We start from the raw sequence: 107,164 nt of genomic DNA, 5'->3' as shown, positions 1-107,164 counted from the left end.
CCCGCCCCCCCCCCCCCCGGCGGGGGGGGGGGGGGGGGGGGGGGGGGCGCGGCCGCCCCCCCCCCCCCCCCCCCCCCCCCCCCCGGGTCGGCTTGCGCAAGCAAGCCGAAACCGGAACGCCTCAGCCCAGCCGGTAGCCCGGCGTCGAGGCGGAAATCGCGCGTTCCTCCTCGTCCATGTCCTCGGGGATGGTCTCGAACAGCGGCGTCGACAGGTAACGCTCGCCGGTATCGGGCAGCATCGCCAGGATCACCGAGCCCGGCTCCGCACGCTCGGCCACCTGCAGGGCGACCGCGAAGCTCGCCCCGCCCGAGATGCCGGTCAGGATGCCCTCCTTGCGCGCCAGATCCTGCGCCCGGCGGATGGCGTCCGGCCCGGTCACCGGCACCAGCTCGTCGTAGAACCCCTTGTCGATCGCCTCCTGCAGCACCAGCGGGATGAAATCGGGCGTCCAGCCCTGGATCGGATGCGGCTCGAAGGCGGGGTGGCTGGCCTCGGGCTCGCCTTCCGCGTTGCGCGCCTGCCCCTGCCCCGAGCCGATCAGCCCGGCATTGGCGGGCTCGCTCAGGATGATCCGGGTCTCGGGCCGTTCGCGGCGCAGCACCCGGCCCAGCCCCGTCACCGTGCCGCCCGTGCCATAGCCCGTGACGACGTAATCCAGCCGCTGCCCGGCGAAATCGGCCAGGATCTCGCGCGCGGTCGTCGCCTCGTGGATATCGGCATTGGCCCCGGTCTCGAACTGGTGGGCCAGGAACCAGCCATTCGCCGCGGCCAGTTCCTGCGCCTTGCGGACCATGCCCATCGCCTTGTCGGCCCGGGGCGTCAGCACCACCTTGGCGCCCAGCATCCGCATCAGCCGGCGGCGTTCGACCGAAAAGCTTTCGGCCATGGTGATGACCAGCGGATAGCCCTTGGCCGCGCAGACCATGGCCAGCCCGATGCCGGTATTTCCGCTGGTCGCCTCGACCACGGTCTGGCCGGGTTTCAGCGCGCCCGAGCGTTCCGCCGCCTCGATGATGTTCACCGCCAGCCGGTCCTTGACCGAGGCGCCGGGGTTGAACGCCTCGGCCTTGACGTAGATCGTCACGTCCTTCGGACCCAGATTGTTGATGCGGATCGCGGGCGTGTCCCCGATCGTGTCGAGCACGCTGTCGAACAGCCGCCCGCGCCCTGCGGTGGTCCGGATGTCGGCATGATCGGCCATTGGTCTCTCCCTGTCTGGTGTCGCGGATCGGCGCGACCATAGCAGAACGGGCGGCGGGCGCACGGGGGGCGGGCCATGCGGGCGGCAAAAGGGAGGCTGTCGGCCCCTGCCCCGCGCGGGCCGGACGGCGTTCCGCCGGGGCCGGGCGGACAGGAAAACGGGGCCTTGCGGCCCCGTCTCGTGGTCCCGGCGTTCGCGCGGCGTTACGTTCCGGCGATCATCTCGGCCTGCTTGACGATCACCTCGGCCTGCTTGATCGAGGCGATATCGACCAGGCGGCCCTTGTAGACGGTCGCGCCCGCGCCTTCGGCCTTGGCCTTTTCCATCGCGGCCAGGATCTCGCGCGCCTCGGTCACGGCCGCCTCGGACGGCGTGAACACCTCGTTGGCCAGCGCCACCTGCTTGGGATGGATCGCCCATTTGCCGACCATGCCCAGCGTGGCCGAGCGCCGCGCCTGGGCATAGAACCCCTCGTCATCCGAGAAATCGCCGAACGGCCCGTCGACCGGCAGCACGCCATGGGTGCGGCAGGCGGCGACGATGCTGGCCTGCGCCCAGTGCCAGGGATCGGACCAGTATTTCGCCCCCGCATGGTGCATGTAGTAGTTTTCCTGCGTGCCGCCGATGCCGGTGGTCTGCATCCCCATCGAGGCGGCGAAATCGGCGGCGCCCAGCGACATCGCCTGAAGCCGGGGGCTGGCGGCGGCGATTTCCTCGACATGGGAAATCCCGGCGGCCGATTCGATGATGACCTCGAAGCCCAGCGGCTTGGTGCGGCCCATCGCCCGCTCGACCGAGGTGACCAGCGCATCGACGGCATAGATATCGGCCGCGCAGCCCGCCTTGGGGATCATGATGAGATCCAGCCGGTCGGAGGCCTGTTCCAGCAGGTCGACCACATCGCGATACCAGTAGCCCGAATCGAGCCCGTTGATCCGCACGCTCAGCGTCTTGTTGCCCCAGTCGATATCGCCGATGGCCTGGATCACGTTCTTGCGGGCCTGCGCCTTGTCGTCGGGGGCGACCGAATCCTCCAGATCGAGGTTGATCACATCCGCGGCGCTGGCCGCCATCTTCTCGAACAGCTGGGGCCGCGAGCCGGGGCCGAAAAGCTGGCAGCGGTTCGGGCGCGCGACGGGGGTGGGCTGGATGCGGAAGCTCATGGTCGGGTCTCCTTGAAAGGATCTGTCCGGTCGTTCGGGTTCGGGGATAGAAAATTGCGCCCGGCTGGGCAAGCGGTTTCGCCGCGCCGCAGCGTCGGCACCCGCGATTCTGCGGATGGGACCACCGGAACGGGGGAAGGTTCGCGTATTTCTGCGATTGCACGACGTTTCTTGCGTAATCTGGTCGTTTTGAACACGATCCTTCATGCCGCGGGCGCATTCCCGGCACAGATCGGCAGGACATCCCTGCGCGCCTTGCTAGGCTCTGGCCGACAAACGCAAGGGAGCCCCGCGATGATCCAGACCCCCTATCTGCTGTTCCTGGGCGATGCGCCCGATCCGCTGGCCGCCAAGGTCGCGCAGGGCATCCGCGACTGGCGGCCCGGCAACGCCGTCGCGCAATTCCGGATGGAGGGCTGCAAGGCCGACCTGCGCCTGCCCGACATGACGCTGACCGAGGCGCGCGCGGCGGGCGCGAAGACGCTGGTGGTGGGCGTCGCGAACCGCGGCGGGGTCATCAGCCCGGCCTGGAAAAAGGTACTGGTGGCCGCGCTGGAAGAAGGCTTCGATCTGGCCAGCGGCCTGCACAACCTGCTGCGCGACGAACCCGATCTGGCCGCGGTCGCCGCCGCCTGCGGGCGGCACTTGCATGACGTGCGGGTGCCCCCGGTCGCCTATCCCATCGCCAACGGGCTGCGCCGGTCGGGTCGGCGCTGTCTGGCGGTCGGCACCGATTGTTCGGTCGGCAAGATGTATACCGCGCTTGCCATGGATCGCGAGATGCAGGCGCGCGGGATGAAGGCCACGTTCCGCCCGACCGGGCAGACCGGCATCCTGATTACCGGGGACGGCGTGCCGCTGGATGCGGTGGTGGCCGATTTCATGGCGGGTGCCGTGGAATGGCTGACCCCCGACAACGACCCCGACCATTGGGATCTGATCGAGGGTCAGGGCAGCCTGTTCCACCCCTCCTATTCCGGGGTCACGCTGGCGCTGATCCATGGCGGGCAACCCGATGCGCTGATCCTGAGCCATGAGCCCACGCGCGCCCATATGCGCGGGCTGCCGCACTTTGCCCTGCCCAAGCTGGAGGCGCTGCGCGACCTGTCGCTGGCCATGGCCCGGATGGTCAACCCCGCGGCCCAGGTCGTCGGCATCTCGATCAACACCGCCGCCATGGGCGAGGACGAGGCGCTGGCGCATCTGGAAAGTGTCGAGCGGCGGATGGGGCTGCCCACGGTCGATCCGTTCCGGCAGGGCGCGGGGCGTCTGGTGGACGCGCTGGCGGCGCTGTAGGCTGCGGCCATGCAGATCGTCGTCACACCCGAAAGCTTCGCCCTGAAAGAACCCTTCGCCATCTCGCGCGGCAGCCGGACCGCGGCCGAGGTGCTGACCGTGCGGATCGCCGCCAATGGCGCGATGGTCTGGGGCGAATGCGTGCCCTATGCCCGCTATGGCGAATCGCCCGACAGCGTCGCCGCCCAGATCGCCGGATTACCAGAACGGTTCGACCGCGCGGCCTTGCAGGACCTGTTGCCGCCGGGGGCTGCCCGCAATGCCGTCGATTGCGCGCTGTGGGATCTGGCGGCCAAGCGGGCCGACCGGCGGGTGTGGCAACTGGCGGGCCTGCCCGCGCCCAAGCCCGTCATCACGGCCTACACCCTGTCGCTGGGCACGTCCGAGACCATGCGCGCGGCGGCCGAGCAGAACGCCCATCGCCCGCTTCTGAAGGTCAAGCTGGGCACCGAGGACGACATGGCCCGGATCGAGGCAGTGCGCGCCGGTGCGCCCAGATCGCGGATCATCGTCGATGCGAACGAGGGCTGGACGCCCGAGATCTATGCCGAGCTTGCGCCGCATCTGGTGCGGCTGGGGGTCGAGATGGTGGAACAGCCCCTGCCCGCGGGGGCCGACGACATGCTGGCCGAGATCGCCCGCCCGCTGCCCGTCTGCGCCGATGAAAGCTGCCATGACCGCGCCTCGCTGCCGGGGCTCAAGGGCAAGTACGACATGGTCAATATCAAGCTCGACAAGACCGGCGGGCTGACCGAGGCGCTGGCCCTGAAAAAGGCCGCCCGCGCCGAGGGATTCGGGATCATGGTGGGCTGCATGGTCGGCACCAGCCTTGCCATGGCGCCCGCCGTGGTGCTGGCCCAGGGCGCGGCGGTGACGGATCTTGACGGCCCGCTGCTTCTGGCCGAAGACCGCCCCAATGCGCTGCGCTACGACGCGAAGGGCGTGCATCCGCCCGATGCGTTCCTGTGGGGCTGACGCCGGGCCGCAAGAGCGAAAGGACCAGAGCGATGAGCCGGATCGTCTATGTCAATGGCGAGTATCTGCCCGAGGATCAGGCCAGGGTCTCGGTCTTCGACCGCGGCTTCCTGTTCGCCGACGGGGTCTACGAGGTGACCAGCGTCATCGACGGCAAGCTGGTCGATTTCCCCGGCCATGCCGCGCGGCTGGACCGCTCGCTGGCCGAGTTGGACATGCCCTCGCCGCTGACATCGGGCGAGTTGCTGGCGATCCATCGCGAACTGGTGGCGCGCAACAACGTGACCGAAGGCATGGTCTATCTTCAGATCACCCGTGGCGCACCCGAAGACCGCGATTTCGTCTTTCCCGATCCGGCCGAGACGCCGCAGACCGTGGTGCTGTTCACCCAGTCCAAGGGGCTGGTCGACAGCCCCGCGGCGCAGACCGGGCTCAAGGTGATCTCGATCCCCGATATCCGCTGGGGCCGGCGCGACATCAAGACCGTGCAACTGCTCTATCCCTCGATGGGCAAGATGATGGCCAGGCGCGCGGGCGCGGACGATGCCTGGATGGTCGAGGACGGTTTCGTGACCGAAGGGACCAGCAACAACGCCTATATCGTCAAGGATGGCCGGATCGTCACCCGCCAGCTGGGCAACGAGATCCTGCACGGGATCACCCGCGCCGCCGTTCTGGCCTTTGCCCGCGAGGCGCAGATGCAGGTCGAGGAACGCCCCTTTACCATCGACGAGGCACAGGCCGCGGACGAGGCGTTCATCACCTCTGCCTCGACCTTCGTGATGCCGGTGGTGTCGGTCGACGGCGTGGCGCTGGGGGACGGCAAGCCGGGCCCGGTGGCGCGGCGGCTGCGCGAGATCTATATCGAGCAAAGCCGCAAGGCCGCGGTCTGAAGCGGCACCGGCGCAGGGGGGCGCTGCCCCCCGTCCTTGCGGACTCCCCCCGGGGTATTTGGGCCAAGAAGAAGCAGGGGACAGCCCCGGATCAGTCGGGGATCCGGGCACGCGCGGACCTTGTGTCGGGGGCGGTGGCGGCGTCCCGGGGCAGGCCCGCGGCGCGCAGCAGGTCCATATGCTGGGGATGCGGCCCGGCGAGCGTCACCGCCATCCCCTGATCGAGCGCCTTCCGGATGAAGCCCGACAGCGAATGCGCGCCGGTCATGTCGAGCACCGGCACATCGGCAAGGTCGAGGATCAGGTGGCGGGGCCGCGCCACGATCCGGTCCAGCACGCTTTCGATCACCGGGGCCGAGCCGAAGAAATAGGCCCCCGTAAGGCGCAGCACGACCGTCTGGCGGGTTTCGCCGCGATCCTCGGGGCGGGATTCGGTGTCGGTCTCGTCCATGGTGGCGTCGACCCCGCTCATCTGCGCCATGCGGTGCAGGAAGACCAGCGCACCCAGCGCAAGGCCAAGGATGATCGCCTCGGTCAGGTCGCGCAGCACGGTGGTCACCAGGGTTGCCAGCAGCACCACCGCCTCGGCGCGCGAGGTGCGGGCCAGCGTCACGATGGCCTTGACGTCGACCATGTGCAGCGAGACCGAGATCAGCACGCCCGCAAGCGCCGCGATGGGGATGGCACTGGCCAGCGGGGCCAGCAGCAGCACCACGGCCAGCAGCGCAAGCGCGTGGATCATGCCCGCGACGGGGCCATGCGCCCCCGCGCGCACATTGGTCGCGGTGCGCGCGATGGTGCCGGTGACGCAGAACCCGCCGAAACAGGCCGCGCCCATGTTGGCGATGCCCTGCCCGATCAGTTCCACGTTCGAGCGATGCCGTCGCCCGGTCATCGAATCCGCCACCACCGCGGACAGCAGCGACTCGATCGCGCCCAGCAGCGTGAAGGCCAGCGCGTCGGGCAGAACGGCCAGCACCTTGTCCCATGTGAACGCGGGCAGCGCGGGGGCGGGCAGGCTTTGCGCGATGCCGCCGAAGGCCGAGCCGATGGTCGGCACGTCGAGTTTCAGCAGCCAGACCGTCAGCCCCGCCAGCGCGATCGCCGCCAGCATGCCCGGAAAGCGCGGCGCATGGCGGCGCTGCACCAGGATGAAGGCGAAGGTGCCGATGCCCAGCAGCAGGTTCAGGGGACTCAGCGTCGGCATCGCCGCCCACAGGACGGGCAGCTTTTCGAGGAAGGGGCCGGGTTCCGGGCCGTCGAGCGTGAGCCCCAGAAAGGGGCGCATCTGGCTGGCCAGGATGATCAGGCCGATGCCGGCGGTGAATCCCACCGTCACCGGATAGGGGATGAACTTGACGAAGCCGCCCAGCCGGAACGCGCCCAGCGCGGTCAGCATCAGCCCCGACAGGAAGGTGGCCAGCATCAGCCCGTCCAGCCCGTGGCGCTGCACGGTCGCCAGCACCAGCACGATGAAGGCGCCCGCCGGGCCGCCGATCTGGTAGCGGCTGCCGCCGAGGAAGGAGACGAGGAAGCCGCCCACGATGGCCGTGACCAGCCCGCGATCGGGCGGCACACCAGAGGCGATCGCGATGGCCAGCGACAGCGGCAGCGCCACCACCGCCACGGTCAGCCCCGCGACCAGGTCGGCGCGGAACTGGCGCAGCCCGTAGCCCTCGGCCAGGACCGAGACGAGTTTCGGCGTGAACTGGAGCAGGGGCGAGCTGTGCGGGGTCATGGCGCTCCTCGGCATCGGGATGTCCCGGATCCGGAAACGCCGCCCCCTGCCTTGCGGTCGGGGCGGCGCGTTCGGGCCGAGTCGGGGTCAGTCTATCGCGAAATCCGCATTGCGGAAGGGGGCGGCCCGGGGCCGTTTTCAGGGCCGCGGAGGAAAGACCAGACAGCCCGTTGCAGGATCGAGATCGCTGCGGCGGGTGCTGCGCAGCCACTCGGCATCCTCGAAATCCGCGCACAGCCGGAACGCGCCCCCGGCAAGCCTTTCGTAGCGATAGGGCGCGCCGGTAAAGGGATCGGCCGGGCGGATCTCGCGCGGGCAGGCATCGCTTGGCGCGAGGGTTTCGGGCAGGTCCCCGGTCCCGGCCAGACAATAGGCGAGATCGGCCAGCGCCTGCAGATCGGTCAGCCGGGTGACGTCACGCTTTTCCATCCGCCCCTTGCCCGGCCCGCCCGTGGCCAGCAGGCCAAGCCCCACCAGCCCCACGACAAGGATGGCCAGCAGCGTGCGGGCAAGCGTCTCAGGCCGCATCGTCGGGCTCCGCCATCTCGCCGCGGAAATAGGCCAGCACGATGCCCGCCGTCACCGCGACCAGCCCCGCCTTGGCAAGGAAGCGCAGCGTCAGGTCGCCGCCCAGCGCCGCGTAGATGACCGCGATCAGGTCGCCCAGCAGCGCCAGCGTGGCCAGGAACAGCGTCAGATGCCCGAACCAGCGCCGCGCCGCCGAGCGCCGCAGCCCCTGGTTCCGCCGCGCTGCCCGGGCGGTGCGTTCGTTGAGGATGAGAAAGAGCGGGAAGAACACCACGAGCGAGGCGATCGACCAGCGGATCGCATCGGCCGAAGAATAGGTCGCAGGATCGGTCAGCGACGGAATCCAGCGGTCGATCAGCCGGAAACCCAGCGCGGTGACATGCCAGGTGGTCATGGCAAGCGCGAGGAACATCAACCCGTAGACGAAGGCCTCGCGCGCCGAAAGATAGGGGCGCGGGCGCGGCACCGGGGGCAGGAAATCGCCCTCTGCCCAGGCGCCCAGCGCCTCGGCGGTCTCGGTCTCGGTCCAGCCGGCCGCACGCAGGGCCGCGGCAATCTCGGCGCGGCTGCGCCCGGCGGCCAGCGCCTCGGCCACGAATTGCGACAATTGCTCGGCGGGACGCATGGGCAGGCTCCGGGTCAGGCGCGGCCAGTCTGGCAGAACCGGGATGGCATGCCTTGATGCAGGTCAGCCCGGATCAGTCGCGCGGGCCGACATTCTGGGCAAAGGCCCTGTCGAAGGCGTCCTGTTTCTCGGGGCTTGCCTCGGTCCGGTGCGCGGCCTTCCAGTCGTCATAGGGCATGCCGTAGAAATCGGCGCGCGCCTCGGCCTGGGACATCGCGATGCCACGCTCGGCGGCGGCCTCCTGCACCCAGCGCGACAGGCAGTTGCGGCAGAAGCCCGCAAGATTCATCAGGTCGATATTCTGCACATCGGGCCGATCCTCCATCAGGTGCCGGCGCAGCCTGCGGAAAGCGGCGGCCTCGATCTCGGTGCGGGTGGCGTCGTCCATGGTTGGTCCTCCTCCTGTCAAAGCCCGGTTTCGGCCAGCACCCCGGTCAGGATCGGCGCCAGCCGCTCGGCCCAGCCGATCTGGTCGGCCTCGGTCGCGATCACGTCGTTGCGCAGTTCGATCAGCACATTGGGCAACCCGTTGGCGATGGCGTGCCGGTCGATCGCATCGCCCGGCAGATGGCCGCCATAGGGCTCGTTCTCGCCCACGCACAGATCGGGCTCGCGCCGCAGCCGGTCGATCAGGGGCCGCGCCAGCCGGTCGTCGGCGGCATGCAGGATGCCGATCTGCCAGGGCCGCGGATCGCGCCCGGCAAGGCGCGGCGTGAAGCTGTGGATCGAAACGAAGACCGTGCCCGGACGCCGCGCCAGACGCGCCAGTTCCGCATCATAGGGCCGCCAGAACGCCGCCAGGCGCCGCTGGGTCTCGGCCTCGTCCACGGCGCGGTTCGCCGGGATCACGGTGCCGTCGTAAAGCCGCATCACCAGCGTCGGATCGTCCTCGCCCCGGTTCGGGTCGATCACCAGCCGCGAGAAGCGGCTTGCGACGTAAGGTGCCCCCAGCATTTCGGCCAGATGCCGCGCCACGCCCGCCGCGCCCGGATCCCAGGCGATGTGCCGGGCCATGTCCGCCGCCGCGATCCCCAGATCGCCCCCGTTCACCGAGGGCGGCACGATATTGGTGGCATGGTCGCAGGTCACCAGCCAGCGGGACATGCGCCCCGCCTCGATCGTCTCGAACGGCCGAAAGGTCATGTGCGTGTCATCTTTCACGGTGACAAACCTATAGGACAGCCGCGGCAGAAGCACCAGTTGTCACCGGGCCGGGTTTTGCCCTAGAGAGTGTGTGTACCGGGGCATACACCCGCGCCGGGCTTCAGCCAAACGATGGGGCAGGATGAGACGTCTACGCAACCTCAAGGTCGTGGCCACGCTGGGTCCGGCCTCCGACGATTACGACATGATCCGCAACCTGTTCGAGGCGGGCGCCGATGTGTTCCGCCTGAACATGAGCCATGGCGCGCATGAGGAAATCGCGCGCCGCCACGCGATCATCCGCCAGATCGAACAGGATACCGGACGGCCCATCGCGATCCTGGCCGATCTTCAGGGACCGAAACTGCGCTGCGGGGTCTTTGCCAATGGCGCGGCGGAACTGGAGGACGGACAGGATTTCCGGCTCGATCTCGACCCCACCCCGGGCGAGGCGCATCGGGTGCAACTGCCCCATCCCGAGATCTTCGCCGCGCTGGAACCGGGCGCGACGCTGCTGGTCAATGACGGCAAGATCCGGCTGCGGGTCAGGGCATGCGGTCCCGATTTCGCGGATTGCGAGGTGATCGTGGGCGGCACGATCTCGAACCGCAAGGGCGTGAACGTGCCCGATGTGGTGCTGCCGCTGGCCGCCCTGTCCGACAAGGACCGGCGCGACCTGGCCTTCGTGCTGGAACTCGGTGTCGACTGGATCGCGCTGAGTTTCGTGCAGCGCCCCGAGGACGTGACCGAGGCGCGTGCCATCATCGGCGAGCGCGCCGCGATCCTGTCCAAGATCGAGAAGCCCGCCGCGGTGAAATGCTTCGACGAGATCCTGGCCGTGTCGGACGGGATCATGGTGGCGCGCGGCGATCTGGGGGTGGAGATCCCCGTCCAGAACGTCCCCCCGATCCAGAAGCGGCTGGTGCGCGCCTGTCGCACGGCGGCCAAGCCCGTGATCGTCGCCACCCAGATGCTGGAAAGCATGATCGAAAGCCCGATGCCCACCCGGGCCGAGGTCTCGGACGTCGCCACCGCGATCTATGAAGGCGCGGATGCGGTGATGCTGTCGGCGGAATCCGCGGCGGGCCAGTACCCGATCGAGGCGGTGACCACGATGAACAACGTGGCGGTCGAGGTCGAAAGCGACCCGACCTATCGCACCATCATCGAATCGAGCCGCCAGGCCAGCCGGACGACCGTGGCCGACGGGATCGTGGCCGCCGCGCGCGAGATCGCCGAGACCACCGACATCAAGGCGATCTGCTGCTTCACCGAAAGCGGCACCACCGCGCTCAAGACCGCGCGCGAACGCCCGCGCGTGCCGATCCTGGCGCTGACACCCTATGCCGCCACGGCGCGCAGGCTCTGCCTGTCCTGGGGCATCAACTGCTTCTTCAACGACAAGGTCGAACGCTTCAAGATGGCGGTGGTCAGCGCCGCGCGCGCAGCCCGCGCGGGCGGCTATGGCGATGGCGAGGACCGGATCATCGTGATCGCGGGCCTGCCCTTCAACATCCCCGGCTCGACCAACATCCTGCGCGTCGCCCCCTGCGAGGAACGGTTGATCTTCAACGTCGAACCGGAATAATCGGCGCAGCGCAATCAGACCGGAGCAGCGCCATGCAGGCGGATCTCTATCTGGTGATCGGCAGCATCGTCGGCCTGCTGGCGGTGCCCGCATTGCTGTCGGCCTTCGCCCATGGCCACGCGCCCCGGGCGGGGGCGATCATGGTGCTGATCTCGGGCGGGCTGATCGCGCTGGCGGTGATGCAGAACCCCAGGGGCTATACGGTCGAGCAATTGCCCGCTGTCTTCGCCCGGGTGATCGACCACTACATCAAGTGATCCCCTGTCCCTGCGCGGGCCGTCGGCGGCGGGATGCCACCCGCCCGGCTCCTTGGCCCCGCGCTTCTTCCTGGTGTTTCTTCTTGGCCGAAATACCCCGGGGGTCCGGGGGCAGCGCCCCCGGCGGGTCGGCCTGTGTGTCGTTACGGGTGGTTCTGACAGGGGGTTACAAGGGGTTTGATACCGGAAGAGGGTCGAGGTCCGGGGGCTATCCCGGATGGCCTGGCACCGCCCGGCATTGTCCGGCATTGTCGGCCGGGCCGAGGCTTCTGCCACCAGGCGGGAAGGGCGCTCTTGCCGGCGCGGCGCTCGGGTGCCCGGTATCGACCAGAGCACGATATCGTCGTGGCGCTCGCGTGGGCGGGTGCCGCAGCGCTTCGTCAAGATGCTTGAGGCGGGCGATAAGGGGCCGGGATCGGCAACGCCTCAAGTCTGGGGGGAGTTGCAGGACAGGGCCGCATCGGTCGCGCTCGTGCGCTTCACCCTTCTTCGGCAGGAGCCGGCCCGCAGCCAGGAGGTGGACCGCGCGCTCGCGGTGTTCCTCGATATGCGGCCGTTCCGGCCGGTCCTTCATCGAGCCGTCCACGAGCTTCGCTTGAAGATGGAGGCACTTCCTGTGGACCTGGCCGCCGCCCAGGCGCTGATCATGCAGGAGGACCTGCGCGCCCCCGACGCCACGGCGCGTTGAGGATCGGCTGGCCCAGGACTTCGCTGACAACCCGTGGCTTGGTGACTGGCAATAGATCGTGCGTCATGCGCGTTTTTGCGCATGATCCCTGCAAGACCCCATTGCTTTCATTGGCTTTTTCTACTGCAAGATTGCGCGTTCGCCCCGTCCCCGGCCCCGATCCCGCCCAGCGGCATCAAACCTTGCGACCCAGCCCCATCACAACCCACTGAAAAGGCGTGCCATCCTTTCGCCCCGGCATCAAACCACCTGAACCGCGTCACGGGGGGCGGCACCCCCCTGCACCGGGTCGGGCGCGGGCCGGTTCAGCCCATCGTCACCACGACCTTGCCCGTCGCCTTGCGTTCACGCAACAATGCCAGCGCCTCGTCCGCGCGGTCGAGCGGCAGGACATGGCTGACATGCGGGCTCAGCCCGCCCTCGGAATGCCAGCGGAACAGCGTCGTCAGGCTGTCGGTCAGCACCTCGGGACGGAAGGCCAGGTAACCGCCCCAGTAAAGGCCGATCACCGTCAGGTTCTTGACCATCAGGTGATTGGCCTTGATCTGCGGCACGTCGCCCGAGGCAAAGCCGATCACCAGGATCCGCGCCTCGGGCTTGCAGGCCCGCATCGCCTCGGTGAACAGGTCGCCGCCAACCGGGTCATAGACCACATCGGCACCGCCCAGCGCCTTGACCGCCTCGCGCAGACCGCCCGCATCGCTGTCGATCAGGTGATCGGCGCCCGCCGCGCGGGCCACCTCCAGCCGCTCGGACCCGCGGGCGCAGGCGATCACGCGGGCGCCCATCCGCTTGCCGATCTCGACCGCGGTCAGCCCCACGCCGCCCGCCGCGCCCAGCACCAGAAGCGTTTCGCCCGGGGCCAGCCGCGCCTTGTGGTCCAGCGCGACATGGCTGGTGCCATAGGCGACCTGGAACGCCGCCGCCGCCTCGAAGGTCATGCCCTCGGGCAGCGGGACGCAGCGCGCGGCCGGGAAGCAGCCCGCCTCGGCCAGCCCGCCCGATCCGGCGAAGACCGCGACGCGACGGCCCAGAAGCCCCGGATCGACGCCCGCGCCCAGCGCCTCGACGGTGCCTGCAAGCTCCATGCCCAGCGTCACGGGCAGGGGCGGGCGTTCCTGATAGCGCCCCTCGATCATCAGCAGATCGGCGAAGTTCAGGCCGCAGGCCGCGATCCGCACACGGACCGCGCCCGGCCCGGGGTCGGGCATCGCGATGCTGTCGAACTGCGGGGGGGCGCCGAACTCGGCGATCCGGAAGGCGCGCATGATGTCTGTCTCCTCTCGCGGCTGATTCCCGACGGACGGTAACGGCGGCGACGAGCGGGTGCCAGCGGCCGATCCTTCGCAGTTTGCAAACCGCGTGCGGCCAATACGCATTGCAAAACGCAAAGCAATCGGCGGATTCTCGCGGCCCGCAACCCTTGCGCGAGCATGACTTAGCCTACTTAACCAGAAATAGGCCCCTCCCGGCACCCTTCGCGAAAATAAATTTCTTTCTTCGACAGCATCTTGATGCAAAACTACACGCATTGGTTGCTTTATTGGTCAGTTTGGCACGCAACTTGCTTTATATTCGGGTGTTAGAGGAGTTCGCTTATGAAACACCCCGTAGACGTACATGTTGGCAAACGCATACGACATCGGCGCTGGATGGTCGGCATGACCCAGCAGCAGCTGGCGGAAAAGGTCGGCATCAAGTTCCAGCAGATCCAGAAATACGAGACCGGCATGAACCGCGTCAGCGCGTCCCGGCTGTGGGACATCGCCGATGCGCTCGACGTGGCGGTCAGTTTCTTCTTCGAAGGGCTGGATGGCAGGATGGCAGAGGCCGACGGGCAAGGCATGCCCGACGACATCCTGTCAGACAAGGAGGCGCTGGAACTGGTGCGCTCCTACTATGCGATCCCGGAAAACCAGCGGCGCCGGTTGTTCGAACTGGCGCGGGTGCTGAGCGACGTCGCCTGACGCGCGCGCTTGACGGAACCCGGCCGGGCGGATACCGCCCGGGCCAGGGGCGAGGTGCGCCCCGCATTCCGCAGGCCAGCCAGGAGGCAGAATGCCCCGTTTCGACTCCGACGAGCTGATCGCCACCGCGCATGCGCTGGCGGATGCTGCGCGTGCGGCGACGCTTGCCCGTTTCCGCGCTGCGGCGCTGGGGGTCGAGAACAAGGCCGGTGCCGGGTTCGACCCGGTCACGCTGGCCGACCGCGAGGCCGAGGCGGCGATGCGCGCGGTTCTGGCCGAACGGCGGCCGGATGACGCGATCCTGGGCGAGGAACTTGCCGGGGTCGCGGGCAGCAGCGGGCTGACCTGGGTGCTGGACCCGGTGGACGGCACGCGCAGCTTCATGTGCGGCACGCCCACCTGGGGGGTTCTGATCGCGGTGGCGGACGAGAGCGGGCCGTTCTTCGGCCTGATCGACCAGCCCTATATCGGCGAGCGTTTCCTCGGCGGGCTGGGCCTGGCCGAATTGCAGGCGCGCACGGGGCGTCACCCGCTGCAAACGCGCGCGCCGCGCCCGCTGGCCGAGGCGTCGCTGTTCACCACCTTCCCCGAGATCGGCAGCCCCGAAGAGGCCCGCGCCTTTGCCGCGCTTGCCGGGCAGGTGCGGCTGACGCGCTACGGGCTGGATTGCTATGCCTATGCGCTGGTCGCGCTGGGCCAGATCGACCTTGTGGTGGAGGCGGGCTTGCAGGCCTATGACGTCCAGGCCCCCATCGCGGTGATCGAGGCGGCGGGCGGCATCGTGACCGACTGGCGCGGCGGGTCGGCGCATCAGGGTGGGCGTGTGCTGGCGGCGGCCAACCGTGCGGTCCATGCCGAGGCGCTGGCGATCCTGTCGCGCGCCCCGGACTAGCCGCGCGGCGCTTCGGCGGGGCGCTGGCGCTGCCCGTTCACCCAGACCCCGGCGATGGCGCGGTCGTCGCCCATCATTATGGTCGGAAAGACCGCCTCCCAGAACGTCCCTGCCCGGGCGCTGCGCTGGGCGATTGCCGGGGTCGAGGCCAGGTCGAGCGCGATCAGGTCGGCCTCCATCCCCGGCGCCAGGTTTCCGATCCGCTCGGCCATTCCCATCGCCCGCGCCCCCCCGGCGGTGGCCAGCCACCACAGTTCCGCCGGATGCAGCGCGCGGCCGCGCAACTGGCCGATCTCGTAGGCCGCGGCCATGGTGCGCAGCATCGAGAAGGACGAGCCCCCGCCGGTATCGGTGGCCAGCCCCACGCGCTGGCCCTCGGCGATCAGCCCGGCCATGTCGAACAGCCCCGAGCCGATGAAGGCATTCGAGGTCGGGCAATGGATCAGCGCCGCGCCCGCCTCGCGCAGGCGCATCCGCTCGCGCCCGGTCAGGTGGATGCAATGGCCGAACAGCGCGCCCGGCCCCAGCAGCCCCGCGCGTTCGTAGACATCCAGATAATCCCGCGCCTCGGGGTAGAGCGCGCGCACCCAGTCCAGTTCCTCGGTCTGTTCGCTCAGATGGGTCTGCATCAGGCAGGTCGGATGGTCGGCCCAGAGCGTGCCCAGCGCGTCCAGTTGCTCGGGCGTCGAGGTCGGCGCGAAGCGCGGCGTGATCGCATAGACCAGTCGCCCCCGCCCATGCCAGCGCGCGATCAGCGCCGCGCTTTCGTCATGCGCGCGTTCGGCGGTGTCGCACAGGCCGGGCGGCGCGTTGCGGTCCATGCAGGTCTTGCCCGCCGCGATCCGCATCCCCCGCGCCTCGGCCGCCGCGAACAGGGCATCGACGCTTTCGGGATGGCTGGTGCAGAAGCTGGCGACCGTCGTGGTGCCATGGGCCAGCACAAGGTCCAGATAGCGCGCCGCGACCGCGGCGGCATGGGCGGGATCGCCAAAACGCATTTCCTCGGGGAAGGTGTAGCTGTTCAGCCAGTCGATCAGCCGCTTGCCCCAGCTCGCGATGATGCCGGTCTGGGGATAATGGGCATGGGCATCGACGAACCCGGCCGACAGCAGCGCCGATCCCATGTCGGTGACCCGCGCAGCGGGATGGGCCGCGCGCAGCGCCGCGGCCGGGCCGATCGCCGCGATCCGGGTGCCGTCGACCAGCACGCCCCCGCGCGTTTCGACAAGCGCGGCCGCCGGCCCTTCGGCGAAGGGGTCGGCCGCGAAATGCAGCACCTGTCCAAGGATCAGTTCCACCCGAAGCCCCCCCGCACCCTGCGCCTGCGCAAACCCTATGGGTGTGCGGGGATGGCGTAAATCCCGCATCGCACCCTGTTGCAGGGCGACCGGTTTGGCTATGGTGCGGGCAACGGATCGGGCAGGGCAAGGCATGGACGACGACATCATCGACAAGACCGTTCCGGAGGAAGAGGGCTACGCGCTCGACAGCCGCACCGTGTCGGCGATCATGCTGGCGGTGGCGGCGGGCGATTCCGCGCGGCTGGCCGCGTTGCTGGAGCAGTTGCACCCGGCCGACATCGCCGACCTTCTGGAACAGGTGGACAGCGGAAGGCGGCGCGAGATCCTGTTGATGGGCGGGCGTCAGTTCGATGGCGAGGTGCTGTCCGAACTGGCCGAGGGCCTGCGCGAGGAGGTGATCGCCTTCCTGCCGCCCGATGTCCTAGCCGAAGCGGTGCGCGACCTTGAATCGGACGATGTTGTCGATCTGATCGAGGATCTGGAGCAGCCCCAGCAGGAGGCGATCCTCGACGCGCTGGAGGTGGCCGACCGGGTCGCGGTCGAGCAGGCGCTGGGCTATCCGGACTATTCCGCGGGCCGGTTGATGCAGCGCGAGGTGGTGCGCGCCCCCGAACACTGGACCGTGGGCGAGACCATCGACCATCTGCGCGCCCACAAGAAGTCGCTGCCAGACCAGTTCTACCATGTGATCGTGGTCGATCCGGGCATCCGGCCGGTGGGCTATGTGACGCTGGGCAAGCTGTTGGCCTCCAAGCGGTCGGTCAGGCTGACCGCGCTGCTGGAGGACAGTTTCCGCACCATCCCCGTCACCCAGCCCGAATCCGAGGTGGCCTATGCCTTCAACCAGTATCACCTGATCTCGGCCCCGGTGGTGGACGAGGGCGGGCGGCTGGTGGGTGTCATCACCATCGACGACGCGATGAACGTGCTCGACGAAGAGCACGAGGAAGACATCCTGCGTTTGGCCGGTGTCGGCGAGGAAAGCCTGACCGACAACGTGCTCGACATCGCCCGGGGTCGGTTCCCGTGGCTGGTGGTCAATGTGGTGACGGCGATCCTCGCCTCGGTCGTGATCGCACAGTTCGAGGAGGTGATCGCGCAGATCGTGGCGCTGGCGGTGCTGATGCCCATCGTGGCCTCGATGGGCGGCAACGCGGGCACCCAGTCGCTGACCGTGGCGGTGCGGGCATTGGCCACCAAGAACCTGACGGCCTCGAACATGTGGCGCGTGATCCGGCGCGAGGCGCTGGCGGGCCTGCTCAACGGCTTTGCCTTCGCGGTGATCATGGGGGTGGTGGCGGTGATCTGGTTCGGCAAGCCGATGATCGGCGTGGTCATTGCGCTTGCAATGGTGGTGACATTGATGGCCGCGGCGGTCGGCGGCATCGTGATCCCGATCCTGCTGGAGCGGCTGAAGGTCGACCCGGCACTGGCATCGGGCCCCTTCGTCACCACCGTGACCGATATCGTGGGCTTCTTCGTGTTCCTCGGCATCGCGACGATGGTGCTCTTGTGAAGGACCGGAAGGCGGCGCTGCGGGCCGAGGCGCTGGCGCGGCGGGCGGCGGCGCATGACGCGGCGCGCGGCGCGATGGCGGTGGCGCGCCTGCTGAACGTGCTGGCCCCGGAACTGGGCCGCCCCGCCTCCGGCTACATGCCGATGCGCGACGAGATCGACCCGCTGCCCGCGATGGCGGCGCTGGCCGCGCTTGGGCCGGTGGGCGTGCCGGTGATCGTGGCCAGGGGCGCGGCGCTGGTCTTTCACCGCTGGACGCCGGGCTGCGCGATGCGGCCCGGTCCCTTCGGCGCGGCGGTGCCGGTCGAGGGGCAGGAGATGCGCCCCGAACTGCTGATCGTGCCGCTGCTGGCCTTCGACCGGAGCGGCGCGCGGCTGGGCTATGGCGGGGGCTTCTATGACCGCACGCTGGCGCGGCTGCGCGCGGACGGGCCGGTCCTGGCGGTGGGCTTTGCCTATGCCGCGCAGGAGGTGGCGCATGTCCCGGTCGAGCCGACCGACCAGAATCTGGATGTGATCGTCACCGAGGCCGAGACGATCCGGATCGGGGCCTGAGAACCCCACCGGCGCAGGGGGGCGCTGCCCCCCGTCCTTGCGGACTCCCCCCGGGGTATTTGGGCCAAGAAGAAACACGGGGCGCGGGGTCAGGGGCTGGCGCGTTGCAGCTTGACCGGTTCGCTGCGGGCGAGCCGGATGAAATGGGCGATATAGGGCCGCGCCGCGTCCTCGGTCCGGGTGGCGGCATGGATGCGTTTGGTCAGGCCCGGTTCGGTCACCCGGCGGATCGCCAGATCGGCCAGGCCGCGCGCATCGCGCATCACCCAGTCGGGCAGCACCGTCACCCCGCGCCCCGAGGCCACCAGCATCAGGATGACGGCCGTCAGTTCCACCGGCCGTACTGCCAGCGGTTCCACCCGGGCGGGTCCCAGCAACCCGGTGAAGATGTCGAGCCGGGCGCGGTCCACCGGATAGGTGATGAGCGTCTGGTCGCGGAAATCCTCGGCCTCGACACAGGGTTTCGCGGCCAGCGGATGGGTGGCGGCACAGACGAAGACGGGTTCGTAATCGAAGAGCGGCGCGAAGGTCAGGCTGGCGTGATCCTCGGGATCGGAGGAGATCACCAGATCGACCTCTTCGCGGGCCAGCGCGGGCAGCGCGTCGAAGGACAGGCCGGGGCGGATATCGACATCGACCTCGGGCCAGGCCTTGCGGAAGGATTCGAGCACCGGCAACAGCCAGTCATAGCAGGCATGGCATTCCAGCGTGATATGCAGCCGCCCCGACCGGCCCGACCGCAGCCCCTGGAACTCGGCCTGGAGCGCGGCAATCTCGGGCAGCACCCTTTCGGCCACGCGCAACAGCCGGATCCCCGCCGAGGACAGCCGCAGCGGTTTCGTGCGGCGCACGAAAAGCTCCATCCCGACCTGGTCTTCCAGCCCCTTGACCTGATGCGACAGCGCCGACTGGGTGATGTTCAGCCGCTCGGCCGCGCGCGCCAGCCCGCCCGCATCATGGATGGCCTTGATCGTGCGCAGGTGGCGAAGTTCGAGGTGCATATTGTCGCGACACTCATATTGATCTTGAGAACTATGAGTTTGTTTCACAACCTGCCGCGTGCGACAAGCGTGCGAAGCCGAATCCAGCCGGAGCAAGTGCCATGTCCGCCCCCCGTGTGTCCTTCGAGTTCTTTCCGCCGAAATCGCTGGAGGCGAGTTTCCAGCTCTGGGAGACGGTGCAGGCGCTGGCGCCCCTGAAGCCGCAATTCGTGTCGGTGACCTATGGCGCGGGCGGAACCACGCGCAAGCTGACCCATGAGGCGGTCGAGACGATCCACAACCGCTATGGCGTGAACGTCGCCGCGCATCTGACCTGTGTGGATGCCACCCGGGCCGAGACGCTGGAGATTGCCGACGCCTATGCCAGGGCCGGGGTGACCGAGATCGTGGCGCTGCGGGGCGACCCGCCGCAGGGACAGGGGGTCTTCGCGCCGCATCCCGAGGGCTTTGCCAATTCCTGCGACCTGATCGAGGCGCTGGCGGCGCGCGCGGCCTTTACCATCCGCGTCGGCGCCTATCCCGAGCCGCATCCCGAATCGCGCGGTGCCGGGCATGACGTGCAATGGCTCAAGCGCAAGTTCGAGGCGGGGGCGGATTCGGCGATCACCCAGTTCTTCTTCGAGGCCGAAACCTTCTTCCGCTTCCGCGAGGAATGCGACGCGGCGGGCATCGACGGCACGAAGATCATTCCCGGCATCCTGCCGATCGAGAAATGGGCCGGCGTGCGCCGCTTTGCCGAACGCTGCGGCACCAAGATCCCCGCCTGGGTGGACGAGGCGTTCGACAAGGCGATCCGCGACGGGCGCGAGGATCTGCTGGGCAAGGCGCTGGCGACCGAGCTGTGCACCGAACTGATGGAGGGGGGCGTGCAGGATTTCCACTTCTACACGCTCAACAAGCCGCATCTGACGCGCGACATCTGCCACGCGCTGGGCGTGCTGCCCGCGGGGCATCTGGAAAAGGTCGCCTGAGCACGGGGCCAGACCGGGGCCGGACCGGGGCCAGACCGCGGCGCGGCGATCAGTGGGCTGCCGGAACGGTCCTTCGTCGAGAGCCTTCCTGCACCGGGTGGCTGAACCGTTCCCCACCGCGCCGGAAACAGGTCTGGCCCGGGCTGACACCCGGGCCGCGCCCGACCCTCCCCCCGGGAGGGCGCATCGGCGATGTCGTGGATCGCACGGGCGACAGTGGTGCTTTCAAGCGTGGCGCGCTGAACCGGCGTCTTGAGGCGCCCTCCCAGGCTCGGGCGCGGCCCTCAGCACCCGTGAACAGTTCCCCCCGGCAATGCCGGATTGCCCGTTTCGGCAGCCTTTCAGTGCGAGTGGCCCTTGGGCGGGGCTGCGGGACTGCCGCGGGTCATATCGACCGGGATCTCGACCACCATCTCGCCCGCCTTCTCGAAGGTCAGGGTCACGGTGACACTGTCGCCCTGCGCCAGCGGCCGGGTGAGGCCCAGGAACATCACATGGTCGGCACCGCGTTTCAACGCATGGCTGCCGCCCGCGGGGATCGCAAACCCCTCCTCGACCTCGACCATGCGCATCACGCCATTGGCGTCGGCCTCGTGGGTGTGCAATTCGACCCGCTCGGCCACGTCCGAGGTGGCGGAGACCAGCCGGTCCTCCTCGGCGCCGGTATTGACCAGCACCATGAAGGCCGCGCCCGATTGCGACATCATCGTGGACGCGCGGGCATAGGGATCGTGTATCTCGATATTGTCTGCCAGTGCGGGCAGGACAGGCGCAAGCACCAGGGCGCCTGCAAGCAGGAAGGTTTTCGGGGACATCTGTCCCTCCGTTCTTTCGGTTGCATTTCTCGGCGCGTTCGGGTCAGGCCACAGCAGCGGGCGGACCACGCGATCGCGGTTGCGGGCTGTCGCGCCCCTCCGCCATGGCAGCGACCAGAGGCAGACGCGTCGCGCCGGGTTGCAGGGGTCGCGCAGGCGGCGCCAGGGCGGGCAGCATCAGGGCCGCCAGCGCGGCCAGCCCGTCGGGACAGATATGCGGCGGCCCGACCGGGTTGCCCTGGGCATCCACGGCAATCGCCTGCAATCCCATGCCGGTGCAGATCACAAGCGTTCCGACAGGCCCGGGCTGGCCGCGCGCGGACGCAAGGCCCAGCGAGGCAAGCACAAGACCGAGCGCAAGGCCAAGGGCCAGAAGCGGGCGGATCTGTCGCATGGATGGCAGCCTAACCCCGGCCCGTCCGCCGGGCAAACGGAAAGCGCCCCGCCTCAGCCCCGGCCGATGAAGGGCATGGCGGTGGCCATCACCGTCATGAACTGGACATTCGCCGACAGCGGCAGTTCGGCCATGTGCAGCACCGAGGCCGCGACATGGGCCACATCCATCACCGGCTCGACCGCGATCTCGCCATTGGCCTGCGGCACGCCCCGGGTCATCTGCTGCACCATCTCGGTCAGCGCATTGCCGATGTCGATCTGCCCGCAGGCGATGTTGAACCGCCGCCCGTCCAGGCTGAGCGCGCGGGTCAGCCCGGTGACGGCATGTTTCGACACCGTATAGGGCGCCGAGCCCCAGCGCGGCACATGCGCCGAGATCGAGCCGTTGTTGATGATCCGCCCGCCCTGCGGATCCTGCCGCCGCATCAGGCCGAAGGCCGCGCGGGCGCACAGGAACATCCCGTCGATATTGATCGCCGACAGACGCCGCCAGTCGTCGATCGCGATCTCGTCGATGGGCGCCGAGGGCAGGCCGATGCCCGCATTGTTGAACAGCACGTCCAGCCGCCCCCACTCGGACGCGATCCGGGCAAAGCCCGCCTCGACCGCCGCGGCATCGGTCACGTCCATCGGCAGGACCAGCGCCTGCGCATTGCCCTGCGCGGTCTCGACCAGCGGCGCCTCGCGGCGGCCCGCCAGCGCGACGCGCCAGCCCGCATCCAGAAAGGCCCGGGCGGTGGCGCGGCCGATGCCGCTGCCCGCGCCGGTGACGAGAATGGTCTGCATGGCGGTCCCCCTGTCCTGTCCCTTTGGCAGATTCCCAGCCAAACCGACCGGATGCAAGGCCGATCCGCCCTGCCCGCGCTTGATACCCCCCGCCCCCGCGCCCTATGTCTGGGGTCAACGCGACATGAAAGAGGTTCCCAGATGCGCATGATCCCGCCCGCCCCCGTCTTCGACGCCAATGCCACGGGTCCGGGGGGGCTTGGCGCGCTGCCCGAATGGGATCTGGCCGATCTTTACGCCGCCCCCGACGCGCCCGAGATCGCCCGCGACATGGACTGGCTGGAAGGCGAATGCGCCCGCTTCGCCGCCGATTACGAGGGCAGGCTGGCGGGGCTGGATGCGGGCGGCTGGCTGGACTGCATCGCGCGCTACGAGGCGATCAACCGCGTCTCGGGGCGGATCATGTCCTATGCGGGGCTGCGCTATTACCAGAACACGGTGGATGCGGCGCGCGCCAAGTTCCTGTCGGATTGCCAGGACAGGATCACCGGCTACACCACGCCGCTGGTGTTCTTCTCGCTGGAGATCAACCGCATCGAGGACGGCGTGCTGGAGGCGCTGTTCGCGGCGGATGCCGGGTTCGCCCGCTACAAGGCCGTCTTCGACCGGCTGCGGGCGATGCGGCCCCATCAATTGTCCGACGAGCTGGAGCGGTTCCTGCATGACCAGTCGGTGGTCGGCGCCTCGGCCTGGAACAAGCTGTTCGACGAGACCATCGCCGCCCTGGAATTCGAGGTGGACGGCGAGACCTTCGGGATCGAGGGCACGCTGAACTTCATGACCGATCCCGACCGCGCGAAACGCGAGGCGGCGGCGCATGCGCTGGCCGAGGTGTTCGAGCAGAACGTCAAGCTCTTTGCCCGCGTCCACAACACGCTGGCCAAGGAAAAGGAGGTCGAGGATCGCTGGCGCAAGATGCCGACCCCGCAGACCGGGCGGCATCTGTCGAACGACGTGGAACCCGAAGTGGTCGAGGCGCTCAGGAATGCCGTGGTCGCGGCCTATCCGCGGCTGTCGCATCGCTATTACGCGCTGAAGGCGAAATGGCTGGGGCTGGACAAGCTGCAAGTCTGGGACCGCAACGCGCCCCTGCCGATCGAGGAGCCGAAAACGGTGGATTGGGAAACCGCGAAGGCAACCGTGATGGGCGCCTATGCCGATTTCTCGCCGAAGATGGCCGAGCTTGCCGCGCCGTTCTTCGACAGGGGCTGGATCGACGCGGGCGTGAAGCCGGGCAAGGCGCCGGGGGCCTTCGCGCATCCGACGGTGACGGATGTCCACCCCTATGTGATGCTGAACTATCTGGGCAAGCCGCGGGACGTGATGACGCTGGCCCACGAGTTGGGCCATGGCGTGCATCAGGTGCTGGCCGCGGAGCAGGGGGAATTGCTGTCCTCGACGCCGCTGACCCTGGCCGAGACGGCCAGCGTGTTCGGCGAGATGCTGACCTTCCGCAAGCTGCTGGCGGCGGCCGAGACCCCGGCGCAGCGCAAGACGCTGCTGGCGGGCAAGGTCGAGGACATGATCAACACGGTCGTCCGCCAGATCGCGTTCTACGATTTCGAGTGCAAGCTGCATGACGCCCGCCGCCAGGGCGAGTTGACGCCCGAGGACATCAACGAAATCTGGATGAGCGTGCAGGGCGAGAGCCTGGGCCCGGTGTTCGAGTTCATGCCGGGCTACGAGACCTTCTGGGCCTATATCCCGCATTTCGTCCACTCGCCCTTCTATGTCTATGCCTATGCCTTTGGCGACGGGTTGGTGAACGCGCTTTACGCGGTCTACGAGGAAAGCGGCGCGGGTTTCCAGGACAGGTATTTCGACATGCTGAAGGCGGGCGGGTCGAAGCACCACAAGGCGCTGCTGGCGCCCTTCGGGCTGGATGCGGCGGACCCGGCCTTCTGGGACAAGGGGCTGTCGATGATCGAGGGGATGATCGACGAACTGGAAGCGATGGAAGCCTGAAGGGGGGGGCCGGGCGCCCGCCCATCGAGGGCGGGCGCCCGGTGGGTCTTTGGCGGAGATGTCGGCCGCCGAAACCAGCCGGGGCGTTACTTCCAGGCCGTCCAGGGGAAGGGTTTCTCCTCGCTCGCCACGGCGAGATAGCGCGCGGTGATCGCCATCCAGTTGCCGAGCCGCGAGCCGAATTCGGTGATGTGGGGATTCTTCTGCCTGGTGAAGAGCATCCAGCCGAATTGCAGAAGCGCGGTCGCCACCAGCAGGGTCTGGGCGACCGAGAACAGGATCAGCAGCACCAGCATCCAGGCACCGCGGATCCAGACCGCGCGGCTGTCGCGCGGGCCGGCGTCGGCCGAGCCGCGGGAGGAGGGGCCGGGCCGCGGGCCGGGTTCGGGCGCGGGTTTCCAGTTCGGGTTGGGATCGGGCGTGTCGGACATCGGGGCCTCCGGGCGTTGCGCCGGGGCGCCGATGCCCCGGCTCAGAACAGGATCACGTCCCCGAAATGGCGCGGCAGGTCGGCCGCCGCAACCCCCACCAGGTCCTTGTTGAGGTCCACAACAAGGGCTTGCGCCAGCGCCGCGGCGATATGTCCGCGCAGCGCGCCCAGCATTGCGGGCGGCGCGCTCATCGCGAAGCGGTCATAGCCGCCCTTCGCCCATTCCGCCGCCGCAATTTCCAGCACGTCGCGGGCAAAGGACTCGCGATTCTGTTCCCGCTCCGGCGTCGAGGGCTCGAATCCGTGGCGCGCCGCCCCCGGCGCAGCCTGACTGCGGCCGGGCCGTTCGGAATAGCGGATCTCGGTCGCCTTGTCGAAGGCGGAGAGTTCCTTGAGCCCCTTGCCCGGTCCCTCATTGACCAGAAGCCGCGCCTCCTTCTCGTTGGCGATCAGCACCAGCGTGCGAACGGGTTTCATGGCATCCTCCGCTTTGACCACGTCCCAAGTCTGGCCAGCCCGGGCGCGGGCCGCATTGATGTGGCGCAAGGCGGTGCTCAGCCCGGCGAAAGCCCCCGCAACCGCTCCGACCGGCGGCGCAGCAATTCCACCGCGGTCAGCAGCAGGATCGAGACCGCCACCAGCACGGTCGCCACCGCCAGGATCGTCGGGCTGATCTGTTCGCGCAGCCCGATGAACATCTGCCAGGGCAGCGTCTTCTGGTTGGCCGAGCCCACGAACAGCACCACCACCACCTCGTCGAAGGAGGTGATGAAGGCGAACAGCCCGCCCGAGATCACGCCCGGCAGGATCAGCGGCATCTGCACCTTGAAGAAGGTGCGCAAGGGCCCCGCGCCAAGGCTGGCCGAAGCCCGCGTCAGCGAGCGGTCAAAGCCAACCAGCGTCGCCGTCACGGTGATGATGACGAAGGGGATGCCCAGCGCGGCATGGGCCAGCACCACGCCCAGATAGGTGCCCTGAAGCCCGATCCTTGCATAGAAGAAATACATCCCCGCCGCCGAGATGATCAGCGGCACGATCATAGGCGAAATCAGGATTGCCATGATGGTGCGCCGGAACGGGACATGGTCCTGGCTGAGACCCACCGCCGCCAGCGTGCCCAGCACCACCGACAGGATCGTGGCCGAGGGCGCGATGCGGATCGAGTTCGCCAGCGCCTGCTGCCAGTCGGGGCTGTTGAAGAAGTCGCGGTAATGCTTGAGCGAATAGGCCTCGGGGTCGAAGGCCAGCATGCCGGGCGTGAAGGTGAAGAAATCCAGCGCGTTGAAGCTGAGCGGGATGATCACCAGGATCGGCGCGATCAGGAAGAAGAAGATCAGCCCGCAGATCAGCTTGAACGTATAGTGCCAGAGCCGTTGCCCGGGCGTGGCATAGGGGGGAAGATCCATCTGTGACATGCGCTTACCCCAGGTTCACCTTGTCGATGCCGACAAGCCGGTCATAGGTCCAGTAAAGCGCCAGCACGACGCCCAGAAGGATCGTGCCCAGCGCCGCCGCCAGCCCCCAGTTCAGCGAGCTGGAGATGTGATAGGCGATCCGGTTCGAGATGAAGGTGCCCGAGGTGCCGCCCACCAGTTCCGGCGTGATGTAGTAGCCGATGGCCAGGATGAAGACGAGGATGCAGCCCGCCCCGATGCCGGGCACCGATTGCGGGAAATAGACCCGCCAGAAGGCCGTCCAATTGGTCGCGCCCAGCGATTTCGCCGCGCGGACGTAAGAGGGCGGGATCGTCTTCATCACCGAATAGAGCGGCAGGATCATGAAGGGCAGCAGGATATGCGTCATCGCGATGATGGTGCCGGTCTGGTTGTTGATGAGGATCAGCCGCCCCGCATTGTCCACGATCCCGATCCACACCAGGATGTCGTTGATGACGCCCTGCTGCTGCAACAGCACCTTCCAGGCCGAGGTCCGCACCAGCAGCGAGGTCCAGAACGGCAACAGCACCAGGATCAGCAGCAGGTTCGAGGTGCGCATCGGCAGGTTCGCCAGCAGGAAGGCGATCGGATAGCCCAGCAGCACGCAGGCGCCCATGATGGTAAGGCTCATCACCAGCGTGCGCTCGAACAGCATGATATAGATCTTCTGGTCGGCGGGCTGGCTGGTGATGCCGTCGGGCGTCTGTTTCAGATCCACCGCGGTCAGGAAATAACCCGGCGTGTAGCGCGCCGAAAAGGTCTGGATCGTCGCCCAGACCGTGGTCTGCGACCAGGCACGGTCGATCCCGGCATAGAGCGCGGCCAGATCGGCGCGCTCGAACCCGCGCACGGCGTAATGGGCCGGGTCCAGCAGCGCCTGCGCCGCCTCGTCCAGCGTGGCGATGCGCCCCACGCCCACGGCGGTCAGGTCGCGATACAGCGCCAGATAGACCGGCGGCCAGGGCGCGCGGGCGGCCGGATCGCCGTTGCGGTTGCCCTGCACGGCCCGGGCGAAATCGAGATAGGCGTCCGCCGTTTCGGGCAGCACCCCGGCCATGCCGTCCTTCAGGCGAAAGGGCGGAACCGGCTCGGCAAAGGGACGCCCGGCGCTGCGCGCCGCCGTCCGGGCGGCCTCCCAGGCATCGTGATCGGCCTGCCAGGACGGATCGGCGAACAGGGCGATCCAGGTCCCCGGATCGGTCCAGGCCGGATCGAGCGCGGCGAACTGGTCGCGATAGGTCTCGCCGATATCGCCCACGCCCCGGCCGGTCTTGCGGAACAGCGAGGACAGCCCGTTCTGTTCATAGTTCAGCCGCGTGCCGAGGCGGGTATGCTGCTTGCGCTCGACCGCGGCGATCATGTCGATGGTGAAGGCGGCCAGCACATCGTCCGAGGGCGGCTCGCCGGAATTGTGATCCCAGTCGCGGATCGCCTGCGCGGTGCGCGGCAGGGTATCGGACACGATCTGGTTCTCGACCGAACGGAACAGCATGTCCGCGATCGGCGCGACGAAGGTGACCATTATGAACAGCAGAAGCGGCGCGATCAGCATCAGCGCCCGCAATTTCTGCGCCCTCAGCGCGCGTTGCAGGCTGCGCTTGAGCGGCGTTCCGTCGGCGGCCAGCATCTGGCCGGTCCGGGTGGCCTCGGTCATCCCCATTCCCCTTGTCAGATGGCAGGGGGCCGGTTGGCGGCCCCCTGCCCGGTCATGCGGTCGAACCGGCCCTTACTGGGCCAGCCACGCCTGGAAGCGGGCCTCGACATCGTCCTGGTTGTCGGCCCACCATTCGATGTTGTTCACCAGGTAGTTCTTCTGGTTCTCGGGATTGGTGGGCATGTGCGGCGCCATCTCGACGCCCAGATCGGCATGGGTCGAGACCAGCGGCTGCGACGAGGCGCGCGCCGGGCCGTAGCTGATGAACTTGGCCTGATCGGCCAGCCGCTGGGTGTCGGTCGCGAAATGCAGGAAATGCAGCACCCGGTTCAGCCGGTCTTCGGGCAGCCCCTCGGGGATGATCCAGCCGTCGAAATCGAACACCTGCCAGTCCCACAGCATCTCGACCGGCTGGCTCTGTTCCACGATCACGCTGAACAGCCGCCCGTTATAGGTCGAGCCCATGACCACCTCGCCATCGGCAAGGCGCTGCGGCGTCTCGGCACCGGCCGACCACCAGATCACCTCCGACTTGATGGTGTCGAGCTTGGCCAGCGCCTGTTCGACGCCTTCCGGCGTGCTGAGAACGTCGTAAAGGTCGTCCTTCTCGACACCGTCGCACAGCAGCGCCCATTCGATGTTCTTCTTCGGCCGCCGTTCCAGGCTGCGCTTGCCGGGGAAGTTCTCCAGGTCGAACAGCGCGCACAGGTTGTCGGGCGTGCGACCGCCCCATTCGGCGACATTGGTGCGGTAGCCGAAGGTGGTCGAGAACACGATCTGCGGGATGTAGCAGTCGTTGAATGCCGAATCGCCGAAATCCTCGCGCGGGGTCGAGCCGTCGTCGCCCGCGGCGAGGATCTCGTCGATATCGACCTCCATCGCCAGACCCTCGTCGCACAGCCGCTGGCTGTCGGGGCCTTCGACATCGACCAGATCCCAGGTGATGTTGCCCGCCTCGTTCATGGCGCGCAGCTTGGCCACCGCCTCGTTCGAGCTTTCGTCCCAGGTGAAGGTGGTGCCGGTCATCGCCGCATAGGGCTCGGCATAGGCCTTGATCTGGCTGGTCTGATAGGCCCCGCCCCAGGACACAACGGTCATGCTGTCGGCGCAGTTCTCGCAGGGCGGCAGATCCTGCGCCATCGCCGCGACGGGCAGCGCCACCAGCGCGGTTGCGGAAAGAAGTCCTCTGATCGTCATGGTCGTCTCCCAGTTGTGTTTCCCGGGTTCTGGTCGAGGGATCCGCTGCCCCGGGCGCGGCGGACCCGAAGCGGTCACGCGGGCGCGTCCAGCGCGCGGCAATCCTCGGGCAGCCAGCCGATCTCGATATGCTCGCCCGGCTTCATGCGGCGCTGATCGGGGGCGTTGCGGGTCTTGATGACGAAATCCTCGTTGCCCGCCACCCGCAGCCGGGTGCGGTAGATGTCGCCCATATAGATGAATTCCAGCACCTCGGCATGGATCAGATGGGCATTGGGCGACAGCCGGTCCTTGTTGATCTCGACCCGTTCGGGCCGGATCGAGACCAGCGTGCGGTCGCCCGGCTTCTTGACGTTCACGGGCTTGGCGTCGATCACCTCGCCATCGTCCAGTTCGACCAGCGCGACGCCGTTCTCGATCTCCTTGACGGTGCCCATCAGCGTGTTGTTCTCGCCGATGAACTGCGCGACAAAGCTGTTGACGGGCTGTTCATACAGCACGTCCGGGGCATCCAGTTGCTGGATGCGGCCATCGTTGAACACCGCCACCCGGTCGGACATGGTCAGCGCCTCGGTCTGGTCATGGGTGACATAGACCGTGGTGATCCCCAGATTATGCGCCAGCCGCGTGATCTCGAACTGCATGTGCTCGCGCAACTGCTTGTCCAGCGCGCCCAGCGGTTCGTCCATCAGCACCAGATCCGGCTCGAAGACCAGCGCGCGGGCCAGCGCGATGCGCTGCTGCTGGCCGCCCGAAAGCTGCGCGGGGCGGCGCCCGCCGAACGCGCCCATCTGCACCATTTCAAGGGCGCGCTGGACCTTCTCCTCGCGCTCGGACTTGCCGAACTTGCGCACCTCCAGCGGGAAGGCCAGGTTCTCGGCCACCGTCATGTGCGGGAACAGCGCGTAGTTCTGGAACACCATGCCGATCCCGCGCTTGTGCGGCGGGATGTTGTTGATCGGCTTGCCGTCGAGCAGGATCTCGCCATGCGTGGCCGTCTCGAAGCCCGCCAGCATCATCAGGCAGGTGGTCTTGCCCGAACCCGACGGCCCAAGCATCGTCAGGAACTCGCCCTTCCCGATCGACAGGTTGAGATCTTTGACGACGAGCGTCTCGCCGTCATAGCTTTTCTGGACGCGGTCAAAGACCACGAACCCGTTGTCCGTTGCAGCGGTCAACCGTAACCCCCTGTTGTGCCGCGCGCCCTTGGTGGGCGCGTTCTGCCGGATCGTCCGTCCGATTGGCGAAACGGTATCATGTGCCCGCCCAAGTGCAACGCCGAACTTGGAAACAGACGAAAGACCCGGTTTTCCCCTTCTTTTCAACATTCAATCCGCGCAAGCCCCGCCGGATGCGCGCGGGAACGCGACATTTCCGGCGGCGGTTGCGACCGATTTCCGGTCGGCCCCGACCCGCCGGACCGTCGGGCCAAGACCTGAATGAGGGCGACGGCACTTGCCAGCGGAACCGCAAGGCAAGCCCGGCCCCGGCCCGCCCGATGCCCGGACTTTCGGCAGCCGCGCGGCCGGTTGCACAGGGCGCAGGCAGGCCGGGCGCGCGGGCGCGCCAAGGGCCGCGATCAAGCCGCCCCGATGCGGGGAGGCGGGCGGCGTCCGTCCTGAGAGGGAGAGTGATTGGTGCGGTCGAGAAGAGACGGCCGCAGCCAACCCATCACCTTGAAAAATAACGACTTATTTCCGCCCGGTTCGTGCGCTTTGTAGCGCCGTTTTGTAGCGACGGTCAATGGCCAAGACGCTGACTAAGCCGTGCTTCTCAACTTCGAATCCAGCGTCGAGAAGTCACCCGCCGTGGGCATGTCGAAGATGCAGTGCCCCCCGCTCGCCTCGGCCCATAGCTCGCCGATCATGTGCTTTTCTCTCGCCTCCTCGGCAAGGTGCGCGCCCTTGTATTCCACGGCGGCGACACGCCCATCTGTCAGCAGCACCATGAAGTCGGGGTAGAAACGACCGCCCGGCAGTTGCAACCAGAAGGCGTTCGGCTTGCGGTCCACGTTGCGCAACCAGAAGCGCACCTTCGGGTGCTCGTCGAGGAACACCGCGCAGCGGAACTCTTCGCCGTCTGGCTTCAGGTCGCCGATGATGGGGATGTAGTGCTTGTTGAACTTCCGCGCGCCCCGGTAGGGCTGGTTGTAGGCGTAGCTCTGCTCGTCGAAGACAAGGGCAAGGTCGGCGCTGGTCTCGAAGGCTTGGGCGTCGGCAGCGAAGAGCGCCTGATACTTCCCCTTCTCGCGGGTCTCGCGCAGGGTCTTGATCTCCTCGGTCAGCTCGCGGCGCAGCTCATATTTGTAACGTGCCAGCTGGTCGAGCGTGTAGCCCTTCGCCCCCATGCCCCCTTCAAGCGCCCGCTGGATGAAAACCCGTGCGGCGGGCTTGGTCACATCGGGGTGCGGGATGCCCCGGTCGATCCAGTTGACCAATCGGGGCAGGCTCCAGGCCGGTTCCTGTATCGCCATGGCCAGCTGGTCGTGCAGGTGGCCGACGAACTTGATCTTCATCTTGCCCAGCTCGCTGACGTCGATCTCGCCCGCCTTGCTGTCCTCGTGGATGGTGAAGCGCTGCACGAAGCCCGCGACGTCGCACTCGGCAAGGTTCCATGGCAGGTCGAGGAAATGGTCGGGGCCGAACAGCTCCAGCGCCCCCTGACGGCGGATGCCGAGGCGGGGAACGATGAAGGGCGGCTTCTCGCCCTCAGGCATCTCGGTCGCCTGTATGCGGTTCGACCGGATGAACAGGCGTTCGATCACCTGCTCTGCCCCCGGCACCTTGGCAAAGGCCAGATGCATCAGGTTGCGTTCGTCGCGTGACAGGGCGCGGGTGACGGCGATCTCGCGCGTCGTGGCGTCGAACTTCACCCGCAGTTTCAGTGACGGGGGCAGCTTGGCGATTGCCGCCGTGACCTCCTCGTCGGACCCTCCGGGGGCCACCGGCAGGGCGTCCGAACGGTGCTCGTAATCGGCCCGCTCCTCCTCGAAGCCAAGACCCTGATGCGCCTTGACCAGCTGGGCCGCCTCCAGCCGGTCGAAGCCCGCCCCATCGACAAGCCCGTCCCGCAGCATGTTCGCGGTCTCGCCGAAGTCGCGCGAGGTGACGAAGGCATAGGCGCGGTTCAGCACGTCGCGGGTCTTGCGCCGGGCCTTGGGCATGCGCAGCACCCGGCCCAGGATTTGCTCGACGGCCACCTTGGAACTCAGTTCGGCCACCGAACAGAGGACATAGGCGAACGGACAGTCCCAGCCCTCGCGCAGCTTCTGCACGGTGATGACGTAGCGCACCGGGCAGGCAGGGTCGGCGATATCTTCGATCTGGTCCAGCTCGGCAAAGCCGGTCGCATGCAGGGCAATCTGCTCGCGCGGGATGCGCTTGTCGTCGGTCAGGAACTGCGCCACCCGCTCGGGCGTCAGACGGTGGGGGTCTGTCTTCGACTTCGACTGCGCCTGAAACAGGATGATCGGGCGGATATACTCTCCCGTGTCGGCCTGCTCTGCCCGCGCCGCATCCTCCAGCGCCGCCTGACAGTCCAGCGCCTGCCCCACAACCTTGCGCCAGTCGGTATCGGTCTGCAGGCGGATGGGCAGCTTGATCATCTCCTCGGCCTTCAGCTCCGCCGCCGAGACGTGGAAGAGGATGTTGGACGCGGGGTTCTCGCCTGTCGGGTCGGGGTCAGTCCGGGGCGTGGCCGTCAGCTCCAGAATCATCGACGGGTCGAACCGGCGCAGCGTCTCGAAGGACAGCGCCGTGCGGGCGTTGTGGGCCTCGTCCACGATCACCATGGGCCGGTGCAGCCGCAACAGGTTCGCCAGCGAGGCGACGGGCCGCTCTGCCCCCTCGACCTTTTCCAGCCGCTCCAGCTGCGCCGCCGTCAGCCCGCTGAAATGGTCCATCAAGGCCCCGGCATCGGCATAGACCTTGCGGCCCGTCATGTCGTCCACGCGGAACGCCTGCAGCGTGGCCACGATGATGCAGGCCCCGCCCGTGGCATCGGGGCGCGACAGGGCCAGCGCCTCGGCCACCGACATGACCGCCACGTTGCGCCCGAAATCCCTTGCCAGCGCGGCCCGGTAGGGGTGGTTCAGGTCGCGCAGGGCGTCAAGCGTCTGGTCCAGAATGGCGGTCGAGGGGACCAGCCAGAGCACCATGGGGTTGTCGGCCTGCAGATACTCCCTTGCGGCCACCCCCACGGCATGCGCCGCAACGATGGTCTTGCCGCCCCCGGTGGGGATACGGATGCAGACATAGGGCGTCGCCGGGTCCACGAAGGGCGCGGTGGAATAGCTGCCCTCGGCCACATCGGTAAAGGCAGCCTTGGCCGGGTTGTCGGCGACGGCGTCCATCAACACCACCTTGCGCAGATACTCCCGCAGGGCGCGCAGGGCCTCACGCTGATAGCTGCGCAGCTCGAAGTTCACCGCCGCCATGGTCAGACCCCCTCGACCTGATAGGGGATTTGCTTGAACACCACGCCCGACGCCTTCAGCCGGTCGGCCGAGACGGTGCAGCCCTCGGCATAGACCACGCGCAGCCCCTCGAAACCCTCGGGCGGGTCGGGCAGGCGGGCCAGCCGGTCGGGCGTCAGCACGTTGTCGGTTTCCTCTGGTTGCTCCGGGGGTGTGTCCTTGGCGTCCCGCCACCATTCCCCGGTCGGTTGCTTCCCGGCGGCGATCATTGCCCTGCGGCGCTGCCGCATGTTGTGAACGGTGGTGCGGCTCGCGCCGGTATCGCCCACGATGTCCGCCTTCGAAAGAACGGCATCCGCCAGCCACACCAGACGCCATGCGAGGTTCATCTTCTCGGCAAACGTCAGGGGCAGCTTGTCGCGGCTGTTGCGCTGGGCGGCAAGGCGATGGGCTGTGATCTCGTCGCAGGTGACGATGCGGACGGGGATGCCCTTGGCGACCTTCGTTTTGCGACGCTGGTTCTCGTAGGCGGCGAGGATGTGCTGGCCGTCCAGAAGCACCAGACGGGGCCTGTCGGGGTCCCTGAGGTCTTCCCAGACAAGGACCGGGTCAAGGCGTCCGCTGTTGCGAAGGGCGACATAAAGCGTCCTGACGTGATCTTCGCGGATGCCGCGGACCGTGAAGGCCGGGTCGCGGGTGATCTCGCGGGGCTGGACATAGGCGCGGCGGTAGCTGGGCGTGGCGGTGGCTTTTGCGGTGATGGTCATGGGTGGTTCCTTGGTGATCGCGCGGCCCCACGATGGGCCGGAATGAAGAAGGCCCCCGCCGATGTGGCAGGGGCCGTGGTGGTTGGCGTTTCGGGTGGCCGAATGGGTATTGGGGGATGATGCCACGTTGTCGGTGGTCCATCCCGTCGGTGCGCCCGAAGGTTTCGTTGGTGGTGGTGATCAGTCGTCCGCGCGGGGAAACATCCGGCTGGCCAGCACGGGCAGCGAGAGTTTCAGCGCCGCGGCGATGATCTCGGAGTTCGTGATCTTCTGGCCGGTGGCCTGCTCGTGCCGTTCGGCCAGCGCATCGAGCACCTGGATGATCTCCGGGCGGGCCTTGATGGTGCGCCAGAGGTTTTCCCTCGGGGTGCGCCTGCTGGGGTGCCCCGGCGGGTGCGCGGCTATCTCGGGCAGGTGTCGGCGGGCGAGGGCTTCAAGATCGCTGACATGCAGCGCCTTGCCGCCACCGTTGCGGTGGTTGCGTCTGGTCATGGTGATCTTCCTTTGGAGGTGATGGCGGATGCGACCCCCGCGGCCCCTGTCAGGGAAGCCGCGAAGGTGGTGCGAGCGGGGTCAGGTTGCTAAATCCATGGACCGCCCCGTCACTGGTGAGGACGTGCTCATCTTTCCACGGCCCCGATGGGTTGCCCCGGAAGGTGCCGCCCGTCGGCCGGAAGGATGTGATCAAGGTCGGCCGCACAAAGCGCGCCATCACCCCAGCGCGTCGTGATCTGCTTCGTGCGGCAGGGGCGATCTGCAGCACGTCGAGTGCCGCGGTCGCGGGCGTTTGGAGAGATGGTGCACAACATGTGGTAGCACGGCTGCCGTTGGGTGACAGGATTTGCGCGATGAGAGTTTGCGATGGAATTTATGGGGAGTAGTGGGGGAAAATGACCCGCCCGCGCAGCGCCCCTGAGACGCCGCCTGCGGCCCGCATTGAGGAGAGGTGGGCGACCATGGCCAAAACGCACATGCCGCCTCAGGCGACTCCTGCGGCGCTCCACGGGCCTGGGCCGTTTTGAGCCTGCGCCTCTGCGGGGCACAACATCTGGATTGGGTGCGGCCCAGCGCCGATGTGGCGTTGGACGATAGCAGGTCCTCCGGGGGTGTTACGCCGCCCCGTCCAGCCGCTCCAAGACCCGCATGACCTGCGATGCCTGCCAGCGGCCACCGCGCGCCGTGGGCACGCCCGAGGTGTTCAGGGCGTCCGCGATCTCGCGCAGCGTCTTGCCCTGCGCGCGCAGCGGCTGCACCGTCGCCGCCACCCGTTGGGCCTGCCTTGCGGCCATCGCCTTCACGGCCTCATTCCGCTTGCCGGTGGCATCGCGCAGGCCCCCCAGCTTTCGGCCCTTCGCCTTCGCCTCGGCCAAGGCAGCCTTGGTGCGCAGCGAGATGAAGTCCCGCTCCTGCTCGGCCAAGGCGGCGTAGATGTGCAGCTGGAACTTGTCGGCATAGGGCATCGAGGCCACCCGCAGCTTCACCTTGGGGTCATCGAGCAGGGACGCAATGAAGGACACCTTGCGGGACAGCCGGTCCAGCTTGGCCACCAAGAGCGTCGCCCCGGTCTTGCGGCACAGGTCCAGCGCCTCGGCCAGCATCGGCCTGCCGTTGTCGGTGCCTGATCGCACCTCCTCGAAATCGGCCAGCACCTCGAAGGGCTGCTCGGCATAGGTGGCGAGGTAGAGGTCGATGTCGCGGCGCTGGGCGTCCTGACCCAGCTTGCTCTTGCCCTGCTCCTCGGTGCTGACGCGGCGGTAGATCACGAACTGCAACATGGCTGCCTCACTCGTCCTTGGGTTCTTCTTCGCCTTGGTGAGTCGGCTTGTTGCAAATGTCAACGGACGTTGAAGGTGTTATACGCTAGGCGAGTGAGCATGTGAATCGAAAAAGGAGCGCGGATTTGATGAAGACAAAAAAGAGTTTGGCCCCCATACGGTGGGGGCACCCTGGGGGGCTGGGGGTCCCTCCTTCAGTATTGAAAGGCAACCCGAAAATTTCTGGACAAAATTCTGAAGTATGCACAATATAACGCGTAAAGATTGAAATGGGGGAAACATGGTCAAGGACGAAGTTAGAGCTGCATGTGCAGTATTCGTTTATGTGGGCTTAATGATTGGCGGAGGGGTGGTATATCTATTCTTCACATTAGAATGGGAGGCGCTGCTAGTGACAGTTATCGGTGGCGGCCTTGGGCTTATGTACGGATTTGGAGCAATCTCAGGGGTTGGTGAAAAGATGGATATGGAGCAAAGGAGGTTAGGATTGCTTCGAGAAGAAGTTGACAAGATCATTCTGAAGAACAGTTCTGACAACGCTTTGGTTTCTGACCTGAAGAGACTTAGGCTCATCATCTAAACCAAAGGTCCAGGCGGAACTTAGGGGCTGGCTTCCTGAGCTGAAAAGACAAAAAATAAAATATCTACAAGTGCGGGCCTCAAGTCTAGGTACAGGGACCAAGCCCCCAGCGGGCACCAAGGGCGCACACCTTTACAGCTTCGCTGTCTTCATTGTCTTGGCTGGGGTACAGGGGGCGCAGCGCCCCTGTCTCTCTTCCTCAAGCTCAATCTTCCCAAGTAATTATTATTATTTATAAATTCTAAAGGTCACTACTCTTGGTAGATTGTCTTCTAAGACTAATGACCTTTAAACCTGAAGCCCCGCCCTGACCTTTAATTCAGCCGTCTGAAGCCTGCTGGATTTCCGTACCTTCCGGGTTCTCCTTTCTCGAAAATCCAACCCAGTGAAGTCCAGTGTTGTTGCTGCTGTTCAATCTGCACCTTCTTAGGCTTGCCCCTGATAATGATACCATAAGCCAACAGATCACCTGCTGAAACAAAATCACTATCAGTCCTGCACAGATATTCGGATATTCTTGCAATCAGACTTCTATTATTTCTGGCATTTGGCTCTGATCCTGCCTCATAACTAAGTTTCACACCGCTGAACAACTCAGGAAGAAGAGTCGTGAAATCGTCTCGATCAGGGAAGATGCAGTTAAGCTCCATATAGGCTGCTTTACCTTGACCATCTACAGAACGGCAAGTGCCTCTCGCTGCCATCTGCTTGATGTGCGTGGCATAGTGCAGCCGCTTTAGTTCACGGATCAAGTTGCCTTGTGTGTTCTTCCCTGCTTCAAGATTCTCTTCCGTAGCATTCTGCTTCGCATGTCCGAGATACTTAGAGAACAGAACATCATTTGGTTGATGGAACATGGATACCAGCCAGACGGTATCGCAGTCTCGATACTCATTACTACCCACATCACAACCCCAATGCGTGACACAGGCTGAAGACAACTTACGCGCTATATCTTTCTCAAAGTCTTTAGGGCAAACCACAAGTGTACGATTATCCCAAAAGCCCACTTTTCCTGCTACATAGGAAACAAAAGCATCCCGTTGATCCGGGTCGCGTAGAACATCGTGATGATACCAAGATACACCTTCCGGCCATGGGACATACTTCGCCACCATGTTGCTGTAATCAACCTTTATTCCTTCACGGGGGATACTGCCCCCTTGTGCGGGATCGAAGTGCCAGCCTTCAGTATGCGCCGTGGCAGAGAAGATGATAGCCCGCTCTTCAAACGGTAGGTTGTAGTTGTACCAGTGCCAGACAGAGCTATTAATTCTTCGCTGGAATGCCGTGCCTGCCAACATATGCTCTGCCAGCGTCTTGATATCCCTGGCAGCGTCAGACCTGGGGTTACTGTTCACAACATCGTACACCCAGGACGGCACACCTACTGGCGTCAAGCCTCGCGTGTTCTGCTCTTCAGCCCACCTAGCAGCCGCAGCATAGGGGGAAGACTGCTCTTCGTCTCTGGCTTTGATGAACTGATACGGGTGCACAGTGCCGTTGAACACGGGCTGGGGGTACTCGTCGATGATGACTACATCACGCCTGCCTACCCATTCTTCAGCCGCCTTGCCTGCATTATGGGTCAGGATAAGGCACTTCTTCTTGATGGCTTGAGACTTTGTAAACTGAGCAGATATAGGAAAATCCACCGGAACGGATTCCGTCGGGTCATGGCTTTGCGTCCATACAGCGGCACAGCCAGCTTCTATTTTTTCCATTTCCTGAAAAAAGATGTCTGCATCCTTCTTTGTCGGAACAAGGACAAGAAACCGAATATCGGAACTTACCTCACTCCAAACTCTTTTCATTGCCAGCCTTGCGCCCGTTGTCTTTCCAAGTCCGGTTTCAGCCGTAAAGAATCTCAGCGCACCTTTCACCGCAAGGCGGCTTAGTACAGTCTGGTAGACTTGCTCTTGGGTTGATTTGACAGCATCAGATGCAGCAATTGAAATATCTTTTTCATAAAATTCTGGACTGAATACTTTCACCACGCTTTGTAATCCTCCCCAACCTGAGGAAGCCTTACCTTATACGGACCTAACTCAGTTTCTTTCAGGCATTGCTCACAGAGAGAATACCAAGTACCTTTATTGAGCAGCACCGGCCTTGAGTTGCAGCGGATGCACTGTCGATTGTCTTTTCTGTCATGTCTGATTGGTGTAAATTTGGACATGCCTTGAATATCCTTACTTAAAAATATTTAACTGAAGTCTTTTTCGAGCTGCCTTGCTCAATGTTATAGACCACCCTTACAAAATCACTTAGCCGTCGATACCGCTCATCTGAAGACTTAGAGGAGTCATAAATGTACTTGCCTGCTTCAATTTCCTTATCATCCAAAAATGCTGCGCAAGAGGCTTCGAATTGCTCTTCGGGTGGGTGTGTACCAGAAATCTCCTCTCGGCGCTCCTGCGCACCTCCCAGCGCCTCTGCGATGGGTTTAAAGTGTAGAGGTAGTGTCTGCATTTGCTGCCAAGCTTCAGGATTGATCGTTCCAGCTATTTGTTGGGTGACACGCAAGAGCGCCTCACGAGTTCGGAAGAAGCTTCTGGGGTGCCAACGCTTGCCCCTCCTTGCCTCCAGAACCCATTGATGATTGGCAGGACAAATGGTGATACGCCAAGTGTCGTTAACTTGAATCTTCATATCTGTAATCTCTTGATTTGAAATGAAAGAATGGCTTCTGCCACCAAAAGACAGAAACCGGAAAATGTGAAAATAGTCAGCTTAGGCTAAGTCTTGTTTTCTGGAATCGACAAGGAACCTGAGAAGAGCCAAGGCAGAAGTCCATGTATCGGGAATCTTGACCTCTTTGGGTAGTTCTGTGACCTTCAGAAGCAGTTCCCGCTCTGGGCCTTGGAAAAGGATAATTTTTCCATCCCATTTCACAGGACACTCATACTCGTAAACAGTGCTGCGATCAGAAAGAACCAATCGCGTTACTTCAACACCACCTTTTCTTGCGAATACAGCCTCCTGAAGCACCTTCGGCTTCTCGATCTTGGCAGGCTTGGTCTTTGGCTTCATCTTGCACACAAGGGTTTCTGAGTTCAGATTCTTGGCCGCCGCCTCAAGAGCCTTCTTCAGACTGGTGAAACGATTAGGGGATTCAATGGCAGAAGGGAGAAACCAGCTAGAAGAGAAGTGATAGTAGGCAAGCTGTGGATCACGGATTACAGAGACAGGAGAAGGGAACTTATCACAATGAATCTTGCCCACATCTTCTGTTTCCGGCCTTTTCCACTGTTCGAAAGTGATGCCAGGAGCAAGGGTTATCGTATGCGTAGGAGGTTCTTCAACAGCGAAGCCATGGATATTATCTGTCCAACTCATGCGGAGATCACCTCAGCGTCGGTCGGCTCAGTCCGCTGAATCAGATCTTTCAACTTCTTGGAAGGAGCGACAAGAATCTTTCCGGTCTCTTGGTCTTTGGAAGTGGTCAGGTAGCCTTGTTTGATAGCCTTGTTGATGTAGAGGTACGCAGGCCCCAACAGATCAAGTCTGCGGGTGAACCTTACAGATTCTTCGGGAAGGGAAATGAGGAACCGAACAAACCGAAGGTGAAGGCCGTAGAAGGTCTCTCTCGGTGCTGGCAGTACTCCATCAGCATGAAGTGCTAACGCCACCTTCTCAGAGTGAACTGTAGAGAAAAGGTCTTCAGGCAGTCTTTCCGAATCTATCCAGAAATCATGTGTATCCTTCATCACAGATCACCTTCCTCTCGCTCACGCTTGAAGAACTTTTCTTGACCAAGGGCCTTCAGGTCTTCCAGCATCACGTTCTGAGCTTCGGCGGAATAGAAGCGTCTTGGATTTTCACGCCTCACCCTGCTCCACTGTTGTTGCGTCTTGGGCTTCCGTTTCGTGTTGGTATCTTCAGTCATTCAAAATTCTCTTTTCTAAAATTGGGAGTCATGTTTACTCAGAATAGGCCAGAGCCTCATTCTGCGGGTCTGAAAGTTTGGGGAAGTGCTCACTGAGCGGGGGAGTTCGTAAGGGTCTATGTTTCCAAACCCTACAGTAACATTATAACATCTTTCGCCGGGAAAGTCAACGGCTATTTTTAGGGTATCCGGCTAAGTATATGTTATAATTAGAAAGAATTATTCTGTTGGCGGTTGACTTCTTGGCTAGAATATTGCAGCGACCTTCTCCATCCATGTGCGCATGTGCGCCACCGAGTAACCACGCCCATAGGTTGCCCCGGTGCCTAGTCTCGTGGTCCAGCCGCCTACTTGGTCGATCAGGTCAAGGGGAGCTTCCACGGAGCGAAGACGATCCCTCATCGTGTGCCGGAAGCAGTGGCAGGTTTGACCGGGGGCGAGTTGCTTGATCGCCTTGTTCAAGGTGTTGCTCGCATGGGTGGCTGCGAAGTGGTCATCACGCTTCCAGCGGGGGAAGACGTAGGGCGAGCCGTCAGACCTTGCCTTGAGGATGGACAGAGCTTCAGCGCCAGCACCGACCAAGGGCACCACACGGGCAGAGGAATGGGTCTTGAGGCGTCTCAGCGGGTGTGGGGCAATGGTTAGTGTCGCTGAATGCAGACACACGTCATACCAACGCAGGCCAACCACCTCGGCCAGCCTGGCACCAGTCTCGCCCAGTACCGGCAGGATTAGGGATGTGTCCTTGTTCCTCTGGATCGCCCAAGCGTAAATCTCGGAGATTTGCTCCGTCGAGAATGGCAGCCTCTGGTGTCGATCCTGCCCCTCCTGAGGTATCTTAAGACGGGAGAACGGATTACGCTTGTCTACCTCTAGCTCAACCATCCCGAACTCGATGATTGCATGGAGGGACTGGATACGTCTGCGGACGGTTGCTGTCTTGTTGCCGTGCTTGCGTAGCTCCGAGACAAGATCACGGGCATCTCTACGGGTGTAGGTGTCAATCGCCTTGTTGCCTGCCACTCGGATCAGAGCATCAACGGCAAGGCGACTTGGCTTCTCATTGATGGAATGGAGGCGGAGATACTCGTCTAGGCAAGATGCAAGGTCCCAAGTGTGGGGCTTCACGCGCTCTAGGAGCTTGTTCACATCGACAGGCCGCACAGAGGGTGAGGACCATATGCCGTCAAGGGCGGATGAAAGACCCTCAGCGAGCATCGCTGCCTGCTCTGTGTCTCGACTCAACGGAAGGCGGACGTAACGGCTACCGAAGCCTTCAACCGCATGGTCTGGCACTCTCCTGTTGTAGTGATAGGTGCCGCGCACAAGGGTCGTGTGGCGTATTTTGTGGATCATTTTGCATGTCTCCGAGCATTAACTCATTGACTGAAAATGTCTTTTTTAGATGAGATGGTGCGGTCGAGAAGACTCGAACTTCCACGGGAGTTACCCCACAGCGACCTCAACGCTGCGCGTCTACCAATTCCGCCACGACCGCACGTGATCAGGTAGTGCGGCGCTTCTTAGCGGCTTGGCCAGCCGATGTGAAGGGGGATTTTGCACCCGTTTTCCGGGGCGCGGCCAAGGCGGGGGCGGCAATCGCCGCCGCCCCCGCACGGGCTGTCAGTTGTCGATCGCAAAGGTCGGCAGCGCCGCGGGCTGCGGCCGCGATTCCCCCGTGGACAGGGACGCGCCGTCGTCCCGCCCGCCCAGCCGGTAGGCGGCCTTGCGGATCAGGTCGGCGCGTTCGGGCTGGGCCGGGGCAAAGACCGGAACCACGCCGCGATCCGCCGCGCCCAGCGCGGTGTCGTACCAGTCCAGCGCCAGATCGACCCGCCGTGCGGCACCGAATCCCTGCGCAAGGTGATGGCCCATCAGTTCGGCATAGACATCCTCGCCCAGCGCGGCCAGCAGCAGGCCCGAACCGATCGCCACATCCATGTTGTCGGTCCGGTAGCCGACCGACAGGCAGACCCGCGCGGTGCCCGCAAGCTGGGCGGGCGGCATGCCCGAGCCCATCACGAAGCCGCGCACGTCCTCGAGCACCTGATCCCTGGGCTTGAACGACAGCGCCGCGACCTGATCCTTGAGCGCCGGGCCGAACCCCGCGCATTGCTCGGCGATCTGGTCGGGCGTGACCCCGGGGATGCGGGCCGCCAGTTCCTCGCCCTCGGCGATGGCATAGGTCCGCGCAAGGCAGAACTGTTCCTCCAGCACGAAACCCGCATCAGTCATGCTGGCCGCCGTGGTGAAGCCGCCATTGCTGTTGGTCACAAGGCTGACCTTGTTGCACTGCGACGCCAGCGACTGGCCGCTGCCCTGGCTCAGGAAATTGGGCAGCGCAGGAGTCGCGGCAACAGCGCCTGCCGCAGCCGTGGCGGCAACCGCCGCCGCAGGCGCAGGCGGCGCGGCGGGCACGACGACCGTGGTGGTCACGGGCGGTTGCGGCACCGGCTGTTGCGGGTTGATGACGACGGTGGTGCCCGGCTGCACCGGGGCGGCGGGCATCATCGGCGCGGCCATGCCGCCGCCCACAAGCTGCTGCTGGTAGGTCTGCAACAGCCCGCGCGTGCCCAGCGGATTGGCCGCCACCATCTGCGTCGTGGCAGGCCCGCCCGCAATCGCGCGGTGATAGGAGGTCACGAGGAAATCGCGCTCATAGAGGTTGAGGGTGCCGGTGGGCGCGTAGCCCATGAACGCCTGGTATTGCGAGATCGCGTTGCGCGAATTGCGCCCCAGCACGCCGTCCGGTGTGCCCGCGGGAAAGCCGAAATAGTTCAGCGAGGTCTGCACCTCGCGGTTCTGCGCGCGCGTTGCCGCCGAGACGCCCGGATTGGGCGCGGTCCGGCGCACCTGCTGTTGCGGGCGCTGGCGGTTCTTGTTCGCCTCGTTGACGATCACGCCACCGATGATCCCGCCGATGATTCCGCCCGCGATATCGCTTCCGCCGGCCGCGACCTGGGTGGCCGGTGTGGCTGCGACGCTGGCCGCAAGGCAGGCCATTGCAAATTTCTTCTTCATCATGCCATCTCTCCCGAAAAGCACTTTCGGCGCTGTCACACACGCGCGCCCGGCTACACCCGGATTTGCAAAGTGTCGCGGCGACCGGTGAAAGCTGTCAAGGAAGGAATTGACGACCATGCGGCCGGAATGGACCGTTTTCGAGGGATTTTCGACCTATCCCGAGATCTGCGCCGCTATGGAGAAACGCGCCGAGGCGATCGCGGCGGGCCGGGCGGGCGAGGCGATCTGGCTGGTCGAGCATCCCCCGCTTTACACCGCAGGCACCTCGGCCAACCCGTCCGACCTGACCGATCCGGGCCGGTTTCCGGTGTTTCCCACGCCGCGCGGCGGGCAATACACCTATCACGGGCCGGGCCAGCGGGTGGTCTATGCGATGCTGGATGTGGGCGCGCGCGGGCGCGACGTGCGCCGATTCGTCTGGCAACTGGAGGAATGGGTGATCGCCACGCTGGCCGAGTTCAACGTCGCGGGCGAGCGCCGCGCGGGCCGCGTCGGCGTCTGGGTCGTCCGCCCCGACCTGCCCCCCGGCCCCACCGGTGCCCCGCGCGAGGACAAGATCGCCGCGATCGGGGTGCGCCTGCGCCGCTGGATCAGCTTTCACGGGCTCTCGATCAATGTCGAACCCGACCTCACGCATTATGACGGCATCGTGCCCTGCGGCATCCGCGAACATGGCGTCACCAGCCTTGTCGATCTGGGCCTGCCGGTGACGATGGCCGATCTGGACGTGGCGCTGGCGCGGAATTTCGACCGGGCGTTCGGCCCGGCAGCGCCGCCCGCGCGGGTCAGTTGCGCGTGACCCGGTCGGTGATGTCCTTCATCGAGGGCCGCCCCTCGATCAGCAGCGAGTCGCGCCCGGGCGGCTGGGTCTGGTCCTGCCGCTCCATCAGGTCCTTCTCATAGGCCTGGGCCTTGAGCCGGAAGAACCGCTGGGCAAGATCCTCATACATCTCGCGCGCAAGCAGCAGGCCCATCACCAATGCGGTCAGGATGAAGATGAAATGCGAGTAGATGAAGAAGAACGCGATCAGGTGGCTCACGATCAGCACCAGCGCCGCGCCGCGCAGGATGACCGCCGGCCAGTCCTCGGGTCGCACGCTCTTGAGGAATTTCATAAGCATCGTCTTGATCCTGTCTCGGTTCCGGCCTTCAGCATAGCGCCGCGCGCGCATGGGCGAAACCCGCCCCCGACCTTCTGGCCCGTCTTTCCCAACAATCTCCTGCGAGGACATGGCGCCGCGCCGCGCGGATGCAAGCCCGTCCCCCTGCCCCGCCGTCAGGCAAGGCGCTCGCGCACCGCGGGGCCGACCGCGCCGAAATCCATCCGCCCCGCATATTCGGCCTTGAGCACGCCCATCACCCGGCCCATGTCGCGGATCGAGGCGGCGCCGGTCCGGGCAATCGCGTCATCGACCGCCTGCGCCACCTCGGCCTCGCTCAGCTGGCGCGGCAGGAATTCCTCGACCACGGCGATCTCGGCACGCTCGGCCTCGGCCAGATCGAGCCGCCCGCCCTCTTCATAGGCGCGCGCGCTTTCCTGGCGCTGCTTGATCATGCGGCCGAGGATCGCCAGAACCTCGGCCTCGCCAATGCCCTCTTCGATGCCCTCGCCGCGCAGCGCGATGTCCTTGTCCTTGATCGCGGCATTGATCAGCCGCAGCGTGCCCAGCCGCTCCGCTTCGCGGGACTTCATCGCGGCCGTCAGCGCGGTCGAGATGCGGGTTCTCAGGTCCATCGGGGATCCCCTGGCTCGGTTGCGCGTCAGGGGCGACAACATAGTGTCCCCCTCCGGGCGAGGCAAGCCCGGCCAAAAGGCTCAACCCATTGAAATCACGAAACTTCACATTTTGCCGCAACCCTTGATTCTTTGCCCCCCGGGGCCTAGTGTCCGCCGGATTCTGCCCAAGGAGAGCCCGATGTCCGCCGCCCCCCAAACCCGCCCGACCGCCTGCCTGACGCTCGCCGACGGCACCGTGTTCTACGGGCAAGGCTTCGGCGCGACCGGCGAGACGGTGGCGGAGCTGTGCTTCAACACCGCCATGACCGGCTACCAGGAGATCATGACCGACCCCTCCTATGCCGGGCAGGTGGTGACCTTCACCTTCCCCCATGTCGGCAATGTCGGCGTCAATCCCGAGGATGACGAGACCGCCGAACCGGTCGCCGCGGGCATGGTGGTCAAATGGGATCCGACCGAGCCCTCGAACTGGCGCGCGGCGGGCGCGTTGAAGGACTGGCTGGCCCGGCGCGGCCGGATCGGGATCGGCGGCATCGACACGCGGCGGCTGACCCGCGCGATCCGCCAGCAGGGCGCGCCGCATGTGGCGCTGGCCCATGACCCCGAAGGCCGCTTCGACATCGAGAAGATGGTGGCAAGGGCGCGCGGCTGGTCGGGGCTGGTGGGCCTCGACCTCGCGAAGGACGTGACCTGCGCGCAAAGCTATCGCTGGGACGAGATGCGCTGGGCCTGGCCCGAAGGCTATGCAGGGCGCGAAGGGCCGGGGCATCGCGTGGTCGCGATCGACTATGGCGCGAAACGCAACATCCTGCGCTGCCTCGCCTCGGCGGGCTGCGAGGTCACCGTGCTGCCCGCCACCGCCACCGCCGAGGACGTGCTGGCGCTGAACCCCGATGGCGTGTTCCTGTCGAACGGGCCGGGCGATCCGGCGGCGACCGGCGACTATGCCGTGCCGATGATCCGCAAGGTGCTGGAACGGGACGTGCCGCTCTTCGGCATCTGCCTCGGCCACCAGATGCTGGCGCTGGCGCTGGGCGCGAAGACGATCAAGATGAACCACGGCCATCACGGCGCGAACCATCCGGTGAAGGATCTGGAAACCGGCAAGGTCGAGATCACCTCGATGAACCATGGCTTCACCGTGGACAGCCAGACCCTGCCCCAAGGCGTGGTCGAGACCCATGTCTCGCTGTTCGACGGCTCGAATTGCGGCATCCGCATGGCCGACCGGCCGGTGTTCAGCGTGCAATATCACCCCGAGGCCAGCCCCGGCCCGCAGGACAGCTATTACCTGTTCGAACGCTTCGCCGCGGCGATGGCGGCGCGGGCCTGACCCCTTTGGGGGGTGGTGCGGACGACGGGACTCGAACCCGTACTCTCGTGCGAGAAGCAGATTTTCGTACCACTTCGGCTTTCGCCGCCGCCATCTGGCGTTCGTGGTCTGGACTGTCCCTTCGCCATGGCCAGCAAGGGCTTTAGGCGCCGCCCGTCCAGTCTCTACACCTTCCCCTTGCGGGGCTTGGCTCGGGATTGGCATGGGGCCTTGGCCCGTTAGCGTTCCCCGAATTTGAGCGGTTCTGCACCGCGGGTTTCCCCGCGGGCACTCCAATCAAAGTCTGCTGCGTCTACCGATTTCGCCACGTCCGCACATCATTGGCGCGGACCATAGCCGCCCGCCGCGCCCGGGGAAAGCCTTGGTGGGGGGAAAAGCCTCAGCGCCGCGCGGTCGCCAGCACCGTGTCGCCCCCGATCAGCAGCAGCGCGCCATCCTCGGCGAAATCGAACCGGTCCACCTGATCCAGCAGCCTGAAAAAGCGCTGTTCCTGCTCCATCAGCGCCTCGGGACAGGCCATCATCGTCGCCGCGACCGGGCCGATGCGCAGCCCCTCGCCGGACAATTCGGCCCCGCCCATGAACCGGTTGCAACTGCCGCTGCCCGAAACGCGCCCGTCGCGGCCAAAGGCAATGCCGACATTCGAGGAATCGACGATGCCGCCGCCCCCGATATCCTCGACCCGCCAGGGATGCGCGGCCAACAGGTCCATCGGATCGCCGCCGCAGCCCGACAGGCTTTGCCCGCCGGTTTCAACCAAGGCCGTCGCGGGATAGGGCATGCCGGTCATCGTGTCGCGGCACAGCGCCTGTGTGAGGGTCAGCACCAGATCCGCCCCTTCGGCGGCATAGCGGCGCGCGCCGTCCACGATTTCGGGCTCGGGCAGCGGCGCCGCGATCTCGGTCGCGCCGTAATCGCCCGCATAGCGCATCTGCCCGCCCGCGATTTCCAGCGTCCAGCCCGGTTCGTTGCCCCGCGCCCGATAGCTGGCCCCCGGCAGCGCCGCGTGACATTCGGGAAATTCGGAACCATGCAGGCTCAGCGTCGCAGCATCGCCCTTGGTCCAGATCCAGGTGTCGGGATCGCCCTCGGCCACGAATTTCGCGCCAGAGGCGGTGACTTCCTGCACCAGATCGACATATTGCCCGCCGATCCGCAGCCGCGCGCCCTCGCCGACAAAGCCCAGTTCCACCACCAGTTCGCCGCAGTTCATCGTGCTGGCAAAGCCCATCGGGCGAAAACCCGTCAGCATCAGCGCGCCCGCCTCTACAGCGTCCTCGCCCGCCTCGATCTCCACCGCATCGCTGAGCCAGCGAATCTCGCCGCCAAGCCGCAGCGCCGCGCGCAGGGTCAGGTCCGTGCCCGCGGGACCGTCCAGCGCAAAGGGCAGCGGCACCTGCGCCCCGTCAGTCGGATGCTGCGCGGTCTCGACCAGCGCCCCGGCCCCGTCGCGCAGTTCCAGCAGAATCTCGGCATCGGGCGGCAGCGCGATCCGCTCGCGATAGATCAGGCTGCCGGTGATCGCGCGCATCTCCTCGGCCAGCGCCGCCACGGGCAGCGCGACGCAGGTCAGCAGGCTCAGGACGAATCGCATGGCTCTCTCCCCGGTGGTTGTCCTGTGCCGAACTCTAGCACGCGCAGGGCGCCCCCGCGCAAACCCTCACCCCGGCCGGGCAAGCCCCGCATCCTTCACCGCCTCCATCGCCACATAGGTCGAGGTATTGGCGACATGCGGCAGGCCCGACAGCCGCACGGCCATCACCTCGCGATAGCGCGCCATGTCGGCGGTGCGCACCTTCAGCAGATAGTCGAACCCGCCCGCGATCATGTGACATTCCTCGATTTCCGGGATCGCCCGCACCGCCGCGTTGAAGGCCCGCAGCGCCGCCTCGCGCGTGTCCGACAACCGCACCTCGACAAAGGCGACATGCGCAAGCCCCAGCCGGATCGGGTTCAGCATGGCCCGGTAACCGGTAATCACGCCGGCCTCCTCCAGCCGCTTCAGCCGCGCCAGCGTTGGCGTCTTGGACAGCCCGATCCGGCGGGCCAGCTCGGCCACGGCGATCCGCCCCTCCCCGGCCAGAATGTCCAGAATCGTGCGATCATGGCGGTCCAGCGGCACAGGATCGTTCGGCATGAAATACCCCCCGATTTTGGACGGATCGTCCATCATATTCCGAAAACCCGGACGAACAGGCCATCCCGACGGCGCTATACTGCCCCATTCCCAGGGGAAACGCCATGACAGACCAGTTCGCCGCCCTGCGCACCCGGATCGAGGCCGCCACCTATGCGCCCGAGGCCGACATCCTGCCCCGCCTGCTGGCCGAAACCGGGCTGGATGCCGCCGGCCGCGCGCGCATCTGCGCCGCCGCCGCCGATCTGGTCCGCGGCATCCGCGCCCAGGACCGCCCCGGGTTGATGGAGGTCTTCCTGGCCGAATACGGCCTTTCCACCGACGAGGGCGTGGCGCTGATGTGTCTGGCCGAGGCGCTGCTGCGCGTGCCCGACACCGACACCATGGATGCGCTGATCGAGGACAAGATCGCCCCGTCGGACTGGGGCCGCCATCTTGGCAAATCCGCCTCGCCGTTGGTCAATGCCTCGACCTGGGCGCTGATGCTGACCGGCCGGGTGCTGGACGAACCGGGGCCGGGGCTTGCCGCCACGCTGAAAGGCGCGCTCAAGCGGCTGGGCGAGCCGGTGATCCGCGCCGCCGTCGCGCGCGCCATGCGCGAGATGGGCCGCCAGTTCGTCCTTGGCGAAACCATCGCTTCCGCCATGGACCGCGCCGCCGGGATGGAGGCGCGGGGCTACACCTATTCCTACGACATGCTGGGCGAGGCCGCCCGCACCGAGGCCGACGCCACGCGCTATCTGGACGCCTATGCGCAGGCCATCGCCCGGATCGCCACGGCCGCCACATCCGCCGATATCCGCGCCAATCCCGGCATCTCGATCAAGCTCTCGGCGTTGCACCCCCGCTACGAGGTGGCCCAGCGCGACCGGGTCATGGCCGAGCTTGCCCCGCGCCTGCTGCATCTGGCGCTGATGGCGCGCGAGGCCGGGATCGGCCTGAATGTCGATGCCGAGGAGGCCGACCGGCTGGCCCTCTCGCTTGACGTGATCGCCGCCGTTCTGGCCGATCCGCGCCTTGCCGGATGGGACGGGTTCGGCGTGGTGGTGCAGGCCTATGGCCCGCGCGCGGGGCTGGTGATCGACTGGCTGCATGCGCTGGCCTGTCGCCATGACCGCCGCCTGATGGTGCGGCTGGTCAAGGGCGCCTATTGGGATACAGAGATCAAGCGCGCACAGGTGATGGGCGTGGACGGCTTCCCGGTCTTCACCCGCAAGGCCGCGACCGATGTGAGCTACCTCGCCAATGCGCGCAGGTTGCTGGGCATGACCGACCGGATCTATCCGCAATTCGCCACGCATAACGCCCACACCGTCGCCGCGATCCTCGACATGGGCGCGGACCGGTCCGCCTATGAGTTCCAGCGCCTGCATGGCATGGGCGAGACGCTGCACGATCTGGTGATGGCCCGGCAGGACGGCGCGCGCTGCCGCATCTATGCCCCCGTCGGCGCGCATCGCGACCTGCTGGCCTATCTGGTGCGCCGCCTGCTTGAGAACGGCGCGAACAGTTCCTTCGTCAACCGGATCGTGGACGAAAGCGTGCCGCCCGAGGCCGTCGCCGCCGACCCGCTGGCCGAAATCGAGGCGTATCTGGACGCCCCCGAACACCCCGCGATTGCCCGCGCGCCTGCGCTGTTCGGCCCCGAACGCCGCAACTCCCGCGGCTGGGATCTGGCCCATGCCCCCGATCTGGCGATGATCGAGGCCGCGCGCGCGCCCCACCGCGCCACCCGGTTCGAGGCCGCCCCCCTGATCGCCGGGTCAACCGCGCCCGACGCGGCCGCGCCTGTCCTGAACCCGGCCGATCCGGCCGATATCGTGGGCCATGTCCGCCCGGCCTCGGCGGCGGATGTGGAAACCGCGCTGGCCACGGCCCGGCCGTGGACCGCGCCGCCCGCCGAACGCGCCGCGATCCTGCGCCGCGCCGCCGATCTCTACGAGGACCATTTCGGCGCGATCTTCGCCCTGCTCGCGCGCGAGGCGGGCAAATGTCTGCCCGACGCGGTCGGGGAACTGCGCGAGGCGGTGGATTTCCTGCGCTACTACGCCGCCCAGGCCGAAACGCTGGACGCGCCGCCCCGCGGGCTTTTCGCCTGCATCTCGCCCTGGAACTTCCCGCTCGCGATCTTCACCGGCCAGATTTCAGCGGCGCTCGCCACGGGCAATGCGGTGCTGGCCAAACCCGCCGAACAGACCCCGCTGATCGCCCATTACGCGGTCCGCCTGCTGCACGCGGCGGGCGTGCCGCGCGACGCCCTGCAACTCCTGCCCGGCGATGGCGAAACCGTGGGCGCGCGGCTCACCTCCGATGCGCGGGTCAATGGCGTGGCCTTTACCGGCGCGACCGAAACCGCCCGGATCATCGCCCGCGCCATGGCCGACCACATGGCCCCCGGTACGCCGCTGATCGCGGAAACCGGCGGGCTGAACGCGATGGTGGTGGATTCCACCGCGCTGCCGGAACAGGCGGTGCGCGACGTGATCGCCTCGGCCTTCCAGTCGGCGGGCCAGCGCTGTTCGGCGCTGCGCTGCCTTTATGTGCAACAGGACATCGCGGACGCTTTCCTGACCATGCTGACCGGCGCCATGGCCGAGCTGCGCCTTGGCGATCCCTGGGATCTGTCAACCGATATCGGCCCGCTGATCGAGGCCGCCGCCCTTCGCGACTTCTCCGCCCATATCGCCCGGGCCCGGGCCGAAACCCGCGTGCTGTGGCAGGCCCCGGCGCCCGGAACCGGCCATTTCCTGTCGCCCACGCTGATCCGCGTGCCCGGCATCGCCGCCCTCGACCGCGAGATCTTCGGCCCCGTCCTGCATGTCGCGACCTTCCGCGCCGAGGATCTGGACGCGGTGATCGACGCGATCAACGCCACCGGCTACGGCCTGACCTTCGGGCTGCATTCGCGCATCGACGACCGCGTGCAGCACGCAGCCGAGCGGCTGGCGGTCGGCAACCTCTATGTCAACCGCAACCAGATCGGCGCCGTGGTGGGCAGCCAGCCCTTCGGCGGCGAGGGGCTGTCGGGCACCGGCCCCAAGGCGGGCGGGCCGTCCTACCTGCCCCGCTTCACTGCCCGCCCCGCGCCCAAGATCGCCGGTGTGCCAGAGGGCACGGTCACCGCCGACACCCTGTCCCGCGCCCTGGCCGAAGCACCCCCCGCACAGGGCAGCGAGACCTCCGCCCTGCCCGGCCCCACCGGCGAATCGAACCGGCTGTCCACCCATCCCCGACCGCCCCTGCTCTGCCTCGGCCCCGGCCGGGCGGCGGCCGAGGCGCAGGTGGACGCGGTGCATGCGCTGGGCGGTGCGGCAATCGCGGTCCCGGGCGCGGTGCCCGCCGATCTGCTGGAGCATCTCACCGGGTTCTCGGCCGTGCTCTGGTGGGGCGACACCGCCACCGGCCGGGCCTATGCGCAGGCGCTGGCGCGGCGGGGCGGCCCGCTGATCCCGTTCATCACCGGCCTGCCCGATACCGCCCATGCCCGCCATGAACGGCATCTGTGCATCGACACCACCGCCTCGGGCGGGAATGCGGCGCTGCTGGCCCAGGCGGGTTCCGCTTGACCGGCGGCCGCCAGCGGCTAGCCTCCATGCGATGTTCCCGCTGCGCGATCACAACCCGTCGACCAGGACGCCCTATGTCGTCTATGCCCTGATCGCGGCCAATGTGATCGTGTTCCTGTCCTACTGGGGCCTCTTCGCCAACCCCGTGGCGCTGGACCGGTTCTTCATGGACTGGGCGCTGATCCCCGCCGCGATCAGCGAAGGGATGCACCTGCACGGGCTGTTCACCTCGATGTTCCTGCATGGCGGGCTGCTGCATCTGGGCGGGAACATGCTGTTTCTGTGGATCTTTGGCGACAACCTGGAAGAGGAGTTCGGCCATCTGGGCTTTCTGGCCTTCTACCTTGCCGGGGGGCTGGCCGCGGGGCTGGCGCAATATGTGGCGGCGCCCTATTCGATGGTGCCGATGGTCGGCGCCTCGGGGGCGATCGCGGCGGTGATGGGGGGCTATCTGCTGCTGTTTCCCAGGGCGCGGGTCGATATCCTGATCTTCCTGATCGTCATCATCCGCATCCTGCCGGTGCCCGCCTGGCTGATGCTGGGGCTGTGGTTCGGCCTCCAGCTTTTCGCGGGATTCTCGACGCCCAGCGACGGGGGCGGGGTGGCCTATTGGGCCCATGCCGGGGGCTTTGCCGCGGGGCTGATGCTGACCCTGCCGCTCTGGCTGCGGCGCGGCGGGCCGGGCTTCTGGGCGCGCACCCATGGCCACCCGCCGCATCCCGAGGCGCGCTATCGCCCGACCACGATCCCGCCAGTCAGGCGGCGCTAGGCGTCATTTCAGGACAGTATCCAGCCGGGTCACCTGCGCCTCGCTCAGGCCCTCGCCGACGGTTTCGCCCATCTTGTAGAGACCGGCATTGACCGAGGTGAACATGCCGATGCAGACCCCGACGATGGCCGCGGTCAGCACGACCCAATCCACCGTCACGGCACCATCCTCGCGCGCCAGAAAGGCTGCGATCCGAGCCCCGGGGCCGGTCCCGGCGGTCGAACTCGTTACCATGCTCATCTTGCGCTCCCTCGTCCTTGACCTTTCCGCGGGTTTCGCCGGGGAAAGGGGCAGAACGATGGCGGGCCGCGGGCCGTTAAGTGTTTCTTATCAGTTTCGCGAAGGGCTCGTAGAGCGCGGTATTGGCGACCATCACATCGCCATGCACCAGCGGGTCATGGCCTTCGCGCACCGGGCCGACCATGCCGCCCGCCTCGCGCACCAGGATCAGCCCCGCGGCCAGGTCCCAGGCGTTCAGCTCGCGTTCCCAATAGCCGTCATAGCGCCCCGCCGCGACATAGGCGAGGTCCAGCGCCGCCGAGCCCCAGCGCCGCACGCCCGCGCAATGCGGCATCAGCCGGGCCAGGTCCTGCAAGGTGGCGGGCAGGGTCTTCTTGGCGGCAAAGGGAACGCCCGTGGCAAAGATCGCCTCGATCATGCGCGCGCGTCCCGACACGCGCAGGCGGCGCTCGTTCATCCAGGCACCCGCGCCCTTTTCGGCAACGAACATCTCGTCCTTGGCCGCGTCAAAGATCACGCCCGCGACGACCTCGCCCTTGTGTTCCAGCGCGATGGAAATCGCCCAATGCGGCAGCCCGTGCAGGAAATTCGTGGTCCCGTCCAGCGGATCGACGATCCAGCGCCGCGTCGGATCCTCGCCCGCTTCCTCGCCGGTCTCCTCGCCCAGCCAGCCGTAATTGGGCCGCGCGCCGCGCAATTCCTCCTTGAGGATCTTCTCGGCCGCCATGTCGGCGCGGCTGACGAAATCCCCCGCCCCCTTCATCGAGACCTGAAGGTTCTCGACCTCGCGGAAATCCTTGACGAGGCTGCGCCCCGCCTTGCGCGCGGCCTTGATCATGATGTTGAGATTGGCGCTGCCTTGCATCGGTCTCTCCTTGGGCTTGCGCCGCCATACACGCGGGGGCAGGCGGTGCCAAGGGGCAGGGGCCGGGTTCAGCCCGCCGCGCGCAGCATCTGCCAGACCCGGTGCGGCGTGAACGGCATGTCGGCCTGCCGCACGCCGCGCTCCCACAGTGCATCCGCGACCGCGTTCGCGATGGCCGCCAGCGCCCCCACCGTGCCCGCCTCGCCGCAGCCCTTCATGCCCAGCGGGTTCGCGGTCGAGGGCACGGGCGCGGTGGTAAAGGTGACAAAGGGCAGATCGTCGGCACGCGGCATGGCGTAATCCATGAAGCTCGCGCTCAGCAACTGGCCGGTCTCGTCATGCACCGCGCGTTCGCACAGCACCTGCCCCAGCCCCTGCGCGATGCCGCCATGAACCTGCCCCTCGACCAGTTGCGGGGCGATCAGCGTGCCGAAATCGTCGGTGACGGTGTATTTCACCAGTTCGGTCCTGCCGGTCTCGGGGTCGATCTCGACCTCGGCGACATGCGCGCCATTGGGATAGGACCGCCCCGGCAGCCGGTATTCGGCGCGGTGACGCAATAGGTCCGCCCGCCCCGCGGCACGCGCCATCTGTGCGGCCTCGGCCAGCGTCGGCGTCAGGTTCGAGCCCGGCGCGCGGAATGTCTCGCCGTCAAAGGCCAGATCGGCCGGATCGACCCCCATCCGCTCGGCCAGAAACGGGGTGAACGCGGCCAGCATCGCCTGAACCGTCGCCAGCGTCGCGCTGCCCTGCGTCGTCACCGACCGCGACCCGCCCGTGCCGCCCCCCGTCGCGATCAGGTCGCTGTCGCCCTGGATCACGCGGATGTCCTCGACCGGGATGCCGCTGCGTTCGGACAGGAAGCGGGCATAGACCGTCTCGTGCCCCTGCCCGTTCGACTGCGTGCCGACATAAAGGTTCACGCCGCCATCCTCGCGGAACTCGACCTCGGCCGCCTCGGACGGATCGCCCAGGATCGATTCGATGTAATAGCACAGCCCCAGCCCGCGCAGCCGCCCCCGCGCCGCACTCTCGGCCTTGCGCGCCGCGAACCCCGCCACATCGGCAACGCCATGCACCCGGTCCAGAACCCGGCCGAAATCGCCCACGTCATAGGTCTCGCCCGTCGGCGTGCGATAGGGAAAGGCATCCCGCCCGATGAAGTTCCGCCGCCGCAACTCCCACGGGTCCACGCCCAGCACGCGGGCGGCATGGTCCATCGCACGCTCCAGCGCATAGATCGCCTCGGGCCGGCCCGCACCGCGATAGGCGTCAACCGGCGTGGTGTTGGTAAAGACGCCCTGCACCTGCAACAGCGCGGCGGGAATGTCATAGGCCCCGGTCAGCACCTTGGCGAACAGCCTGGACTGTATCGGCTGGGCGTTCTCGGAATTGTAGGCCCCCAGATTCGAGACATTGCCGACCCGGTAGCCGATGATCCGGTGCCCCGCATCAAAGGCCAGTTCCACCCTCGAGACCAGATCGCGCCCGGCATTGTCGCTCAGCATCGCCTCGGTCCGCTCCGACATCCAGCGCACCGGGCGCCCCAGCATCCGCGCGGCCTGGGCGATGACGTAATATTCGGGATAGCTCATCGCCTTCATCCCGAAACCGCCGCCCACATCGGGGTTGGTCACCCGCACCGCGTCCTCGGGCAGGTGCAGCATCCGCGCCAGCCCCGCCTTCTGGTCCCACACGCCCTGCCCGTTCACGCACAGATGCAGCCGCCCGCCCTGCCATTCGGCCCAGCAGCCGCGCGGCTCCATCGCGTTCACGATCACCCGATGATCCGCCACCTCCAGCTTGACCACATGCGCCGCCGCCGCGAATGCCGCCTCGACCGCCGCCGCATCGCCCATTGCCCAGTCATAGGCCAGGTTGCCCGGCGCGGACGGATGGATCGCGTCCCCGCCCGGGGCCAGCGCCAGATGCGGGGGCAATTCCTCGATCTCCAGCCCGATCGCCTCAAGCGCATCGCGCGCCTGATCCGGCCTGTCGGCCACCACCACCGCCACCGCCTCGCCCACGAACCGCACCCGGTCCTCCGCCAGCAGCGGCCGCGCCGTCGCCGCCCCCGAACTGCCATCGCGGTTGCGCACAAGGGCTGCGTCCATCTCCAGCGTCACGCCCGCCGCCCGCAGGTCCCCGGCCGTCAGCACCAGATGCACCCCCTCCGCCGCCCGCGCCGCCGCCACGTCCAGCGCCGCGATCCGGCCATGCGCGACGGGGCTGCGCAGGAACAGCGCATGCAGCGCATCGGCAGGCGCGATATCGTCCACATAGCGCCCCTGCCCGGTCAGGAAGCGGCGATCCTCGATCCGCCCGCCCGGCTGGCTCTGGCCGAATTTGCTGTCCATCCCGCGTCCCCCTGCTGTCGGGGCGGACGATAGCGGCCATGCCGCCCCTGTCCAGCCCCGCCGGGGCTTGGCCTTGGCCCGGGCATTCGCTAAGTCACGCGCCAATGCCCATCCGATGCCGAGGACCGCGCCCCATGCCGATGGAAAAGACCTTCAACGCCGCCGAGGCCGAGGCCCGCCTGTATGACGCCTGGGAAAAGGCCGGGTGCTTCACGGCCGGGGCGAACGCGTCCCGCCCCGAAACCTTCTGCATCATGATCCCGCCGCCCAACGTCACCGGCAGCCTGCATATGGGGCATGCCTTCAACAACACGTTGCAGGACATCCTTGTGCGCTGGCACCGGATGCGCGGCTTCGACACGCTCTGGCAGCCGGGGCAGGACCATGCGGGCATCGCGACCCAGATGGTCGTGGAACGCGAACTGGCCAAGGCGGGCAAGCCCGGCCGCCGCGAAATGGGGCGCGAGGACTTCCTGAAAACCGTCTGGGAATGGAAGCAGCAATCCGGCGGCACCATCATCAACCAGCTCAAGCGGCTGGGGGCCTCCTGCGACTGGTCGCGCAACGCCTTCACCATGTCGGGTGCACCCGGGGCACCGGCGGGCGAAGATGGCAATTTCCACGATGCCGTCATCAAGGTCTTCGTCGATCTCTACAACAAGGGCTTCATCTATCGCGGCAAGCGGCTGGTGAACTGGGATCCGCATTTCGAAACCGCCATTTCCGATCTCGAGGTCGAACAGGTCGAGGTCGACGGCGCCATGTGGCGCCTGCGCTACAAGCTGGAGGATGGCGCGACCTGGGACCGCCCCACCGAATGGGATGAGGATGGCAACGTCACCGCGACCGAACCCTGCCCCTATCTGGTCGTCGCCACCACACGGCCCGAAACCATGCTGGGCGATACCGGCGTCGCCGTCCACCCCGAGGATCCGCGGTACAAGCACCTGATCGGCAAGACCGTCCGCCTGCCGTTGTGCGGCCGGTCGATCCCCATCGTGGCCGACGACTACGCCGATCCGGCCAAGGGCACCGGCGCGGTCAAGATCACCCCCGCCCATGATTTCAACGACTGGGAGGTCGGCCAGCGTGCCGGCCTGCGCGCCATCAACGTGATGACCACGCGGGCCGCGATGTGGCTGAAGGACAACCCCGATTTCGCCGCGGGCTGCGACCCCGATCTGGTCGCCAAGGCCATCGAACGTCTGGACGGCGCCGACCGCTACGCCGCGCGTGAGGCGATCATCAACGAGGCCAGTGACGATGGCTGGCTCGACGGCATCGACCCCGACCGCCACATGGTTCCCCATGGCGACCGCTCCAAGACCGCCATCGAGCCCTACCTGACCGACCAGTGGTTCGTGGCGACGGACAAGATCGTGGAACCCGCGCTGGCCGCCGTCCGCGACGGACGGACGAAGATCCTGCCCGAGCAGCACGAAAAGGTCTATTTCCACTGGCTGGAAAACATCGAGCCCTGGTGCATCAGCCGCCAGCTTTGGTGGGGACATCAGATCCCGGTTTGGTATGGGCCGGAACTCTTGGGAAAGCCCGGAGAAATGGGCCCTTCAGGCCGAAATCTTCCCGCCTTCCCTGAAGATGCTTTCGATGAGCGCGGGCGGCCTTTCGACGCAGCGCGAGTCCATCCGTTTTGCGCTGTTAGCCAAGAAGAAGCCAAACAAGAGGCAGAAGCGTTCTACGCGCCTTATTCTGTGGAGCTTTTTGATAACCACGAACAGTATGTCAAAGCTTGCGACGCGTGGAGAGGATTAGAACCGGGAACGGAGAATGCCGAGAAAGTAATCCCGCTCTACCGCGACCCCGACGTCCTCGACACCTGGTTCTCCTCCGGGCTCTGGCCCATCGGAACGCTGGGCTGGCCGGAACAGACCGAGGAACTGCGCAAGTATTTCCCGACCGATGTCCTGATCACCGGCTTCGACATCATCTTCTTCTGGGTCGCGCGGATGATGATGATGCAGCTTGCCGTGGTGAACGACATCCCCTTCCACACGGTCTATGTCCACGCCCTCGTCCGCGACGAGAAGGGCAAGAAGATGTCCAAGTCTCTGGGCAACGTCCTCGACCCGCTGGAGCTGATCGACGAATTCGGCGCAGATGCGGTTCGTTTCACTCTGACGGCCATGGCCGCGATGGGCCGCGACCTGAAACTTTCCACGCAACGCATTGCCGGATATCGCAATTTCGGCACCAAGCTGTGGAATGCAGCGCGCTTTGCCGAAATGAACGGAGTGTTCGAAACTCACAAGTCCGAAACACCGCCGACCCCGGCCGAAACCGTCAACCGCTGGATCATCGGCGAGACGGCAAGGGTGCGCCAGACCGTGGACGACGCGCTTGCGAACTACCGCTTCAACGACGCCGCCAACGCGCTTTACGCCTTTGTCTGGGGCAAGGTCTGCGACTGGTATGTGGAATTCTCGAAACCGCTGCTTCTGGACGGCACGCAAGCCCAGCAGGCCGAGACGCGGGCCACCATGGCCTGGGTTCTGGACCAGTGCCTGATCCTGCTGCACCCGATCATGCCCTTCGTCACCGAAGACCTCTGGTCCACCACCGCCACCCGCAAAAAGATGCTCGTCCATGCCGACTGGCCGACCTATGGCGCCGAACTGATCGACGCGGCGGCCGACCGCGAGATGAACTGGGTCATTGATCTGATCGAGGAAATCCGCTCGGCCCGCGCCCAGATGGGCGTGCCCGCCGGCGCCCAGATCCCGATGCTCGCCACCCAGATCGACCCCGCCGCCCGCAAAGCCTGGGACCGCAACGAAGCCCTGATCCGCAAGCTCGCCCGCGTCGAAAGCCTGAGCGAGGTCAAGGACCTGCCCAAGGGCTGCGTGACCATCGCCATCGAGGGCGCAAGCCTTGCCCTGCCGCTGGCAGGCATCGTCGACGTCGCCGCCGAAAAGACCCGGCTGGAAAAAAGCCTGGCCAAGCTCGAAAAGGAACTGGCCGGGCTGATGGGGCGGCTGAACAACCCGAAATTCATCGACAGCGCCCCCGAAGACGTGGTCGAGGAAACCCGCGACCTGGCCGAGGCCAAGCAGGACGAGGCCGCCAAGCTGCGCGCGGCGCTGGGGCGGCTGGCCGAACTGGGCTGAGGGCGGCGGGGGCAGGCGGTGGGTTGACACCCACCCTACGCAGCCCCGCCGTCTTGACTTGCCCAACGCCCGGGTTCATCAGGGGCGCGACATAACCCGCAACCGGGCGTTCCGTGGGCGCCAAACCGACGAGGAGGCCGCAATGGGCCAGATCACGCTGACTTTTCCCGATGGCAATCACCGCAGCTTTCCGGCCGGCACGACCCCGGCCGAGGTGGCGGCCTCGATCTCGACCTCGCTGGCGAAAAAGGCGATCTCGGCCCAGGTGAACGGGCAGCATTTCGACCTGCAATGGCCCCTCCATGAGGATGCGGCCATCGCCATCAACACGATGCAGGACGATGCCGCCGCGCTGGAACTGATCCGCCACGACCTGGCCCATGTCATGGCCCGCGCGGTGCAGGAGCTTTGGCCCGACGTCAAGGTGACCATCGGCCCGGTGATCGAGAATGGCTGGTATTACGATTTCGACCGCCAAGACCCCTTTACGCCCGAGGATCTGGGCCAGATCGAAGCGAAGATGAAAGAGATCATCAACCGCCGCGATCCGGTGACCACGGAAATCTGGGACCGTGAGCGGGCGGTGAAGTATTACGAGGCCAATAACGAACCGTACAAGGTGGAACTGGTCGGCATGATCCCCGAGGGCCAGCCGATCCGCATGTATTGGCACGGCCATTGGCAGGATCTGTGCCGCGGCCCGCATCTGCAACACACCGGCCAATTGCCCGCCGATGCCTTCAAGCTGATGAAGGTCGCGGGCGCCTATTGGCGCGGCGACAGCAATCGCCCGATGCTGCAACGCATCTATGGCGTCGCCTTCCGCAACCGCGAGGCGTTGAAGGATTACCTGCATTTCCTCGAAGAAGCCGAGAAGCGCGACCATCGCCGGCTGGGGCGGGAAATGGACCTGTTCCACATGCAGGAAGAAGCGCCCGGCCAGGTGTTCTGGCACCCCAATGGCTGGCGCATCTACACGGTCTTGCAGGACTACATGCGGCGGCGGCAGAACGCGAATGGCTATGTCGAGGTGAACACGCCCCAGGTGGTGGACCGCCGTCTCTGGGAAGCCTCGGGCCATTGGGAAAAGTATCAGGAGCATATGTTCATCGTCGAAGTGGACGAGGAGCATGCGCGCGAGAAATCGGTCAATGCGCTCAAGCCGATGAACTGCCCCTGCCATGTGCAGATCTTCAACCAGGGGCTCAAATCCTATCGCGACCTGCCCCTGCGCATGGCCGAATTCGGCTCGTGCAACCGCTATGAACCCTCTGGCGCGCTGCACGGGATCATGCGGGTGCGCGGCTTTACCCAGGACGATGCGCATATCTTCTGCCGCGAGAGCCAGATCGAGGAGGAAACCCGCCGCTTCATCGCGATGCTGAGCGCGATCTATGCCGATCTCGGCTTCGAGAAGTTCCGGGTGAAATTCTCGGACCGCCCCGAGATGCGCGCGGGCAGCGACGAGGTCTGGGACAAGGCCGAGGCCGCGCTGAAAGCGGCGACCGAGGCGGCGGGCTATGCCTATGAGCTGAACCCGGGCGAAGGCGCCTTCTACGGGCCCAAGCTGGAATTCGTGCTGACCGACGCCATCGGGCGCGACTGGCAATGCGGCACGCTTCAGGTGGATTTCGTGCTGCCCGAACGGCTGGAGGCGACCTATATCGGCGAGGATGGCGCCAAGCACCGCCCCGTCATGCTGCACCGCGCGATCCTCGGGTCGTTCGAGCGGTTCATCGGGATTCTCATCGAGAACTTCGCCGGGAAACTGCCCTTCTGGCTGGCGCCGCGGCAGGTGGTGGTGGCCTCGATCGTGTCGGAGGCGGACGATTTCGTGCGCGAGGTGGTGGCGCGTCTGACCGCGGCGGGCGTTCGGGCAGAGGCCGATATTCGCAACGAAAAGATCAACTACAAGGTGCGCGAGCACAGCCTTGGCAAGGTGCCCGTGATCCTGGCCATCGGCGCGCGCGAGGTCGAGGACCGCAGCGTGACCCTGCGTCGGCTGGGCGAACAGGGCACGCAGACCGTGGCGCTGGACGCGGTGGTGGCAGACCTCGCCGCGGCCGCCCTGCCCCCCGATCTGGCCTGATCTCAGGCCGGGTCCGGGCGGCGGGCGGCCAGCGCCAGCACGCCGCCCAGACCGCACATCGCGATGGGGAACATGGTGAAGACGTTGAAGCCAAAGCCCCAATACATCCCCGCGCAGGACACCAGCATCATCAGCCCGCCCACGACGTTCTGGGCCCGCGCCATCGCGCCCCCCGCAATCGCAAGGATCGGCGCCAGAAGCGAGATGATGCGCGTGCGCTCGGGGTTCTCGACCTGCCGGGCCAGATCGCCGATTTCGCCGAAACTTTCGATGAAGACGGTGTAGCCATAGCCGAAAAAGCCCACGATCAGGCCCAGCAGGCCCGCGATCACCCCAAGGGTCAGGGCGGCGTTGCGCATTGATCGACTCCTTGCCTGTCTCGGCCCGATCTAGGCGCCCGGCGCGGCCTTGCCAAGCAGTTCCTCCTGCACCGCGCGGTCCCAGCCCAGATGCAGCCGCCCGTCCACCTCGATCACCGGGCGCTTCATCAGGGCGGGATGGGCGGCCAGGAGGGCGGTCGGATCTTTCGCACGCTCGGCCTCTGGCAGGGCGCGCCAGGTGGTCGAGCGATGGTTGACGAGGGTATTGCCGAAGGCGGCGAGGAAGCGGGCGATTTCGGCCGGGGAGAGCGGGGTTTCGCGCAGGTCGCGCAGCTCTGCGGGGTGGCCCGCGGCTGTCAGCGCGGCGCGGGCCTTTCGGCAGGAATCGCATGTTTTCAAGCCGTAAACGATCATTCGGGACTCCTTTTCGGTGCAGTATGGGGGGAAAAGGGGCCTTGTAAACTTCACTTGATTTTGGGTTGATTCGTCCCGCATGCTTTCGCCCCGTGACGGCAGACGACCTGGGCGACCGCTCCTCTTTCGGGGCAGCCGGAAGACTGGAAGACCTGGCTGTGACCCGCGCCCGGCAATTCCGCGGGGGCGGAAACCGAAGATGGAGAGGATGACGATGCCCACCGGCACCGTGAAATGGTTCAATACTACCAAGGGCTTCGGGTTCATTGCGCCCGATGACGGCGGCAAGGACGTGTTCGTGCATATCTCGGCGGTGGAGCGCGCCGGGCTGACCGGGCTGGCCGACAACCAGAAGGTCGCCTTCGAGATGATCGAGGGCCGCGACGGGCGGAAATCGGCGGGCGAGCTGCGGCTGCTCTGACTCCGTCAAATCGGAATTCCATATGATTTCCATATGAATTCCATCGGACCTTTTTCCGGCGGCGGCCCGGGTTAACGGGCCGCACGCTGTCGTTTTGCCCGTTTTTCAGGCAATCGCCCGCGCCACCGTCACGCCGACCCAGGCCGAGACGCCGGTCAGCACCGCGCCCCAGGTCGTGTCGACGACGACCTGCACGACCGACCAGTTCCTGAGCGTGGCCCAGTTGGTGAATTCATAGGTGCCATAGGCCATCGCGCCGAGGATGGCGCCCTGCACCAGCGCCTGCATCGGATCGCCCGCCGCCAGCGCGGGGCGCGAGACCAGATAGACCAGCCCCGCGACATAGGCGAGGTAGAACACCGCCGCCGCGCCCAGCCGCGGGCTGTCGAGCAGCCAGTCGCCGACATAACGCTCGAACAGCGGGCGCATGAATTTGGTCAGCATCACCGCATCGACGGCGAGAAAGAAGATCGCGGTGACGAGATAGAGAACGATCAGCGTGACGACCGACATGGAGCCCCCCCTTGCGCTTTCCCGGTGATCCTAGGGCGCGGGGCGGGGGTGGGCAATGCGGGAGCGTGGTGGGGTGGCCGGGGGATGGTGGGTTGGCAGCCACCCTACGGGTGCTATTCAGCGCCGAAAAGCCTGTAGAGATCCTCACGAAAATTCTGCTCACATAAACCTAAAGGATCACGAAGCATAATCATATAATCTACTTGTTGTCGCGAACGGCATGGCAGCGACAAAATTCGCTCCAACTCTTCATTACAAAATATCTTGTCTAAGTGACAGTAAGGATCAAAATCTCCCCCGCTTACGGCCGGTAATATCGCGTTAAGATAGCTGGTCATTAGCGTGTGCCGCCGCATTGCGCGTATTTTTCTCAACTCACCCAAACCAACATCGAACAGCAAGCCAATTCGGGCCAAATATGAAATAAATATTTTGCTTGCAAAGCCATGATATTCATGTATTACACTAATTATATCTATTTCATCTTGGCGCTCGATATAGGATTTTGCCTTCAAATTCCATTGTCCGCCTTCCAGCAAATCAGAAGATTTAAACAAAATACTAACGCTAGCGTTTCTTTGCCCTCCGATTTCATAGGTACCCCTCGGACTCGGGGAGTGAATTCGAACATGACCGAAATTATTCCTAAGCTCCTGAACGAAGCCAGCGAGACACTCGTCGGCAATGCTTCGATTGACAAGCTGTGTAAACTCATCTTTGCGATCCGGACACACTGAAAGGAGTCTACGATATGTCTGAATCAGTGCGGCAGCCGCAAAAGAGAACTGAAAAACTTGTGAGGTCGCGCGCTCAGCCACATCTAAATTCGAACTCAGGTCACCAAAAGCAACATTCGAATAGTATCTTCCGAATGTTTCTAGTATCTGGTTGTGCGCAGATGTCAAAATCTTGAACGCTGAACCGACCTGCTTTATCGCATCATCGATCGAATAACACGGGTGCTTAGAAAGGATATTATCAAAATCCTCCTGCGGCAGAAAAACCAAGTGTTTAAGAACACTTGGTTCAGGCGTCATCCCCTGACACCACATCGCGACACACTTAGCCTCGATCTCTTCCGCGCGCGCCTTATTTTGCGCTCGCATGATGTTGCTTATTTGTGTCAGCGTAAAAGATGAAACATTTACATTTCGTTCGTCAATCATCCTGACCCCAATACCCCCTCAAACTCCCGCCATTCCCCCGCCGACATGCCGGAATTCTCCTGCGTCACCGTCTCGCCCTTCAGCATCCGCCGGACACAGTCCATCGCGGTAGCTGACAGATTGACGCCGCCCATACGGTAATCGGCAAAGGCTTTATACGCCAGCGGCACCCAGTCGGCGACGATCTCGCACATCACTTGCGCATAGACGCGGATCTCGTATTGGGCGTGCACGTCGGCGCGCAGGCGCAGGAAGTGGAAGAGGTTGTGCAGATCCGTCTTCCAGTACCATTGGGTGTAGATATTGGCGGGCAGGTTCATGCGGGCAAGCTCGCGGGCGAGGCCCTTCTGGCCTTCGGTGGACAGCATCGCCTCGTAATTGTCATAGGCCCGGGCGGCGTCGGTTTTCAGGATGTCGAGGACGCGGGCGGCCTCCTCCCCCTCCAGCAATTCGCCGCGGCCCTGGTTGTTCACGGTGGATTGGGCGGCCAGCGCGTCGGGGGCGGGGATGTAGAATTCGCGGTCGAGGATCGAATAGCGGGCGGAGTATTCGTTGACGTTGGCGGTGCGGTGGCGGATCCATTGCCGGGCGACGAAGACCGGCAGCTTGACGTGGAACTTGACCTCGCACATCTCGAAGGGGGTCGAGTGCCAGTGGCGCATCAGGTAGCGGATCAGCCCCTCGTCATTGCTGACGGATTTGGTGCCGGTGCCATAGGAGACCCGCGCCGCCTGGCAGATCGCGGCATCGTCGCCCATGTAGTCGATCACCCGGATCAGCCCGTGGTCGAGCACCGGATGGGCGGTGTAGAGGCGGTTTTCCATGCCCGGCGCGGTGGCGCGCAGCGTGGGCGTGGTCTGGCCGCGCTGGGCCTCGATCTCGGCAAGCTGATCCTGGGTGAGCGGCATGGCGCGGTCCTTTCGCGGAAGACGAGTCGGGTAACACTATATCTATGCGGGATGGATCGTGAAACACCCAGATGCGGGGGGTGTGGCGCGGCGGCCGGGGCGTGCTAGGGTTCGGGCGGGAAAAGGAGGCTGCGCATGCAAATCCGCTATCTGCACACGATGGTCCGGGTGAAGGACCTGGAGGCGTCGATTGCGTTCTACGAATTGCTGGGGCTGAAGGAGGTCCGGCGGGTCGAGAGCGAACAGGGCCGGTTCACGCTGGTCTTCATGGCGCCGCCGGGACAGGAGGAGTGCCCGGTGGAGCTGACATGGAACTGGGACGGGGATGAGGGGCTGCCGTCGGACAGCCGCCATTTCGGCCATCTGGCCTATGCGGTCGAGGATATCCATGCGATCTGCGCGCATCTGCAGGCGAATGGCGTGACGATCAACCGCCCGCCGCGGGACGGGCGGATGGCCTTCGTGCGCAGCCCCGACAACGTGTCGGTGGAGCTGTTGCAGATGGGCGGGGCGCTGGAGCCGCAGGAGCCCTGGGCGAGCATGCCCAATACCGGGCACTGGTAGGCGGACGGCCCCGCGCGGGGGGCCGGGCCGTCAGTAGATATAGCGGATCTGGTCGGTCCAGTAGCGTTCCATCCGCTTGAGCGCGTCGGCGATCTCGGCCAGCCCGTCGGCGGTGACCACGCCGCGCACCACCAGCCCCTCGGCATGGCGGGCGAAGAGACCGGCGACGATGTCGCGGATCTCGCGCCCCCTTGGGGTCAGGCGGACGCGGACCGCGCGGCGGTCGATCTCGCAGCGCTGGTGGTGCATGAAGCCCTTTTCCACCAGTTTCTTGAGATTGTAGGACACGTTCGAGCCCTGGTAATAGCCGCGCGTCTTCAACTCGCCCGCCGTCACCTCGTTCTCGCCGATATTGAACAGCAAGAGCGCCTGGACCGCGTTCAGATCCAGCACGCCCAGCCGCTCGAACTCGTCCTTGATGACGTCCAGAAGCAGCCGGTGCAGCCGCTCGACCAGCGACAGCGCGTCGAGATAATCGCTCATCACGCCGGTCCTGCCGCCTGTCTCGATGGGGGAATGGATACTCATGTCTTGCTCCGCCGTTCACTGTGACCCGGCAGGAATACGGAATCAGTGACGAATATTCCGTTAAAGCATGAAAAAAGCGATCTAACCGGCGGTGCGCAGGGCCAATTCCCCGATCAGCGGGGCAATGTGGGCGGGCGGCACGGCCTGGCCCGTCACCCATTGGTAGAGGTCGTGATCGTCCTCGGCCAGCAGCGCCTCGAAGGCGTCCAGCGCGGCGGCATCCATGCCCGCCAGATGCGCATCGGCATAGCCCCCCAGGATCAGGTCCATCTCCTTGGTGCCGCGCCGCCAGGCACGGATATGCATGCGCTTGCGCCTTGCCTCGGGGGATTCGGTCAGGCTCATGCGGTCTCCTTCAGGGCGTTGCGCAGCCTCTTTTCCAGCACCGCCAGCCGATCCGCAAGGCGCCCCATCTCGGAGCGGACCTGACGGATGTCGGACAGGATCGCGCGCACATCGCCCGGAATCGCCCCCTCCTCGGGCGGGCCGTCCAGACCGTCGCCCTGCCCGTTCAGCAGCCACATCATCGAGACGTTCAGCACGCCTGCCAGCATCTGGAGCCGGTTGGCGCGCGGCTCGGCGCGGTCCTCTTCCCAGGCCTTGAGGGTGGCAAGCCGCACCCCCAGCCGCTTGGCCAGTTCGGTCTGGGTCATCCCCAGCGCCTCGCGCGCGCCGGAAAGGCGGTCGCCGAAGGTCGCGGTCTCTTCGGAATACCAGTCGGTGCGGCTGTCGGTCATCGCGGAACCCCCTTGCGGCAAAGGCGCTTGAACGGCCTTGGGGGGCACCCTATGAGAAAGGGGAAATCTTTTCAAACCGGAGGCGACCATGTCCTTTCTGTCTGCGACACTCTCGCGGGTCAAACCCTCGCCGACCATCGCGGTGACGACCAAGGCGCGCGAGTTGAAGGCGGCGGGCAAGGACGTGATCGGGCTGGGCGCGGGCGAGCCCGATTTCGACACGCCCGACAACATCAAGGCCGCCGCCAAGGCCGCCATCGACCGGGGCGAGACGAAATATACCGCCGTGGACGGGCTTCCCGAACTCAAGGCCGCGATCTGCGCCAAGTTCAAGGCCGATAACGGGCTGGACTACACGCCCGCACAGGTCACGGTGGGCACCGGCGGCAAGCAGGTGCTGTACAATGCGCTGATGGCCACCCTGAACCCCGGCGACGAGGTCATCATCCCCGCGCCCTACTGGGTCAGCTATCCCGACATGGTGCTGCTGGCGGGCGGGACGCCGGTGATCGTCGAAGGCGGCCCCGAGACCGGCTATCGCATCACCCCCGAGGCGCTGGAGGCCGCGATCACGCCGAAGACCAAGTGGTTCATTTTCAACTCGCCCTCGAACCCGACGGGTGCGGCCTATACGCGCGACCAGCTCAAGGCGCTGACCGATGTGCTGATGCGCCATCCGCATGTCTGGGTGATGTCGGACGACATGTATGAAAAGCTGGTCTATGGCGATTACGTCTTCTGCACGCCCGCCGAGGTGGAACCGGGGCTGTACGACCGCACGCTGACCTGCAACGGCGTGTCCAAGGCCTATTGCATGACCGGCTGGCGGATCGGCTATGCGGCGGGGCCTGCAAGCCTGATCAAGGCGATCGGCACCTTGCAGTCGCAATCGACCTCGAACCCCTGTTCCATCGCGCAATGGGCGGCGGTCGAGGCGCTGACCGGCCCGCAGGATTTCATCGCGTCGAACAACGCGGTGTTCCAGCGCCGCCGCGACATGGTGGTGGAGATGCTGAACGCCGCCGAAGGCGTGGACTGCCCGGTGCCCGAGGGGGCGTTCTATGTCTATCCCTCGATCGCGGGCTGCATCGGCAAGACCTCGGCGGGGGGCACGAAGATCGCCGACGACGAGGCCTTTGCCACCGCGCTGCTGGAGGAAAAGGGCGTGGCGGTGGTGTTCGGCGCGGCCTTCGGCCTCTCGCCCGCCTTCCGCGTCAGCTATGCCACCTCGGACGCGGCACTCAAGGAAGCCTGCACGCGGATCCAGGACTTCTGCGCGGGGCTGCGCTGACGCTGGGCCGCCGACCCCGGGCGACGGGGCTGGCATCGGCCTCGTGCCGGGTCCGGGCGCGCGCGCCTCTGGGCCGCGGCCGCGTCCTCAGTGAACCGTGAGGAGCGCGACCGCCCCGACCACAACAAGGCTCGTGGCCCAGACCAGGTCGAGGTTGAACCAGCTTTTCGACAGGAATTTCAGGCCCAGCCAGCGATGGACGCCAATCGCGAGCGCCCCGCCCGAAAGCGTCATGGCCAGCGTGTGGACAATGGCGACCAGGGCCGCGATCCCGGCATTGCCTGCCATCAGATCCGCCGCCGCCGCATGGCCGGTATCGGTCTCGACCGTGGCGCAGATGCCCAGATAGATCGGCACCAGCATCAGGCCCGCGCCATGGGCCATGGCCGCGAGGAACGACCACAGCGCCAGGCGCGAGGGCGGCACGCGGGCGAGAAAGCGCGGATGGCGGCGATTGACCAGAAGGTAGAGGCCCAGCCCGATCACCAGGCAGGCCGCCCCCACCTGTATCTCGCGCTGCCATTCGGCGAGGACCAGCAGCGCGGTGAAGGGGAACAGGATCGCGGCCATGGCCAGCAGATGCCCCGCCGCCAGCGCCGCGATGGCCCTGTGGAGACTGCCCGGCCTGCGCTCCATCAGCGCGGCGGAAACCGCCAGCGGCCAGCCCATGCCGGGATTGACGCCGTGATAGATGCCCGAGGCGACGACGCCCCCCCACAGGGCCGTCGTCGTATCGAAGCCGTCCACGCCTCAGACCGAGGGGTAGCAGAAGCTGTCGGTCGAGCAATCGCCGCCTTCGAGGCGGATCTGGTGGCTGCGATAGCCTTCGGGGAACGCGACGAAGAACTGCTCGTCCAGGGTCAGCCCGCCGTTCGGGCCCACATGGGCCATGACCATCGCGCCGCCCCCCTCGCCCGGGTAGAACTGGTCGTCCCAGGTGGAATAGAGCGAGTTGGTCCAGTAGACGCGCTTGCCGTCGCGGCTGATCTCGACCATCTGCGGGCCGTAGCCGAAGGCCTTGCCGCTGGGGTGCGGGGTCTTCTGGACGATGCCGCCGATCTGGACCTTGCCCGCCAGTTTCGGGGCCATCGGGTCGGACACGTCGTATTGCAGCATCTCGCCCGTGCCCCAGCACGAGACATAGAGGAATCGGTCATCGAGGCTGAGGTCGATATCGGTCACCAGCGGCGGGACCGCGCCGAAGCCCTTGAGCAGGTCGGGCAGATCGGCCGGATCGGCGGGTTGCGGGTCGATGGTGATGGTCTTCTTCGCCGCGAAGGTGCCGTCATCCCTGCGCCACCAGGTGAAGATCGCGCCTTGCAGGTTGGTGGTGTCCACGACCACGCCGACGAAGCCGTAATCCCTGGCCGGGTCATGGGCGGGCCGGACCTCCAGCGCCATCTGGTGGTTCTCGCCCAGGTCGATGGTCTGGACGTTGCGCCGCTCGCGCAGCTTCCAGAAATGGATGGCATGGCCGTAGCGGTTGGACAGCAGATCCTCGGGCACGAGGCCGTTCTCGAATTGCGGCGGCAGGCCCCATTCGCTGCTCACCATGTAGTCGCGCGGCAGGTTCCACCAGAAATCGTAATGCTTGTCCTGCCTGCCGCGGTCCATCTCGTAGCGGCCGCGGATCTCGAAGGTCTCGCAATCCATGATGAAGATGCCGGGCGGGCCGTCGGTGCCGTCCGGCCCGCCGCCGCCCAGCGTGCTGACATAGATGCCCTCGGGGCCGCAATGGATGGTGTGCGGACGGGAATAGCCGGTCCTGGCGAAGACCTCCTCGGGTTCGATGATCTTGTGGATCTTCGGCGCGCGCGGCTCCTTGACGTCCACGACATAGATCCGCGAGGACCGGATGCCGGGGATGATGAGGTAGCGGCGTTCCAGAAAGGCGTGGCCGGTCAGCGGCGACAGCGCCGAGGAACAGGCGTTCCAGCCGAAATGGTGAAACTCGTCGCCCCTGTTGGGCATGATGAGCTGGTGCACGATCCGGCCATAGCTGCCGGAGGACGGGTCCACGTCGATGACGGCCAGGCCGTCGGGCTGCGTCCCGTCGGGGCTGAGCATCAGCGTGAAGGCCAGAGTTTCGACCGGGGCCTGCATGGCAAGCCTCGGGGTCGCGTGGAATGTCGGATCGGGTCTCAGGTTCATTTTCGGCTCCTCCCTTGTGTCGCGCGCGCTGTTGGCTGTTGGTCTTGACGCGCCCGGGCACAAGCGTGCCACGGAAGCACGAGTCGGGCAAATCGTCGCCCTGGCGACAGGTCGCAGGGGCGGCAGCCCGGGTCCGGGCAGGCCTCGTGGCGGACTGCACCGTGGAGAACGGAGGCCTTGGCGGGTCCGATAGAAATCTCATCGGACTGTTGCTGAACAATCGCTGTTGGGAGTTGGTACGGCTGTCCTCGCCCACGCAGAGCGTCATGGACGTGCTGACAGGGGAAAGGGCTGGCGACCTTGACCTTGACGCCGTGGCCTGCCTCTGCGTGCCCCTGTGGGCAATCCCCGCCAACCAACGGGCGACCGTCACGGCCCTGTGCGAACACCCCTGACACTGCTAGCGAAGTGTGCCAACTAGCCCCGGTTTGCGTTCACCGTCGCAGCCGGGGCTTCTTTTTATTGGCGAACGTATAGACCGTGGTTTACGCCACCTTCGGCGTCGAAACAGTCCTTGATTACATCAAAGAATGAACCGTCCCCGTGTTCGTAGTGTCGGAATAAGGCATAGGCAACCAAATCGGCAAGTTGAATAAGTCGCGATGCCCGCGAATCAAGGAACAATGGAACTTCGGCGTAGTTCTGTGTCGTGCCCCAAGTGTGGCCCGTATACTTGAAGTCCCGTGCCAGCGTTTGAATGCGTTGTTCGGTCGAAGACTTGTCGAAGACCATGATGCCGCGTTGGGGGTCGTTGTGCTTGGCGTAGAGCCTTCGCAAATACATGTCAAAGCGGCTTGTGATCTGTTCGAAAGCATGAACAACCGGGTCCGCACCGGGCAACGCGGATTTCTTCACAACCGCCCCAAACAGTCTCACACCTTTCGGATGATGGCTTGCTACACCGCTTTGCAGCGCATCTTTGATTGCGGCGAGCCGGTCAGGCAACGGGTGCGCCTTCCAGCCTTCGCGCCCAGATCGCATCGGGGAACCATGAAGTTCAATATCGTGGGGCGTCGTAGGGTTGAAGCGTTTGGCTATCGCGTTCAAGTCCTGTTCAACCCAATGCGTCTTGCGTTCGAAGACCGCGACGCCAGCCAAAACGAAGTATTGTTGCGAGGGGTCTGCAACTGACCCTGATTCATCGACGTAGAATAGATGCACGATCATCCCCCACAAAAACAAAAGGCTGCCCGAGGGCAGCCCTAGATAGTTCTGGTAAGCCGGGCAAGGTATTCCTCGAAGCACCGCAAATAGGTCAGCGCACCCGACTTAGCGGCAATGTAGGCTAAGACGCACGAAAGTTCAAGTGTCTTGTCATAGTAGCGTTCGCCGTGCGCGGCCTGCGCAACGCGCCGGGTGCGACATGCGGTCATGTCTTCGTGATCGTTCGCCGGGGGTTTCGGGGGCGTTCGGTGCCTGTCGCTTCGCTAGGCAATGCTTAGGCAGAGAAACCGGCGCTGAATTTTTATCAGAAAAAACAGTCACTTACAGGGATAAGTGGCAGCCCGTAGGGGAATCGAACCCCTCTTTCCAGGTTGAAAACCTGGCGTCCTAACCGATAGACGAACGGGCCGTGTCGGCTTGTGGGGCGTTTCCTAGATAAATTGGCGGGGCTGCGCAAGGGGGTATTTCGCGGTTTTTTCGTCACCTGTCAGTCGGCCCGCGCCGCGTCCTCGAGGCGAAGCTGGACCTGGCGGCGGCCGCCCCAGTCGTTGATCTCGAGTCGCCCGGCAAGGTGGATGCGCGCGCCGCCATGGGCTTCGAGCAGCGGGCCGAGGGGGGTGTCGAAGGCGCCGAAGGCGATCGCGTCGAGGCGCGGGCCGGTGCCGTCGCCGAATCCGATCCTGAGATGGCTGTCGCCGACGCGGCGGGCGAAGCTCACGGCCATCCCCGGAAAGGCGAAGCGGGGCGCGGGGGCGCCTGCGCCGAAGGGGCCTGCGGCCTCGATCCGCTCGACCAGATCGGCGCTGGCGGCCCCGGGCATCAGCAGCGCGTCGAGCCGCAGCTCGCGCGGGCCGGACGCCCCTGCCCCCTGTTTCGCGAGCAGCGCGCCGAGACGCTCCATCGCCTCGTCCAGCCGGTCGCGGGCGACCGTCAGCCCGGCGGCCATCCGGTGCCCGCCGCCCTTGACCAGCAGCCCCTCGGTGGCCAGCCGGTGGATCGCCGCGCCCAGATCGACGCCCGAGACCGACCGGCCCGAGCCCTTGCCCTGGTCGCCCTCAAGGCCGATCACCACGGCGGGACGGTTGGTGGCCTCCTTCAGGCGGCTGGCGACGATGCCGACGACGCCGGGGTGCCAGCCTTCGCCCGCCGCCCAGACCAGCGGGCCATCGAGCCCGCGCGCCTCGGCCTGGGCCAGCGCGGCGTCGCGCACCGCGGCCTCGATCTCGCGCCGTTCGGTGTTCAACTGGTCGAGTCGTTCGGCCAGCGCCGCGGCCTCGTGCGGATCGGACGTGGCCAGCAGGCGCGCGCCCAGATCGGCCTGGCCGATCCGCCCGCCCGCATTCACCCTTGGGCCCAGCAGGAAGCCCAGGTGATAGGGCGTGGGCGCGCTGGTCATGCGCGCGATGTCGGACAGCGCCACAAGGCCGGGGCGGCCGCGCCGCGCCATCACCTTGAGCCCCTGGCGCACCAGCGCGCGGTTGACGCCCGTCAGCGGCGCCACATCGGCCACGGTCGCCAGCGCCACGAGGTCGAGGAAGTCGATCAGGTTCGGCCCCGCCATCCCGGCGGCGCGCATCTGGCGGTTGACCTCGACCAGCATCAGGAACACGACGCCCGCCGCGCAGAGATGGCCCAGATCGCCGGTCTCGTCCTGGCGGTTGGGGTTCACCACGGCCAGCGCGGGGGGCAGCGTCTCGGCGCCGAGGTGATGGTCGAGCACGATCACGTCCGCGCCTTGGGCGGCGGCGATGGGGCCATGGCTCAGCGTGCCGCAATCGACGCAGACGATCAGGTCGTGGTCGCGGGCAAGCCGTTCCATCGCGGGTTCGTTCGGGCCATAGCCCTCGTCGATCCGGTCGGGGATGTAGAGCGTGGCCCTGTGGCCCTGCGCGGCCAGCCAGGTCAGGATCAGCGCGGCCGAGGCGCCGCCATCCACGTCGTAATCGGCGAAGACCGCGATCCGCTGGCGGGTGCGCAGCGCGGCAAGGAACCGTTCGGCCGCCGCCGTCATGTCGCGCAGCGACAAGGGGTCGGGCAGCAGGTCCTTGAGCGTGGGATCGAGAAAACCCTCGGCCGCCTCGGGGGCCACGCCGCGCCGGGCCAGCACGGCGGCCACGGCGGGGGGCAGGCGCGCGGCCTGTTCCAGCGCCTCGGCCTGGCGGGCCTGTTCGGGCGTGGGGCCGGTCCAGCGTCGGCCCGTCGCGGAGCAGTCGACGTCGAGAAACGCCCGGGCCATCGCCTATTTCACGGGGGTCCGGTAGGTCATGCGCCGGACCGAGCCGGTCTTGGAGCGCATCAGCAGCGTCTCGGCGGTCAGCCAGCCGACCTCGCGCCGGATGCCGGGCAGGAGCGAGCCATCGGTCACCCCGGTCGCGGCAAAGATCACGTCGCCGCGCACCATGTCGTCGCGGGCATAGACCCGGTTCAGGTCGGCGATTCCGGCGCGGTCGGCGCGGGCGCGTTCGTCGTCGTTGCGAAACAGCAGCTGGCCGAAGATCTGCCCGCCCATGCATTTCAGCGCCGCGGCCGCCAGAACGCCCTCGGGCGCGCCGCCCGACCCCATATACATGTCGATGCCGGTGCGCTGCGCCTCGGCGCAATGCATGACGCCGGCCACATCGCCATCGGTGATCAGCCGGATCGCCGCGCCGGTCGCGCGGACCTCGGCGATCAGCGCCTCGTGCCGGGGGCGTTCGAGGATGCAGACGGTGATGTCGGCGGGCGTGCCGCCCTTGGCCGCGGCCAGCTTGCGCACCCGCTCGGCGGGGGGCATGTCGAGCGTGACCAGCCCCTCGGGATAGCCGGGCCCGATGGCGAGCTTTTCCATGTAGACATCGGGGGCGTGCAGCATCGAGCCGCGCGCGCCCATCGCGATCACCGCCAGCGCGTTCGGCATGTCCTTGGCGGTCAGCGTCGTGCCTTCGAGCGGGTCGAGCGCGATATCGACCGCGGGGCCGGAGCCTGCGCCCACCTCCTCGCCGATATAGAGCATCGGCGCCTCGTCGCGCTCGCCCTCGCCGATGACCACGACGCCCGCGATCTCGAGCTGGTTGAGCTGGACGCGCATGGCATCGACCGCGGCCTGGTCGGCGGCCTTTTCGTCGCCATGGCCGATCAGCTTTGCCGAGGCGAGCGCGGCGGCCTCGGAGACGCGGGCGAGGCCCAGCGAGAGCATGCGGTCGTTGAAATCGTAGAGCGGCCTGTCGGTCATGGGAAATCCTGCGGGGCAAATCCGGTTGCGCGCTTCTAGCCCTTCGGGGACGGGCGAGACAAGGGGGCGCGGGGACGCGGCCAGGTTTCGCCCGGGCTGACGCCCGGGCGACCCGCCGGGGGCGCTGCCCCCGGACCCCCGGGGTATTTCCGCCAAGAAGAAGGGGCGGGGCGCGGGGGCGGGCTCAGACCGCGTTCGGCAGGGGCTGGCCTGCCAGGAAGGCGCGGATGTTCTCGACCGCCATCATGCCCATCGATTCGCGCACCTCGAGCGTCGCGGTGCCCAGATGCGGCAGCAGCGCCACATTCTCCATCGCCAGCAGCGCGGGCGGCACCTGGGGTTCGAATTCGTAGACATCGAGCCCCGCGCCCGCGATCCGGCCCTCGGACAGCGCCGCGATCAGCGCCGCCTCGTCGACCACGTCGCCGCGCGAGATGTTGACGAAATGCGCCGTTGGCCTCATCGCGGCGAACAGCTCGGCCCCCATCATGTGCCGCGTCTCGGCGCCGCCGGGCACGCAGGAGACGACGATATCGCAGGCCGCCCCAAGCGCGGTCAGGCTGTCCACCGGCGTTGCGGGGAAATCGAGCGTCCTGGGCGTGCGGGTGTAATAGACCACGTCCATGCCGAAGCCGTGATGGCAGCGCCGCGCCAGCGCCTGGCCGATATTGCCCATCCCCACGATGCCCAGCGTCTTGCCGGTGACATGCAGGCCCAGCATCTGGGTCGGGTGCCAGCCCTCCCAGCGGCCGGCGCGGACCATGCGCTCGCCCTCGCCGCCGCGGCGGCAGGTCATCAGGATCAGCAGCATCCCGATATCGGCCGTCGCGTCCGTCACGGCGCCGGGCGTGTTGGTCACGGCGATGCCCAGCGCGCGGGCGGCTTCCACGTCGATATGGTTGTAGCCCATGCCGAAATTGGCCAGCAGCCTGGCGCGGGGCTGGCCTGCGGCGGCGAAGATCGCGGCGGAGAACCGGTCGCCCAGCGTGGGCAGCACGATGTCGAACTCGGCCAGCGCGCGGCGCATCTCGTCCTCGGACAGCGGCAGGTTGCTGTCGCGCATCTCGACCTCGCCCAGTTCGCGCACGGCCGGTCCCACGCGGCCCGGCATCGGCCGCGTCACCAGTATCTTCGTCATCAGAACATCCTCCCCCCGATCGGTACTTGCCTGTCCGGCCCGATCAGAACTACCTCGCCATCCGCGTCGGGCAAGCCCAGAACCAGCACTTCGGACATGAACCGGCCGATCTGCCGGGGCGGGAAGTTGACCACCGCCAGCACATGTTTTCCCGGCAGGTCGTCGGGGCTGTAATGCGTGGCGATCTGGGCCGAGCTTTTCTTCTCGCCGATATCGGGGCCGAAATCCACCCAGAGCTTGATCGAGGGTTTGCGCGCCTCCGGATAGGGTTCGGCGCGGGTGATCCGGCCGACGCGGATATCGACCTTCAGGAAGTCGTCATAGGTGATTTCGCTCACGATCCCAGTTCCTTGCTGCGGGCGGTGGCGGCGGCGACGGCGCGGTGCAGAAGCGGCGGGAAACCCGTTTCCGGGTCCATCAGCACCGAAAGCGCGGCCGCCGTGGTGCCCCCCGGCGAGGTGACGTTGACGCGCAACTCGGCCGGGCTTTCGGCTGCCTGTTCGGCAAGCTGGCCCGCGCCTGCGACGGTGGCGCGCGCAAGGTGCAGCGCCATGGCGGGCGGCAGGCCCTGCGCCTCTCCGGCGGCGGCCAAGGTCTCGATCAGGTGAAAGACATAGGCCGGACCCGAGCCGGAAACGGCGGTCACGGCGTCCATCTGGTCCTCGGATTGCAGCCGGACGGTCTGGCCCACCGCCGAGAGCAACGTTTCGGCCAGCGCGAGGCCCGCCTCATCGACCTGCGCATTGCCGATCAGCGCGGTGATGCCCCGGCCCACGGCGGAGGGCGTGTTGGGCATGGCGCGGATCACCGGGGCCGATGCGCCCAGACGTTCGGCAAACCAGCCCAGCGTCCTGCCCGCCGCGACCGACAGGAACAGCGTGCGCCCGTCGGCCAGCCCCGCGACCTGGGGCAGCGCGGCCTCCATCGCCTGCGGCTTGACCGCAAGCAGCACGATGGCGGGATTGCCGGGCAGCGGCGCGTTCAGGTTCAGCCCCTCGGCCGCGCGGGCGCGCAGCCAGTCGGACGGGCCGGGATCGACCGCCCAGACCGAACCGGCGGGCAGACCGCCCTTCAGCCAGCCCGCCAGAAGCGCTGAGCCCATCTTGCCGCAGCCCAGAAGCACCAGCCCCCGGGCGGCGAGGTCGTCCATCTGCATTCCCGTGATCCCCTGTTATCCTCGGGGGGCGAGGTTAGGCGCGGCCGTAAGCCTCTGCAATGGCGACTTGCAGCGCATCCGCGGGGCTGCGGTCGCCCCAGGCGACAAGCTGGAACGCGGGATAGAAGCGTTCCGAGGCCGAGACCGCGGTGCGGATCAGCCGGTCGACCTGTTCGGCGGCGACGGGCTGGCCGCCGGCCAGCATCAGCCCGTGGCGCCAGACCATCAGCCGCTGGTCATGCCAATAGGTGAAGGCCCCGGCCCAGCACATGTCGTTGGTCGCGTTCAGCGTCTCGTAGAGCGCGGGCAGCCTGTCCTCGGGGGGTTCCATCTCGAAGGTGCAGATCAGGCGCAGCATCTCGTCATGGCCCGACCAGGCCAGCGTGATCGCGTAGGTCCGCCACTGCCCGACAACCGCCATCGCGATCTGGTCGTCGGTCACGCGGTCGAATTCCCAGTCACGGTGTTCGGCCAGGGTCTCGACGATGTCGATGGGGTGGAGGTCTTCGCTGTGCGGGAAATCTTCGGAAAGCGACATGCCCGGCCTCTTCGGTTGTAGCCCTGTCTGGGTGGCAGCCCACAAGGCTTAGGTGCCTGCTGCAGGGTCTGCGGGAACTCCCGAAGGCCCTTACAAGATATGGTGGTGGCAAAGCCCGAGTCTGTAAAGGAGAATTTGGTTAACCTGCCGCGATCTACCTCAATATCTTGTGGACATTTCGTGCGACAGTGGGTTTTGCAACGCGAAGCACCAGAAGATGAAGCGAGGCGATTCCAGTCGGTGCGGCTCCTGGCTGCCACCGCGCGCGATCTGCGCGCCGACGCGGCTGCCGGTCGTGCCCGGTTCCGCGGCCGAGTTGCCGCCAGAGGTCCGCCCGGGCGGCGGGGCGGCTGAAAACGGGCTTACGCCGTCCCCCACATGACAGGATCTGTCGGGGAGCGATGCGCAGACTTCCGGGACGGCGGCGAAGACGCCGGACAGAGCGCATCCCGGCGCAATGGTGCAGTCACGAGCGCCCGGGTCGGGCGGTGCGCAGTCACCCGATCCAGGCCGCAGGAGGACCCGGACGCATGAAGATCCTCGGAACGATTCTGGCTTGGCTGAAAGGCCGTGCCCGGTGCAGCCGCTGCGGCGAGGCCCTGCATGACGGCCTTTGCCCGCGTTGCCATTTCAGCGCCTTTGACGAGTGACGCCGCGTCTGTCATGTCGCCTGTTCCGCGGCGCCCGGGCCGGAACGACGCCGACGAGACGTGAGGCCGGGCTCAGGGCGCGGTCCGGTCGAAGACGCGGGCCGAGACCCGTTGCAACCCGCGCACCAGCAGCACGCCCATCGCGCCGTGATAGACAATGGTTCCGCCCAGCAGGTGGAGCGTGCGCAGCAGGCCCCCCGTGACCGCCCCGGCGACCACGACCCCCAGCGAGGCCACCACCGAGACGACCAGCGCGATCAGGATGGCGCGGCCGTTCGGGCCCAGGCGGCGGGCGACGATGGCGCGGCGTTCGACCTCGGCCGCGCCCAGCAAAAGGACCAGCGAGAAACCCAGATAGAGACCGAGGATCAACAGCACCGTCTTTCTTCCCCTCTGTTGCGGCCGACGCATGCGCCGGTGCCCGGGTCCAGCGATACCCAAGGCAAGGGGGATCCGCAACTCCCGGGGCGGCCAAGGGGAAGGCCGCGGCGCCCGGCGGGACGCCGCGGCCCGGTCTTCGTCCCCTCAGAGGGTCTGTGCCGCCATTTCGCGCGCGATGTGGTCGGCCTGCCGGATCGCCAGCGCGACGATGGTCAGCGTCGGGTTCTCGGCCGCGCCGGTGGTGAATTGCGAGCCGTCCGAGACGAACAGGTTCGCGATGTCATGGCTTTGCCCCCAGCGGTTCACCACGCCATCCCCGGGCCGTTCGCTCATCCGGTTGGTGCCCAGGTTATGCGTGCTGGGATAGGGCGGCGTCGGGAAGGTGCGGGTGGCCCCCACCGCCTCGTAGACCGCCCTGCCCTGCCGGTAGGCGTGGTTTCGCATCGCGATGTCGTTGGGATGGTCGTCGAAATGGACATTCGCGACCGGCAGGCCCCACTGGTCCTTGACCTCGGCGTTCAGCGTCACGCGGTTGGTTTCCTGCGGCATGTCCTCGCCCACCAGCCACATGCCCGCCATGTATTCATAGGCATCCAGCGCCGTTGTGAATTCGCGCCCCCAGGCGCCCGGGTCGAGGAAGGCCGCCATGAACGGGATGCCCAGCGCCAGCGTCTCCATCTCGTAGCCGCCGACGAAACCGCGGCCGGGATCGTGGCGGGCCTCGTCCGAAATGATCCCCGCCATGGTGGTGCCGCGCCACATGCGCACGGGCTTGTCGAAGGTGGCATAGACCGAGCCGGTCATGTGCCGCATGTAGTTGCGCCCGACCTGGCCCGAACTGTTGGCCAGCCCGTCAGGGAACATGCTGGATGCCGAGTTCAGCAGCAGCCGCGGGCTTTCGAAGCTGTTGCCCGCCACGCAGACGATCCGCGCGCGCTGGAAGTGCAGGTTGCCGTCCCGGTCGAAATACTCGACCCCCGTCACGCGGCCCGCATCGTCATGCAGGATGCGCGCGGCATGGGCGCGCTCGCGGACCTCCAGATTGCCGGTCGCCTCGCCGCGGGGGATGTCGGTATAGGCCGCCGACCATTTCGCGCCCCATTTGCAGCCCTGAAAGCAGAAGCCCGTCTGGTGGCAGAAGCTGCGCCCGTCATATTCGGCCGAATTGATCGCCATGCGGCCGGTATGGACCTCAGTATAGCCCAGCGCCTTGGCGCCCTTTTCGAAGAGCAGGTAGTTGTTGTTGCCGGGCAGCCCCGCGATGCCATTGGTGCGCGTCACCCCCAGCTTCTTTTCCGCGAGGTCATACCACGGCTCCATCTCGGCGGCGTCGATCGGCCAGTCGAGCAGGTTCGCGCCCTCGACCGCGCCATAGGTCGTCGCGGCCTTCCATTCATGCGCCTGAAACCGCAGCGAGGCGCCCGCCCAATGCGTCGTGGTGCCGCCCACCGCCTTGACGATCCAGGCGGGCAGGCCGGAAAAGTCCCTGGCCACGCGCCAGTCGCCGCTGGTCGTGCGCGGGTCCAGCCAGGCCAGTTGGCCGAAGCTTTCCCATTCGTCATTGACGTAATCCTCGGGCAGGTAGCGCCCGCCGGCCTCCAGCGCGACGACGCGCACGCCCTTCTGCGCCAGTTCGTTGGCCAGAACGCCCCCGCCCGCGCCGGTGCCGATGATGACCACCACGCTGTCGTCGGTCAGTTCGAAAGATGCAGCCATTGCCAGTCCTCCCCCAGACCTCAAAGCCAGTCGATGTCGTTGAAGCCGCGTTCGATATAGCCGCCCTGGCTATAGCTCTCGCCCTCGTAGCCGAAGATCGGCCAGACCGCTTTCTGGTTGTAAAGCCCCGTCACCAGCCCGCCGCGGATCGTCTGGAAGAAGGCGCTGTCCTCGATCGAGCGCAGGATATCCACGCGGTCGCGTTCCCAGCCGGTGTCCAGATAGCTGGGGAACCCCCCGGCCTGCGCCGCGGCATCCAGCGCGGCGATCCCCTCGGCGATGCCCGGGGCGGCCTCGGCGCTGTCATAGCCCTTGACCGCGATGACGTAATGGGCGTCGGGGATCCGGTCATGGGGATAGATGTCGCGCGCCATCCGGACCAGCGTCGCGAAGGTTTCGGGCCTGAGATGCGCCGTCTCGTAGGCCCAGGCCGCATCGGGCGCGGCGACGAAGCCCGCCCCGATGACAAGGGATGCCCCCGCCGCACTGGCGCGCGACAGAAGCTGGCGCCGGGTCAGACCCCGGATTGCTGGCTGAAGTGTCATTCTGTCTCCTCCCTGAATGACGTCCCTGATGTCCCGGGGCGGCCTCCCAACCGCCCGGAAATCCCCTATTTGAAACGCCCCCCGCGTTCGAGAACCTCGATCTGGTAGCCATCGGGATCGGCGACGAAGAAGAACCGCGCGATCACCTCGCCCGCGGGGGCAAAGGCGACCAGCTTGCGCGGGGCAAGCCCCTCGGCCTCGAAGCGGGCATGTTCGGCGTCCAGATCCGCGACCGACACGGCCAGATGGCCATAGCCGTCGCCCAGCGCATAAGGCTCGGTCCGGCCCTTGTTCACGGTCAGTTCGACCTCGAACCCGGTTTCGGAATTGCTCATGTAGATCAGCGTGAACTCGGGAAAGTCGAGCCGGTCGGCCACCGTCAGCCCGAACGCCTTTTCGTAGAACGCCACCGAGCGCGCCTCGTCGAGCACGCGGATCATGCTGTGGATTGCCTTGGCCACCAATGCCTCCCGCCGGTTGTTGCTGGTTTCGGGGCCAGCATAGACCGCGCGGGGCGCCCTGCGGGTAGTAGCGCCTTACTACCCCGCGCCGAAAGCCGTCATTCGGCGGCCATCGCGACCCCGCCGCGGCGCCCGGTCTCGATGAAGACCAGACAGGCGCAGCGCAGCAGCGAGGTGAAATTCACCGGCTCGCCATGCAGTTCCAGCACCTCGGCATGCAGCCGCGACAGGAAGGCGGGCGTGGTGACGCCCTCGGTCGCGGCAATCTCGTCAAGGATTGCCCAGAAGCTGTTTTCCAGCCGGATGCTGGTCGAATGACCGTTCAGCCGCAACCGGCGCGTGGTCGAGCGGTAGCGCTGCGGATCCTGCCCCGCGAAAATCTGGCACATGGGCCGTTCCCCTCCCTGACAGGCGGTTCCGTTCCCGCGGACGCCGCCCGGTTCCTCTCCCGATCCGGCAGCTTAACCCGGATCGCGCGCGCACACCAAGCGCGATGCGAGGGGCGGGGCCGGGCTCAGGCGGTGGCCGACCCGTCGGGCATCAGCGTCTCGGGAGCGATGCCGCGCCTGCGCGCGCTTTCCCGAACCGCCGCCTGCACCGCCGGGCTGCGCCGCAGCAGGCGCCGGAACCGCGCCTCGTCCAGCACCAGAAGCGTCGAGGGGGCGATCGCGCGCACCTCGGCGCGGCGCGGTTTCTGCATCAACACGGCCATCTGGCCGAACATCTCGCCCCGGCCCAGCCGCAAGACCTGGCCCGCGCTTTCCGCCTCGACCGCGCCCGAGGCGATGAAGAACACGCTGCGCGGCTGGGTGTCCTTGCGGATCAGAACATCGCCCGCATTGACATAGCGCGTCACCAGCGCCTGGGTCAGCCGCTTGCGCGCCTTGCCGTCGAGATCGTCGAACAGCGGGAAGCAGCGCACCAGTTCCGCCTTCTCGACCGCCAGATCGAGGCGCGGGCGCGCGTCCAGCCCGGCGCGACGGCGGGCGATGTCCTGCATCAGCGCGTTGTGCAGTTCCGCCCCGATCAGCCCGTCCTCGCGCATCGCGTCATATTCGCGTTCCTCCAGCCGCAGCGCGGTGCGACGGATGAAGCGGCGTTCCAGTTCCTCGGCATAGCCGGGATATTGCAGCCGCAGCCCTTCCAGCGCGGTATCGACCGCCTCGGCGCGGCGGGAAAGCATCTCGTGCAGCAGATCGGCCACCCGGCGGCCATGAATACGCCGGATCCGTCCGTCGATGAAGCCGCCCAGATCGCGCAGGATCAGCCGCTGCGACAGCAGGATCTCGAACCGCTCCGCCGCCATCAGCGCCAGCGGTCGCGACAGGCGCAGCCGGTTGTGCAGCGTCACCGCCACCCGGAAGCTGCGCCCGTAGCCGACGCTTGTCCGCGCCGCGCGCTGGTAGCCCGTCCGCCCGCCGCTGCGCGCGCCCTCGATCAGCCGGTCGGCATCGGAGAGGATCCGTTCCGCCAGCCCCGAGGACATCGTGCGGTCCCTGATGCGGGCAAGGATCGCGTCGCGCTCGGCCCCGGCCAGCGCGATCAGCCCCAGCGTGATCCGGTCGCGGTCGAGGATCTCGGTATTCTCCTCGGCGGTCTTGACCGCGCCGTCCAGCCGTTCGCCGAAACGCTTGGCCTCGGAGCGGACGATGTCATGGGTAAGTTCGTAATTCTCGGTGCTGCGGGCCACGTCCTCGCGCACGGTCTGAAGCGCAACCGCGACCACCTGGTTGGACAGCGCCTGGTCGATCGGCGACAGCCGGTCGAGCCCGAGTTGCCGGATGATCCAGCGCAGCGTCGTGCCCTGCACGATCAGCGTGAACAGCGTGAAGCCGGTGGCCAGGATCGCGACGAGGCGCTTGACCTCGACCGGCACGCGGACGCTTTCGGTCACGGCCAGCGCCAGCGCCAGCGTGACCGCGCCGCGCAGACCGCCCCACAGGATCGCGACGCGATAGGGCCGCTCGACCACCGGCGACAGCCGGACCGCCGACAGCAGCGGCAACAGGCCGAACAGGATCACCACCCGCGCCGCCAGGGCGGCCAGGATCACGACGCCGATCAGGGCGAAATCGCCGATCCGCACCTCTTCCAGAAGCCGCGGGATCAACAACGCGGCGAGGATGAAGATGAACGCCCCCGCCCAATGCGCCAGCAGATCCCAGACCTCGCGCAGGTTCGACCAGGACGCGGGCGGCAGCCGCCCCGGCCCCATCAGGTTCAGCGTCATCCCCGCCGTCACCACCGCGATCACGCCCGAGGCGCCCACGCTCTGTTCGGCGATGATGAAGGCCAGGTAGGGCAGCGCCACCGAGACCGAGATCTGCGCCAGTTCGTAGCGCGCGAACATCGCCATCAACCGGACCGCGATCCGCGCCGCCAGCCAGCCGGTCAGCACGCCCCCCGCGATCAGCAGCGGAAAGCGCGCCAGCGCGTCGCCGAGACTGGGATCGGGCATGCCCAGCATCACGAATCCCATGAACAGGCCGAACAGCGCGATGGCGGCGGCATCGTTCAGCAGGCTTTCGCCCTCGATGATCCGCGCCAGGCGGCGCGGCGCCGAGATCGAGCGGAAGATGCCCACCACCGCCGAGGGATCGGTGGTCGAGACGATCGCGCCCACCAGCAGGCAGACCGCAAGCGGCAGCGCGCTGGCCCAGGCCAGCGCATAGCCCACCGACAGCGTCGCCACCACCACCGCGACCACCGCCAGCATCAGGATCGGCACCCAGTCGTCCAGCATCCGGCGCAGGTTCATCCCCAGCGTGACCTGGAACAGCAGGGTCGGCAGGAAGACGTAAAGGAACACGTTCGAGCGGATCGGCACCGCGAGGATCGCCTCGGCCACCGGGTTCAGCGCATCGGTCAGGTCCGTGCGCAGGAAGAACAGCGCGCCCGCCCCGATCAGGATGCCCAGCGCGGCGAGGATCACGCTGAAGGGCAGGCGCAGGCGCGCGGCCAGCGGCTCGGCCGCGCCGATCAGCAGGAACAGGGAGGCGATGACCGTGGTCAGCAGAACGATGTCCATGCCCCTTCATACCGCAGGCCGCGGGCCGGGCACCACGGGGCGCAGACGATAAAATGGCGGGAAAACGCGCAGCGCCGGGGATTTGGCCGGATCGGCGGCGCGGCGCGGGTTTTGCGGGCGGGGACGATGCCGGGCGGGCAAGGCTGCACTTGCATTGCGGGCGTGGAATTGCTCTGAGCTATGCGGGACAAGGACAGCATGGAGGCGAAGATGGGCGGCGAGACATATCAGGACCGGGCCGGGCTGAAGGTCGCGGCCGTGCTGGCCGATTTCGTCGAGGCCCGCGCGCTGCCCGGCACCGGGATCGAGGCGGGCGCCTTCTGGGAGGGCCTTGCCGGGCTGGTGCGCGACCTGAGCCCGCGCAACCGCGAATTGCTGGCGATCCGCGAGACGATGCAGCAGCAGATCGACGCCTGGCATCTGGCGCGGCGCAACCAGCCCCATGACCACGAGGCCTACAAGGCGTTCCTGACCGAGATCGGCTATCTGCGCCCCGAAGGCGCGCCGTTCGAGATCGAGACCGCCAATGTGGATCCCGAGATCGCGACCGTGCCGGGGCCGCAACTGGTGGTGCCGATCACCAATGCCCGCTACGCGCTGAACGCCGCGAATGCGCGCTGGGGCAACCTGTACGACGCGCTTTACGGCACCGACGCGATGGGCAGCCCGCCGCCCGGGGGGCGCTATGATCGCGGTCGCGGCGCCCGTGTCGTGGCGCGCGCGCGGGTCTTTCTGGACGAGGCGTTTCCCATCGCGGGCACCAGCCATGCCGATGCGCGGCGCTATCACGTCAGGGGCGGCGCGCTTCTGATCGACGATCTGCCGCTGGAACAGCCCGGGAAATTCGCGGGCTATCGCGGCCACCCCCGCGCGCCCGAGGCGGTCCTGCTGCGCAATAACGGGCTGCATGTGGAACTGGTCTTCGACCGCACCCACCCGGTCGGCGCGCGCGATCAGGCCGGGCTGGCGGCGGTGCGGATGGAGGCGGCCGTCTCGGCGATCATGGATTGCGAGGATTCGGTCGCCTGTGTCGATGCCGAGGACAAGGTGGCGGCCTATGCCAACTGGCTGGGGCTGATGAAGGGCGATCTGAGCGCCGAATTCGACAAGGGCGGCGAACGGCTGACCCGCGCGCTGGAGCCCGACCGCACCTATACCGCCCCCGATGGCAGCAGCCTGACCGTCAAGGGCCGGGCGCTGATGCTGGTCAGGAATGTCGGCCACCTGATGACCAACCCGGCGATCCTGGATGGGGACGGCGCCGAGGTGTTCGAGGGGTTGATGGACGCCGCGCTCACCACGCTGATCGCGCTGCATGACCTGAAAAAGACCGACGGCCCGCGCAACTCCCCCGCCGGGTCCATCTATGTCGTCAAGCCCAAGATGCACGGTCCCGACGAGGTGGCCTTTGCCGACGACACCTTCACCCGCGTCGAGGAAATCCTTGGCCTGCCGCGCTACACCGTCAAGCTGGGCATCATGGACGAGGAGCGGCGCAGTTCGGTCAACCTCAAGGAATGTATCCGCGCGGCGAAGCACCGGGTCGCCTTCATCAATACCGGCTTCCTTGATCGCACCGGCGACGAGATCCACAGCTCGATGGAGGCGGGGCCGTTCAGCCGCAAGGATTTCATCAAGCGCAAGGGCTGGATCACGGCCTATGAGAACCTGAATGTCGATATCGGGCTGGAATGCGGGCTGTCGGGCCGCGCCCAGATCGGCAAGGGCATGTGGGCGATGCCCGACCGGATGGCGGCGATGCTGTCCACCAAGATCGAACACCCCAAGGCCGGGGCGAATTGTGCCTGGGTGCCCTCGCCCACGGCGGCCACGCTGCACGCGCTGCATTACCATCAGGTCGATGTGCTGGCGGTACAGGCGGGGCTGCGGAAGGGCGGCCGCCGGGCGCATGTGGACGGGATCCTCGAAATCCCGCTGGCCGCCTTCCGCAAATGGTCGCGCCCCCAGATCCTGCGCGAGGTCGAGAACAACGCGCAGGGCATCCTGGGCTATGTCGTGCGCTGGATCGACGCCGGAGTGGGCTGTTCCAAGGTGCCCGATATCAACGATATCGGCCTGATGGAGGATCGGGCGACCTGCCGGATCTCGGCCCAGCATATCGCCAACTGGCTGCATCACGGAATCGTCGGCGCGGATGAGGTGATGGAGGTCATGCGCCGCATGGCCGAGGTGGTGGACCGCCAGAACGCCGCCGATCCGGCCTATGTGCCGATGGCGCCGGGCTATGACGGGATCGCGTTCCAGGCCGCCTGCGACCTGGTGTTCAAGGGCCGCATCCAGCCTTCGGGCTATACCGAGCCGGTGCTGCATGCCCGCCGGATCGAACGCAAGGCGCAACTGGCGGGCGGCTGAGGCCGCGCGCGCCCCGCGCGCCGTTCAGGCCGCGGGGCGGTTGCGCAGCCGGTCGTAGACCGCGGTCTCGAAATCGAGATAGCCGCCGAAGGAGACCGGGTCGCCGAAGGGCAGGATCTGGGTGGCCCAGAACCCGCCGAAGCCGTTCTGCCGGTCGATCCAGTAGAACAGGTTGGCCAACCCCGCCCAGCCGATGGCGCCGGCGGGCCGCCCGGTGGGGGCCTCTTCCTCGTTGACCATGAAGGTCAGGGACCAGCCTTTCCTCAGCCCCGGGAAGAACTCGGCATCGTTGGAGAGCGACGGGATCACACCGGGCAGCATCACCACCTGCTGATGCGGCTGAAGCCCGTTCTGCACCGCCATCGCGACGGTTTCGGGTTTCAGCACGCGACCCTGCGGCCCCATCCCGTCATTCAGCCACATGCGAATGAATTTCATGTACTCGCCCACCGTGCCGTAAAGCCCGTGCCCGGCCATGTCGATCTCGGGATTGTCGGGCAGCGCGAAATCCAGAGGCGTCAGCGACCCGTCCGCGCCGCGGGCATGGACGGTCGCGGTGCGCGCCTTCATCTCCGCGCTGCGGGTGAAGGCCATGTCGGTGATGCCCAGCGGCGCGAAGACCCGCTCGGCCAGCACGGCGGACAGACGTTTGCCGCGGATGCCCTCGACCACCTGGCCTGCCCAGTCGATATTGCTGCCATATTCCCATTTCTCGCCGGGATCGAACAGCAGCGGCGTCATCAACGCCTCGCGGCTGGCGGTCACGACCGAGGGCTGGCCATGTTCGGCGGCCATTTTCAGGTAGTCCCGGTTGAAGAAATCATAGCCGAAGCCGGCCGTATGCAGCAGCAACTGGCGCGTGGTGATGTCGGATTTCGGCGGCCTGAACCGCGGGACGCCGCCCGGTCCGAACCCTTCGAGCACCTGCAATTCGCCCAGCCCGGGGGCATAGTCCCTGGCCGGGGCGTCGAGATCGAGCAGCCCCTCCTCGACGCATTGCAGCACCGCGGTCCCGCCGATCGCCTTGGTGGTCGAGAAGATGGCGAAGACCGTGTCGGTCGTCATCGCCGTCCCCGTCCCAAGGTCGCGCAGCCCGCGCGCGCCCTCGTAGACATTGCCCTGACGGTCGGTGAGCATCGCCACCACCCCCGGCACGCGCGCCGCCATCTCGCCTTGCGTCACGCCGCCGAGCACGGCATCGAGGGCCGGAGCCCAGCCATTGCCTGTCATCGCCTCATCCTCCCAATGCGGTCCCCTGCGCCGGAGGATAGCACGAAAACGGCCCGGCGATCAGGGTTCTGCCCGCCGGGCCGCAACGGGGCCGGATCGCCATGCCCGGACGGTGCCGGACGCGCCCCCTTCAGGATCGGCGGCGGCTTGCCTAGGATGGCGCCGACTCGCGGCCCGCGCGGCCGCCCTTTCGGCAAGGATCCATGACATGACCGACCCCGCCCCTGCTCTGCCTGCCCGTTCACCCGCGCCGCGGCGGGTCTTCGTGCTTGGTGCGACGGGCACCATCGGCCGGGCCAGCGTGGCGGCGCTGGCCGAGCGGGGGCATGAGGTGGTCTGTCTCGTCCGGCCGGGCACGGGTGCTGCGGCCGCCCGGGGCCTGCCGCCGGGCGTCGCGCTGCGCGAGGGCGAGGTGACCGATCCGGCGTCCCTGGCGCGCGACGGGTTCCGGGGCGAGCGGTTCGATGTGCTGGTCTCCTGCCTTGCCTCGCGCAGCGGCACGCCGCGGGACGCCTGGGCCATCGACCACAAGGCCCATTCCGACGCGCTGGCCGCCGCCCGCGCGGCGGGGGTCGGCCATGTGGTGCTGCTGTCGGCGATCTGCGTGCAGAAGCCGCTGCTGGAATTCCAGAAGGCGAAACTTGCCTTCGAGGCGGACCTGATCGGCTCGGGGCTGGAGTATTCCATCGTGCGGCCCACCGCCTTCTTCAAGTCGCTGTCGGGCCAGGTCGCGCGGGTGCGCCAGGGCAAGCCCTTCCTGATCTTCGGCGACGGCACCCTGACCGCCTGCACCCCGATCAGCGATGCCGATCTGGGCCGGTTCATGGCCGATTGCCTGGACGATCCGGCGTTGCGAAACCGCATCCTGCCGATCGGCGGCCCCAAACCCGCGATCACCCCGCGCGAGCAGGGCGAATACCTGTTCCGCGCCTTGGGGCGGGAGCCGAAATTCCGCTCGGTCCCGGTGGGGATGATGGATGCGATCATCGCGGTGCTGGGGCTTCTGGGCCGCGTCTCGCCGAAGATGCGCGACAAGGCCGAGTTTGCCCGGATCGGCCGCTATTACGCCACCGAGTCGATGCTGGTCCTCGACCCCGCAACCGGGCGCTACGACGCCGAGGCGACCCCCGCCTATGGCACCGAAACGCTGTTTCACTATTACGACAGGCTGCTCGCGGGCGAGGAAACGGTCGATCTGGGCGCGCATGCGATGTTCTGAGCCCGCAATGCGCGACAATCCCCGCCCCATCGGTTAGGATACCGGGACGGAGGGCGCAGCATGGCAGGCGGCTGGGCGCGGGATGGCGCCGTTCAGGATCAGATCGACGCCTCGATCGAGGACGAGCTGCGCCGGATGCAGGCCCGACCAGTGCCGCGGGGCGAAAGCCTGACCCATTGCGCCGAATGCGACGAGCCGATCCCCGAACCGCGGCGGCAGGCGATCCCGGGCGTCAAGCTGTGCATCGACTGCCAGCAGGCGCGCGATGCGCGGCCCGTGCAGCGCGGCGGCATCAACCGGCGCGGCTCCAAGGACAGCCAGTTGAAGTGACCTGCCACAGGGTGCCGCCTGAAACGACGTCTTGACCTTCCAGCTACCGGAAGCCCGATACAGGCCTCATTCGCACCCCCGGCACGAGGGCCAGACATGCAGTTTTCCGTTCCGGACATGATCTGCGGGCATTGCAGCGCGGCAATCGAGGCAGCAATCCGGCACCGCGACCCGTCGGCACGCATCACCTGCGATCTCGACGCGCATAGCGTCCGGGTCGAGACCGTCCTTGACCCCAGGGCGGTGGCCGCCGCCATCGAGGGGGCGGGATATGGCGTGAGGGCGATCTGAGCCCCGGACGGGCGCGGCACGGCACCGGCCCTAGCGTTGCCGGGTCTGCCAGTGCGGGTTGATCCAGGGCTGTGCCTCGTCACGCGGCAGGGGGGCGCGGCCGAGGATATGGTCGGCGGCCTTCTCGCCCAGCATGATCGTGGGGGCGTTCAGGTTGCCGTTGGGGATGCGCGGAAAGATCGAACTGTCGGCCACGCGCAGCCCCGCGACGCCGATCACGCGGGTTTCGGGATCGACCACCGCCAGCGGATCGCCCGCCGCGCCCATCCGGCAGGTGCCGCAGGGGTGATAGGCGCTTTCGACATGCGCGCGCACGAAATCGTCGATCTCGTCATCGCTCTGCACCTGCGGCCCCGGCTGGATCTCGTGCCGGACGAAGGGGCGGAACGCCTCCTGCGCGAAGATCTCGCGGGTCAGGCGGATGCAGGTGCGGAAATCCTGCCAGTCCTGCGGGGTCGACATGTAGTTGAAAAGGATCGCGGGCGGAGTGGCCGGATCGGCGCTGCGCAGCGTGACGGCCCCGCGCGAGGGGCTGCGCATCGGCCCGACATGGGCCTGGAAGCCATGCCCCTCGGCCGCGGCCTGCCCGTCATAGCGCACCGCAAGCGGCAGGAAGTGATACTGGATGTCGGGGTAGTCCACCCCCGGGCGCGAGCGGATGAAGCCCGCGCTTTCGAACTGGTTCGAGGCGCCGGGGCCGGTGCGGGTGAACAGCCATCGCGCGCCCACCAGCGCCTTGCCCGCCAGGTTCCAGTAGCGATAGAGCGTCACCGGCTGGCTGGCGGCCATCTGGATGTAGAGTTCCAGATGGTCCTGAAGGTTCCGACCGACGCCGGGGCGATCGGCGATGATCTCGATCCCGTGTTCGGCCAGATGGTCGGCCGGGCCGATCCCCGACAGCATCAGCAGCTTGGGCGAGTTGATGGTGGAGGCGGAAAGGATCACCTCGCGCCGGGCGCGGATCACCTCGGGGGTGCCGCCGCGCTCGATCTCGACACCCGTGGCCCGCCGGTCCTCGAACACGACGCGCCGGGCCAGCGCCCGGACCAGCCCGCACTGCGCCCGCCTGAGCGCGGGTTTCAGATAGGCATTCGCCGCCGACCAGCGCCGCCCACGCCAGACGGTCTGTTCCATCGGGCCGAACCCTTCCTGCCGGGCACCGTTGTAATCGGGCGTGACCGGATAGCCCGCCTGCCGCCCCGCCTCGACGAAGGCGTGAAAGAGCGGGTTCCGCCGCGTCCCGCGGGTGACATGCAGCGGCCCGTCGGAGCCCCGCCAGGACGGATCGCCGCCATGGCCGCCGGAATGCCAATGCTCCATCCGCTTGAAATAGGGCAGCACGTCGGCATAGGCCCAGCCCGCCGCGCCCGCCTGCGCCCAGTGGTCATAGTCGCGCGCATGGCCGCGGACATAGACCATGCCGTTGATGCTGGACGAGCCCCCGATCACCTTGCCGCGCGGGCAGGCCAGGCGGCGGCCGCCCAGATGCGGCTCGGGCTCGGTGCGAAAGCCCCAGTCGTAGCGCGCCATGTTCATCGGATAGCTCAGCGCGGCGGGCATCTGGATCAGCGGCCCGGCATCGGTGCCGCCATGCTCGATCACCAGCACGCTGGCGCCGGTTTCGGACAGTCGGCTGGCCAGCACGCAGCCCGCGGATCCCGCGCCGACGATGACGAAATCGGCCTCCATTCCCTGCCCCCCTAGAACGGCGCCGCGACCCGGCCCATGCGGACGAAGACCGACTTGAGCTGCGAGTAATGCGCGATGGCGGCGGCGGCATTCTCGCGGCCCAGGCCCGACATCTTGAAACCGCCGAAGGGCAGTTCCACCGGCGCGTCATTGTAGGAATTGACGAAGCAGGTTCCCGCCTGAAGCCGCGCGATCACCCGGTGGGCGCGGGTCAGGTCGCGGGTGAAGACGCCGGCCGACAGCCCGAAATCGGTCGCGTTGGCCCGCGCGATCGCCTCCTCCTCGTCGGTGAAGTCCAGCACGCACATGACGGGGCCGAAGATTTCCTCGCGCGCGATGGTCATGGCGTCGGTGACATCGGCAAAGACGGTGGGCTCGACCCAGAAGCCCGGCCCCTCGGGACAGCCGCCGCCCGCGACCAGCCGCGCGCCCTCGGCGATGCCCTGCGCGATATAGCCCATGACGATGTCGCGCTGGGCGGCGCTGGCCATCGGGCCGAAATTGGTGGCCTCGTCCAGCGGGTCGCCCATCCGCACGCCCGCCAGCCGCTCGGTCAGCCGGGCGAGGAAGGCATCCCGGATGCCCTTCTGCACGAAGACCCGCGTGCCGTTCGAGCAGACCTGCCCGGTCGAGTAGAAATTGCCCAGGATCGCGCCGCCCACCGCGTCGTCCAGATCGGCATCGTGGAAAACGATCAGGGGCGACTTGCCGCCCAGTTCCATGGTGACATGCTTCATGGCCTGGGCCGCGGCGGCATAGACCTTGCGCCCGGTCGGAACGGACCCCGTCAGCGAGACCTTGGCCACGCGCGGATCGGCCACCAGGGCCGCCCCGACCGCGCCCGCGCCCTGCACCACGTTGAACAGCCCCGGCGGCGCGCCCGCCTCGACCAGGATCTCCGCGATCTTCAGCGCGCAGAGCGGCGTCACCTCGGAGGGCTTGAACACCATCGCGTTGCCGCAGGCGAGTGCGGGGGCGGCCTTCCAGCAGGCGATCTGGGTGGGATAATTCCAGGCGCCTATCCCGACACACAGGCCCAGCGGCTCGCGGATCGTGTAGCCCCAGTTCGCACCCAGCGCGACATGCTGGCCGGTCAGCGTGCCCGCCATCCCGCCGAAATATTCCAGCGCATCCGCGCCGCTGCTGGCATCGGCGACCAGCGTTTCCTGGAGCGGCTTGCCGGTATCCAGCGTTTCCAGGATGCTGAGCTCGCGATTGCGCGCGCGGATGAGGTCGGCCGCCCGGCGCAGCACCCGCCCCCGCTCGGTGCCCGTGCGCGCGGCCCAGTCCGCCTGCGCCGCCACCGCGCCCGCCAGCGCCGCCTCGATCACTGCGGGCGTGGCGGCGTGGACGGTGGCAATCACCGCCCCGGTGGCGGGGTGGATCACCTCGATCGCATCGCCCGCGGCATCCTCGAGATGGGTGCCGTTGACGAAATGGCTGGCCGTGGGCTGGGCGGTGTGGGTCATCGGTCGGGATCCTTGCGTCTGCGGCGTCAGCGCGACGTGCCGCGACATTCGAGAGCGAGATAGTCGAGCACCTGCCGGGCCGCGGCGGCACCGTCGGGCAGACCGTCGCCCAGCCCCTCATGCAGGTAGACGCCGTCGATCAGGAAGGCCATGCGCTGGGCGACGGCGGGCGCGCGCGCGCCCAGAAGCGGGCGCAGCGCGTGGCGCAGGTTGGACCCCAGCCGCCGCCGGTAGATGCCCAGAAGCCGTCGCGCCGTCGGGTTGGAATGGGCCAGCGCATAGAAGTTCATCCAGGCGCTGATCGTGCCGCGCCGGAAATGCACGGGCGAAAAGCTCTGCTCGACGATGGCGCGCAGCCGCGCCTCGGGCCCGTCGACCGCGGCCAGCGCGCGGGCCACGGCGCGGCCGTATTCGGCCAGCGTGTAGCGCATCGCGGTCAGGAAGATCTGTTCCTTGCTGCCGAGATAATGATGCGCCAGCGCGCTGGACACGCCCGCGCGCCGCGCGATCCGCGCCACGGGAATGTCGAGCGACCCCGCCTCGCCGATCTCGGCGATGGTCGCCTCGATCAGCGCGGCGCGCCTTATCGGTTCCATTCCGATCCTGGGCATGACTCCGTCCGTCGGGATTGCTTTTTCCTTCTAGATTTGTTTTTGATTGATCAGTCAATCCAAAAACAGGCCCAGAACATGGGCCGGAAACAGGGAGAGTGAGATGCGCGTGAAGAAGACGCTTGCCGCGGCCTTGCTTGCGGTGGCTGCGCTGCCCGCATGGGCCGAATGCGACCGGGTCGTGTTCTCGGATGTGGGCTGGACCGACATCACCGCCACCACCGCCGCGACCACCGTGGTCCTGGATGCCCTGGGCTATCAGACCGACATCAAGATCCTGTCGGTGCCGGTGACCTATACCTCGCTTGCCAAGGGCGATGTGGACGTCTTTCTGGGCAACTGGATGCCGACGATGGAGGCCGACATCGCCCCCTATCGCGAGGCGGGCACGGTGGACACGCTGCGCGCCAATCTGACCGGCGCGAAATACACGCTGGCCGCGAACCTGGCCGCGGCCGATCTGGGCATCGCGGATTTCGCCGACATCGCCCGGTTCCGCGAGCAGCTGGGCGGCCGGATCTACGGGATCGAGCCGGGCAATGACGGCAACCGGCTGATCCTCGACATGATCGAGCAGGACGCTTTCGGGCTGGCGGGATTCAGCGTGGCGGAAAGCTCGGAACAGGGGATGCTGGCCCAGGTCGCCCGCGCCGACCGGCGCGGCGAGCCCATCGTGTTCCTGGGCTGGGAGCCGCACCCGATGAACGCGAATTTCCAGATGACCTACCTGACCGGCGGCGATGACTTCTTCGGCCCCGACCTGGGCGGCGCGACGGTGCATACCAATACCCGCGCGGGCTATGCCGAGGCCTGCCCCAATATCGGCGCCCTGCTGCGCAATCTGGAGTTCTCGCTGGCGATGGAGAACGAGATCATGGCCGCGATCCTCGACGAGGGGCAGGACCCGCCGGCCGCGGCGCGGGACTGGCTGGCGGCCAATCCCGGGGTGCTGGAGGTCTGGCTGGCGGGCGTCACCACCCGCGAGGGCGGCGACGCGATGGCGGCGATGCGCGCGGCGCTCGGTCTCTGACATCCCTTCGGGGGCATCCGCGCCGCACCCGGTCCCGGCACGGCCCGGGCGTGGCGCCTCTTTCCTCGCAATGCGCAACGACAGGGGGGCGTCTTGTCCTGGCTTACCGACAACAAGCTGCCCGTCGGCCGGACCGCGGCGAATGTGTTCGACTGGTTCCAGTCGAACGGCGCCTGGTTTTTCGACGGCCTGGCCGACGCGCTCGAGCGGCTGATAGATGCGGTGCTCTGGGCGTTGCAGGCCCCGCCGCCGCTGCTGGTGGTGGCGCTGTTCGCGGCGCTGACCTTCGCCTTGCAGCGCAGTTGGAAACCGGCGCTGATCGTGGCGCTGGGGTTTCTGTTCATCCTCAACCAGGGCTACTGGAAGGAGACGACCGAAAGCCTGACCCTGGTGCTGTCGGCCTGCGTGCTGTGCATGGCGCTGGGCGTGCCCATCGGCATCGCCGCAGCGCATCGCCCCGGATTGTATCGCGGGCTCCGGCCGGTGCTCGACCTGATGCAGACGCTGCCGACCTTCGTCTACCTGATCCCGGCCATCGTTTTCTTCGGCATCGGCATGGTGCCGGGGCTGATCGCGACCGTGATCTTCGTGCTGCCCGCGCCGATCCGGCTGACGCATCTGGGCATCTCCTCGACGCCGGTAGCCCTGCTGGAAGCCGCGCGCGCGTTCGGCGCCACGCCCTGGCAGACGCTGCGCAAGGTGGAACTGCCCGCGGCCTTTCCGCAGATCATGGCCGGGCTGAACCAGACGATCATGCTGTCGCTGTCGATGGTGGTGATTGCCGCACTGGTCGGCGCGGACGGGCTGGGCGTGCCGGTGGTGCGCGCGTTGAACCAGGTCAATACCTCGCTGGGTTTCGAGAGCGGGTTCGTGATCGTCGTCGTGGCCATCGTGCTGGACCGTATGCTGCGGGTGGAGCGGAAATGAGCGCGGTCTCGTTCCGCAACGTCTCGATCGTCTTCGGCGAGCGGCCCGAGGCGGCGCTGCCGTTGATGGACCGGGGGCTGGACCGCGCCACGATCCAGAAGGAGACAGGCCAGGTCCTGGGCGTGCATGATTGTTCGCTGGAGGTCGAATCGGGCGAGATCCTGGTTCTGATGGGGCTGTCGGGCTCGGGCAAGTCGACGCTCCTGCGCGCGGTGAACGGATTGAACCCGGTCGCGCGCGGCGAGGTGCTGATCGGGCGCGGGGACGAGATGGCCTCGGTGACGCGCGCCGACGGCCGGACGCTGCGCGACATCCGGCTGAACGACATCTCGATGGTGTTCCAGCAATTCGGGCTTCTGCCCTGGCGGACGGTCCGCGAGAATGTCGGGCTGGGGCTGGAACTGGGCGGCATCCCGGCGCGGGAACGGCAGGACCGGATCGACCGCCAGCTTGCCCTGGTCGGCCTGAGCGACTGGGCCGAGCGGCGGGTGGGCGATCTGTCGGGCGGCATGCAGCAGCGCGTGGGGCTGGCGCGCGCCTTCGTCACCGAAGCGCCGATCCTGCTGATGGACGAGCCGTTCTCGGCGCTCGATCCGCTGATCCGGTCGCATCTTCAGGACGAGTTGCTGGCGTTGCAGAAGCAGCTTGGCCGCACCATCGTCTTCGTCAGCCACGATCTGGACGAGGCGTTCAAGCTGGGCGATCACATCGCCATCATGGAGGGTGGGCGGATCGTGCAATCGGGCAGCCCGCGCGAGATCTTCACCAATCCGGTGAACGATTACGTCGCCGATTTCGTGGCGCATATGAACCCGCTCGGCGTGTTCTGCGCCTGCGACGTGATGGACCCGGCCGAAGGCACGGGGGCGGCCGCACTCGCGCCCGATGCACCGCTGGGCGCGGTGATCGACCGGCTGGCGGCGGAGGGCGAACCGCTGAGCGTGGGCGCGGATGGCCGCATCCTGGGCCGGGTCTCGCGCCAGAGCGTGCTGTCGCGTCTGCGGGGCGGACCCGCCTGAACCCGGCGCGCGGTTTGCAGCCGCCCGCCGCGCCCCTATATCCCGAAGGGAGGAGGGCGTGCCCATGCGCAGGAAGTGGAACGCCGCAGTGGCGGCCCTGCTGTGCCTTGCCCTGGGGGTGGCGCTGGCGGCAGCGCAGGATCCGGGGGCGCAGGATCCGGGGGCGCAGACGCGCGCTCCGGTGGTTCTGGTGGCCACGATCGAGGGTCCCGTCGGCCCCGCCACCGTGGCCCATGTCCACCGCGCGGTCGGGATTGCCACGGAAAGGCAGGCCGAGGCGCTGGTGCTGCGGCTGAACACGCCGGGCGGCCTGGCCGATGCGATGCGCGAGGTGATTTCAGAGATCCTCGCCTCCCCCGTGCCGGTGATCGGCCATGTCGCGCCTGCGGGCGCGCATGCGGCCAGCGCGGGCACCTTCATCCTTTATGCAACGCATCTGGCGGCGATGGCGCCCGGCACCAATATCGGCGCGGCGACCCCGGTGCAGATCGGCGGCATGCCCGAGGGCCTGCCCGGCCAGGACCGCCCGCCCGGCGAAGGCGATGCCGGAGAGGACAGCCCCCCGCCGCCGCGCAATGCGATGGCGGCCAAGGCCACGAATGACGCGGTGGCCCTGATCCGCAGCCTGGCGGAACTGCATGGCCGCAATGCCGACTGGGGCGAACGGGCCGTGCGCGAGGCCGCCAGCCTGTCGGCCGACGCGGCGCGGGACCTGGGGGTGATCGAGATCGTGGCCGCCGATCTGGACGCGCTTCTGGCGGCAGCCGATGGCCGGAGCGTGACCGTCGCGGGCAGCGCGCGGGCGCTGGCCACCGCGGGCCTGCCGGTCGAGACGATCGCGATGACGGCGATGACCCGCATCCTCAGCGTGCTGTCGAATCCCAATGTCGCGCTGGTGCTGATGATGGTCGGGGTCTACGGGCTGATCTTCGAGTTCCTCAGCCCCGGCGGCATCGGGCCGGGCGTCATCGGCGCGATCTGCCTGACGCTGGGGCTATATGCGCTGAACCAGTTGCCGCTGGATTTCGCGGGGCTCGGCCTGATCGCCCTGGGCATCGCCTTCATGGTGGCCGAGGCGGTGACGCCAACCTTCGGAATACTGGGGCTGGGCGGGCTTGTGGCCTTCGTGCTGGGGGCCTCGATGCTGATCGACACGGATGTGCCCGAATTCCAGGTCTCGTGGTGGCTGATCGGGACGGTGGCGGCGCTCAGCGGGGCGGTGCTGGTCCTGCTGATCGGGGCAGCGTTCCGATCCTATCGCACGCGCCCGGCCAGCGGGCGCGCGGCGTTCATCGGCACCGAGGCCCGGGTGCTGGACTGGTCGGGGACCGAGGGCTTCGTCTGGTTCGAGGGCGAACGCTGGCACGCCACGGGCAGCGCAGGCCTGCGCCCGGGCGACATGGCCACGGTGCGCGACATGGACGGGCTGACGCTGCGCCTGGACGCGGCGACGGACAGCAAGGGAGAGACATGATGGCATCCGCGATCTTCGATTCGGTATTCCTGGTCCTGGCGCTGGCGGCTGCGCTGGCGCTGCTGGCCTATGCGATCCACATCCTGCGCGAATACGAGCGCGGCGTGGTGTTCACGCTGGGCCGCTATACGAGGGTGGCGGGGCCGGGCCTCGTGATCCTGATCCCGTTCATCCAGCAGATCGTGCGCACCGACCTGCGCATGGTCGTCGAGGATGTGCCCAGCCAGGACGTGATCAGCCGCGACAATGTCTCGGTCAAGGTCAATGCGGTGATCTATTTCCGCATCGTCGATCCGCAGCGCGCGATCATCAACGTGGCCGATTTCGCGGATGCCGTCAGCCAGTTGGCGCAGACCACGCTGCGTTCGGTGCTGGGCAAGCACGAACTGGACGAGATGCTGGCCGAGCGCGACAAGCTGAATGCCGACATCCAGGAGATCCTCGACCGGCAGACCGACGCCTGGGGCATCAAGGTCGCCAATGTCGAGATCAAGCATGTCGATATCGACGAAAGCATGGTGCGCGCCATCGCCAAGCAGGCCGAGGCCGAGCGGCTGCGCCGCGCCCGCGTCATCAATGCCGAGGGCGAGCAGCAGGCCGCCGCCAAGCTGGTCGAGGCGGGCGCGATGCTGGCCGAGCAGCCCAACGCGATGCAGTTGCGCTATTTCATCGCGCTGGCCGATATCGCGACCGACAAGACGAATACCGTCGTCTTCCCGCTGCCGATGGATCTGTTGGCGATGGCCGCCCCGCCGAAGGGCGGCACCCGGGACGGCTGAGCGGCGCCGGGTCGTGGGCGGGGTCGTCCCGGCCGGGCGGATTCCGACCGAAACAGTCATGAACCGAAGCCCGATGAAAACCGTCAAGTATTTGTTTTTCAATGGATTTTTATTGCATGCGGCATCGGATTCGCGATACAAGTCAGCATGCGCCGCGGCTGGACGGCGCGACTGAAAAGGAGACAGTTCATGTCCACGACCATGTGCGCAAGTTGCACCTTCTTCGAAGATCATGCGGCCAACACCGCCAGCAGGCTCGACGGCGCCGGCCTGTGCCGCTTCAACCCGCCGATCTCGCAGCCCGAGGCCGATTCCCGCGGCCTGTGGCCGGTGGTCCGGTCGGACGACTGGTGCGGCCATTTCGAGGACGAAACCGAGGCCGCCTGACGCGGCCCGGATGCCAGCCAGGTCCGCTTGACGCCAGCCGCGCCCCCCGCAGGCCAGCCACGAAGCCCCCAGCCAGCTTTACCAGACCGTCACAAGGGGCAGCGCCGGGCGCTGCCCCTTTTTCCTTGGCGCGCGGACGCCGACAGGGTCCGACAATTTCAGTAAGGTATTGCGCAGGGCCGCGCGATATGTTGTGCTGTCGCCTGTTCGATCCAGCCAGACGGCGCCCCCTGACGCGCCCCGCCAGGCGAACCTGAACCAAGGTGGCAGGGGTGCGAACGTGATCCGGAGAAACCAAATCCTGCGGCTGGCCGCCCTTTCGGCCTGTCTGACTGCGCTGCCGCTGGCCGCGGGTGCGGATGACGCCTCCGCCGCGCTGTCGCTGGAACTGAATGCCGTTGCCGAGGCCGAGGGCGGCTGTCTGCTGACCTTTGTCGCCGAAAATGGCCACGCGACCGACATCGCCGCGGCGGTGTTCGAGACGGTGCTGATGGATGCGACGGGGCGGGTCGAGCGGCTGACGCTGTTCGATTTCGGCACGCTGCCCGCGGGACGGCCGCGGGTGCGCCAGTTCGTCGTGCCCGATCTGGCCTGCGCCGATCTGGGCCGCGTGCTGATCAACGGGGCACATCTCTGCGAGGCGGGCGAACCGGGGCTGGCGCCCTGCGCCGAGGGGCTGCGGCTGGGCACGCGGACGGATGTGGAGGTGATCGGATGATCGGGGCAACGATCGAGGCGATCCGGCGCGGCGCCGATCTGGGCGGGCCGGTGGTGGTGATCCTGGCCGCGCTGTCGGTGGCGGCGCTGGCGGTGGTGCTTTACAAGCTCTGGCAATTCACCGCGGCGGGCGTCGGGCGGCACCGGGCCCTGCGCGACGCCGTGGCCGCCTGGGATGCCGGGGACCGGGCGGGCGCGCGGCGCGCGCTGGCGGGCACGTCGGGCTATCTGGGCCCGGTGATCGCGATGGCGATGGCGGGCAAGGCCGATCGCGCCCGGCTCGAGGCCGAGGCCGAGGCGCGCTTTGCCCGGCTGGAACGCGGCTTTCGCTTTCTCGACACGGTGGCGCAGGTCTCGCCGCTGCTGGGGCTGTTCGGCACGGTGCTGGGCATGATCGCGGCCTTTCAGGCCCTGCAGGAGGCGGGCGCACAGGTCGATCCCTCGATTCTGGCAGGCGGCATCTGGGTCGCGCTGCTGACCACGGCGGTCGGGCTGGCGGTGGCGATGCCGACCGCGCTGATGCTCAGCTGGTTCGAGGGTCGGATCGACGCCGAACGGGTTCTCGCCGGACAGGCGATCCACACGGTCCTGGCCCCTGCCGGTCGGCGGGTGGAGACGGGCCACGCCGAAGGCGTCCCGCACGGCGCCGCATCCCATGCGTAGGGCGGCGCGGCGGCGGCGGCTGTCGCTGACGCCGCTGATCGACGTGATCTTCCTGCTGCTGCTGTTCTTCATGCTCAGTTCCACCTTCACCCGCTTTGCCGAGGTCGATCTGGCCGCCGCCGGGACCGCGCGGCCCGCGCCCCCCGAGACGCGGCCGGTCTTCCTGCAACTCGAACCCGAGGCGGTGCGGCTGAACGGCCGGGATCTGGCCCTGGAGGCGCTGCCCGGGGCGATCGAGCCGGGCAGCGCCGAGGCAGCGCAACCCGTGCTGGTCGCGCTGCGCGGCGCTGTGACGGCGCAACGACTGACCGATCTTCTGGTGGTGCTGCGCGGCGTGACGGGGATCGAGGTGACGGTTCTGGGGGCACCATGAGACGCCGGGCAAAACGGGCCGAGCGCGAACCCGCAATCGCGCTGATCAACGTGGTCTTCCTGCTTCTGGTCTTCTTCCTGGTGGCGGGCAGCCTGGCGCGGCCGCTCGACGCCGATCTGCGGCTGGTGCGCACCGCCGATCTGCAGGGCGCCGCGCCCCCCGATGCGCTGGTGCTGCATCCCGACGGGCGGGTGACGCGCGACGGGGCCGAAACCGACCCCGCCGCCCATGTCGCCACGCTGGACGAGGCCGGGCGGGCGGTGCTGCGCGTGGTGCCCGACCGCGAGGCGGCGGCGGGTGATCTGGTCGCGCTGGGCCGCGCGCTGCACGCCGCCGGGGCCGGGCGGGTGGTGATCGTGACCGAGAGGGGGTTGCCGTGATTCCGTCTTCGCAACTGGGCCGGGGCGCGGCCCTGGGATTTGCCATCGCGGCGCATGGGGCGCTGGCGCTGGTGCTGGTCCCGCAGGACGCCATCGAGATCGCCGGCAGCGCCGGGGCGACCGAGGCGCGGCTGGGGACCAGTTTCGCCGACATGGCGGCGGGCACGCTGTCGGCGATGGCGACGCATCAGGTGGTCGAGGCCGTGACACCGTCCGAGACGGTGCCGCCCGTCCCGCACAAGACGCTTGCCCCCCTGCCCGCCGAGACCGCGCCGCTTGCGGCACCGGAGCTGATGGCCGCGCTGTCCCCCGGGATCGTGTCGGCGGCAGACCACGGCGAAAGCACGCGCCCGGCCCCCCGGCCGGTTCCCGAGCGGATCGAGGCACGCGACCCGCCCAGACCCGAGACAAGGCCCGAGGACAAGCCGCGCCGCGAGGCGCGCGCAACCCCCCGTGGCAATGCCGAGCGCGATGCAAGCGCCGGGCAGGAAAGCGGTCGCCCCCAGGCACAGGCGACGACCAGCGGACAGGCCGGGCGGGCCGCCGAAGTGGGCAATGCCGCGGTCAGCAATTATCCCGGTCTTGTCATGCGCAAGCTGGCGCGCGTGCCACGGCCGCGGGTGAACAGCCATGGCGCGGCGGTCGTGGCCTTCCGCATTGCCGAGAATGGCGGGCTGGCGGGCGCATCGCTTGCGCAAAGCTCGGGCTCGGCCAGTCTGGATCAGGCCGCGCTGCGCCTTGTGCAACGCGCCGCCCCCTTCCCCGCGCCGCCAAGCGGGGCCCAGCGCAGTTTCTCGATCAGGATCGAGGGTCGCTGACGGCGCCGGGCCGGTCCTGAGCGTCGGGCAGGTCGAAGGAGCTGGCCTTGCAGCTTGCCCCGCCGCAGCCCGCGCATCCGCCACAGGCCCGTGCCGCGCCGCGGCGGCGCCGGATCAGCCCGCGGAACAGGAAGCCCAGCGCAACGGCAAGCGCCAGCGCGATCAGGGCGATCTCGTGCCCGGCAAGGGCGGTCTCGGTGGCAAGGTCGATCTGGGGGGTCATGGCATGTCCTGTGCCGGTCGGCGTGAGGGAAGGCGCAGCCAGGGCTTGGGCAGCGCCACGATCAGCAGCGCGGCGAGGCTGAGAAGGTAGACCGCGGTCATGGTCTGGAGGCCGGTCAGGTGCAGCGCGCTGCCCAGAGTGAAGACGGCGCTGGCCACCGCAAGGCCCAGAAGCGTCGGGAAGACGATGGCAAAGCCCATCCAGCGGTAGCTGTCGGTCTGGACCCGCACCATGATGACGGTCGCCAGGCAGGGCGGGTAGAGCGCGAAGAACAGCATCAGCGCGACAGCCGACAGCGCGGTGCGCCCCTCGGCGTGCTGCTCGGCGCCCATGCGTTGCTCAAGCGTCTGCGCGCCTTCGCCCTCGGGCTGGTCGAACAGCACGCCCAGCGTCGCGACCGAGCTTTCGCGCGCCGCAAAGGAGGCCAGAAGCGCGACGTTGATCTTCCAGTCGAAATCCGCGAACTGCGTCACCGGCTCCATGCTGCGGCCGATCATGCCCAGGAAACTCGACTCGATCTTGTCCTGGCGCATCTCGCGGCGCAGCGTGGTCCGCGCATTGGCCAGATCGCGCAAAGCGGCCGAGGCGGCGCGGGCCGCGTCGTCCTGCGCACGCAGCACGAAGGGCACGAAATCGGGGAACCGCTCGGCAAAGCGGGCGTCGATCGCCTCGGCCGCCGCGCGCCCGCCTGCGTTCAGCCGCGCCGCGCGGTAATCGGTCGCCGCATTGACCAACGCCACCAGTGCGGCCTGATCGGGCACGGCGGCCCGGTGCGGGTTGTCGCCAAGCGCGGTGTAGAAGTCGGCGATGGCGGTCTCGGCGCGGGATTGATAGGCGACCTCGCGCTCGGCCGGAACGCCGGGGAATTGCAGCAGCACATAGATCACGACCGCGATGGCCACGACCACGGTGCCCACCTTCTTGATGTAAAGCCAGGTCCGGTCAAAGGCGCGCTGCGCCACGCCGCGGATCGTGGGCAGGTGGTAGTTCGGCAGTTCCATCACGAAGGGCGCGGTTTCATGGTGGCGCAGGACCGATGTGGTCAGAAGCTTCGCAACCAGCAGCGCCGCGATCACGGTGATGGTGGACAGGTAGAACAGCATCAGCCCCTTGGCCTCGGGGAAGTAGATGTTGATGAGCAGCGTATAGAGCGGGATCTTGGCCATGCAGTTCATGAAGGGCACGGTCAGGATCGTGGCCATCCGGGCGCGCGCGTCGGGGATGCCCTTGGTCGCCATCACGCCCGGCACCGCGCAGCCCCCCGCGAATACGCCGGCCAGGATGAAGGGCAGCGTCGACTGCCCGTGCAGGCCGAAGCGGTGCAGGATGCGGTCGAGGATGAAGGCGATCCGCGCCATGTAGCCCGAATCCTCAAGGATCGCGATCAGCGCGAACAGGATCAGGAAGATCGGCACATAGTTCAGCAGCGTGTTGACCGAGTCGACCATCCACAGGCCCAGCGACCGGACCTGCGGATCGACCAGAAACCCCGCATCGGGCAGCACGCCCGCGGCAAGGTTGCGAAAGCCCGCAAGGATCGGCCATGTGACCTTGGTCAGTTCATAGCCCTGCACGATGGATAGCTGGTAGATCGCCCAGACGATCGCCACCAGGAAGACCGGCGCGACAAAGCGGTTCAGCACCACCCGGTCGATCCGTTCGGACAGCGGCACATGGCCCGCCCGGGTGGCGATGATGCAGCCGTTCACGATATCGGCGGCCAGCATGTCGCGCGCGGCGGCGATCCGGTCGGCGGCCATCTCGGCCCCGCCTGCCTGGGCGCGCAGCCGATGCGCCAGATCGAGGATCGGATGGGGATTGTCGAGCCGGGCCGCCAAAAGCCGCTCGGCCTCGGCATCGGCTTCCAGCAGCTTGACCGCCAGCCAGCGCGCCGACAGCCCCGCCAGTTCGCCCCGGTCGGCAAGCCGTGCCTGAAGCTCGGCAACCGCGGGTTCCAGCGCACCGTAATTCAGCGTCGCGGGCCGCGTGTCGCGGGCGGCGGCAATCGCCGCCTTCAGCGCCTCGCCGCCCTGCCCCTTGCGCCCGATCACCGGCACGACCGGCACGCAAAGCCGCCGTTCCAGCGCGGCCAGGTCGATCTGCAACCCCCGCCCCTCGGCCACATCCATCATGTTCAGCGCCACGATCACCGGCATGCCCATTTCCAGAAGCTGGAAGGTCAGCGGCAACCCCCGGCGCAGGTTCGAGGCGTCGAGCACGTTGACCACCACATCGGGGCGATCCTCGATCAGGAAATTCCGCGCGACCCGTTCCTCGGGCGAATAGGAGGTCAGCGAATAGCAGCCGGGCAGGTCGACCACCTCGACGCTCTGGTCGGCATGGGCATAGCGGCCCGATTTCTTGTCGACGGTGACGCCGGGATAATTGGCGATATGCTGGGTCAGGCCGGTCAGCAGGTTGAACAGCGTCGACTTGCCCGCGTTCTGCTGCCCCGCCAGCGCGACGAGGCGGCGATCAGACATCCTCGACCTCGATCTGGGCGGCCTCGCGGCGGCGGATGACGATGAAACTGTCGCCCACGCGCAGCTCGATCGGGTCCAGCAGCGGCGCGGCGCGCAGCACCGTCACCTCGCGTTCGGGGCGTATGCCCAGATCCAGCAGCCGCTGGCGCACCGGTCCGCAGCCCATCAGCCGCCGGATGCGGCAGGTGGTTCCGGGCGCCAGCGCGTCAAGGCTGCAGCCATCCGCACAGGCCCGGCAGCCATCCGCCTGCCCGCCGCCGGTGCCCCGACCACCTCTGCCCCATCCGTTGCGGCCGAAAAATGCGCGTTTCATGTCTTGGGATCCGTTCTGCCTGGGGGCCGTTTTCGTGGGGGCCGTTTCCTGGGAGCGTGCGCCTGGCGTTCCGCGTCCTGGGCCTCCCGTCGGCGGCCGGACAGCGGTCGCGGGGACGGGCCGGGGGCGGCACGGGACGCCGCCCCCCCCTGCTCAGGTTAACGCCTATTCGAGGTCATAGGCCTTGATCCAGATCACCGCGTCCTGGCTGAGTTCCTTGCCCTCATGCTCGGTCTCGGGGCCGGTGCCCAGCGCGGCAAAGCCCCAATGCCCGGCGCGCGGGATCCCGAAGGTAAAGACCCCGTTGGCATCGGTGATCGCAACCAGCGTGCCGCCCGGCGCCTCGCCCACCGTGGCCTCGCCGGCGGTGTTGGTCTCCATGTCGGGCTCGGCGGCCAGATACTCGATCTCGATCTCGGCCCCTGCCACGGGCTCGCCTTCGGACAGAAGCTGCCCCGAGAAGGTGGAGCCGACAAGGATGTTGGTCGGCTTGTTCAGCGGCACGATCTCGGTCGGCAGACCAAGGGGTTCGTTCCAGCCGGTCGGCAGGCCCGCCTTGTTGAAGAAGACCTTGGTGATCTGCTGGATGTAGATGTCCTCGCCCCCCTCGTAATAGGGCGCGGGCGTCAGCGCGAGGATGTAGTCGCCATTGCGCCGGACGGGCAGCGTGGCCTCGAAGGCTGCGGCCTCGTTATCCGCGCCCTTGAAGGTGATCGGCGCAAGGCTGGGCAGCAGGTCGGTGCGCTCGTCGCGGAAGACATAGAAGAATTCCTGCGGCGCGCCCATGTCCATGGCGTGCCCGTTCTCCATCGGGTGCCAGAAGATCAGCTTGAGCGTGACCTCGCCCGGGGCCTCGATATTCGGGTCGGGGGCATAGATCAGCTGGAAATGCGCGGCGGCGGGGGTGGCAAGCGTGGCGGCAAGCGCGGCAGCGAAAAGGCGGTTCATCGCGGTTCCCCTCAATAGATCGCGTCGGAGGAAATGGTGATGCGGTGGCCTTCGCCCGCGTCGAAGATCACGCTGAAGGCACCTTCGGGCTTGTCGAACACGAACTCGCCATTCGCGTCGATTGCCCCCTCGATCAGGGCGGCGCCCGAGCCGTCCATCACCGACATCTTGACCCCGGCGGCCGAAGACCCGTCGGAAAACCCGCCCTCGCACAGCACCGTGCCGTCGCCATTGTCGTAGCAGGAGCACAGCGGCGTATGCGCCAGCGCGGCGCCCGCCAGGCCCAGCCCCAGAAGGGCAGCAAGCGAAAGCGGTAATCTGGTCGGAAAGTGCATGGGAACCTCGTTCTTCAGGGCGGCGGCCAGATGCCGCCGGATGCGGTCAACGATTCCCCTGGCGGCGGGCTTGGGGCAGTCACACAGGTCATCAAATCTTACCTTAGTTTTTTTATCAAGAACCAATGCCGCGACATTCCGTCCGAAGCGATGCGGCCCGCCTTTTCGTGGCAACATGCCGAAAATGCAAAGGCTGTGCACGCGGGGCTTGCCATGCCTTATTATTTTTGTCAGGATTTCCGTGACTCATGCCAGACGCTTCTGCGGCCAGCCGAGACCGGAACACCGCCCTTCCGGGGAGGCCTGCGGGCGACTGGCCAGGATGGTCGGTGCCTGCCGCCTCCCCGGAAACGAAGGAGGACGATGCCGATGACCCTGGCCGCCCGCGATCCGGCCGTCTCCAGCCCGGACCATCCCGCATGAGCGGACGCTGCG

General features: G+C 67.0%; 105 protein-coding genes, 2 tRNA genes and 1 pseudogene. 37 read left to right on the top strand and 71 right to left on the bottom strand.

Annotated features, from left to right (window positions below):
- Positions 1–121: 121 nt before the first annotated feature.
- Together cysK and EV216_RS09325 are read right to left on the bottom strand one after the other, a co-directional pair.
- Positions 122–1,204 carry a cysteine synthase A gene (gene cysK, locus EV216_RS09330; protein WP_132694871.1) on the bottom strand — a complete coding sequence of 361 codons (1,083 nt, stop codon included), beginning with the start codon at positions 1,202–1,204 and terminating at the stop codon, positions 122–124.
- Between the two features lie 203 nt (positions 1,205–1,407).
- Positions 1,408–2,367, bottom strand: a complete 960-nt coding sequence (locus EV216_RS09325) for an L-malyl-CoA/beta-methylmalyl-CoA lyase (protein WP_132694869.1) — start codon at positions 2,365–2,367, stop codon at positions 1,408–1,410.
- 294 nt (positions 2,368–2,661) lie between these two features.
- On the opposite strand from EV216_RS09325, the gene dgcN reads away from it, so the two are divergent.
- Genes dgcN through EV216_RS09310 form a run of 3 tightly spaced genes read left to right on the top strand, consistent with a single transcriptional unit; the run spans position 2,662 to position 5,531 of the window.
- Entirely contained in the window at positions 2,662–3,663 is a 1,002-nt protein-coding gene (gene dgcN, locus EV216_RS09320; protein ID WP_132694867.1) for an N-acetyltransferase DgcN, read from the top strand.
- 9 nt (positions 3,664–3,672) lie between these two features.
- Positions 3,673–4,638 carry an N-acetyl-D-Glu racemase DgcA gene (dgcA, locus tag EV216_RS09315; protein ID WP_132694866.1) on the top strand — a complete coding sequence of 322 codons (966 nt, stop codon included), beginning with the start codon at positions 3,673–3,675 and terminating at the stop codon, positions 4,636–4,638.
- Positions 4,639–4,670: 32 nt separating this feature from the next.
- Positions 4,671–5,531, top strand: coding sequence for a D-amino-acid transaminase (locus tag EV216_RS09310; protein ID WP_132694865.1), 861 nt, complete (start codon positions 4,671–4,673; stop codon positions 5,529–5,531).
- 91 nt (positions 5,532–5,622) lie between these two features.
- Here EV216_RS09310 and EV216_RS09305 read toward each other — a convergent pair whose 3' ends face one another.
- The 5 genes from EV216_RS09305 to EV216_RS09285 all read right to left on the bottom strand — a co-directional run bounded on the left by EV216_RS09305 (position 5,623) and on the right by EV216_RS09285 (position 9,565).
- On the bottom strand, positions 5,623–7,269 hold the full coding sequence (locus EV216_RS09305; RefSeq protein ID WP_243642031.1) for a SulP family inorganic anion transporter: 1,647 nt from the start codon (positions 7,267–7,269) through the stop codon (positions 5,623–5,625).
- 138 nt (positions 7,270–7,407) lie between these two features.
- Complete coding sequence (locus EV216_RS09300) at positions 7,408–7,797, bottom strand: hypothetical protein (protein ID WP_132694861.1); 390 nt, start codon at positions 7,795–7,797, stop codon at positions 7,408–7,410.
- Positions 7,787–8,422, bottom strand: a complete 636-nt coding sequence (locus tag EV216_RS09295; RefSeq protein ID WP_132694859.1) for a DUF5671 domain-containing protein — start codon at positions 8,420–8,422, stop codon at positions 7,787–7,789. The genes EV216_RS09300 and EV216_RS09295 overlap by 11 nt, the downstream gene beginning before the upstream one ends.
- Positions 8,423–8,495: 73 nt before the next feature.
- Positions 8,496–8,810, bottom strand: coding sequence for a DUF1244 domain-containing protein (locus EV216_RS09290; protein WP_132694857.1), 315 nt, complete (start codon positions 8,808–8,810; stop codon positions 8,496–8,498).
- 17 nt (positions 8,811–8,827) lie between these two features.
- Positions 8,828–9,565 (bottom strand): N-formylglutamate amidohydrolase, encoded by a 738-nt coding sequence (locus tag EV216_RS09285; RefSeq protein WP_132694907.1) that lies wholly within the window; start codon positions 9,563–9,565, stop codon positions 8,828–8,830.
- Between the two features lie 142 nt (positions 9,566–9,707).
- Between EV216_RS09285 and pyk the strand changes: the two genes are divergently transcribed.
- The 3 genes from pyk (at position 9,708) to EV216_RS09270 (ending at position 12,098) form a co-directional block, all read left to right on the top strand.
- Positions 9,708–11,153: a pyruvate kinase gene (pyk, locus tag EV216_RS09280; RefSeq protein WP_132694856.1), complete on the top strand. Its 1,446-nt coding sequence runs from the start codon at positions 9,708–9,710 to the stop codon at positions 11,151–11,153.
- Between the two features lie 32 nt (positions 11,154–11,185).
- On the top strand, positions 11,186–11,410 hold the full coding sequence (locus EV216_RS09275; protein ID WP_132694854.1) for a hypothetical protein: 225 nt from the start codon (positions 11,186–11,188) through the stop codon (positions 11,408–11,410).
- A 313-nt stretch (positions 11,411–11,723) separates the two neighbouring features.
- Entirely contained in the window at positions 11,724–12,098 is a 375-nt protein-coding gene (locus EV216_RS09270) for a hypothetical protein (protein ID WP_132694852.1), read from the top strand.
- 305 nt (positions 12,099–12,403) lie between these two features.
- Here the strand turns inward: EV216_RS09270 and EV216_RS09265 are convergent, their stop codons facing one another.
- Positions 12,404–13,366 carry an NADPH:quinone oxidoreductase family protein gene (locus tag EV216_RS09265; RefSeq protein WP_132694850.1) on the bottom strand — a complete coding sequence of 321 codons (963 nt, stop codon included), beginning with the start codon at positions 13,364–13,366 and terminating at the stop codon, positions 12,404–12,406.
- 330 nt (positions 13,367–13,696) lie between these two features.
- Between EV216_RS09265 and EV216_RS09260 the strand changes: the two genes are divergently transcribed.
- Positions 13,697–14,065 carry a helix-turn-helix domain-containing protein gene (locus tag EV216_RS09260; protein WP_132694848.1) on the top strand — a complete coding sequence of 123 codons (369 nt, stop codon included), beginning with the start codon at positions 13,697–13,699 and terminating at the stop codon, positions 14,063–14,065.
- 91 nt (positions 14,066–14,156) lie between these two features.
- Positions 14,157–14,957, top strand: coding sequence for an inositol monophosphatase family protein (locus tag EV216_RS09255; protein ID WP_132694847.1), 801 nt, complete (start codon positions 14,157–14,159; stop codon positions 14,955–14,957).
- On the opposite strand, the gene guaD is transcribed toward EV216_RS09255, so the two are convergent.
- Positions 14,954–16,255, bottom strand: a complete 1,302-nt coding sequence (gene guaD / locus EV216_RS09250; RefSeq protein ID WP_243642030.1) for a guanine deaminase — start codon at positions 16,253–16,255, stop codon at positions 14,954–14,956. The two genes, EV216_RS09255 and guaD, sit on opposite strands and share 4 nt — an antisense overlap.
- Before the next feature lie 133 nt (positions 16,256–16,388).
- On the opposite strand from guaD, the gene mgtE reads away from it, so the two are divergent.
- Both mgtE and EV216_RS09240 read left to right on the top strand, forming a co-directional pair.
- Positions 16,389–17,774 carry a magnesium transporter gene (gene mgtE / locus EV216_RS09245; RefSeq protein WP_132694844.1) on the top strand — a complete coding sequence of 462 codons (1,386 nt, stop codon included), beginning with the start codon at positions 16,389–16,391 and terminating at the stop codon, positions 17,772–17,774.
- A complete protein-coding gene (locus tag EV216_RS09240) occupies positions 17,771–18,328 on the top strand; it encodes a 5-formyltetrahydrofolate cyclo-ligase (protein WP_132694842.1) in 558 nt (185 codons plus the stop codon). The genes mgtE and EV216_RS09240 overlap by 4 nt, the downstream gene beginning before the upstream one ends.
- 89 nt (positions 18,329–18,417) lie before the next feature.
- Here EV216_RS09240 and EV216_RS09235 read toward each other — a convergent pair whose 3' ends face one another.
- Positions 18,418–19,329 carry a LysR family transcriptional regulator gene (locus tag EV216_RS09235; protein ID WP_132694840.1) on the bottom strand — a complete coding sequence of 304 codons (912 nt, stop codon included), beginning with the start codon at positions 19,327–19,329 and terminating at the stop codon, positions 18,418–18,420.
- Positions 19,330–19,430: 101 nt separating this feature from the next.
- Between EV216_RS09235 and metF the strand changes: the two genes are divergently transcribed.
- Positions 19,431–20,300, top strand: coding sequence for a methylenetetrahydrofolate reductase [NAD(P)H] (metF, locus tag EV216_RS09230; protein ID WP_132694839.1), 870 nt, complete (start codon positions 19,431–19,433; stop codon positions 20,298–20,300).
- A gap of 341 nt (positions 20,301–20,641) precedes the next feature.
- Here metF and EV216_RS09225 read toward each other — a convergent pair whose 3' ends face one another.
- From EV216_RS09225 to EV216_RS09215, 3 genes are read right to left on the bottom strand one after another with little or no spacing between them, the layout of a single operon-like run.
- Positions 20,642–21,115, bottom strand: coding sequence for a copper chaperone PCu(A)C (locus tag EV216_RS09225; RefSeq protein ID WP_132694837.1), 474 nt, complete (start codon positions 21,113–21,115; stop codon positions 20,642–20,644).
- A 43-nt stretch (positions 21,116–21,158) separates the two neighbouring features.
- Positions 21,159–21,509 carry a hypothetical protein gene (locus tag EV216_RS09220; RefSeq protein WP_132694835.1) on the bottom strand — a complete coding sequence of 117 codons (351 nt, stop codon included), beginning with the start codon at positions 21,507–21,509 and terminating at the stop codon, positions 21,159–21,161.
- Between the two features lie 53 nt (positions 21,510–21,562).
- On the bottom strand, positions 21,563–22,297 hold the full coding sequence (locus EV216_RS09215) for an SDR family oxidoreductase (RefSeq protein ID WP_132694833.1): 735 nt from the start codon (positions 22,295–22,297) through the stop codon (positions 21,563–21,565).
- 141 nt (positions 22,298–22,438) lie between these two features.
- On the opposite strand from EV216_RS09215, the gene EV216_RS09210 reads away from it, so the two are divergent.
- Positions 22,439–24,262 (top strand): M3 family oligoendopeptidase, encoded by a 1,824-nt coding sequence (locus EV216_RS09210; RefSeq protein WP_132694831.1) that lies wholly within the window; start codon positions 22,439–22,441, stop codon positions 24,260–24,262.
- 86 nt (positions 24,263–24,348) lie between these two features.
- Here EV216_RS09210 and EV216_RS09205 read toward each other — a convergent pair whose 3' ends face one another.
- The 10 genes and pseudogenes from EV216_RS09205 to EV216_RS09160 all read right to left on the bottom strand — a co-directional run bounded on the left by EV216_RS09205 (position 24,349) and on the right by EV216_RS09160 (position 35,935).
- Entirely contained in the window at positions 24,349–24,693 is a 345-nt protein-coding gene (locus tag EV216_RS09205; RefSeq protein ID WP_132694829.1) for a DUF4389 domain-containing protein, read from the bottom strand.
- Positions 24,694–24,734: 41 nt separating this feature from the next.
- Entirely contained in the window at positions 24,735–25,169 is a 435-nt protein-coding gene (locus tag EV216_RS09200) for a host attachment protein (protein ID WP_132694827.1), read from the bottom strand.
- A 77-nt stretch (positions 25,170–25,246) separates the two neighbouring features.
- A pseudogene (locus tag EV216_RS09195) lies at positions 25,247–26,101 on the bottom strand (ABC transporter permease); the annotation flags it as partial.
- Between the two features lie 10 nt (positions 26,102–26,111).
- Positions 26,112–27,782 carry an ABC transporter permease gene (locus EV216_RS09190; RefSeq protein ID WP_132694824.1) on the bottom strand — a complete coding sequence of 557 codons (1,671 nt, stop codon included), beginning with the start codon at positions 27,780–27,782 and terminating at the stop codon, positions 26,112–26,114.
- 72 nt (positions 27,783–27,854) lie between these two features.
- Positions 27,855–28,979, bottom strand: a complete 1,125-nt coding sequence (locus EV216_RS09185) for an extracellular solute-binding protein (RefSeq protein WP_132694823.1) — start codon at positions 28,977–28,979, stop codon at positions 27,855–27,857.
- A gap of 74 nt (positions 28,980–29,053) precedes the next feature.
- On the bottom strand, positions 29,054–30,157 hold the full coding sequence (locus EV216_RS09180; RefSeq protein WP_243642029.1) for an ABC transporter ATP-binding protein: 1,104 nt from the start codon (positions 30,155–30,157) through the stop codon (positions 29,054–29,056).
- 581 nt (positions 30,158–30,738) lie between these two features.
- Complete coding sequence (locus EV216_RS09175; RefSeq protein ID WP_132694819.1) at positions 30,739–33,414, bottom strand: DEAD/DEAH box helicase; 2,676 nt, start codon at positions 33,412–33,414, stop codon at positions 30,739–30,741.
- A gap of 2 nt (positions 33,415–33,416) precedes the next feature.
- Positions 33,417–34,160, bottom strand: a complete 744-nt coding sequence (locus tag EV216_RS18485) for a hypothetical protein (protein ID WP_207893993.1) — start codon at positions 34,158–34,160, stop codon at positions 33,417–33,419.
- Between the two features lie 180 nt (positions 34,161–34,340).
- Positions 34,341–34,652 (bottom strand): hypothetical protein, encoded by a 312-nt coding sequence (locus EV216_RS09165; protein WP_132694817.1) that lies wholly within the window; start codon positions 34,650–34,652, stop codon positions 34,341–34,343.
- Positions 34,653–35,269: 617 nt separating this feature from the next.
- Entirely contained in the window at positions 35,270–35,935 is a 666-nt protein-coding gene (locus tag EV216_RS09160) for a recombinase family protein (RefSeq protein WP_132694816.1), read from the bottom strand.
- Between the two features lie 280 nt (positions 35,936–36,215).
- Here EV216_RS09160 and EV216_RS09155 point away from each other — a divergent pair, with 280 nt between their 5' ends.
- On the top strand, positions 36,216–36,515 hold the full coding sequence (locus EV216_RS09155; RefSeq protein WP_132694814.1) for a hypothetical protein: 300 nt from the start codon (positions 36,216–36,218) through the stop codon (positions 36,513–36,515).
- 314 nt (positions 36,516–36,829) lie between these two features.
- Here the strand turns inward: EV216_RS09155 and EV216_RS09150 are convergent, their stop codons facing one another.
- The 8 genes from EV216_RS09150 to EV216_RS09115 form a co-directional block, all read right to left on the bottom strand.
- On the bottom strand, positions 36,830–38,512 hold the full coding sequence (locus EV216_RS09150) for a DEAD/DEAH box helicase family protein (RefSeq protein ID WP_132694812.1): 1,683 nt from the start codon (positions 38,510–38,512) through the stop codon (positions 36,830–36,832).
- A gap of 199 nt (positions 38,513–38,711) precedes the next feature.
- Positions 38,712–39,167, bottom strand: a complete 456-nt coding sequence (locus tag EV216_RS09145) for a hypothetical protein (protein WP_132694810.1) — start codon at positions 39,165–39,167, stop codon at positions 38,712–38,714.
- An 81-nt stretch (positions 39,168–39,248) separates the two neighbouring features.
- A complete protein-coding gene (locus EV216_RS09140; RefSeq protein ID WP_132694806.1) occupies positions 39,249–39,854 on the bottom strand; it encodes a hypothetical protein in 606 nt (201 codons plus the stop codon).
- Positions 39,851–40,225, bottom strand: coding sequence for a hypothetical protein (locus tag EV216_RS09135; protein ID WP_132694804.1), 375 nt, complete (start codon positions 40,223–40,225; stop codon positions 39,851–39,853). The genes EV216_RS09140 and EV216_RS09135 overlap by 4 nt, the downstream gene beginning before the upstream one ends.
- Positions 40,225–40,404, bottom strand: coding sequence for a hypothetical protein (locus EV216_RS09130; protein WP_132694802.1), 180 nt, complete (start codon positions 40,402–40,404; stop codon positions 40,225–40,227). The genes EV216_RS09135 and EV216_RS09130 overlap by 1 nt, the downstream gene beginning before the upstream one ends.
- Positions 40,405–40,650: 246 nt before the next feature.
- Positions 40,651–41,760: a tyrosine-type recombinase/integrase gene (locus tag EV216_RS09125; RefSeq protein WP_132694800.1), complete on the bottom strand. Its 1,110-nt coding sequence runs from the start codon at positions 41,758–41,760 to the stop codon at positions 40,651–40,653.
- A 55-nt stretch (positions 41,761–41,815) separates the two neighbouring features.
- Positions 41,816–41,902, bottom strand: a tRNA-Leu gene (locus EV216_RS09120).
- Positions 41,903–42,027: 125 nt separating this feature from the next.
- Complete coding sequence (locus EV216_RS09115; protein ID WP_165899209.1) at positions 42,028–43,425, bottom strand: peptidoglycan-binding domain-containing protein; 1,398 nt, start codon at positions 43,423–43,425, stop codon at positions 42,028–42,030.
- 118 nt (positions 43,426–43,543) lie between these two features.
- Between EV216_RS09115 and lipB the strand changes: the two genes are divergently transcribed.
- Entirely contained in the window at positions 43,544–44,227 is a 684-nt protein-coding gene (lipB, locus tag EV216_RS09110) for a lipoyl(octanoyl) transferase LipB (RefSeq protein WP_132694797.1), read from the top strand.
- Here the strand turns inward: lipB and EV216_RS09105 are convergent.
- Together EV216_RS09105 and EV216_RS09100 are read right to left on the bottom strand one after the other, a co-directional pair.
- Positions 44,214–44,549 carry a hypothetical protein gene (locus EV216_RS09105; protein WP_132694796.1) on the bottom strand — a complete coding sequence of 112 codons (336 nt, stop codon included), beginning with the start codon at positions 44,547–44,549 and terminating at the stop codon, positions 44,214–44,216. The two genes, lipB and EV216_RS09105, sit on opposite strands and share 14 nt — an antisense overlap.
- A gap of 155 nt (positions 44,550–44,704) precedes the next feature.
- Positions 44,705–45,163 carry a GatB/YqeY domain-containing protein gene (locus EV216_RS09100; protein WP_132694795.1) on the bottom strand — a complete coding sequence of 153 codons (459 nt, stop codon included), beginning with the start codon at positions 45,161–45,163 and terminating at the stop codon, positions 44,705–44,707.
- Positions 45,164–45,344: 181 nt separating this feature from the next.
- Between EV216_RS09100 and carA the strand changes: the two genes are divergently transcribed.
- Positions 45,345–46,499 carry a glutamine-hydrolyzing carbamoyl-phosphate synthase small subunit gene (gene carA, locus EV216_RS09095; RefSeq protein ID WP_132694793.1) on the top strand — a complete coding sequence of 385 codons (1,155 nt, stop codon included), beginning with the start codon at positions 45,345–45,347 and terminating at the stop codon, positions 46,497–46,499.
- Between the two features lie 379 nt (positions 46,500–46,878).
- Here carA and EV216_RS09090 read toward each other — a convergent pair whose 3' ends face one another.
- Positions 46,879–48,093, bottom strand: coding sequence for an META domain-containing protein (locus tag EV216_RS09090; RefSeq protein WP_132694792.1), 1,215 nt, complete (start codon positions 48,091–48,093; stop codon positions 46,879–46,881).
- A gap of 66 nt (positions 48,094–48,159) precedes the next feature.
- A complete protein-coding gene (locus tag EV216_RS09085; RefSeq protein ID WP_132694790.1) occupies positions 48,160–48,636 on the bottom strand; it encodes an Lrp/AsnC ligand binding domain-containing protein in 477 nt (158 codons plus the stop codon).
- Between the two features lie 104 nt (positions 48,637–48,740).
- On the opposite strand from EV216_RS09085, the gene putA reads away from it, so the two are divergent.
- Positions 48,741–52,202: a bifunctional proline dehydrogenase/L-glutamate gamma-semialdehyde dehydrogenase PutA gene (gene putA, locus EV216_RS09080; protein WP_132694788.1), complete on the top strand. Its 3,462-nt coding sequence runs from the start codon at positions 48,741–48,743 to the stop codon at positions 52,200–52,202.
- Positions 52,203–52,233: 31 nt separating this feature from the next.
- Positions 52,234–52,971 (top strand): rhomboid family intramembrane serine protease, encoded by a 738-nt coding sequence (locus tag EV216_RS09075; protein WP_132694786.1) that lies wholly within the window; start codon positions 52,234–52,236, stop codon positions 52,969–52,971.
- A 3-nt stretch (positions 52,972–52,974) separates the two neighbouring features.
- On the opposite strand, the gene EV216_RS09070 is transcribed toward EV216_RS09075, so the two are convergent.
- From EV216_RS09070 to EV216_RS09060, 3 genes are all read right to left on the bottom strand, one after another.
- Complete coding sequence (locus EV216_RS09070; protein WP_243642028.1) at positions 52,975–53,211, bottom strand: hypothetical protein; 237 nt, start codon at positions 53,209–53,211, stop codon at positions 52,975–52,977.
- A 76-nt stretch (positions 53,212–53,287) separates the two neighbouring features.
- A complete protein-coding gene (locus EV216_RS09065) occupies positions 53,288–54,076 on the bottom strand; it encodes an inositol monophosphatase family protein (RefSeq protein ID WP_132694784.1) in 789 nt (262 codons plus the stop codon).
- Between the two features lie 68 nt (positions 54,077–54,144).
- On the bottom strand, positions 54,145–56,433 hold the full coding sequence (locus tag EV216_RS09060; RefSeq protein ID WP_132694782.1) for a xanthine dehydrogenase family protein molybdopterin-binding subunit: 2,289 nt from the start codon (positions 56,431–56,433) through the stop codon (positions 54,145–54,147).
- A gap of 134 nt (positions 56,434–56,567) precedes the next feature.
- On the opposite strand from EV216_RS09060, the gene EV216_RS09055 reads away from it, so the two are divergent.
- A complete protein-coding gene (locus EV216_RS09055; RefSeq protein WP_132694781.1) occupies positions 56,568–59,558 on the top strand; it encodes a valine--tRNA ligase in 2,991 nt (996 codons plus the stop codon).
- A gap of 142 nt (positions 59,559–59,700) precedes the next feature.
- Positions 59,701–61,647, top strand: a complete 1,947-nt coding sequence (gene thrS, locus EV216_RS09050; RefSeq protein ID WP_132694779.1) for a threonine--tRNA ligase — start codon at positions 59,701–59,703, stop codon at positions 61,645–61,647.
- A gap of 2 nt (positions 61,648–61,649) precedes the next feature.
- Here thrS and EV216_RS09045 read toward each other — a convergent pair whose 3' ends face one another.
- Together EV216_RS09045 and EV216_RS09040 are read right to left on the bottom strand one after the other, a co-directional pair.
- On the bottom strand, positions 61,650–62,006 hold the full coding sequence (locus tag EV216_RS09045) for a hypothetical protein (protein ID WP_132694777.1): 357 nt from the start codon (positions 62,004–62,006) through the stop codon (positions 61,650–61,652).
- Between the two features lie 30 nt (positions 62,007–62,036).
- A complete protein-coding gene (locus EV216_RS09040) occupies positions 62,037–62,381 on the bottom strand; it encodes an arsenate reductase family protein (RefSeq protein ID WP_132694775.1) in 345 nt (114 codons plus the stop codon).
- A 214-nt stretch (positions 62,382–62,595) separates the two neighbouring features.
- Here EV216_RS09040 and EV216_RS09035 point away from each other — a divergent pair, with 214 nt between their 5' ends.
- Positions 62,596–62,802: a cold-shock protein gene (locus EV216_RS09035; protein ID WP_132694903.1), complete on the top strand. Its 207-nt coding sequence runs from the start codon at positions 62,596–62,598 to the stop codon at positions 62,800–62,802.
- 105 nt (positions 62,803–62,907) lie between these two features.
- Here the strand turns inward: EV216_RS09035 and EV216_RS09030 are convergent, their stop codons facing one another.
- From EV216_RS09030 to thyX, 3 genes are all read right to left on the bottom strand, one after another.
- Positions 62,908–63,315 (bottom strand): DUF2177 family protein, encoded by a 408-nt coding sequence (locus tag EV216_RS09030; RefSeq protein WP_132694774.1) that lies wholly within the window; start codon positions 63,313–63,315, stop codon positions 62,908–62,910.
- Positions 63,316–63,428: 113 nt separating this feature from the next.
- Positions 63,429–64,481, bottom strand: coding sequence for a hypothetical protein (locus tag EV216_RS09025; RefSeq protein ID WP_132694772.1), 1,053 nt, complete (start codon positions 64,479–64,481; stop codon positions 63,429–63,431).
- Entirely contained in the window at positions 64,478–65,389 is a 912-nt protein-coding gene (gene thyX / locus EV216_RS09020; protein ID WP_132694771.1) for an FAD-dependent thymidylate synthase, read from the bottom strand. Before thyX ends, EV216_RS09025 begins: the two co-directional genes overlap by 4 nt.
- A gap of 135 nt (positions 65,390–65,524) precedes the next feature.
- Here thyX and EV216_RS09015 point away from each other — a divergent pair, with 135 nt between their 5' ends.
- On the top strand, positions 65,525–65,953 hold the full coding sequence (locus EV216_RS09015) for a VOC family protein (protein WP_132694770.1): 429 nt from the start codon (positions 65,525–65,527) through the stop codon (positions 65,951–65,953).
- A gap of 30 nt (positions 65,954–65,983) precedes the next feature.
- Here EV216_RS09015 and EV216_RS09010 read toward each other — a convergent pair whose 3' ends face one another.
- The 3 genes from EV216_RS09010 to EV216_RS09000 all read right to left on the bottom strand — a co-directional run bounded on the left by EV216_RS09010 (position 65,984) and on the right by EV216_RS09000 (position 67,218).
- Positions 65,984–66,481 (bottom strand): MarR family winged helix-turn-helix transcriptional regulator, encoded by a 498-nt coding sequence (locus tag EV216_RS09010; RefSeq protein WP_132694768.1) that lies wholly within the window; start codon positions 66,479–66,481, stop codon positions 65,984–65,986.
- Between the two features lie 81 nt (positions 66,482–66,562).
- Positions 66,563–66,820 (bottom strand): FAD assembly factor SdhE, encoded by a 258-nt coding sequence (locus EV216_RS09005; protein ID WP_132694901.1) that lies wholly within the window; start codon positions 66,818–66,820, stop codon positions 66,563–66,565.
- A 2-nt stretch (positions 66,821–66,822) separates the two neighbouring features.
- On the bottom strand, positions 66,823–67,218 hold the full coding sequence (locus EV216_RS09000) for a helix-turn-helix domain-containing protein (RefSeq protein WP_132694766.1): 396 nt from the start codon (positions 67,216–67,218) through the stop codon (positions 66,823–66,825).
- 88 nt (positions 67,219–67,306) lie between these two features.
- On the opposite strand from EV216_RS09000, the gene EV216_RS08995 reads away from it, so the two are divergent.
- A complete protein-coding gene (locus EV216_RS08995) occupies positions 67,307–68,509 on the top strand; it encodes a pyridoxal phosphate-dependent aminotransferase (RefSeq protein ID WP_132694765.1) in 1,203 nt (400 codons plus the stop codon).
- 87 nt (positions 68,510–68,596) lie between these two features.
- Here EV216_RS08995 and EV216_RS08990 read toward each other — a convergent pair whose 3' ends face one another.
- The 16 genes from EV216_RS08990 to EV216_RS08915 form a co-directional block, all read right to left on the bottom strand.
- Positions 68,597–69,256 (bottom strand): hypothetical protein, encoded by a 660-nt coding sequence (locus EV216_RS08990; RefSeq protein WP_132694763.1) that lies wholly within the window; start codon positions 69,254–69,256, stop codon positions 68,597–68,599.
- Between the two features lie 3 nt (positions 69,257–69,259).
- Positions 69,260–70,660 (bottom strand): selenium-binding protein SBP56-related protein, encoded by a 1,401-nt coding sequence (locus EV216_RS08985; RefSeq protein WP_132694761.1) that lies wholly within the window; start codon positions 70,658–70,660, stop codon positions 69,260–69,262.
- A 459-nt stretch (positions 70,661–71,119) separates the two neighbouring features.
- On the bottom strand, positions 71,120–71,821 hold the full coding sequence (locus EV216_RS08980; RefSeq protein WP_207893991.1) for a DUF3800 domain-containing protein: 702 nt from the start codon (positions 71,819–71,821) through the stop codon (positions 71,120–71,122).
- Positions 71,822–72,158: 337 nt separating this feature from the next.
- Positions 72,159–72,233, bottom strand: a tRNA-Glu gene (locus tag EV216_RS08975).
- 78 nt (positions 72,234–72,311) lie between these two features.
- A complete protein-coding gene (gene recJ / locus EV216_RS08970) occupies positions 72,312–74,060 on the bottom strand; it encodes a single-stranded-DNA-specific exonuclease RecJ (RefSeq protein WP_132694759.1) in 1,749 nt (582 codons plus the stop codon).
- A gap of 3 nt (positions 74,061–74,063) precedes the next feature.
- Positions 74,064–75,035, bottom strand: a complete 972-nt coding sequence (gene glpX / locus EV216_RS08965) for a class II fructose-bisphosphatase (protein WP_132694758.1) — start codon at positions 75,033–75,035, stop codon at positions 74,064–74,066.
- A 184-nt stretch (positions 75,036–75,219) separates the two neighbouring features.
- On the bottom strand, positions 75,220–76,173 hold the full coding sequence (locus EV216_RS08960; protein ID WP_132694756.1) for a 2-hydroxyacid dehydrogenase: 954 nt from the start codon (positions 76,171–76,173) through the stop codon (positions 75,220–75,222).
- A complete protein-coding gene (locus tag EV216_RS08955; RefSeq protein WP_132694754.1) occupies positions 76,173–76,511 on the bottom strand; it encodes a tRNA-binding protein in 339 nt (112 codons plus the stop codon). Before EV216_RS08955 ends, EV216_RS08960 begins: the two co-directional genes overlap by 1 nt.
- The gene (gene proC / locus EV216_RS08950; protein ID WP_132694752.1) at positions 76,508–77,329 is read right to left on the bottom strand and encodes a pyrroline-5-carboxylate reductase; all 822 of its coding nucleotides are present in this window, start codon (positions 77,327–77,329) and stop codon (positions 76,508–76,510) included. The genes EV216_RS08955 and proC overlap by 4 nt, the downstream gene beginning before the upstream one ends.
- A gap of 34 nt (positions 77,330–77,363) precedes the next feature.
- Complete coding sequence (locus EV216_RS08945; RefSeq protein WP_132694750.1) at positions 77,364–77,867, bottom strand: type III secretion system chaperone family protein; 504 nt, start codon at positions 77,865–77,867, stop codon at positions 77,364–77,366.
- 722 nt (positions 77,868–78,589) lie between these two features.
- The gene (locus EV216_RS08940; RefSeq protein WP_132694749.1) at positions 78,590–78,895 is read right to left on the bottom strand and encodes a hypothetical protein; all 306 of its coding nucleotides are present in this window, start codon (positions 78,893–78,895) and stop codon (positions 78,590–78,592) included.
- Positions 78,896–79,042: 147 nt separating this feature from the next.
- Positions 79,043–80,614 (bottom strand): GMC family oxidoreductase, encoded by a 1,572-nt coding sequence (locus tag EV216_RS08935; protein ID WP_132694747.1) that lies wholly within the window; start codon positions 80,612–80,614, stop codon positions 79,043–79,045.
- A gap of 20 nt (positions 80,615–80,634) precedes the next feature.
- A complete protein-coding gene (locus EV216_RS08930; RefSeq protein ID WP_132694745.1) occupies positions 80,635–81,159 on the bottom strand; it encodes a twin-arginine translocation signal domain-containing protein in 525 nt (174 codons plus the stop codon).
- Between the two features lie 65 nt (positions 81,160–81,224).
- On the bottom strand, positions 81,225–81,620 hold the full coding sequence (locus tag EV216_RS08925) for a VOC family protein (RefSeq protein WP_132694743.1): 396 nt from the start codon (positions 81,618–81,620) through the stop codon (positions 81,225–81,227).
- 98 nt (positions 81,621–81,718) lie between these two features.
- Complete coding sequence (locus EV216_RS08920) at positions 81,719–82,009, bottom strand: ribbon-helix-helix domain-containing protein (RefSeq protein ID WP_132694741.1); 291 nt, start codon at positions 82,007–82,009, stop codon at positions 81,719–81,721.
- A 125-nt stretch (positions 82,010–82,134) separates the two neighbouring features.
- A complete protein-coding gene (locus EV216_RS08915) occupies positions 82,135–84,648 on the bottom strand; it encodes a cation:proton antiporter (RefSeq protein ID WP_132694740.1) in 2,514 nt (837 codons plus the stop codon).
- Between the two features lie 210 nt (positions 84,649–84,858).
- On the opposite strand from EV216_RS08915, the gene EV216_RS08910 reads away from it, so the two are divergent.
- A complete protein-coding gene (locus tag EV216_RS08910) occupies positions 84,859–87,021 on the top strand; it encodes a malate synthase G (protein ID WP_132694739.1) in 2,163 nt (720 codons plus the stop codon).
- A 24-nt stretch (positions 87,022–87,045) separates the two neighbouring features.
- Here EV216_RS08910 and acmB read toward each other — a convergent pair whose 3' ends face one another.
- Positions 87,046–88,251, bottom strand: coding sequence for a methyl acetate hydrolase AcmB (gene acmB / locus EV216_RS08905; protein ID WP_132694738.1), 1,206 nt, complete (start codon positions 88,249–88,251; stop codon positions 87,046–87,048).
- Between the two features lie 208 nt (positions 88,252–88,459).
- Between acmB and EV216_RS08900 the strand changes: the two genes are divergently transcribed.
- From EV216_RS08900 to EV216_RS08890, 3 genes are all read left to right on the top strand, one after another.
- Complete coding sequence (locus tag EV216_RS08900) at positions 88,460–89,470, top strand: NAD(P)H-binding protein (RefSeq protein ID WP_132694737.1); 1,011 nt, start codon at positions 88,460–88,462, stop codon at positions 89,468–89,470.
- Between the two features lie 60 nt (positions 89,471–89,530).
- The gene (locus EV216_RS08895) at positions 89,531–89,800 is read left to right on the top strand and encodes a DksA/TraR family C4-type zinc finger protein (protein ID WP_132694735.1); all 270 of its coding nucleotides are present in this window, start codon (positions 89,531–89,533) and stop codon (positions 89,798–89,800) included.
- Between the two features lie 96 nt (positions 89,801–89,896).
- Complete coding sequence (locus EV216_RS08890; protein WP_132694733.1) at positions 89,897–90,091, top strand: heavy-metal-associated domain-containing protein; 195 nt, start codon at positions 89,897–89,899, stop codon at positions 90,089–90,091.
- 30 nt (positions 90,092–90,121) lie between these two features.
- Here EV216_RS08890 and betA read toward each other — a convergent pair whose 3' ends face one another.
- From betA to betI, 3 genes are read right to left on the bottom strand one after another with little or no spacing between them, the layout of a single operon-like run.
- A complete protein-coding gene (betA, locus tag EV216_RS08885) occupies positions 90,122–91,780 on the bottom strand; it encodes a choline dehydrogenase (protein WP_132694731.1) in 1,659 nt (552 codons plus the stop codon).
- Between the two features lie 11 nt (positions 91,781–91,791).
- Entirely contained in the window at positions 91,792–93,249 is a 1,458-nt protein-coding gene (betB, locus tag EV216_RS08880; RefSeq protein WP_132694729.1) for a betaine-aldehyde dehydrogenase, read from the bottom strand.
- Between the two features lie 26 nt (positions 93,250–93,275).
- Positions 93,276–93,860 carry a transcriptional regulator BetI gene (betI, locus tag EV216_RS08875; protein WP_132694728.1) on the bottom strand — a complete coding sequence of 195 codons (585 nt, stop codon included), beginning with the start codon at positions 93,858–93,860 and terminating at the stop codon, positions 93,276–93,278.
- Positions 93,861–93,963: 103 nt separating this feature from the next.
- Here betI and choX point away from each other — a divergent pair, with 103 nt between their 5' ends.
- The 11 genes from choX (at position 93,964) to tolA (ending at position 102,427) form a co-directional block, all read left to right on the top strand.
- Positions 93,964–94,890 carry a choline ABC transporter substrate-binding protein gene (choX, locus tag EV216_RS08870; RefSeq protein WP_132694726.1) on the top strand — a complete coding sequence of 309 codons (927 nt, stop codon included), beginning with the start codon at positions 93,964–93,966 and terminating at the stop codon, positions 94,888–94,890.
- Positions 94,891–94,983: 93 nt separating this feature from the next.
- Complete coding sequence (gene choW / locus EV216_RS08865; protein WP_132694724.1) at positions 94,984–95,817, top strand: choline ABC transporter permease subunit; 834 nt, start codon at positions 94,984–94,986, stop codon at positions 95,815–95,817.
- Positions 95,814–96,836 carry a choline ABC transporter ATP-binding protein gene (gene choV, locus EV216_RS08860; RefSeq protein WP_132694723.1) on the top strand — a complete coding sequence of 341 codons (1,023 nt, stop codon included), beginning with the start codon at positions 95,814–95,816 and terminating at the stop codon, positions 96,834–96,836. Before choW ends, choV begins: the two co-directional genes overlap by 4 nt.
- 64 nt (positions 96,837–96,900) lie before the next feature.
- Positions 96,901–98,310 carry an NfeD family protein gene (locus EV216_RS08855; RefSeq protein WP_132694721.1) on the top strand — a complete coding sequence of 470 codons (1,410 nt, stop codon included), beginning with the start codon at positions 96,901–96,903 and terminating at the stop codon, positions 98,308–98,310.
- Positions 98,310–99,089, top strand: coding sequence for a slipin family protein (locus EV216_RS08850; RefSeq protein ID WP_132694719.1), 780 nt, complete (start codon positions 98,310–98,312; stop codon positions 99,087–99,089). The genes EV216_RS08855 and EV216_RS08850 overlap by 1 nt, the downstream gene beginning before the upstream one ends.
- A 189-nt stretch (positions 99,090–99,278) precedes the next feature.
- Positions 99,279–99,476, top strand: a complete 198-nt coding sequence (locus EV216_RS08845; protein ID WP_132694718.1) for a hypothetical protein — start codon at positions 99,279–99,281, stop codon at positions 99,474–99,476.
- Between the two features lie 280 nt (positions 99,477–99,756).
- Complete coding sequence (locus EV216_RS08840; RefSeq protein WP_165899208.1) at positions 99,757–100,194, top strand: hypothetical protein; 438 nt, start codon at positions 99,757–99,759, stop codon at positions 100,192–100,194.
- Positions 100,191–100,856, top strand: a complete 666-nt coding sequence (locus EV216_RS08835) for a MotA/TolQ/ExbB proton channel family protein (RefSeq protein ID WP_132694716.1) — start codon at positions 100,191–100,193, stop codon at positions 100,854–100,856. Before EV216_RS08840 ends, EV216_RS08835 begins: the two co-directional genes overlap by 4 nt.
- Positions 100,849–101,229, top strand: coding sequence for a biopolymer transporter ExbD (locus EV216_RS08830; RefSeq protein ID WP_132694715.1), 381 nt, complete (start codon positions 100,849–100,851; stop codon positions 101,227–101,229). Before EV216_RS08835 ends, EV216_RS08830 begins: the two co-directional genes overlap by 8 nt.
- A complete protein-coding gene (locus EV216_RS08825) occupies positions 101,226–101,609 on the top strand; it encodes a biopolymer transporter ExbD (RefSeq protein ID WP_132694714.1) in 384 nt (127 codons plus the stop codon). The genes EV216_RS08830 and EV216_RS08825 overlap by 4 nt, the downstream gene beginning before the upstream one ends.
- Complete coding sequence (tolA, locus tag EV216_RS08820) at positions 101,606–102,427, top strand: cell envelope integrity protein TolA (protein ID WP_132694713.1); 822 nt, start codon at positions 101,606–101,608, stop codon at positions 102,425–102,427. Before EV216_RS08825 ends, tolA begins: the two co-directional genes overlap by 4 nt.
- Here tolA and EV216_RS08815 read toward each other — a convergent pair.
- From EV216_RS08815 to EV216_RS08795, 5 genes are all read right to left on the bottom strand, one after another.
- Positions 102,408–102,650, bottom strand: a complete 243-nt coding sequence (locus tag EV216_RS08815; RefSeq protein ID WP_132694711.1) for a FeoB-associated Cys-rich membrane protein — start codon at positions 102,648–102,650, stop codon at positions 102,408–102,410. The two genes, tolA and EV216_RS08815, sit on opposite strands and share 20 nt — an antisense overlap.
- Entirely contained in the window at positions 102,647–105,133 is a 2,487-nt protein-coding gene (gene feoB / locus EV216_RS08810; RefSeq protein ID WP_132694709.1) for a ferrous iron transport protein B, read from the bottom strand. The genes EV216_RS08815 and feoB overlap by 4 nt, the downstream gene beginning before the upstream one ends.
- On the bottom strand, positions 105,126–105,446 hold the full coding sequence (locus tag EV216_RS08805) for a FeoA family protein (protein WP_132694707.1): 321 nt from the start codon (positions 105,444–105,446) through the stop codon (positions 105,126–105,128). Before EV216_RS08805 ends, feoB begins: the two co-directional genes overlap by 8 nt.
- 165 nt (positions 105,447–105,611) lie before the next feature.
- The gene (locus tag EV216_RS08800) at positions 105,612–106,394 is read right to left on the bottom strand and encodes a DUF4198 domain-containing protein (RefSeq protein WP_132694706.1); all 783 of its coding nucleotides are present in this window, start codon (positions 106,392–106,394) and stop codon (positions 105,612–105,614) included.
- An 11-nt stretch (positions 106,395–106,405) separates the two neighbouring features.
- The gene (locus EV216_RS08795) at positions 106,406–106,729 is read right to left on the bottom strand and encodes a hypothetical protein (RefSeq protein ID WP_132694704.1); all 324 of its coding nucleotides are present in this window, start codon (positions 106,727–106,729) and stop codon (positions 106,406–106,408) included.
- Positions 106,730–107,164 lie beyond the last annotated feature (435 nt).

This window comes from Rhodovulum steppense, assembly GCF_004339675.1.
Lineage (GTDB): Bacteria > Pseudomonadota > Alphaproteobacteria > Rhodobacterales > Rhodobacteraceae > Rhodovulum > Rhodovulum steppense.
This window is presented reverse-complemented; position numbering and strand designations above follow the sequence as displayed.

Excerpts from the sequence above, each read along its gene's own strand:
- proC (WP_132694752.1), bottom strand. The coding sequence starts at position 77,329 with ATGCAGATGGACGACCTCGCCGCCCGGGGGCTGGTGCTTCTGGGCTGC.
- EV216_RS08890 (WP_132694733.1), top strand. The coding sequence starts at position 89,897 with ATGCAGTTTTCCGTTCCGGACATGATCTGCGGGCATTGCAGCGCGGCA.
- EV216_RS08930 (WP_132694745.1), bottom strand. The coding sequence starts at position 81,159 with ATGACACTTCAGCCAGCAATCCGGGGTCTGACCCGGCGCCAGCTTCTG.
- EV216_RS09155 (WP_132694814.1), top strand. The coding sequence starts at position 36,216 with ATGGTCAAGGACGAAGTTAGAGCTGCATGTGCAGTATTCGTTTATGTG.
- EV216_RS08945 (WP_132694750.1), bottom strand. The coding sequence starts at position 77,867 with ATGTCGCTTTCCGAAGATTTCCCGCACAGCGAAGACCTCCACCCCATC.
- EV216_RS08830 (WP_132694715.1), top strand. The coding sequence starts at position 100,849 with ATGCGTAGGGCGGCGCGGCGGCGGCGGCTGTCGCTGACGCCGCTGATC.
- EV216_RS09190 (WP_132694824.1), bottom strand. The coding sequence starts at position 27,782 with ATGACCGAGGCCACCCGGACCGGCCAGATGCTGGCCGCCGACGGAACG.
- carA (WP_132694793.1), top strand. The coding sequence starts at position 45,345 with ATGTCCGCCGCCCCCCAAACCCGCCCGACCGCCTGCCTGACGCTCGCC.
- EV216_RS08985 (WP_132694761.1), bottom strand. The coding sequence starts at position 70,660 with ATGAACCTGAGACCCGATCCGACATTCCACGCGACCCCGAGGCTTGCC.
- dgcA (WP_132694866.1), top strand. The coding sequence starts at position 3,673 with ATGCAGATCGTCGTCACACCCGAAAGCTTCGCCCTGAAAGAACCCTTC.
- thyX (WP_132694771.1), bottom strand. The coding sequence starts at position 65,389 with ATGCCGCTCACCCAGGATCAGCTTGCCGAGATCGAGGCCCAGCGCGGC.
- EV216_RS09030 (WP_132694774.1), bottom strand. The coding sequence starts at position 63,315 with ATGTCGGTCGTCACGCTGATCGTTCTCTATCTCGTCACCGCGATCTTC.
- EV216_RS09205 (WP_132694829.1), bottom strand. The coding sequence starts at position 24,693 with ATGTCCGACACGCCCGATCCCAACCCGAACTGGAAACCCGCGCCCGAA.
- EV216_RS09015 (WP_132694770.1), top strand. The coding sequence starts at position 65,525 with ATGCAAATCCGCTATCTGCACACGATGGTCCGGGTGAAGGACCTGGAG.
- dgcN (WP_132694867.1), top strand. The coding sequence starts at position 2,662 with ATGATCCAGACCCCCTATCTGCTGTTCCTGGGCGATGCGCCCGATCCG.
- thrS (WP_132694779.1), top strand. The coding sequence starts at position 59,701 with ATGGGCCAGATCACGCTGACTTTTCCCGATGGCAATCACCGCAGCTTT.
- EV216_RS09100 (WP_132694795.1), bottom strand. The coding sequence starts at position 45,163 with ATGGACCTGAGAACCCGCATCTCGACCGCGCTGACGGCCGCGATGAAG.
- EV216_RS08845 (WP_132694718.1), top strand. The coding sequence starts at position 99,279 with ATGTCCACGACCATGTGCGCAAGTTGCACCTTCTTCGAAGATCATGCG.
- EV216_RS08935 (WP_132694747.1), bottom strand. The coding sequence starts at position 80,614 with ATGGCTGCATCTTTCGAACTGACCGACGACAGCGTGGTGGTCATCATC.
- EV216_RS09105 (WP_132694796.1), bottom strand. The coding sequence starts at position 44,549 with ATGCTTATGAAATTCCTCAAGAGCGTGCGACCCGAGGACTGGCCGGCG.
- EV216_RS09075 (WP_132694786.1), top strand. The coding sequence starts at position 52,234 with ATGTTCCCGCTGCGCGATCACAACCCGTCGACCAGGACGCCCTATGTC.
- EV216_RS09045 (WP_132694777.1), bottom strand. The coding sequence starts at position 62,006 with ATGCGCAACGCCGCCCTGACCCTTGGGGTGATCGCGGGCCTGCTGGGC.
- EV216_RS09325 (WP_132694869.1), bottom strand. The coding sequence starts at position 2,367 with ATGAGCTTCCGCATCCAGCCCACCCCCGTCGCGCGCCCGAACCGCTGC.
- EV216_RS09285 (WP_132694907.1), bottom strand. The coding sequence starts at position 9,565 with ATGACCTTTCGGCCGTTCGAGACGATCGAGGCGGGGCGCATGTCCCGC.
- EV216_RS09235 (WP_132694840.1), bottom strand. The coding sequence starts at position 19,329 with ATGCACCTCGAACTTCGCCACCTGCGCACGATCAAGGCCATCCATGAT.
- EV216_RS09000 (WP_132694766.1), bottom strand. The coding sequence starts at position 67,218 with ATGACCGACAGCCGCACCGACTGGTATTCCGAAGAGACCGCGACCTTC.
- EV216_RS09200 (WP_132694827.1), bottom strand. The coding sequence starts at position 25,169 with ATGAAACCCGTTCGCACGCTGGTGCTGATCGCCAACGAGAAGGAGGCG.
- EV216_RS08900 (WP_132694737.1), top strand. The coding sequence starts at position 88,460 with ATGACCGACCCCGCCCCTGCTCTGCCTGCCCGTTCACCCGCGCCGCGG.
- EV216_RS09115 (WP_165899209.1), bottom strand. The coding sequence starts at position 43,425 with ATGAAGAAGAAATTTGCAATGGCCTGCCTTGCGGCCAGCGTCGCAGCC.
- EV216_RS09025 (WP_132694772.1), bottom strand. The coding sequence starts at position 64,481 with ATGATTGACGAACGAAATGTAAATGTTTCATCTTTTACGCTGACACAA.
- EV216_RS08895 (WP_132694735.1), top strand. The coding sequence starts at position 89,531 with ATGGCAGGCGGCTGGGCGCGGGATGGCGCCGTTCAGGATCAGATCGAC.
- EV216_RS09090 (WP_132694792.1), bottom strand. The coding sequence starts at position 48,093 with ATGCGATTCGTCCTGAGCCTGCTGACCTGCGTCGCGCTGCCCGTGGCG.
- EV216_RS08805 (WP_132694707.1), bottom strand. The coding sequence starts at position 105,446 with ATGAAACGCGCATTTTTCGGCCGCAACGGATGGGGCAGAGGTGGTCGG.
- acmB (WP_132694738.1), bottom strand. The coding sequence starts at position 88,251 with ATGACAGGCAATGGCTGGGCTCCGGCCCTCGATGCCGTGCTCGGCGGC.
- glpX (WP_132694758.1), bottom strand. The coding sequence starts at position 75,035 with ATGACCGACAGGCCGCTCTACGATTTCAACGACCGCATGCTCTCGCTG.
- cysK (WP_132694871.1), bottom strand. The coding sequence starts at position 1,204 with ATGGCCGATCATGCCGACATCCGGACCACCGCAGGGCGCGGGCGGCTG.
- EV216_RS09255 (WP_132694847.1), top strand. The coding sequence starts at position 14,157 with ATGCCCCGTTTCGACTCCGACGAGCTGATCGCCACCGCGCATGCGCTG.
- EV216_RS09040 (WP_132694775.1), bottom strand. The coding sequence starts at position 62,381 with ATGATCGTTTACGGCTTGAAAACATGCGATTCCTGCCGAAAGGCCCGC.
- EV216_RS09145 (WP_132694810.1), bottom strand. The coding sequence starts at position 39,167 with ATGAAGATTCAAGTTAACGACACTTGGCGTATCACCATTTGTCCTGCC.
- EV216_RS09125 (WP_132694800.1), bottom strand. The coding sequence starts at position 41,760 with ATGATCCACAAAATACGCCACACGACCCTTGTGCGCGGCACCTATCAC.
- EV216_RS09290 (WP_132694857.1), bottom strand. The coding sequence starts at position 8,810 with ATGGACGACGCCACCCGCACCGAGATCGAGGCCGCCGCTTTCCGCAGG.
- EV216_RS09220 (WP_132694835.1), bottom strand. The coding sequence starts at position 21,509 with ATGCGACAGATCCGCCCGCTTCTGGCCCTTGGCCTTGCGCTCGGTCTT.
- EV216_RS08960 (WP_132694756.1), bottom strand. The coding sequence starts at position 76,173 with ATGACGAAGATACTGGTGACGCGGCCGATGCCGGGCCGCGTGGGACCG.
- EV216_RS08825 (WP_132694714.1), top strand. The coding sequence starts at position 101,226 with ATGAGACGCCGGGCAAAACGGGCCGAGCGCGAACCCGCAATCGCGCTG.
- EV216_RS09210 (WP_132694831.1), top strand. The coding sequence starts at position 22,439 with ATGCGCATGATCCCGCCCGCCCCCGTCTTCGACGCCAATGCCACGGGT.
- feoB (WP_132694709.1), bottom strand. The coding sequence starts at position 105,133 with ATGTCTGATCGCCGCCTCGTCGCGCTGGCGGGGCAGCAGAACGCGGGC.
- EV216_RS09265 (WP_132694850.1), bottom strand. The coding sequence starts at position 13,366 with ATGCGCGCCTTCCGGATCGCCGAGTTCGGCGCCCCCCCGCAGTTCGAC.
- lipB (WP_132694797.1), top strand. The coding sequence starts at position 43,544 with ATGCGGCCGGAATGGACCGTTTTCGAGGGATTTTCGACCTATCCCGAG.
- EV216_RS09065 (WP_132694784.1), bottom strand. The coding sequence starts at position 54,076 with ATGCAAGGCAGCGCCAATCTCAACATCATGATCAAGGCCGCGCGCAAG.
- EV216_RS08850 (WP_132694719.1), top strand. The coding sequence starts at position 98,310 with ATGGCATCCGCGATCTTCGATTCGGTATTCCTGGTCCTGGCGCTGGCG.
- EV216_RS08835 (WP_132694716.1), top strand. The coding sequence starts at position 100,191 with ATGATCGGGGCAACGATCGAGGCGATCCGGCGCGGCGCCGATCTGGGC.
- EV216_RS09275 (WP_132694854.1), top strand. The coding sequence starts at position 11,186 with ATGCAGGCGGATCTCTATCTGGTGATCGGCAGCATCGTCGGCCTGCTG.
- pyk (WP_132694856.1), top strand. The coding sequence starts at position 9,708 with ATGAGACGTCTACGCAACCTCAAGGTCGTGGCCACGCTGGGTCCGGCC.
- EV216_RS08920 (WP_132694741.1), bottom strand. The coding sequence starts at position 82,009 with ATGTGCCAGATTTTCGCGGGGCAGGATCCGCAGCGCTACCGCTCGACC.
- EV216_RS09215 (WP_132694833.1), bottom strand. The coding sequence starts at position 22,297 with ATGCAGACCATTCTCGTCACCGGCGCGGGCAGCGGCATCGGCCGCGCC.
- betA (WP_132694731.1), bottom strand. The coding sequence starts at position 91,780 with ATGGAGGCCGATTTCGTCATCGTCGGCGCGGGATCCGCGGGCTGCGTG.
- EV216_RS08915 (WP_132694740.1), bottom strand. The coding sequence starts at position 84,648 with ATGGACATCGTTCTGCTGACCACGGTCATCGCCTCCCTGTTCCTGCTG.
- EV216_RS09310 (WP_132694865.1), top strand. The coding sequence starts at position 4,671 with ATGAGCCGGATCGTCTATGTCAATGGCGAGTATCTGCCCGAGGATCAG.
- choV (WP_132694723.1), top strand. The coding sequence starts at position 95,814 with ATGAGCGCGGTCTCGTTCCGCAACGTCTCGATCGTCTTCGGCGAGCGG.
- EV216_RS09130 (WP_132694802.1), bottom strand. The coding sequence starts at position 40,404 with ATGACTGAAGATACCAACACGAAACGGAAGCCCAAGACGCAACAACAG.
- betI (WP_132694728.1), bottom strand. The coding sequence starts at position 93,860 with ATGCCCAGGATCGGAATGGAACCGATAAGGCGCGCCGCGCTGATCGAG.
- EV216_RS09175 (WP_132694819.1), bottom strand. The coding sequence starts at position 33,414 with ATGGCGGCGGTGAACTTCGAGCTGCGCAGCTATCAGCGTGAGGCCCTG.
- EV216_RS09160 (WP_132694816.1), bottom strand. The coding sequence starts at position 35,935 with ATGTTGCAGTTCGTGATCTACCGCCGCGTCAGCACCGAGGAGCAGGGC.
- EV216_RS09085 (WP_132694790.1), bottom strand. The coding sequence starts at position 48,636 with ATGCCGAACGATCCTGTGCCGCTGGACCGCCATGATCGCACGATTCTG.
- EV216_RS08910 (WP_132694739.1), top strand. The coding sequence starts at position 84,859 with ATGGGCGGCGAGACATATCAGGACCGGGCCGGGCTGAAGGTCGCGGCC.
- EV216_RS08855 (WP_132694721.1), top strand. The coding sequence starts at position 96,901 with ATGCGCAGGAAGTGGAACGCCGCAGTGGCGGCCCTGCTGTGCCTTGCC.
- EV216_RS08995 (WP_132694765.1), top strand. The coding sequence starts at position 67,307 with ATGTCCTTTCTGTCTGCGACACTCTCGCGGGTCAAACCCTCGCCGACC.
- mgtE (WP_132694844.1), top strand. The coding sequence starts at position 16,389 with ATGGACGACGACATCATCGACAAGACCGTTCCGGAGGAAGAGGGCTAC.
- EV216_RS09140 (WP_132694806.1), bottom strand. The coding sequence starts at position 39,854 with ATGAGTTGGACAGATAATATCCATGGCTTCGCTGTTGAAGAACCTCCT.
- EV216_RS08815 (WP_132694711.1), bottom strand. The coding sequence starts at position 102,650 with ATGACCCCCCAGATCGACCTTGCCACCGAGACCGCCCTTGCCGGGCAC.
- EV216_RS18485 (WP_207893993.1), bottom strand. The coding sequence starts at position 34,160 with ATGACCATCACCGCAAAAGCCACCGCCACGCCCAGCTACCGCCGCGCC.
- EV216_RS09070 (WP_243642028.1), bottom strand. The coding sequence starts at position 53,211 with ATGAGCATGGTAACGAGTTCGACCGCCGGGACCGGCCCCGGGGCTCGG.
- EV216_RS09035 (WP_132694903.1), top strand. The coding sequence starts at position 62,596 with ATGCCCACCGGCACCGTGAAATGGTTCAATACTACCAAGGGCTTCGGG.
- choX (WP_132694726.1), top strand. The coding sequence starts at position 93,964 with ATGCGCGTGAAGAAGACGCTTGCCGCGGCCTTGCTTGCGGTGGCTGCG.
- EV216_RS09305 (WP_243642031.1), bottom strand. The coding sequence starts at position 7,269 with ATGACCCCGCACAGCTCGCCCCTGCTCCAGTTCACGCCGAAACTCGTC.
- EV216_RS09135 (WP_132694804.1), bottom strand. The coding sequence starts at position 40,225 with ATGAAGGATACACATGATTTCTGGATAGATTCGGAAAGACTGCCTGAA.
- EV216_RS09225 (WP_132694837.1), bottom strand. The coding sequence starts at position 21,115 with ATGTCCCCGAAAACCTTCCTGCTTGCAGGCGCCCTGGTGCTTGCGCCT.
- EV216_RS09165 (WP_132694817.1), bottom strand. The coding sequence starts at position 34,652 with ATGACCAGACGCAACCACCGCAACGGTGGCGGCAAGGCGCTGCATGTC.
- EV216_RS09055 (WP_132694781.1), top strand. The coding sequence starts at position 56,568 with ATGCCGATGGAAAAGACCTTCAACGCCGCCGAGGCCGAGGCCCGCCTG.
- EV216_RS09060 (WP_132694782.1), bottom strand. The coding sequence starts at position 56,433 with ATGGACAGCAAATTCGGCCAGAGCCAGCCGGGCGGGCGGATCGAGGAT.
- EV216_RS09185 (WP_132694823.1), bottom strand. The coding sequence starts at position 28,979 with ATGACGATCAGAGGACTTCTTTCCGCAACCGCGCTGGTGGCGCTGCCC.
- recJ (WP_132694759.1), bottom strand. The coding sequence starts at position 74,060 with ATGGCCCGGGCGTTTCTCGACGTCGACTGCTCCGCGACGGGCCGACGC.
- EV216_RS08800 (WP_132694706.1), bottom strand. The coding sequence starts at position 106,394 with ATGAACCGCCTTTTCGCTGCCGCGCTTGCCGCCACGCTTGCCACCCCC.
- EV216_RS09010 (WP_132694768.1), bottom strand. The coding sequence starts at position 66,481 with ATGAGTATCCATTCCCCCATCGAGACAGGCGGCAGGACCGGCGTGATG.
- EV216_RS09300 (WP_132694861.1), bottom strand. The coding sequence starts at position 7,797 with ATGCGGCCTGAGACGCTTGCCCGCACGCTGCTGGCCATCCTTGTCGTG.
- EV216_RS09260 (WP_132694848.1), top strand. The coding sequence starts at position 13,697 with ATGAAACACCCCGTAGACGTACATGTTGGCAAACGCATACGACATCGG.
- betB (WP_132694729.1), bottom strand. The coding sequence starts at position 93,249 with ATGACCCACACCGCCCAGCCCACGGCCAGCCATTTCGTCAACGGCACC.
- EV216_RS08795 (WP_132694704.1), bottom strand. The coding sequence starts at position 106,729 with ATGCACTTTCCGACCAGATTACCGCTTTCGCTTGCTGCCCTTCTGGGG.
- putA (WP_132694788.1), top strand. The coding sequence starts at position 48,741 with ATGACAGACCAGTTCGCCGCCCTGCGCACCCGGATCGAGGCCGCCACC.
- metF (WP_132694839.1), top strand. The coding sequence starts at position 19,431 with ATGTCCGCCCCCCGTGTGTCCTTCGAGTTCTTTCCGCCGAAATCGCTG.
- EV216_RS09295 (WP_132694859.1), bottom strand. The coding sequence starts at position 8,422 with ATGCGTCCCGCCGAGCAATTGTCGCAATTCGTGGCCGAGGCGCTGGCC.